Annotated in this window: 100 protein-coding genes (1 of these 100 cut by a window edge); 39 read left to right on the forward strand and 61 right to left on the reverse strand. The window is 73.2% G+C overall.

All coding sequences use genetic code 11. The features are described from left to right. Positions 1 to 549 precede the first annotated feature (549 nt). Both mqnP and ACZ7LY_RS07975 read right to left on the reverse strand, forming a co-directional pair. On the reverse strand, positions 550 to 1452 hold the full coding sequence (gene mqnP / locus ACZ7LY_RS07970; RefSeq protein ID WP_471623654.1) for a menaquinone biosynthesis prenyltransferase MqnP: 903 nt from the start codon (positions 1450 to 1452) through the stop codon (positions 550 to 552). Further along, the gene (locus ACZ7LY_RS07975; protein WP_471623655.1) at positions 1449 to 2900 is read right to left on the reverse strand and encodes a menaquinone biosynthesis decarboxylase; all 1452 of its coding nucleotides are present in this window, start codon (positions 2898 to 2900) and stop codon (positions 1449 to 1451) included. The genes mqnP and ACZ7LY_RS07975 overlap by 4 nt, the downstream gene beginning before the upstream one ends. Positions 2901 to 2988: 88 nt before the next feature. On the opposite strand from ACZ7LY_RS07975, the gene ACZ7LY_RS07980 reads away from it, so the two are divergent. The 4 genes from ACZ7LY_RS07980 (at position 2989) to ACZ7LY_RS07995 (ending at position 6214) form a co-directional block, all read left to right on the forward strand. After that, the gene (locus tag ACZ7LY_RS07980; protein WP_471623656.1) at positions 2989 to 3378 is read left to right on the forward strand and encodes a PLD nuclease N-terminal domain-containing protein; all 390 of its coding nucleotides are present in this window, start codon (positions 2989 to 2991) and stop codon (positions 3376 to 3378) included. Positions 3379 to 3537: 159 nt separating this feature from the next. Continuing rightward, positions 3538 to 4953: a purine-cytosine permease family protein gene (locus ACZ7LY_RS07985; protein WP_471623657.1), complete on the forward strand. Its 1416-nt coding sequence runs from the start codon at positions 3538 to 3540 to the stop codon at positions 4951 to 4953. A 28-nt stretch (positions 4954 to 4981) separates the two neighbouring features. Next, positions 4982 to 5431 (forward strand): nucleoside deaminase, encoded by a 450-nt coding sequence (locus ACZ7LY_RS07990; RefSeq protein WP_471623658.1) that lies wholly within the window; start codon positions 4982 to 4984, stop codon positions 5429 to 5431. A 189-nt stretch (positions 5432 to 5620) separates the two neighbouring features. After that, on the forward strand, positions 5621 to 6214 hold the full coding sequence (locus tag ACZ7LY_RS07995; RefSeq protein ID WP_471623659.1) for a TetR/AcrR family transcriptional regulator: 594 nt from the start codon (positions 5621 to 5623) through the stop codon (positions 6212 to 6214). A gap of 33 nt (positions 6215 to 6247) precedes the next feature. On the opposite strand, the gene ccsB is transcribed toward ACZ7LY_RS07995, so the two are convergent. The 7 genes from ccsB to hemL all read right to left on the reverse strand — a co-directional run bounded on the left by ccsB (position 6248) and on the right by hemL (position 14004). After that, positions 6248 to 7339: a c-type cytochrome biogenesis protein CcsB gene (gene ccsB / locus ACZ7LY_RS08000; protein WP_471623660.1), complete on the reverse strand. Its 1092-nt coding sequence runs from the start codon at positions 7337 to 7339 to the stop codon at positions 6248 to 6250. Beyond that, positions 7336 to 9048: a cytochrome c biogenesis protein ResB gene (gene resB, locus ACZ7LY_RS08005; protein WP_471623661.1), complete on the reverse strand. Its 1713-nt coding sequence runs from the start codon at positions 9046 to 9048 to the stop codon at positions 7336 to 7338. Before resB ends, ccsB begins: the two co-directional genes overlap by 4 nt. A 3-nt stretch (positions 9049 to 9051) precedes the next feature. After that, positions 9052 to 9816 carry a cytochrome c biogenesis CcdA family protein gene (locus ACZ7LY_RS08010; RefSeq protein ID WP_471623662.1) on the reverse strand — a complete coding sequence of 255 codons (765 nt, stop codon included), beginning with the start codon at positions 9814 to 9816 and terminating at the stop codon, positions 9052 to 9054. Positions 9817 to 9822: 6 nt separating this feature from the next. After that, complete coding sequence (locus ACZ7LY_RS08015) at positions 9823 to 10446, reverse strand: TlpA family protein disulfide reductase (RefSeq protein ID WP_471623663.1); 624 nt, start codon at positions 10444 to 10446, stop codon at positions 9823 to 9825. A 66-nt stretch (positions 10447 to 10512) separates the two neighbouring features. After that, a complete protein-coding gene (locus tag ACZ7LY_RS08020; protein ID WP_471623664.1) occupies positions 10513 to 11790 on the reverse strand; it encodes a polysaccharide deacetylase family protein in 1278 nt (425 codons plus the stop codon). Between the two features lie 178 nt (positions 11791 to 11968). Further along, positions 11969 to 12682, reverse strand: a complete 714-nt coding sequence (locus ACZ7LY_RS08025; RefSeq protein ID WP_471623665.1) for a histidine phosphatase family protein — start codon at positions 12680 to 12682, stop codon at positions 11969 to 11971. Next, positions 12679 to 14004 carry a glutamate-1-semialdehyde 2,1-aminomutase gene (gene hemL / locus ACZ7LY_RS08030; protein WP_471623666.1) on the reverse strand — a complete coding sequence of 442 codons (1326 nt, stop codon included), beginning with the start codon at positions 14002 to 14004 and terminating at the stop codon, positions 12679 to 12681. The genes ACZ7LY_RS08025 and hemL overlap by 4 nt, the downstream gene beginning before the upstream one ends. A 246-nt stretch (positions 14005 to 14250) precedes the next feature. Here hemL and ACZ7LY_RS08035 point away from each other — a divergent pair, with 246 nt between their 5' ends. Then, the gene (locus ACZ7LY_RS08035) at positions 14251 to 14829 is read left to right on the forward strand and encodes a hypothetical protein (protein ID WP_471623667.1); all 579 of its coding nucleotides are present in this window, start codon (positions 14251 to 14253) and stop codon (positions 14827 to 14829) included. A 124-nt stretch (positions 14830 to 14953) separates the two neighbouring features. Here the strand turns inward: ACZ7LY_RS08035 and ACZ7LY_RS08040 are convergent, their stop codons facing one another. Further along, the gene (locus ACZ7LY_RS08040; protein WP_471623668.1) at positions 14954 to 16471 is read right to left on the reverse strand and encodes a sensor histidine kinase; all 1518 of its coding nucleotides are present in this window, start codon (positions 16469 to 16471) and stop codon (positions 14954 to 14956) included. Continuing rightward, positions 16468 to 17151 carry a response regulator transcription factor gene (locus ACZ7LY_RS08045; RefSeq protein WP_471623850.1) on the reverse strand — a complete coding sequence of 228 codons (684 nt, stop codon included), beginning with the start codon at positions 17149 to 17151 and terminating at the stop codon, positions 16468 to 16470. The genes ACZ7LY_RS08040 and ACZ7LY_RS08045 overlap by 4 nt, the downstream gene beginning before the upstream one ends. A 247-nt stretch (positions 17152 to 17398) precedes the next feature. Between ACZ7LY_RS08045 and ACZ7LY_RS08050 the strand changes: the two genes are divergently transcribed. Both ACZ7LY_RS08050 and ACZ7LY_RS08055 read left to right on the forward strand, forming a co-directional pair. Continuing rightward, positions 17399 to 18706, forward strand: coding sequence for a glycosyltransferase family 4 protein (locus ACZ7LY_RS08050; protein WP_471623669.1), 1308 nt, complete (start codon positions 17399 to 17401; stop codon positions 18704 to 18706). Positions 18707 to 18782: 76 nt separating this feature from the next. After that, a complete protein-coding gene (locus tag ACZ7LY_RS08055; RefSeq protein ID WP_471623670.1) occupies positions 18783 to 20483 on the forward strand; it encodes a hypothetical protein in 1701 nt (566 codons plus the stop codon). A gap of 137 nt (positions 20484 to 20620) precedes the next feature. On the opposite strand, the gene ACZ7LY_RS08060 is transcribed toward ACZ7LY_RS08055, so the two are convergent. The 3 genes from ACZ7LY_RS08060 to ACZ7LY_RS08070 form a co-directional block, all read right to left on the reverse strand. Then, positions 20621 to 21313 carry a CE1759 family FMN reductase gene (locus tag ACZ7LY_RS08060; RefSeq protein WP_471623671.1) on the reverse strand — a complete coding sequence of 231 codons (693 nt, stop codon included), beginning with the start codon at positions 21311 to 21313 and terminating at the stop codon, positions 20621 to 20623. Beyond that, positions 21310 to 22401 (reverse strand): LLM class flavin-dependent oxidoreductase, encoded by a 1092-nt coding sequence (locus ACZ7LY_RS08065; RefSeq protein ID WP_471623851.1) that lies wholly within the window; start codon positions 22399 to 22401, stop codon positions 21310 to 21312. Before ACZ7LY_RS08065 ends, ACZ7LY_RS08060 begins: the two co-directional genes overlap by 4 nt. A gap of 165 nt (positions 22402 to 22566) precedes the next feature. Next, complete coding sequence (locus ACZ7LY_RS08070) at positions 22567 to 23157, reverse strand: TIGR03086 family metal-binding protein (protein ID WP_471623672.1); 591 nt, start codon at positions 23155 to 23157, stop codon at positions 22567 to 22569. A gap of 79 nt (positions 23158 to 23236) precedes the next feature. On the opposite strand from ACZ7LY_RS08070, the gene ACZ7LY_RS08075 reads away from it, so the two are divergent. After that, positions 23237 to 24070, forward strand: a complete 834-nt coding sequence (locus ACZ7LY_RS08075; protein ID WP_471623673.1) for a DUF6597 domain-containing transcriptional factor — start codon at positions 23237 to 23239, stop codon at positions 24068 to 24070. Positions 24071 to 24085: 15 nt separating this feature from the next. On the opposite strand, the gene ACZ7LY_RS08080 is transcribed toward ACZ7LY_RS08075, so the two are convergent. The 3 genes from ACZ7LY_RS08080 to ACZ7LY_RS08090 all read right to left on the reverse strand — a co-directional run bounded on the left by ACZ7LY_RS08080 (position 24086) and on the right by ACZ7LY_RS08090 (position 26485). Beyond that, positions 24086 to 24283, reverse strand: a complete 198-nt coding sequence (locus ACZ7LY_RS08080) for a hypothetical protein (RefSeq protein ID WP_471623674.1) — start codon at positions 24281 to 24283, stop codon at positions 24086 to 24088. Continuing rightward, entirely contained in the window at positions 24280 to 25035 is a 756-nt protein-coding gene (locus ACZ7LY_RS08085; protein WP_471623675.1) for an SDR family NAD(P)-dependent oxidoreductase, read from the reverse strand. The genes ACZ7LY_RS08080 and ACZ7LY_RS08085 overlap by 4 nt, the downstream gene beginning before the upstream one ends. A 256-nt stretch (positions 25036 to 25291) precedes the next feature. Then, positions 25292 to 26485 (reverse strand): RtcB family protein, encoded by a 1194-nt coding sequence (locus ACZ7LY_RS08090; RefSeq protein WP_471623676.1) that lies wholly within the window; start codon positions 26483 to 26485, stop codon positions 25292 to 25294. Between the two features lie 184 nt (positions 26486 to 26669). Between ACZ7LY_RS08090 and ACZ7LY_RS08095 the strand changes: the two genes are divergently transcribed. From ACZ7LY_RS08095 to ACZ7LY_RS08105, 3 genes are all read left to right on the forward strand, one after another. Then, positions 26670 to 27623, forward strand: a complete 954-nt coding sequence (locus ACZ7LY_RS08095; protein ID WP_471623677.1) for a DUF3558 domain-containing protein — start codon at positions 26670 to 26672, stop codon at positions 27621 to 27623. 171 nt (positions 27624 to 27794) lie between these two features. Further along, positions 27795 to 28667, forward strand: coding sequence for a DUF3558 family protein (locus tag ACZ7LY_RS08100; RefSeq protein WP_471623678.1), 873 nt, complete (start codon positions 27795 to 27797; stop codon positions 28665 to 28667). A gap of 148 nt (positions 28668 to 28815) precedes the next feature. Next, positions 28816 to 30222, forward strand: a complete 1407-nt coding sequence (locus tag ACZ7LY_RS08105; protein ID WP_471623679.1) for a DUF2637 domain-containing protein — start codon at positions 28816 to 28818, stop codon at positions 30220 to 30222. A 79-nt stretch (positions 30223 to 30301) separates the two neighbouring features. Here ACZ7LY_RS08105 and lysS read toward each other — a convergent pair whose 3' ends face one another. Continuing rightward, positions 30302 to 32071 carry a lysine--tRNA ligase gene (gene lysS, locus ACZ7LY_RS08110; RefSeq protein WP_471623680.1) on the reverse strand — a complete coding sequence of 590 codons (1770 nt, stop codon included), beginning with the start codon at positions 32069 to 32071 and terminating at the stop codon, positions 30302 to 30304. Between the two features lie 173 nt (positions 32072 to 32244). Here lysS and ACZ7LY_RS08115 point away from each other — a divergent pair, with 173 nt between their 5' ends. Then, positions 32245 to 34584: a PA14 domain-containing protein gene (locus ACZ7LY_RS08115; RefSeq protein WP_471623681.1), complete on the forward strand. Its 2340-nt coding sequence runs from the start codon at positions 32245 to 32247 to the stop codon at positions 34582 to 34584. Positions 34585 to 34751: 167 nt separating this feature from the next. Next, complete coding sequence (gene argS / locus ACZ7LY_RS08120; RefSeq protein WP_471623682.1) at positions 34752 to 36512, forward strand: arginine--tRNA ligase; 1761 nt, start codon at positions 34752 to 34754, stop codon at positions 36510 to 36512. Positions 36513 to 36552: 40 nt separating this feature from the next. Here argS and ACZ7LY_RS08125 read toward each other — a convergent pair whose 3' ends face one another. Continuing rightward, a complete protein-coding gene (locus ACZ7LY_RS08125; RefSeq protein WP_471623683.1) occupies positions 36553 to 37956 on the reverse strand; it encodes a helix-turn-helix domain-containing protein in 1404 nt (467 codons plus the stop codon). Between the two features lie 190 nt (positions 37957 to 38146). Here ACZ7LY_RS08125 and ACZ7LY_RS08130 point away from each other — a divergent pair, with 190 nt between their 5' ends. After that, a complete protein-coding gene (locus tag ACZ7LY_RS08130; RefSeq protein WP_471623684.1) occupies positions 38147 to 38929 on the forward strand; it encodes a DUF4232 domain-containing protein in 783 nt (260 codons plus the stop codon). A gap of 56 nt (positions 38930 to 38985) precedes the next feature. After that, positions 38986 to 39669, forward strand: coding sequence for a nucleoside/nucleotide kinase family protein (locus ACZ7LY_RS08135; RefSeq protein ID WP_471623685.1), 684 nt, complete (start codon positions 38986 to 38988; stop codon positions 39667 to 39669). Between the two features lie 244 nt (positions 39670 to 39913). Here the strand turns inward: ACZ7LY_RS08135 and ACZ7LY_RS08140 are convergent, their stop codons facing one another. The 5 genes from ACZ7LY_RS08140 to ACZ7LY_RS08160 form a co-directional block, all read right to left on the reverse strand. Next, positions 39914 to 40411: a glycine-rich domain-containing protein gene (locus ACZ7LY_RS08140; RefSeq protein ID WP_471623686.1), complete on the reverse strand. Its 498-nt coding sequence runs from the start codon at positions 40409 to 40411 to the stop codon at positions 39914 to 39916. 180 nt (positions 40412 to 40591) lie between these two features. Continuing rightward, entirely contained in the window at positions 40592 to 40756 is a 165-nt protein-coding gene (locus tag ACZ7LY_RS08145) for a hypothetical protein (protein WP_471623687.1), read from the reverse strand. Then, positions 40750 to 41136 (reverse strand): hypothetical protein, encoded by a 387-nt coding sequence (locus ACZ7LY_RS08150; RefSeq protein ID WP_471623688.1) that lies wholly within the window; start codon positions 41134 to 41136, stop codon positions 40750 to 40752. Before ACZ7LY_RS08150 ends, ACZ7LY_RS08145 begins: the two co-directional genes overlap by 7 nt. Beyond that, positions 41133 to 41468: a hypothetical protein gene (locus ACZ7LY_RS08155; protein WP_471623689.1), complete on the reverse strand. Its 336-nt coding sequence runs from the start codon at positions 41466 to 41468 to the stop codon at positions 41133 to 41135. Before ACZ7LY_RS08155 ends, ACZ7LY_RS08150 begins: the two co-directional genes overlap by 4 nt. Next, positions 41465 to 41668 (reverse strand): hypothetical protein, encoded by a 204-nt coding sequence (locus ACZ7LY_RS08160; RefSeq protein WP_471623690.1) that lies wholly within the window; start codon positions 41666 to 41668, stop codon positions 41465 to 41467. Before ACZ7LY_RS08160 ends, ACZ7LY_RS08155 begins: the two co-directional genes overlap by 4 nt. Before the next feature lie 154 nt (positions 41669 to 41822). Between ACZ7LY_RS08160 and ACZ7LY_RS08165 the strand changes: the two genes are divergently transcribed. Both ACZ7LY_RS08165 and ACZ7LY_RS08170 read left to right on the forward strand, forming a co-directional pair. Then, the gene (locus tag ACZ7LY_RS08165) at positions 41823 to 43157 is read left to right on the forward strand and encodes a transcriptional regulator (protein WP_471623691.1); all 1335 of its coding nucleotides are present in this window, start codon (positions 41823 to 41825) and stop codon (positions 43155 to 43157) included. 45 nt (positions 43158 to 43202) lie between these two features. Next, on the forward strand, positions 43203 to 43751 hold the full coding sequence (locus ACZ7LY_RS08170) for an NUDIX domain-containing protein (RefSeq protein ID WP_471623692.1): 549 nt from the start codon (positions 43203 to 43205) through the stop codon (positions 43749 to 43751). An 81-nt stretch (positions 43752 to 43832) separates the two neighbouring features. Here the strand turns inward: ACZ7LY_RS08170 and ACZ7LY_RS08175 are convergent, their stop codons facing one another. Further along, the gene (locus ACZ7LY_RS08175; protein ID WP_471623693.1) at positions 43833 to 44495 is read right to left on the reverse strand and encodes an HAD family hydrolase; all 663 of its coding nucleotides are present in this window, start codon (positions 44493 to 44495) and stop codon (positions 43833 to 43835) included. Between the two features lie 85 nt (positions 44496 to 44580). Beyond that, entirely contained in the window at positions 44581 to 46218 is a 1638-nt protein-coding gene (locus ACZ7LY_RS08180) for a FadD3 family acyl-CoA ligase (RefSeq protein WP_471623694.1), read from the reverse strand. A 96-nt stretch (positions 46219 to 46314) separates the two neighbouring features. Between ACZ7LY_RS08180 and ACZ7LY_RS08185 the strand changes: the two genes are divergently transcribed. The 3 genes from ACZ7LY_RS08185 (at position 46315) to ACZ7LY_RS08195 (ending at position 48868) form a co-directional block, all read left to right on the forward strand. Further along, positions 46315 to 47466, forward strand: coding sequence for a lipid-transfer protein (locus ACZ7LY_RS08185; protein ID WP_471623695.1), 1152 nt, complete (start codon positions 46315 to 46317; stop codon positions 47464 to 47466). An 86-nt stretch (positions 47467 to 47552) separates the two neighbouring features. Continuing rightward, the gene (locus tag ACZ7LY_RS08190; RefSeq protein WP_471623696.1) at positions 47553 to 48083 is read left to right on the forward strand and encodes a Zn-ribbon domain-containing OB-fold protein; all 531 of its coding nucleotides are present in this window, start codon (positions 47553 to 47555) and stop codon (positions 48081 to 48083) included. After that, entirely contained in the window at positions 48080 to 48868 is a 789-nt protein-coding gene (locus ACZ7LY_RS08195) for an enoyl-CoA hydratase/isomerase family protein (RefSeq protein ID WP_471623697.1), read from the forward strand. Before ACZ7LY_RS08190 ends, ACZ7LY_RS08195 begins: the two co-directional genes overlap by 4 nt. A 36-nt stretch (positions 48869 to 48904) precedes the next feature. Here the strand turns inward: ACZ7LY_RS08195 and ACZ7LY_RS08200 are convergent, their stop codons facing one another. The 3 genes from ACZ7LY_RS08200 to ACZ7LY_RS08210 form a co-directional block, all read right to left on the reverse strand. Then, complete coding sequence (locus ACZ7LY_RS08200; protein WP_471623698.1) at positions 48905 to 49534, reverse strand: hypothetical protein; 630 nt, start codon at positions 49532 to 49534, stop codon at positions 48905 to 48907. Between the two features lie 31 nt (positions 49535 to 49565). Then, positions 49566 to 51923, reverse strand: coding sequence for a protein serine/threonine kinase AfsK (afsK, locus tag ACZ7LY_RS08205; RefSeq protein ID WP_471623699.1), 2358 nt, complete (start codon positions 51921 to 51923; stop codon positions 49566 to 49568). A gap of 163 nt (positions 51924 to 52086) precedes the next feature. After that, the gene (locus ACZ7LY_RS08210) at positions 52087 to 52896 is read right to left on the reverse strand and encodes a VOC family protein (protein WP_471623700.1); all 810 of its coding nucleotides are present in this window, start codon (positions 52894 to 52896) and stop codon (positions 52087 to 52089) included. 174 nt (positions 52897 to 53070) lie between these two features. Between ACZ7LY_RS08210 and ACZ7LY_RS08215 the strand changes: the two genes are divergently transcribed. After that, on the forward strand, positions 53071 to 53718 hold the full coding sequence (locus ACZ7LY_RS08215; RefSeq protein ID WP_471623701.1) for a TetR family transcriptional regulator: 648 nt from the start codon (positions 53071 to 53073) through the stop codon (positions 53716 to 53718). 145 nt (positions 53719 to 53863) lie between these two features. Here the strand turns inward: ACZ7LY_RS08215 and ACZ7LY_RS08220 are convergent, their stop codons facing one another. Together ACZ7LY_RS08220 and ACZ7LY_RS08225 are read right to left on the reverse strand one after the other, a co-directional pair. Further along, positions 53864 to 54337 carry a nitroreductase family deazaflavin-dependent oxidoreductase gene (locus tag ACZ7LY_RS08220; RefSeq protein ID WP_471623852.1) on the reverse strand — a complete coding sequence of 158 codons (474 nt, stop codon included), beginning with the start codon at positions 54335 to 54337 and terminating at the stop codon, positions 53864 to 53866. 74 nt (positions 54338 to 54411) lie between these two features. After that, positions 54412 to 55623 carry an acyl-CoA dehydrogenase family protein gene (locus ACZ7LY_RS08225; RefSeq protein WP_471623702.1) on the reverse strand — a complete coding sequence of 404 codons (1212 nt, stop codon included), beginning with the start codon at positions 55621 to 55623 and terminating at the stop codon, positions 54412 to 54414. 116 nt (positions 55624 to 55739) lie between these two features. On the opposite strand from ACZ7LY_RS08225, the gene ACZ7LY_RS08230 reads away from it, so the two are divergent. Then, entirely contained in the window at positions 55740 to 56921 is a 1182-nt protein-coding gene (locus tag ACZ7LY_RS08230) for a thiolase C-terminal domain-containing protein (protein ID WP_471623703.1), read from the forward strand. 454 nt (positions 56922 to 57375) lie between these two features. Here ACZ7LY_RS08230 and ACZ7LY_RS08235 read toward each other — a convergent pair whose 3' ends face one another. Next, entirely contained in the window at positions 57376 to 58254 is an 879-nt protein-coding gene (locus ACZ7LY_RS08235; protein WP_471623704.1) for an FAD-dependent oxidoreductase, read from the reverse strand. 174 nt (positions 58255 to 58428) lie between these two features. On the opposite strand from ACZ7LY_RS08235, the gene ACZ7LY_RS08240 reads away from it, so the two are divergent. Together ACZ7LY_RS08240 and ACZ7LY_RS08245 are read left to right on the forward strand one after the other, a co-directional pair. Continuing rightward, on the forward strand, positions 58429 to 58878 hold the full coding sequence (locus tag ACZ7LY_RS08240) for a DoxX family protein (RefSeq protein ID WP_471623705.1): 450 nt from the start codon (positions 58429 to 58431) through the stop codon (positions 58876 to 58878). Beyond that, entirely contained in the window at positions 58878 to 59309 is a 432-nt protein-coding gene (locus ACZ7LY_RS08245; RefSeq protein WP_471623706.1) for a Zn-ribbon domain-containing OB-fold protein, read from the forward strand. The genes ACZ7LY_RS08240 and ACZ7LY_RS08245 overlap by 1 nt, the downstream gene beginning before the upstream one ends. Positions 59310 to 59322: 13 nt before the next feature. Here ACZ7LY_RS08245 and ACZ7LY_RS08250 read toward each other — a convergent pair whose 3' ends face one another. Both ACZ7LY_RS08250 and ACZ7LY_RS08255 read right to left on the reverse strand, forming a co-directional pair. Then, positions 59323 to 60060 (reverse strand): pyridoxine/pyridoxamine 5'-phosphate oxidase, encoded by a 738-nt coding sequence (locus ACZ7LY_RS08250; protein WP_471623707.1) that lies wholly within the window; start codon positions 60058 to 60060, stop codon positions 59323 to 59325. 20 nt (positions 60061 to 60080) lie between these two features. Continuing rightward, positions 60081 to 60653, reverse strand: a complete 573-nt coding sequence (locus tag ACZ7LY_RS08255; RefSeq protein WP_471623708.1) for a dihydrofolate reductase family protein — start codon at positions 60651 to 60653, stop codon at positions 60081 to 60083. Between the two features lie 633 nt (positions 60654 to 61286). Between ACZ7LY_RS08255 and ACZ7LY_RS08260 the strand changes: the two genes are divergently transcribed. The 3 genes from ACZ7LY_RS08260 to ACZ7LY_RS08270 all read left to right on the forward strand — a co-directional run bounded on the left by ACZ7LY_RS08260 (position 61287) and on the right by ACZ7LY_RS08270 (position 65370). Beyond that, positions 61287 to 63509, forward strand: a complete 2223-nt coding sequence (locus ACZ7LY_RS08260; RefSeq protein ID WP_471623709.1) for an acetate--CoA ligase family protein — start codon at positions 61287 to 61289, stop codon at positions 63507 to 63509. A 25-nt stretch (positions 63510 to 63534) separates the two neighbouring features. Then, complete coding sequence (locus ACZ7LY_RS08265) at positions 63535 to 64371, forward strand: enoyl-CoA hydratase/isomerase family protein (RefSeq protein WP_471623710.1); 837 nt, start codon at positions 63535 to 63537, stop codon at positions 64369 to 64371. A 357-nt stretch (positions 64372 to 64728) separates the two neighbouring features. After that, positions 64729 to 65370: a flavin reductase family protein gene (locus tag ACZ7LY_RS08270; protein ID WP_471623711.1), complete on the forward strand. Its 642-nt coding sequence runs from the start codon at positions 64729 to 64731 to the stop codon at positions 65368 to 65370. On the opposite strand, the gene ACZ7LY_RS08275 is transcribed toward ACZ7LY_RS08270, so the two are convergent. After that, the gene (locus tag ACZ7LY_RS08275; protein ID WP_471623712.1) at positions 65346 to 66677 is read right to left on the reverse strand and encodes an MFS transporter; all 1332 of its coding nucleotides are present in this window, start codon (positions 66675 to 66677) and stop codon (positions 65346 to 65348) included. The genes ACZ7LY_RS08270 and ACZ7LY_RS08275 overlap by 25 nt on opposite strands. A gap of 70 nt (positions 66678 to 66747) precedes the next feature. Here ACZ7LY_RS08275 and ACZ7LY_RS08280 point away from each other — a divergent pair, with 70 nt between their 5' ends. Continuing rightward, positions 66748 to 67755 carry a GlxA family transcriptional regulator gene (locus ACZ7LY_RS08280; RefSeq protein WP_471623713.1) on the forward strand — a complete coding sequence of 336 codons (1008 nt, stop codon included), beginning with the start codon at positions 66748 to 66750 and terminating at the stop codon, positions 67753 to 67755. Positions 67756 to 67918: 163 nt separating this feature from the next. Here the strand turns inward: ACZ7LY_RS08280 and ACZ7LY_RS08285 are convergent, their stop codons facing one another. From ACZ7LY_RS08285 to ACZ7LY_RS08295, 3 genes are read right to left on the reverse strand one after another with little or no spacing between them, the layout of a single operon-like run. Continuing rightward, on the reverse strand, positions 67919 to 68968 hold the full coding sequence (locus ACZ7LY_RS08285) for an alcohol dehydrogenase catalytic domain-containing protein (RefSeq protein ID WP_471623714.1): 1050 nt from the start codon (positions 68966 to 68968) through the stop codon (positions 67919 to 67921). Next, complete coding sequence (locus ACZ7LY_RS08290; protein WP_471623715.1) at positions 68965 to 70173, reverse strand: acyl-CoA dehydrogenase family protein; 1209 nt, start codon at positions 70171 to 70173, stop codon at positions 68965 to 68967. The genes ACZ7LY_RS08285 and ACZ7LY_RS08290 overlap by 4 nt, the downstream gene beginning before the upstream one ends. A 15-nt stretch (positions 70174 to 70188) precedes the next feature. Continuing rightward, complete coding sequence (locus tag ACZ7LY_RS08295; RefSeq protein WP_471623716.1) at positions 70189 to 71100, reverse strand: SDR family oxidoreductase; 912 nt, start codon at positions 71098 to 71100, stop codon at positions 70189 to 70191. Between the two features lie 101 nt (positions 71101 to 71201). Between ACZ7LY_RS08295 and ACZ7LY_RS08300 the strand changes: the two genes are divergently transcribed. Next, complete coding sequence (locus ACZ7LY_RS08300; RefSeq protein ID WP_471623717.1) at positions 71202 to 72128, forward strand: cyclase family protein; 927 nt, start codon at positions 71202 to 71204, stop codon at positions 72126 to 72128. Between the two features lie 168 nt (positions 72129 to 72296). Here ACZ7LY_RS08300 and ACZ7LY_RS08305 read toward each other — a convergent pair whose 3' ends face one another. The 4 genes from ACZ7LY_RS08305 to ACZ7LY_RS08320 form a co-directional block, all read right to left on the reverse strand. Further along, positions 72297 to 72767 (reverse strand): ATP-binding protein, encoded by a 471-nt coding sequence (locus tag ACZ7LY_RS08305; RefSeq protein WP_471623718.1) that lies wholly within the window; start codon positions 72765 to 72767, stop codon positions 72297 to 72299. Positions 72768 to 73211: 444 nt separating this feature from the next. Beyond that, complete coding sequence (locus tag ACZ7LY_RS08310; protein WP_471623719.1) at positions 73212 to 74084, reverse strand: acyl-CoA dehydrogenase family protein; 873 nt, start codon at positions 74082 to 74084, stop codon at positions 73212 to 73214. Between the two features lie 2 nt (positions 74085 to 74086). Further along, positions 74087 to 75226 carry an acyl-CoA dehydrogenase family protein gene (locus ACZ7LY_RS08315; protein ID WP_471623720.1) on the reverse strand — a complete coding sequence of 380 codons (1140 nt, stop codon included), beginning with the start codon at positions 75224 to 75226 and terminating at the stop codon, positions 74087 to 74089. A 5-nt stretch (positions 75227 to 75231) separates the two neighbouring features. Continuing rightward, a complete protein-coding gene (locus ACZ7LY_RS08320; protein ID WP_471623721.1) occupies positions 75232 to 76425 on the reverse strand; it encodes an amidohydrolase family protein in 1194 nt (397 codons plus the stop codon). Positions 76426 to 76823: 398 nt separating this feature from the next. On the opposite strand from ACZ7LY_RS08320, the gene ACZ7LY_RS08325 reads away from it, so the two are divergent. Continuing rightward, a complete protein-coding gene (locus ACZ7LY_RS08325; RefSeq protein WP_471623853.1) occupies positions 76824 to 78335 on the forward strand; it encodes a class I adenylate-forming enzyme family protein in 1512 nt (503 codons plus the stop codon). Positions 78336 to 78798: 463 nt separating this feature from the next. Here ACZ7LY_RS08325 and ACZ7LY_RS08330 read toward each other — a convergent pair whose 3' ends face one another. Both ACZ7LY_RS08330 and ACZ7LY_RS08335 read right to left on the reverse strand, forming a co-directional pair. After that, the gene (locus ACZ7LY_RS08330; RefSeq protein ID WP_471623722.1) at positions 78799 to 80097 is read right to left on the reverse strand and encodes a zf-HC2 domain-containing protein; all 1299 of its coding nucleotides are present in this window, start codon (positions 80095 to 80097) and stop codon (positions 78799 to 78801) included. Beyond that, positions 80094 to 80666: a sigma-70 family RNA polymerase sigma factor gene (locus ACZ7LY_RS08335; protein WP_471623723.1), complete on the reverse strand. Its 573-nt coding sequence runs from the start codon at positions 80664 to 80666 to the stop codon at positions 80094 to 80096. The genes ACZ7LY_RS08330 and ACZ7LY_RS08335 overlap by 4 nt, the downstream gene beginning before the upstream one ends. Positions 80667 to 80985: 319 nt before the next feature. On the opposite strand from ACZ7LY_RS08335, the gene ACZ7LY_RS08340 reads away from it, so the two are divergent. Continuing rightward, on the forward strand, positions 80986 to 81360 hold the full coding sequence (locus tag ACZ7LY_RS08340; RefSeq protein ID WP_471623724.1) for an STAS domain-containing protein: 375 nt from the start codon (positions 80986 to 80988) through the stop codon (positions 81358 to 81360). Positions 81361 to 81802: 442 nt separating this feature from the next. Here ACZ7LY_RS08340 and purU read toward each other — a convergent pair whose 3' ends face one another. After that, positions 81803 to 82678, reverse strand: coding sequence for a formyltetrahydrofolate deformylase (purU, locus tag ACZ7LY_RS08345; RefSeq protein WP_471623725.1), 876 nt, complete (start codon positions 82676 to 82678; stop codon positions 81803 to 81805). 124 nt (positions 82679 to 82802) lie between these two features. After that, the gene (locus tag ACZ7LY_RS08350; RefSeq protein ID WP_471623726.1) at positions 82803 to 83303 is read right to left on the reverse strand and encodes an SCO4402 family protein; all 501 of its coding nucleotides are present in this window, start codon (positions 83301 to 83303) and stop codon (positions 82803 to 82805) included. 117 nt (positions 83304 to 83420) lie between these two features. Between ACZ7LY_RS08350 and ACZ7LY_RS08355 the strand changes: the two genes are divergently transcribed. Next, the gene (locus ACZ7LY_RS08355; protein WP_471623727.1) at positions 83421 to 84713 is read left to right on the forward strand and encodes an ABC transporter substrate-binding protein; all 1293 of its coding nucleotides are present in this window, start codon (positions 83421 to 83423) and stop codon (positions 84711 to 84713) included. Positions 84714 to 84753: 40 nt separating this feature from the next. Here the strand turns inward: ACZ7LY_RS08355 and ACZ7LY_RS08360 are convergent, their stop codons facing one another. The 3 genes from ACZ7LY_RS08360 to ACZ7LY_RS08370 form a co-directional block, all read right to left on the reverse strand. Further along, the gene (locus ACZ7LY_RS08360) at positions 84754 to 85131 is read right to left on the reverse strand and encodes a nuclear transport factor 2 family protein (RefSeq protein WP_471623728.1); all 378 of its coding nucleotides are present in this window, start codon (positions 85129 to 85131) and stop codon (positions 84754 to 84756) included. A gap of 86 nt (positions 85132 to 85217) precedes the next feature. Beyond that, entirely contained in the window at positions 85218 to 86834 is a 1617-nt protein-coding gene (locus tag ACZ7LY_RS08365) for a hypothetical protein (RefSeq protein WP_471623729.1), read from the reverse strand. A 166-nt stretch (positions 86835 to 87000) separates the two neighbouring features. After that, positions 87001 to 88386 (reverse strand): transcriptional regulator, encoded by a 1386-nt coding sequence (locus ACZ7LY_RS08370; protein WP_471623730.1) that lies wholly within the window; start codon positions 88384 to 88386, stop codon positions 87001 to 87003. A gap of 317 nt (positions 88387 to 88703) precedes the next feature. Between ACZ7LY_RS08370 and ACZ7LY_RS08375 the strand changes: the two genes are divergently transcribed. The 3 genes from ACZ7LY_RS08375 to ACZ7LY_RS08385 all read left to right on the forward strand — a co-directional run bounded on the left by ACZ7LY_RS08375 (position 88704) and on the right by ACZ7LY_RS08385 (position 92048). Further along, positions 88704 to 89390 carry a bifunctional DNA primase/polymerase gene (locus ACZ7LY_RS08375; RefSeq protein WP_471623731.1) on the forward strand — a complete coding sequence of 229 codons (687 nt, stop codon included), beginning with the start codon at positions 88704 to 88706 and terminating at the stop codon, positions 89388 to 89390. Positions 89391 to 89481: 91 nt separating this feature from the next. Then, the gene (locus ACZ7LY_RS08380; RefSeq protein ID WP_471623732.1) at positions 89482 to 90387 is read left to right on the forward strand and encodes an ABC transporter ATP-binding protein; all 906 of its coding nucleotides are present in this window, start codon (positions 89482 to 89484) and stop codon (positions 90385 to 90387) included. Beyond that, entirely contained in the window at positions 90384 to 92048 is a 1665-nt protein-coding gene (locus tag ACZ7LY_RS08385) for a transporter (RefSeq protein ID WP_471623733.1), read from the forward strand. Before ACZ7LY_RS08380 ends, ACZ7LY_RS08385 begins: the two co-directional genes overlap by 4 nt. Positions 92049 to 92384: 336 nt before the next feature. Here ACZ7LY_RS08385 and ACZ7LY_RS08390 read toward each other — a convergent pair whose 3' ends face one another. Further along, on the reverse strand, positions 92385 to 92909 hold the full coding sequence (locus tag ACZ7LY_RS08390; protein WP_471623734.1) for a DinB family protein: 525 nt from the start codon (positions 92907 to 92909) through the stop codon (positions 92385 to 92387). Between the two features lie 127 nt (positions 92910 to 93036). Here ACZ7LY_RS08390 and ACZ7LY_RS08395 point away from each other — a divergent pair, with 127 nt between their 5' ends. After that, entirely contained in the window at positions 93037 to 94413 is a 1377-nt protein-coding gene (locus tag ACZ7LY_RS08395; protein ID WP_471623735.1) for a PAS domain-containing protein, read from the forward strand. A 542-nt stretch (positions 94414 to 94955) separates the two neighbouring features. Here the strand turns inward: ACZ7LY_RS08395 and ACZ7LY_RS08400 are convergent. Continuing rightward, positions 94956 to 95720, reverse strand: coding sequence for an SIS domain-containing protein (locus ACZ7LY_RS08400; RefSeq protein ID WP_471623736.1), 765 nt, complete (start codon positions 95718 to 95720; stop codon positions 94956 to 94958). 227 nt (positions 95721 to 95947) lie between these two features. Here ACZ7LY_RS08400 and ACZ7LY_RS08405 point away from each other — a divergent pair, with 227 nt between their 5' ends. Then, positions 95948 to 96640 carry a metal-dependent transcriptional regulator gene (locus ACZ7LY_RS08405; RefSeq protein ID WP_471623737.1) on the forward strand — a complete coding sequence of 231 codons (693 nt, stop codon included), beginning with the start codon at positions 95948 to 95950 and terminating at the stop codon, positions 96638 to 96640. A gap of 679 nt (positions 96641 to 97319) precedes the next feature. Continuing rightward, positions 97320 to 98183 carry an alpha/beta fold hydrolase gene (locus ACZ7LY_RS08410; RefSeq protein WP_471623738.1) on the forward strand — a complete coding sequence of 288 codons (864 nt, stop codon included), beginning with the start codon at positions 97320 to 97322 and terminating at the stop codon, positions 98181 to 98183. A gap of 15 nt (positions 98184 to 98198) precedes the next feature. Here the strand turns inward: ACZ7LY_RS08410 and pdxH are convergent, their stop codons facing one another. Beyond that, positions 98199 to 98834 carry a pyridoxamine 5'-phosphate oxidase gene (gene pdxH / locus ACZ7LY_RS08415; RefSeq protein WP_471623854.1) on the reverse strand — a complete coding sequence of 212 codons (636 nt, stop codon included), beginning with the start codon at positions 98832 to 98834 and terminating at the stop codon, positions 98199 to 98201. A 310-nt stretch (positions 98835 to 99144) separates the two neighbouring features. On the opposite strand from pdxH, the gene ACZ7LY_RS08420 reads away from it, so the two are divergent. Then, positions 99145 to 100221: a citrate synthase 2 gene (locus tag ACZ7LY_RS08420; protein WP_471623739.1), complete on the forward strand. Its 1077-nt coding sequence runs from the start codon at positions 99145 to 99147 to the stop codon at positions 100219 to 100221. Between the two features lie 330 nt (positions 100222 to 100551). On the opposite strand, the gene ACZ7LY_RS08425 is transcribed toward ACZ7LY_RS08420, so the two are convergent. From ACZ7LY_RS08425 to ACZ7LY_RS08465, 9 genes are all read right to left on the reverse strand, one after another. Next, positions 100552 to 101148 carry a TetR/AcrR family transcriptional regulator gene (locus ACZ7LY_RS08425; RefSeq protein WP_471623740.1) on the reverse strand — a complete coding sequence of 199 codons (597 nt, stop codon included), beginning with the start codon at positions 101146 to 101148 and terminating at the stop codon, positions 100552 to 100554. Further along, complete coding sequence (locus ACZ7LY_RS08430; RefSeq protein WP_471623741.1) at positions 101136 to 101888, reverse strand: enoyl-CoA hydratase family protein; 753 nt, start codon at positions 101886 to 101888, stop codon at positions 101136 to 101138. The genes ACZ7LY_RS08425 and ACZ7LY_RS08430 overlap by 13 nt, the downstream gene beginning before the upstream one ends. A 2-nt stretch (positions 101889 to 101890) precedes the next feature. After that, on the reverse strand, positions 101891 to 103462 hold the full coding sequence (locus ACZ7LY_RS08435) for a 4-coumarate--CoA ligase family protein (RefSeq protein ID WP_471623742.1): 1572 nt from the start codon (positions 103460 to 103462) through the stop codon (positions 101891 to 101893). 29 nt (positions 103463 to 103491) lie between these two features. Next, positions 103492 to 104664 carry an acyl-CoA dehydrogenase family protein gene (locus tag ACZ7LY_RS08440; RefSeq protein WP_471623743.1) on the reverse strand — a complete coding sequence of 391 codons (1173 nt, stop codon included), beginning with the start codon at positions 104662 to 104664 and terminating at the stop codon, positions 103492 to 103494. Beyond that, positions 104661 to 106622, reverse strand: a complete 1962-nt coding sequence (locus ACZ7LY_RS08445; protein ID WP_471623744.1) for an acetyl/propionyl/methylcrotonyl-CoA carboxylase subunit alpha — start codon at positions 106620 to 106622, stop codon at positions 104661 to 104663. The genes ACZ7LY_RS08440 and ACZ7LY_RS08445 overlap by 4 nt, the downstream gene beginning before the upstream one ends. An 8-nt stretch (positions 106623 to 106630) precedes the next feature. Further along, the gene (locus ACZ7LY_RS08450) at positions 106631 to 108229 is read right to left on the reverse strand and encodes an acyl-CoA carboxylase subunit beta (RefSeq protein ID WP_471623745.1); all 1599 of its coding nucleotides are present in this window, start codon (positions 108227 to 108229) and stop codon (positions 106631 to 106633) included. Beyond that, entirely contained in the window at positions 108226 to 109923 is a 1698-nt protein-coding gene (locus tag ACZ7LY_RS08455; RefSeq protein ID WP_471623746.1) for an acyclic terpene utilization AtuA family protein, read from the reverse strand. The genes ACZ7LY_RS08450 and ACZ7LY_RS08455 overlap by 4 nt, the downstream gene beginning before the upstream one ends. Then, entirely contained in the window at positions 109920 to 110723 is an 804-nt protein-coding gene (locus tag ACZ7LY_RS08460; RefSeq protein WP_471623747.1) for a TIGR03084 family metal-binding protein, read from the reverse strand. The genes ACZ7LY_RS08455 and ACZ7LY_RS08460 overlap by 4 nt, the downstream gene beginning before the upstream one ends. Positions 110724 to 111400: 677 nt before the next feature. Continuing rightward, on the reverse strand, positions 111401 to 112071 hold the end of the coding sequence (locus ACZ7LY_RS08465) for a glycine-rich protein (RefSeq protein WP_471623748.1). It continues 1099 nt past the right edge of the window; only the last 671 of its 1770 coding nucleotides appear in the window; its start codon lies off the right edge, out of view; its stop codon occupies positions 111401 to 111403.

The following is a 112071-nucleotide window of genomic DNA, read 5'->3' on the forward strand; positions in this document are numbered from 1 at the left end:
CGCGCAGTTCCCCGCGCCCCTAGGTGAGTGGGCCTACCCGCGAGTTCTTCGTCTGACGGTCCGTCGTGGCTGATCGCGCAGTTCCCCGCGCCCCTAGGTGAGTGGGCCTACCCGCGAGTTCTTCGCCTGACGGTCCGTCGTGGCTGATCGCGCAGTTCCCCGCGCCCCTGGAGGGGCGACTACGTCGCCACCTCCCCCCGGGGAGTGCGGGAGGGGCGACTGCGTCGCCACCTCCATCGGGGGAAGCAGGGGCGAAGCCCCGCTTCCTCCCAGGGGAAGCTGCACGAAGTGCATGCTTCAGGGGCGCGGGGAACTGCGCGAGAAGCCCCACGCACCCGCAGACAACAACGCACGGTCGTGCCCCGAAGGGGCGCGGGGAACTGCGCGACCAGGCCCCACCGGGCGAAAGGTGAACGAGAACGCCAGGTGGCAGCCCCGTGAGGGGCGCGGGGAACTGCGCGAGAAGCCCCGCTCACCCGCAGGTGGCCACGCACGCTTACCGCTCCCCGAGCCGGTCGGCTCCCCCGCCCAAAAACCCGCCGCCCGCTGCTAAAGCGTCAGGCCGCGGACCAGGAGGTCAAGCAGGGCGCAGACGAAGAGCGCGATGCCGATGAAACCGTTGACCTGGAAGAACGCCCGGTTCAGCCGGGACAGATCATGCGGCCGCACCAACACGTGCTCGTACAAGAACGCCCCGGCGACAATGACGAGCCCGAGCCAGAAGAACACCCCGGCGCCCGTGGCGAGGGCGTACCAGACGAACAGCCCCGTGGTCACCGCGTGACAGCCCCGCGCCCCCCAGATCGCCGCCGGAATCCCGAACCGCGCCGGCACCGACTTCACGCCGACCTCCCGGTCCGTCTCCACGTCCTGGCAGGCGTAGATGAGGTCGAACCCGCCGATCCAGACGCCGACCGCGAGCCCGAGGATGACGGCCGTCCACGACCACTCACCGGTGATGGCGATCCACGCCCCGATGGGCCCCATCGCCTGGGCGAGCCCGAGGATGGCCTGCGGGAAGTTCGTGAACCGCTTGCCGTACGGGTAGACGACCATCGGGATCACCGCGATGGGCGCGAGCGCGAGGCACAGCGGGTTCAGCAGGGCCGCCGCGCCGAGGAAGATCACCAGGGCGATGAGCGCCCCGGTCCACGCCGACTTCACGGAGACCGCGCCGGTGACGAGTTCCCGGTGGGCGGTGCGCGGGTTACGGGCGTCGATCTCCCGGTCGATGATCCGGTTGGCGGCCATGGCGAACGTACGCAGGCCCACCATGCAGATCGTCACGAGGAGCAGCCGCCCCCAGTGGATGTTCTTGTCCCACTCGTACATCGCGGTCAGCGCGGCGATGTACGCGAAGGGCAGCGCGAACACCGAGTGCTCGATCATGACCAGGCGCAGGAACGCCTTGGTCCGCCCCGGCTGCGGGAGGACTCCCTCTGCTGCGCTCACAGCCCGTACTCCTTCCAGCGGCGGTCCACGAGGGCCGCCGTACGGGGGTCGGAGACGACCATCTCGGGCCAGCCGCCGTCCCGTGTGTAGCCCTCCTCGGGCCACTTCCGCGTCGCGTCGATGCCGGCCTTGCCGCCCCAGAACTGCTGGTAGGAGGCGTGGTCGAGGTGGTCGACGGGTCCCTCGACGACGGTCAGGTCACGGGCGTAGTCCGTGTTCCCGAGCGCGCGCCACGAGACTTCATGAAGATCGTGCACGTCGCAATCGGAGTCGACGACGACGATCAGCTTGGTCAGCGACATCATGTGGGCGCCCCAGATGGCGTGCATGACCTTCTGCGCGTGCTTCGGGTACTTCTTGTCGATGGAGACGATCGCGCAGTTGTGGAAGCCGCCCGACTCCGGCAGGTGGTAGTCGACGATGTCGGGGACGATCACCTTGAGCAGCGGCAGGAAGAACCGCTCGGTGGCGCGGCCCAGCGGCCCGTCCTCGGTCGGCGGGCGGCCGACGACGATGGACTGGAGCAGCGGCCGGCGCCGCATGGTCACGCAGTCGATCGTGAGCGCGGGGAACGGTTCCTGCGGGGTGTAGAAGCCGGTGTGGTCGCCGAACGGGCCCTCGGGCAGCATCTCGCCGGGCTCCAGCCAGCCCTCGATGACGACCTCGGCCTGCGCGGGGACCTGGAGCGGCACGGTCTTGCAGTCGACCATCTCGACCCGCTTGCCCTGGAGGAACCCGGCGAGCAGGTACTCGTCGATGTCGCCGGGCAGCGGCGCGGTCGAGGCGTACGTCACGGCGGGCGGGCAGCCGAAGGCGATGGCGACGGGCAGCTTCTCGCCGCGCCGCGCGGCCACCTGGTAGTGGTTGCGGCTGTCCTTGTGGATCTGCCAGTGCATGCCGATGGTGCGCTTGTCGTGGCGCTGGAGGCGGTACAGGCCCAGGTTGCGGACGCCGGTGTCGGGGTCCTTGGTGTGGGTGAGCCCGAGGTTGAAGAACGAGCCGCCGTCCTCGGGCCAGGTGAACAGCGCGGGAAGCTGCTCCAGGTCCACGTCGTCGCCGGTGAGGACCACTTCCTGGACCGGCGCGTCCTTCACCTTCTTCGGCGGTACGTGGACTATCGAGCCGAGCTTGCCGAACGCCTCGCGCATGCCGACGAAGCCGTGCGGAAGCTCGGGCTTGAGCAGCCCGCCGATCTTCTCGCTGATCTCCCCGTACGACTTCAGGCCGAGGGCCTTCAGGAGCCGGCGGTCGGTGCCGTACACGTTCATCGCCAGGGGCATCGCGGCGCCCTTGACGTTCTCGAACAGGAGGGCGGGGCCGCCGGCCTTGTTGACACGGTCGACGATCTCACCGACCTCCAGATACGGGTCGACCTCGGCCTTGATGCGCTTGAGATCGCCCTCGCGCTCCAGCGCCCGGAGCAGGGAGCGAAGATCGTCGTAAGCCATGCGTCCCAGTATCCGGCACCCAGTAACCTGAGCCGGTCACCGGGGGCCCGCGCCGGGCCCTCACCGCTTCTTGGGGGATCGCCGAGCCATGCTGCGCTACCTGCCGTTCCTGTTGGTCCTGGCGCTGTGGATCTACGCGTTCATCGACTGTCTGAACACGCCGGAGGAAGAGGTCAGGGGCCTGCCGAAGGTCGTGTGGGTGATCATCATCCTGCTGTTCGGCGAGGTCCTGGTCGGCCCGGTCGCCTGGCTGGTCGCGGGCAAGCAGCGGCACGCCCCGGCGGGCGGCTCCACGCCGTCGGAGTGGCACCGCAACCACCGCACGCGGTTCGTCGCGCCCGACGACAACCCCGAGTTCCTCGCCTCCCTCAAGGAGGAGCACAAGAAGGACGAGGCGCTCCTGAAGGACTGGGAGGCGGACCTGCGCCGCCGCGAGGAGGAACTGCGCCGCCGCGAGGGCGAGCAGCAGGGCGAGTAGCCCCGCGGCGCCCACCCCGGCCCCCGGCGCCCTTCCCGGCCGCGGCGCCCATCCCGGCCCCCGGCGGGCTGACCTGCGGGCGTGGCGCACACTGGTAGGAGCGTTTCCACGCGCCCTCCCCCCGTGCGCTCCCCCGCGCCCCCGCCCCCGTGAAGGCCCATGTCCAGATCCCCGCACCCCTCCGTGCCCGCCCCCGATGTCGTCACCGGACCCGAGAAGCTGATCGCCGTCGAGGAGCACGGCGCGGAGCCCGTACCGCCCGGGCGGCGGCACGGCAGCCCCCGTCAGCTGCTGTGGACGTGGGCCTCGCCGCAGGTCGGTTTCGCCACCCTGTTCATCGGGGTGCTGTCCGTCTCCGCGTTCGGCCTGAGCTTCTGGCAGGCGGTGGCCGCGCTGGTGCTGGGCGCCGGTCTCGGCTCGCTGGCGCACGGGGTGCTGTCCACGGACGGGCCGCGCTTCGGCGTGCCGCAGATGGTCATCGGGCGGCTCTCCTTCGGCCACCGGGGCAGCGCGCTGCCGTCCGGGGTCAACGCGTTCGTGGCCGGTGTCGGCTGGTTCGCCGTCAACACGGTCGGCGGCGCCTTCGCCCTGAACTCGCTGACCGGGCTGCCGCCGCTGGCGAGCCTGCTGATCCTCGTCGTCCTGGAGATCGTCATCGGGTACGTGGGCCATGACCTGGTCCACCGGTTCGAGAAGTACGCGTTCCCCGTCCTCGCGGTGATCTTCCTGCTCGCCGGGGTGTGGATCTTCAAGGGTGCCGACATCTCCGGGTCGGGCGCGGCGGCGAGCGGCGGGTTCGGCGGGTTCCTGCTCGCGTTCAGCGCCTGCTTCGGCTTCACCGCGGGCTGGAACCCGTGCGCCGCCGACTACGCCCGCTATCTGCCCGCAGGCACCCCGCCGCGCGCCACCGCCTGGTACGCGGGCCTCGGCCTGTTCGTGTCCGTCGCGGTGGTCTCCGTGATCGGCGCCGCGTCCGGCACGCTCGCCGCGCCCGCCGACGCCAGCCCCACGGACGCGTTCGTCGGCCAGTTGCCGGGCTGGCTCGGGCATCTGACGCTCGTGGCGATCATCCTCGGCGCGATGGCCGCCGCCACCCTCAACGTGTACTCGGCGGCCGTCTCCATCGCCGCGCTGTCGCTGCCCCTGCCGAAGTGGCTCGGCCGTGCCACGCTCGTGGCGATCGTCGGCGCGGTCGGCACGGCCGCCGGGTGGGCCTCGCTCGCCGACGCGGGCCACGCCTTCGAGAACTTCTTGCTGGTCATCGCGTACTGGATCGCGCCCTGGCTCGGTGTCGTGCTCATGGAGCACCTGTCGCGGACCGGCGACCACGACGTGCTCGCCGCGCGGCTTCAGGACCGTACGTTCACCAACTGGGCGGGCCTGGTCGCGCTGCTCGTCGGGGTGGCCGTGTCGGTGCCGCTGTTCTCCAACCAGACCGTCTTCGTGGGCTGGGTGCCGCACACCTGGCCCGCCGTCGGCGACCTGACCTGCCCGGTCGGGTTCGTCCTCGGCGCCGCCGTGTACGCGCTGCTCCGCCGCCGCGCCGGTACGTCCCCGACCGCCGACCCCCGCTGACCCCACCGACCGGAAAGGCCCTTCCCCCATGGATCTCGATCTCGCCCGCACCTGGCTCGCCACCGCCGTCGAGGAGGCGAAGGCCGGCCTCTCCGAGGGCGGCATCCCGATCGGCGCCGCGCTCTACTCCGCCGACGGCACCGTCCTCGGGCGCGGCCACAACCGGCGTGTGCAGGACGCCGACCCGTCGGTGCACGGGGAGACCGACGCGTTCCGCGCGGCCGGGCGGCAGCGCTCGTACAAGGGCACCACGATGGTGACCACGCTCAGCCCCTGCTGGTACTGCTCGGGGCTCGTGCGGCAGTTCGGCATCTCGCGCGTGATCATCGGCGAGGCCCGCACCTTCCACGGCGGCCACGACTGGCTGGCCGAGCACGGCGTCGAGATCGCGCTGCTCGACGATCCGGAGTGCGTGTCGATGATGGAGGAGTTCATCGCGGCCCGCCCCGAGCTGTGGAACGAGGACATCGGCGAGTGATCCGGGGCGGCCCCCGGGCCGGGTCCGTCGAGCGGTCCCCCGTACCGCTCGGCGGCTCCCGGCCCGCCCCCCGCGGTTCAGTGTGACGCAAGGCCCCCGCGTAATGGAACTGTTTTCTAGAACGTGACTACGGAAACCGTCCCGCGAACCCGGCATGATCCGTATGCCAGGCCCTAAGCTGGCCCCCACATGAGCCCCAAGCAGCGGCGCGGCGCCGAGACCGCGGAGCGTCTTCTGGACGCCGCCCTCCACGTCTACGCCGACGCCGGCGAGCAGGGCGTCACCGTCCAGGCCCTGACCCGGGCGAGCGGGGTGAGCCTCGGCAGCCTCTACCACCACTACGGCAGCGTCGACGGCCTGATGGACGCCCTGCTGCTGCGCTGGCTCGGCCGGCTCCTCGACGAGGTCGGCGGGGCGCTGGCCCGCGCGCGAACGGCCCGCACCGGAGTGCGGGCCGTCGTCGTGTCGTATCTGGGGTTCGTGCGCGACCATCCCCACGCCGCGCGTCTCCTGCACTCCGCGTACGCGGACCGGTTGGCGATGACGCGGGCCCGGGAGCTGCGGGACGCCCAGGAGGCCCGGCTGACGCCGCTGGCGGCCTGGCTCGCCGGGCACATCGAGCGCGGCGCCGTCGCACCGCTGCCCGCGCCGCTGGTGGAGGCGCTGGTCCTCGGCCCGGTCACGGCCGCCGCCCGCGCGTGGCTGGCGGGCGGCACCGGGCTCGACCTCGACGAGGCCGAGCGGCTGCTGCCGGACCGGATCTGGCGGGCGCTCGCGCCCTGAGCCCCGGCCCGGCGAAGGCGGTCGTACGGGGTCTCAGACGCCGGCGTAGGAGTGCTTGCCGGTGACGAAGATGTTGACGCCGTAGTAGTTGAAGATCCAGCAGGCGAACGCGATGAGCGCCAGGTAGGCGGCCTTGCGGCCCTTCCAGCCGGCGGTGGCGCGGGCGTGCAGATAGCAGGCGTAGGCGACCCACGTGATGAACGACCAGGTCTCCTTGGGGTCCCAGCCCCAGTAGCGGCCCCACGCGTCGCCCGCCCAGATCGCGCCCGCGATGATCGTGAACGTCCACAGCGGGAAGACCGCCGCGTTGACGCGGTAGGAGAACTTGTCCAGGGACTGCGAGGCGGGCAGCCGCTCCATGACGGAGGTGGCGAACTTGCCGGGCTTGCCGCCGTTCGCCAGCTTGCTCTCGTAGCTGTCCTTGAACAGGTAGAGGATCGTGCCGACCGCGCCCACGTAGAAGACCGCGCCGCAGAAGATGGCGGTGGAGACGTGGATGTACAGCCAGTACGAGTGCAGCGCGGGGACGAGCTGGTCGGAGGCGGTGTACAGGACGGTGACGGCGAGGCCGAGGTCGAGCAGGACCGTGGTGACCAGCGGCAGGCCGAGCCAGCGGACGTTCTTCTTCAGGGCGAGCAGGACGAGGTAGACGCCGACCGCGACCGTGGAGAACGTGATGCTGAACTCGTACATGTTGCCCCACGGCGCGCGCTCCACCGAAAGGGCGCGGGCGACCACGCCGGCCAGCTCGACCAGGAAGGCGAGCGCGGTCAGCGACACCGCGACCCGGCCGTACAGGTCGCCCTGCTCGTCGCCGGCGGCGGCGCCGGGCCCGTCCGGCACGTCACGGGCGCCGGCGGCGGCGCGGGTGACGACCTCGGGGCGGTCCAGGACGGCCGTGCCGCCGTTCTTCTGCTTGACCTGGACCTTCACGCCCGCGGCGGCGGGGGCCCCGGCCGCCGTGCCGGTCAGCGCGGCGGCGGTACGGCCGACCTTGCTGCGGCTGCCGAAGATCCACTCGGCCATGTTGGCGAAGAACGCCAGCAGGTACACGGCCATGGACGAGTAGATGAGGACGTTGCTGGTGTGCGCCAGGTTCTCATTGGTTGCGGCGGCGAGATTCACTTCTCAGCCCCTTCGGCGGCAGGTACTGCGGTGGTCTGTTCGGAGGTCGGGGAGTCTTCGGTGGCGCTGGGCGCCCGGGCGTGGAGCAGTCCGACGAGGTCGCCCAGCTCCTCGGGGAGCTTCGCGGACTCGCTGCGGCCGAGGCCGGCCATCTCGACGACGGTCACGCCGTCCGGGCCCTCGACGGCCCGCACCCACACGCGGCGGCGCTGGATGAACAGCGAGCCGGCCAGGCCGAGGATCGCGGCGAGCGCGCCGGCGAGGGCCCAGCCGTCACCGGGCTGGTGGGAGATCTGGAACGTGACCCATTCCTTGATGTCCTTGTCGAACGTGATGGAGCCCGCCCCGTTCGGCAGCTTCATCGTCTCGCCCGGCAGCAGCCGCGCCTTGAGCGGCTTGCCCTTGGCGTCCTTGAACGCCTTCATGTGGGTGGTGTCGAGCTGGTACACGTTCTGCGGCAGGCCCGCGTCGACGCCGAGGTCGCCGTGGAGCGCGTTCAGCGCGAGGACGGGGAAGTCGAGCGCCGGGAACTGGGAGAACATCGTGCCCTTGCCCGCGCCCGCGAACGTCGGCACGAACCAGGCGTTGAACCCGAGCTGCTCCTTGGCGCCCTTCGCGTCGCGGTAGCCGTCCATCACCTTGATGGCGCCCTGCGAGGAGATGTTCGCGTCCAGCGGCAGCATCGGCACGGCCTGCTGGGAGACGACCTTGCCCTTGCCGTCCCGGACGGTGACGTTGACCGCGTAGCCGTGGCCGTTGAGGAAGATCTTGGTGCCGTCGATGTCCAGCGGGTGGTTGGACTGGATGGACGTCTTCTTGCTCGTGCCGTCGGCGCCCTGGCTGTAGGTGACGTCGGCGCGGAAGGTGCGCGGGGTGCCCTTCTCCGGGCCGGTCCGCGCGTACGTCGCCGTGAACTTGTCCAGCGTGAACGCGAACGGGGTCAGGTCGCGGTCGCTGTCGAAGAGGCTGCCGGACTTGAAGTCGTCGTACTGCGTGAGCGTGTTGGCGAAGCCGTCGCCCTCGACGACGAGCTTGCCGCCCTCGAACTTGAACAGCTGGCCCCACGCGAACGCGATCAGCATGACGATCAGCGCCAGGTGGAAGGCGAGGTTGCCGACCTCGCGCAGATAGCCCTTCTCGGCGGCGACCGCGGTGCCGGCGGTGTGCGCGCGGTAGCGGCGCTTCTTCAGCAGCGCGAGCGCCGCCTCGCGGACCTGCTCCGGCTGGGCGTCGGTGCGCCAGGTGGCGTACGCGGGCAGCCGGTCCAGGCGGCGGGGGGCGCCGGGCGGGCGGCCGCGGAGCTGGCCGACGAACTGCCAGGTGCGCGGCACGATGCAGCCGATGAGGGAGACGAACAGCAGGATGTAGATCGCGGAGAACCACACCGAGCTGTAGACGTGGAAGAGGCCGAGCTTGTCGTAGACCGGCGCGAGCGTGTCGTGCGCCTTGCGGAAGTCGTCGACCTTGAGCGGGTCGGTGCCCTGCTGCGGGATGAGGGAGCCGGGGATCGCGCCGAGGCTGAGCAGGAACAGCAGCAGCAGCGCGACCCGCATCGAGGTGAGCTGCCGCCAGAACCAGCGGACCCAGCCGATCACCCCGAGTCTCGGCATGGTCGGCGAGGTGTCCTCGGCCGGGGCCGTGCTCAGTTGCGCGCCGGCCTCCGCCTCGGTGGTCTCCGGGCTGTCAGGGCCGGGGTTGTTCGTGCTCATGGATCAGATTCCCACCTGGAAGCCGGTGGACCAGGTCCGCATCTGGCCCACGAGCGCGTCCCACGCACCCGAGAGCAGCAGAACCCCGGTCAGGATCATCATGATGCCGCCGATGCGCATCACCCACGTGTAGTGCTTCTTGACCCAGCCGAACGCGCCAAGCGCCTTGCGGAAGGCGATGGCGGCGAGCACGAAGGGCACGCCGAGTCCGAAGCAGTACGCGACCATCAGTATGGCCCCGCGCAGTGCGCTGCCCTCGTTCAGGGCCAGGACGTTGACCGAGGCGAGGGTCGGGCCGATGCAGGGCGTCCAGCCGATGCCGAAGAGGGCGCCGAGGACGGGCGCCCCGGCGAGCCCGGCGACCGGCTTCTTGTGGAAGCGGAACTCGCGCTGCGTCAGCCACGGCATCAGGCCGAGGAAGAAGAGGCCCATCAGGATCATGAGGACGCCGAGGACCTTGATCAGGGCGTCCTGGTGGTCCAGGAGCGTGGACCCGAAGTAGCCGAACAGCGCGCCGCCGGAGACGAAGACGGCGGTGAAGCCGAGGACGAACAGGCTCGCGCCCGCCGCCATCCGCCCCCGGCGCTGCTCCATGAGGTCGGCGCCGGTGATCCCGGTCACGTACGAGAGGTAGCCGGGGACGAGCGGCAGGACGCAGGGCGAGAAGAAGGAGACCAGGCCGCCGAGGAGGGCGATCGGGACGGCGAGGATCAGGGCGCCGCTGGTGACGGTGTCACCGGCGGCCAGGGTGACGAGCGTGGCGGACACGGTCGCTCACTTCTCCGCGACGACCGGGTCGAGCATGTCCCGCAGACTCTTCTCGCTGAGCGGCTTCAGGGAGCGCGCGGCGATCTTCCCCTCGCGGTCCACGACGATCGTGGAGGGGATGGCCTGCGGGTTGAGCGTGCCCTTCTCGAACTTCAGGAGCAGCCTGCCCGTCGGATCGTAGAAGCTCGGGTACGTGACGCCGAAGCTGCGCTCGAACTCCTTGGCCGGGCTGGTGCTGGTGTCGCGCGTGTTGATGCCGACGAACTGGACGCCCTTGTTCTCGGTGGCCTTGGCGACCTTCACGAAGTTGGGCGCCTCGGCGCGGCAGGGCGGGCACCAGGAGCCCCACACGTTGAGGACGACGACCTTGCCCTTGTAGGAGGCGAGGTCGATGTGCTTGCCCTCCAGGTCCTTGCCGGTCAGGTCGGGCGCGTCGTGCCGCTCGCCCTTCTGCACGGTGGCGACGCCGCCGGAGCCGGTCACGAAGTTGGTGTTCTTGCCGCCCCCGTCGGTGCCGCCGGAGCCGCACGCCGTCAGCGCGAGGGCCAGGGCGGCGGCTCCTACGGTCAGCTGGGCGGCGCGGCGGCGCGTGGTCGCGGCGGTGCGGGGGGCGCGGCAGGCGGCACTCATGTGAAAAGTTTCGCATGTCTGTTTAGGGGATCTTCCGCACCCCCCTGGAGCGGGGAAAAGCCCATTTCAGGAGGGGTTTGTACGGGACTTCTCGCGGCGCGCGGGGCGCTCGCCGAGGAAGCCGCGCCAGCCCTCCGCGGGCTTCTGCCCGACGTCCAGAGTGCGCAGTTTGTCCAGCACCCGCGGGTCCTGGGCGTCCATCCAGTCGACGAACTGGCGGAACGAGACCAGCCGTACGTCACTGTGCTTCTCGGCGGTGGCGGCGATGTGCTTGAGCGCCTCCTCGACGGAGTCCATGTAGATCCCGCCGTTCCACTGCTCGAAGTGGTTGCCGATGAAGAAGGGCGCGCGATTGGTCTCGTAGGCGCGCTTGAAGCCCGCGATGTACGCCTGCGCGGACTGCTTGCGCCAGGCCGGGTAGTTGTGGGCGGGGGCGCGGGTGGTGTTGTGCGACTGGTTGGCCAGCATGTTGTAGTCCATCGACAGGACCTCGAAGCTGCGGCCGGGGAAGGGGATCGCCTGGAGCGGCAGGTCCCACACCCCCATCCTCTTGTCGGGCCAGCGCTGCCGGCCGCCGGGCGAGGACGCGTCGTAGCGCCAGCCGAGGTCGCGGGCGGTGGGCAGCAGGTTGTTCTGCCCGAGCAGGCAGGGGGTGCGCCCGCCGATGAGTTCCTTGTCGTAGTCGAACGGCAGCGAGGGCAGGTCCGTCCAGCCCGTGTGCGTACGCCACTTCTTCACGAAGGACTTCGCCTGGTCGATCTCGCTGCGCCACTGCGCGGGGGTCCAGCGGGCGACGGTGCCGGAGCCGGAGCAGAAGTGCCCGTTGAAGTGGGTGCCGATCTCGTGGCCCTCCAGCCAGGCGCGGCGCACATACTTCAGGGTCTGCTTGATGTGGTCGTCGGTCAGATAGCCGATGTCGGAGGCGCCCACCGCGTTGTTCGGCGGGCGGTAGAGGCGCTTCTTGGACTCGGGGAGCAGATACAGGCCCGACAGGAAGAACGTCATATGGGCGCCGTGCTCGCGCGCGAGGTCGAGGAAGCGGGGAAACAGTCCGTTGCCCACTTCGCCGGCGCCGTCCCAGGAGAAGATCACGAACTGGGGTGGCTTCTCCCCTGGTTCGAGCTTGCGCGGCGGGGCCGGCTGGTGCGGCTGGCGGCCCGTGTAGGAGGTCGAGCCGTCGCCGATGGGCTTGCCCGCGGGCTGCCGGGGGGTGCTCGACCGGGAGCCGTCCTGCTTGCCCGGGGAGACCGTCGCCGTCCCGCCCGAGCCGCAGCCGGCGAGCGCGGCGGCTGCGGCCGCACCCGCTCCCAGACCGATAAGTCCCCTTCGGCTGACATCGCGCATAGCGTCCCCATTCGTCGCGTCTGTACCCATTGACGGTGGGCACCCCGTTAGAGGGCGCGACGAACACGCGGGTTCCGATAAGTCGGACGTATTTGTGTTGTTTTGGGGGATGGTTTGCGTCCGTACTGCGAAAAGCGCGCGTAAAGGCCGCCCGCTATGGGCGGCCCTTACTCTCCGCTCAGGCGCCGAACGCCTTCGCCTTCCCCTTCACCGGCTTGGCGCCCGCGAGGAGATGCGCGGGGACCAGATCGCGGGCCGGCTCCGAGTACCCCACCGACACGATCTTGTCGCCGCGGTACGTGAACGACGTCAGCGAGGCCAGCGTGCACTGCCGCTTGCGCGGGTCGTGCCACAGCCGGCGGCGCTCCACGTAACTGCGCACGATCCAGATGGGGAGCTGGTGGCTGACGCACACCGCCTCGTGGCCGCGCGCCGCGTCCTTGGCGGCGTCCAGGGCGCCCATCATGCGCACGACCTGGTCCACGTACGGCTCGCCCCAGGACGGCTTGAACGGGTTGACGAGGTGCTTCCAGTTGTCCGGCTTGCGCAGCGCGCCGTCGCCGACGCCGAAGGTCTTGCCCTGGAAGACGTTGCCCGCCTCGATCAGGCGCTCGTCCGAGCCGAGGTCGAGTCCGTGCGCCTTGGCGATCGGCGTCGCCGTCTCCTGCGCCCGCTCCAGCGGCGAGGCCACCACGTACGTGATGTCGCGCGGCGCCAGATGCTCGGCGACCCGGTCGGCCATCCGGCGGCCGAGATCCGACAGGTGGTAGTCGGGCAGCCGCCCGTACAGGATGCCGTCGGGGTTGTGGACCTCGCCGTGGCGCATCAGGTGCACGACGGTGATGTCGTCCTCGCCCTTCACGGGCTTTTCGGGGGTCTGCGGCTCGCTCATGCCGTGGCCTCCGCGGCGGCGCGGGCGGCGGCGGGCAGCGCGGCGGCGATCCGCTCGACGGCGCGGTCGTCGTGCGCGGTCGACACGAACCAGGACTCGAACGCCGACGGCGGCAGGTAGACGCCCTGCGCGAGCATCGCGTGGAAGAACGCCGTGAAGCGGAAGGACTCCTGCGCCTTCGCGTCGTCGTAGTCGCGCACCTCGTCCGGCGTGAAGAACACCGAGAACATGTTGGAGGCGTTCTGCAGCCGGTGCTCGACGCCCTCCTTGGTGAGCGCCTCCGTGACCAGCGTGCGCAGCTGCTCGCTGACCGCGTCGACCTTCGCGTACGCCGCGTCGTCGAGCAGGCGGAGCTGGGCGAGGCCGGCGGCGGTGGCGACCGGGTTACCGGAGAGCGTGCCGGCCTGGTAGACCGGGCCGGCCGGGGCGAGGTGGGCCATGACGTCGGCTCGGCCGCCGAACGCCGCCGCCGGGAAGCCGCCGCCCATGACCTTGCCGAACGTCATCAGGTCCGGCACCACGCCGTCGACGCCGAACCAGCCGGCCTTCGACGTACGGAAACCGGTCATGACCTCGTCGGAGATGTACAGCGCGCCGTTCTCCTGGCAGGCCGCCTTGAGCCCGGCGTTGAAGCCGTCGCGGGGCGGGACCACGCCCATGTTCCCCGGGGACGCCTCGGTGATCACGCAGGCGATCTCGCCCGGGTGGGCGGCGAACGCGGCGCGGACCGCCTCGATGTCGTTGTACGGCAGCACGATCGTGTCGCCGGCCTGCGCGCCCGTGACGCCCGGGGTGTCGGGCAGGCCGAACGTGGCGAGGCCCGAGCCCGCGGCGGCGAGCAGCGCGTCGACGTGGCCGTGGTAGCAGCCGGCGAACTTGATCACCTTGGCCCGGCCGGTGAAGCCGCGCGCGAGGCGGATCGCGGACATGGTGGCCTCGGTGCCGGACGAGACCAGGCGGACCTGCTCGACGGGGGCGACCCGGGCGACGATCTCCTCGGCGAGCGCGACCTCGCCCTCGCCGGGCGTGCCGAAGGACGTGCCGCGCGCGACGGCGTCCTGCACGGCCGCGAGGACCTCGGGGTGGGAATGGCCGAGGATCATCGGCCCCCACGAGCACACGAGGTCCACGTACTCGCGCCCGTCCGCGTCCGTGAGGTACGGACCGGTGCCGGACACCATGAAACGGGGCGTACCGCCCACGGCGCGGAACGCGCGCACCGGGGAATTCACGCCACCCGGCGTGACGGCCGCCGCGCGGTCGAAGAGTCCCTGCGAAACGGGTGCCTCATACGGATAGGGGGTGTTGTTCGCCTCTGCCATGCCTCTCAGCGTACGGCCCGTCCCCTTCGCCCCCTCCGCACGGACCCGTGTCCGCCTAGACTCTGGCTGTCAGCACCCCTCGGGGCCCGGGGCCTCGGGGGAGGCTCGCGCGCGCCGGTGCCCCGCCGTACGTTTCGGCGGGTGGCCGTGGGGGAGGTCATTGACACGATGATCGGGTTGCGCGTGGGCGGTCGTGCGGCCTATGAAAAGGGCGTTGCGCCCTGAGAACAGCAGTCGGGTGGAGATATGCATCGCGGTGGCGGCGGACTGGGCGAGGGGACCGGCGACCTGGGCCCCCGGCGTGCCCGGCGGGGGAGGCACCGGCGCGACGGCCATGACGAGGCGGCACGGACCCAGAGGGCGACGGGGAGCGGGAATGGTGGCCGGGTGGGGGTGACCTACAAGTACTTCGGCGCGCCCAACGGGGCGACGGCGGCCCGGGTCCCGATCTCGATGCGGCCCGAGGAGCTGGGCGGGGACGAGCTGGGCATGGGCGGCATGTTCACCAAGATCAAGCCGGAGACGATGGCCGCGATGGTCCTCACCGGCATCGAGGGCGTACCCCTGCACAAGGTGCCCCCGCTGGAACTGGTCGTCCTCCACCCCGACTACGCCGTCGTCAAACTCCCCATGACCGTCGTCGACCCGCTGCGCGGCATCGGCGAGGAGGCGGTGGGCGCCGCCGCCTTCATCTGGTCCACGGTCCCCGACCGGGGCGGCCCGCGCGACGCGTTCAACGTCTACCAGCTCCTGCACGAGTGGCAGGACTTCAGCCACCGGCTGCATGAGGCGGGACATCAGGCGTATTGCCTGGTGTGGCCGTGAGGGTGGCTCGCGTGGCCGTGAGGGTGCCTGGCGGGGCCGTGATCCGCTGACGCCCCTCTGACGGGCCCTTGACGGGACCCTCTGGCGGCATCCCCGCCCGGGCCCCCGGCTTCCTGAGCCCGCGTCAGTCCTCCTCCCCCGTCGTCCCCTTGACGGTGAAGCCGATGACGGCTCCGCCGCCGGGGCGGGGGGTGGCGAAGGGGGCGCCGCCGTGGGTCGTGGCTACCTCGCGGACGATGGAGAGGCCGAGGCCCGAGCCGGGGAGGCTGCGGGCGGCCGGAGCGCGGTAGAAGCGGTCGAAGACGCGGTCGGTGTCGTCGGCGTCGATGCCGGGCCCCCGGTCGAGGACCGCGACGCGGACGCCCGCCGGGGTGCGGGCCACGGTGATCTCGATGGGGGCGCTCGCCTCCGTGTCGAACTTCGCCGCGTTCTCCACGAGGTTGGACAGCGCCCGCTGGAGCTGCGCCGGACGGCCGAGGATCGTCGTGTCGCCCTCGGTGCGCACGGTGACGGTGCGGCCGGTGCGGCGGCGGGCCAGCGTCGCCACGTCCTCGGCGGTCTCCGCGAGCGCCACCTCGACGGCCGGCTCGTCGTCCTCCTTGCCCGCGGCCAGTTCGACCAGTTCGTTGACGAGGTCGGTCAGCTCGCGGGACTCCTCGGCGAGATCGGCGACCAGTTCCTCGCGGGCGGCCGGCGGCAGTTCCTCGATCCGGCGCAGCAGCGAGATGTTGGTCCGCAGCGAGGTCAGGGGCGTACGCAGTTCGTGGCCCGCGTCCTGCACGAGCCGGCGCTGGTCCTCCACGGAGCGGGCGAGGCGGCCCAGCATCCGGTCGAAGGACCGGCCGAGGCTGCCGACCTCGTCGCCGCCCGCGACCGGCACCGCCACGTCGAGGCGCCCGGTGGAGGCGACGCGCTCGGCGGAGCCCGCGAGCCGGACGAGGCGGGAGGTGATGCGCCGGGCGAGCCACCAGCCGAACAGGCCCGCGCCGAGGACGACGGCCGCCGCGTACAGGAGCGTACGGCGCTGGAGTTCGCGCAGCAGGTCCTCGGTGTCGCTGAACTCCTGCGCGACCTGCACCGCCCCGCGCCCGTCGCCGAGCGCGACCGTCGCCATGCGGTACACGTCGCCGCCGATCTCCACGTCGTCGCTCTCGTCGAGGGTGCCCGCGCCGCGCGCGTCGGCGACGCTGCGGGCCTCGTCGTCGACGGGCAACCGCGGCTCGCCCCGGTCGACGACCGCGCCGTGCGGGCCGAGGATCTGCACGACGGTGCCGGCGGGCCGCGTCAGGTCGTCGCGCGGCCCGTCGTGGTCGGGGTCGCCGGAGGTGAAGTCGGCGGGGCTCAGTTTCTCGTCGTGGACCTGCTGGCGCAGATCGTGGACGACCTCGCCGAACACGGCCTGCTGGTCGACGCGGACCAGGCGGGCCGCCGAGTCGTACGAGAGGAAGCCGACGAGCGCGGTGACACCGGCCGCGACCGCGGCGAAGGACAGCGCGAACTTGGTGCGCAGGCTGCGCGGACCGCGCGGCAGCCCGTGCAGGCCGTGGAGCCCCTGGAGACCGTGGAGGCTCGGGAGTCCGTGGCGGCCCGGGGTGCGACGGCCGCCCTCGGGCGTGCTGCGGGGGCCGTCCGCGCTCCTCATCCCTCGCGCAGGACGTAGCCGACGCCCCGCACGGTGTGGATGAGGGGCGTGCCGGACGGCTCGTCGACCTTGCGGCGCAGATAGCCGACGTACACCGCGAGGTTCTTGGAGCCGGGCCCGAAGTCGTAGCCCCAGATGCGGTCGTAGATCGTGGCGTGGTCGAGGACGATGCCGCTGTTACGGGCGAGCAGTTCCAGCAGGTCGAACTCGGTGCGGGTCAGTTCCAGCTCGCGGCTGCCGCGCCAGGCGCGCCGGGCCTGCGGGTCGATGCGCAGGTCGGCGGCGGTGACCTGGTGGTCGTCGGGCTCCTCGGCGCCCTCGGCGGGCGCGGTGCGGCGCAGCAGGGCGCGCAGCCGGGCGAAGACCTCCTCGACGTCGAACGGCTTGACCACGTAGTCGTCGGCGCCCGCGTCCAGGCCGGCGATCCGGTCCGGCGTCTCCACCAGCGCCGTCAGCATCAGGATCGGCGTACGGTCGCCCTCGGCGCGCAGCACCCGGCACACCTGGAGGCCGTCGATGCCCGGCATCATCACGTCGAGGACGAGGATGTCGGGCCGGGCGCGGTGCGCGGCGGCCAGCGCCTCGACGCCGTCGGCGACGGCGGTGACGACATAGCCCTCCAGCGTGAGCGCCCTCTCCAGGGCGTGGCGGATCGCGCGGTCGTCCTCGGCGAGCAGCACGGTGGGGGCGGGACGGGCGGGGGTAGCGGCGGCGGCTGCGACGGGTACGGATTGGGACACGCTGCCAGTGTGCCCCGACCGCCCGGCCGCATCGCTCGATCAGGCGTCCGCCAAATGGCTTCTTACCGGCCTCTCACCCGCTGCGGACCAGCGGCTTACCTGCCCCGCGCAGGCTGTCCCCGGATATCGAGCGAGATGGAGCGATGCCGAGGGCCCGGCCGGGCGCCGGCCGGGGAAGGCACTACGCATGAAGATCGTGTTCCTGTTGCACAACGTGTACGCCATCGGCGGCACGGTGCGCACCACGCTCAACCTCGCGTCCGCGCTCGTCGAGCACGGCGGGCACGAGGTGGAGATCGTGTCGATGTCGCGGCACCGCGAGCGGCCCCGCTTCGCGGTCGACCCGCGCATCACCCTGGTGCCGCTCGTCGACACCAGGGAGGGCGGCGCGGACAGCCGCTACCCGGCGTACGCGCAGCCCTCGCGCGACTTTCCCGACGCGGAGAAGCGCTACAAGCAGTACACGCTGCTGCACGATATGCGCGTGCGGGAGTACCTGACCCAGCGGTGCGACGCGGACGTGGTGATCGGCACCCGTCCCGGCATCAACGTCTATCTGTCCCTGTGGGGGCCGCGCCGCGCGCTGCGCATCGCCCAGGAGCACCTGCGGCACGACGCCCACAGCAAGAAGCTGCGCGCGCAGCTCGCCCGGCACTACCGGGCGCTGGACGCGGTCGTGACGATGACGCAGGCGGACGCCGCCGTGTACCGGGCCCGGATGCCGCTGCCCGGCGTACGGGTCCTGTCGGTGCCGAACATCGTGCCGCAGCCCGGCGTCACGCCCTCCGACGGCTCCTCGAAGATCATCGCGGCGGCCGGCCGGCTGGCCCCGGGCAAGCGCTACGACCTGCTCCTTGAGGCGTTCGCGGCGGTCTCGGCGAAGGAGCCGGACTGGGAGCTGCGGATCTACGGCGGCGGTACGCAGGAGGAGCGGCTGCGCGACCTCATCGCGGGCCTGGGCCTCGTGGGCCGGGCGCGGCTGATGGGCGCGGTGTCGCCGATCGAGCCGGAGTTCGCGCGGGCGTCGCTGGTGGTGTCGGCGTCGGACGCGGAGTCGTTCGGGATGACGCTCGCCGAGGCGATGCGCTGCGGGGTGCCGGTGGTCAGCACCGACGCCCCGCTGGGCCCGGCGGAGATCATCACGGACGGCGTCGACGGCCGTCTGGTGCCCCTCGGTGACTCCCGCGCGCTGGCCGAGGCGATGGTCGCGCTGATCGAGGACCCGGCCGCGCGTACGGAGATGGGCCGCGCGGCCCTCGCCTCCGCGCACCGCTACGACCCGGAGCCGATCGTGGCCCGCTACGAGACGCTCATCACCGAGCTGCGGGCCACCCGCCGCCGCCGTGACTGGCTGCGGCTGCGCGCCCGCTGCGCCAACTGGGCCCGCCGCAAGGCCCGCGCCGTGCGCGCGGCGCTGCCCGGCGGGCCGGGGAAGAGCCCGCATGACAGCCGAGCCCGGCCCAGCCATGGCACCGCGCGGCCCCGTCTTCCTTAGGCGGCGCCCGGCGCCCATCGGACCGCCCGCCGCGCCACCGGGGTTCACGGCCCCCGGATCCCGGTGGTGGCGGCGGGTGCCTGAGGGGCGGGAGGCGGGTCTGTTCAGTCGGTGGCGGCCCGCCTCCCGTCCCGCCCCCACCCGCGCCCGCGTCCCCGCCCGCGCCCCCGGCGCGGCCCTCGCGCTCGCCGCGGCGCCCCCGCGTACGGCCGCGTTCCGCACGGCTGCCTCGTACACGTTCGCCTCGCGCACGTCCGCTGCTCGCACGGCCGCCTCGGGCACAGCCGCGTCGCACGCAGCCGCCTCGGGCACGTCCGCCGCGCGCCGCCCCGCCCGTCCGGCCGGCGCGCCGGGCGCGTCCGGGCAGGCGGTCCGCCGGCTGCGCGCGGTGGACTGGACGGCCGTCGTCGCCGTCCTCTATCTGCTGGTGCAGCTCGCCGTCGTGGTCCCCGGGCTGCGGTACGGCCTCGGCTGGGACGAGTCGGTGTACGCCTCCCAGTACGATCCGCACCGGCCCACCCTGTTCTTCAGCGCGCCGCGCTCGCGCGGGACGAGCCTGCTGGTGGCGCCCTTCCTCGCGGTGACCGGTTCGCCGCTCGCGCTGCGGGTGGCGCTGGCGCTGCTGTCGGCGGCGGCCCTGTACGCCGCGTTCCGCGTCTGGTGGCCCGTCGTCGGGGCCCGTACGTCGGCGTGCGCGGCCCTGCTGTTCGGCGGGCTGTGGATCACCGAACTGTCCGGCGCCATGGCCATGCCCAATCTGTGGGTGGCGTTCGGCGCGGTCGGCGCGGTCGGCTGGTTCCTGCGCGGGCGCGGGCTGCCGCTCGCCCTGTGCCTGGCGGCCGTCGCGCTGTTCCGGGCGCCGGACGCGGCCTGGCTCGGGCTGCCGCTGGGCGCCGTCGCCCTCGTCGCGCGCCGCCGGCTGCTGCCGTGGCTCGCGGCGGGCCTGGTCGCCGGGCTCGCGCAGTGGGTCGTGGAGGCGTACGCGCGCTGGGGCGGCGTCCCCGAACGGCTGCGGGTCTCCAGCGCCACCGAGGGCGACATGGGCCTGCACCTCAACGTCGGCACCGCCTGGCGGGCCCTGAACGGCCCCCTGCTGTGCCGCCCCTGCACCTCCGGCGCCCCCGGCCAGCCCTGGCTGTCGCTGTGGTGGCTGCTGCTGCCGGTGCTCGCCGCCGCCGCCGTGTGGATCGCGGTGCGCGAGCGCAGGACGCTGTCGATCGCGCTGCCCGTGGGGTGCGCGCTGTCGCTGAGCGTGCCGTATCTGCTGCTCATCGGGTACTCGGCGCCGCGCTTCCTGCTTCCCTCGTACGCGCTGCTCGCCCTCGCGGTGGCGTATCTGCTGCGCCGGATGCGCGCCCCGCGTCCGCTGGCGTGCGCGGGGCTCGCGCTGGTGGCGCTCCAGCTCGGCAGCCAGCTCGCGGTGCTGGGCGGGGCGACCGACTCGACGGCCGCGTCCAACGCCCGTTACACGGCCGCCGCGCGGGGCCTGCGCGCGATGGGCGTGGCCCCGCCGTGCGTCCTGAGCGGTCCGCTGGCGCTGCCCGTGGGGTACGCGGCGGGCTGCGCGGCCGAGGAGACGTCGGGCAACAACCGCTCGGCGTCACGGGCCGGGCTGCTGCACCGCGCCCGGCACGAGCAGACGGCGCTGCTCACCTCGCCCGGGTCGCGTCCGCCCGCGTACGCCCGGCACTGGACGCCCTACGAGCTGCCGGGCACCGGCGGCATGACCGCGTGGAAGGCGCCACAGCCCGCCGGCCAGCGACTGCCGGGCCCCTGAGGGCGGGCGCGGACGCTGAAAGCGGGCGGCAGCCGAAGGCGGGCGGACTCGGCTTCCTGCCGCTTCCGCCCGCCTTGTACGCGACCGCTGCCCGCCCGCCTCGTACGCGACCTCTACGCGCCCCCTACCCGCCGCCCCTACTCCACGCGCAGCGCCGCGAGCTGCTGCGCGAACGGGACGACCTGGAAGCCGTCGCCGGGGTCCACCGAGGTCACCGCGCCGTGCAGGGAGCGGGGCGCGATGGCGGCGGCGGTGTCCACGTCCGGAGCGTCCGGGGCGCCCGGTGCACCGGTGCCCGCCTCGCCGTCCGGCGCCTGCCCGGCCGGGGCCAGGAAGCGGGCCAGTTCGGCGCCGGCGCGGGCGATCCGGCCCTCCAGGCCCTCGTCGCCCCAGTCCTCGGAGGCCGCGTACACGGCCGTCGGCAGGACGAAGGCGCGCAGGTACGTGAACAGCGGGCGCAGCGCGTGCTCCGTGACCAGCGAGTGCCGGGCCGTGCCGCCGGTGGCGCCGACGAGGACGGGCTTGCCGGTCAGGGCGTCCTTGTCGATGACGTCGAAGAACGACTTGAACAGGCCGCTGTAGGAGGCCGCGAACACCGGGGTCACCGCGATCAGGCCGTCGGCGGCGGCCACCGCGTCGAGCGCGGCGGCCAGCCGGGCCCCGGGGAAGCCGGTGACGAAGTGCTGGGCGATCTCCGTGGCCAGGTCCCGCAGCTCGATCACCTGGACGTCGGCCGCGGCCCGCTCGGTGGTCGCGGCGGCGAGCCGGTCGGCGAGCAGCCGGGTGGACGACGGGGAGCTGAGCCCGGCCGACACGACGACGAGCTTCATGCCTGCTTCGCCTCCTGCTGCTTGGCCGCGACACGGGCGGCGTGGGTGGGGGCGTCCGGCACGTTCGCCGGACGGAGGTTCGCGAACTCCTTGCGCAGCACCGGCACGACTTCCTCGCCGAGCAGGTCGAGCTGTTCCAGGACGGTCTTGAGCGGCAGGCCCGCGTGGTCCATCAGGAACAACTGGCGCTGGTAGTCACCGACGTACTCGCGGAACGACAGGGTCCGCTCGATGACCTCCTGCGGGGAGCCGACGGTCAGCGGGGTCTGGCTGGTGAACTCCTCCAGGGAGGGGCCGTGGCCGTAGACCGGCGCGTTGTCGAAGTACGGGCGGAACTCGCGCACCGCGTCCTGCGAGTTCTTGCGCATGAACACCTGGCCGCCGAGGCCGACGATGGCCTGCTCCGGAGTGCCGTGCCCATAGTGGGCGTAGCGCTGGCGGTACAGGTTCACCATCTGCTTGGTGTGGCTCGCGGGCCAGAAGATGTTGTTGTGGAAGAAGCCGTCGCCGTAGTACGCGGCCTGCTCGGCGATCTCCGGGGAGCGGATCGAGCCGTGCCAGACGAACGGCGCGACACCGTCGAGCGGGCGCGGGGTCGCCGTGAACGACTGGAGGGGCGTACGGAACTTGCCCTTCCAGGTGACGACGTCCTCGTCCCACAGGCGGCGCAGCAGCGCGTAGTTCTCGATGGCGAGGTCGATGCCGTCGCGGATGTCCTTGCCGAACCAGGGGTAGACCGGGCCGGTGTTGCCGCGGCCCATCATGACGTCCACGCGGCCGTCGGCGACGTGCTGGAGCATCGCGAAGTCCTCGGCGATCTTCACCGGGTCGTTCGTCGTGATCAGCGTGGTCGACGTGGACAGGATCAGGTTCTCGGTCCGGGCCGCGACGTAGCCGAGCATGGTCGTCGGCGAGGACGGGACGAACGGCGGGTTGTGGTGCTCGCCGGTGGCGAAGACGTCGAGCCCGACCTCCTCGGCCTTCTGCGCGATGGCGAGCATGGCCTTGATGCGCTCGTGCTCGCTCGGCGCCCGCCCGGTGGTCGGGTCGACGGTGACGTCGCCGACGGAGAAGATCCCGAACTGCATGCTGCTCACCTTCCGCAGGTTGTTGACGCTTCAACTATACCCACAGAACGGTGACCCGCCACCCGCTATTCCCCGCCCCCGCCGCCCCGGCCGGGCCAGCGCCCCTCGCCCCCGCCCCGGCCGGGGCCCCTCAGCGCGCCCGGGCCGGGACCTCCGCGGCGCGCCTCAGCGCCCCGCGTGCGGGTCGCGGCCGGTCGCCGCGAGCAGCCGGGTGAACTCCGACGCGTCCGCGTCCACCGCCACCGGCTCCCCGAACACGCCCGTCGCCCGCGCGGTCGGCGCCAGCGTGGCGACCGTCCCGGTCAGCTCCGCGACCGCCTCCGGCGCCGGCGTGTACTCCTGGCCCGTGGCCCGCGCCAGATCCCACGCGTGCACGGTCAGGTCCAGCAGGGCCATCCCGCCGACCAGCCGCGCCGGCATGTTCATCGTGCCCGTGGTGCCCTCCTCGGCGCCCGGCGCGGACCAGGCGGCGACCAGCGCGTCCGTCTCCTTGGCGAACCGCTCCCGCCAGCCCGGCCCCTCCCCCACGAAATCGGGCGCAGAGGAGAAGTCGGAGTCCTGCTTCACCGCCAGCTTCTGGAACTCCACCACCACCTTCAGCAGATGGTTGACCAGTGCCTTCACGTCGTACCGCGCACACGGCGTGGGAGCGTCCAGGGCGTCGTCGCCGATCCCGCCGACGACCGGCACGGCCCGCTCGGCCGCCGCCCGCATCAGCTCCCCGATCCCGTACGTGCGCTGCTCTCGCGTATCCATGAGGCGACCGTACGCAGATCCGCCCCCGGCCCTCTTGAACAAACGCGACGATGTCAGTGGCCCGACTTACGATCGCCGCATGGACCAGCCGAGGACACCGGACGGTGACACGCGGGGCATCGTCGACCCCGCCACGCTCCTCACCCGTGTGCGCCTGCGCCGCCTGGCCCCGGCCGCGCCGCTGCGCCCGTACGTCGAGCACTACTGGCTGATCGACTGGGACCTCCCCCAGCCGTACGCGTCCACGGTTCTGCCCCACCCCTCCGTCCACCTCACCTTCCAGTGGGACGAGGACGACGGGCCGCCCTACGGCGAACTGACGGGGGTGTACGCGCCCGGTCTCTACGTCCGCAAGATCGGCGGGCGCGGGCGGGTGTGCGGGGTGAAGTTCCGGCCCGGCGCGTTCCGCCCGTTCGCGCCGGGGGAGCCGGTCGCCGCGTGGACCGGCCGGATCCTGCCGTACGCGGAGGTCTTCCCGCCCACCGACCCGGGCGCCGTCGTCACCCCGGCCGCCGACGCCGAGCGGGTCGCCGCCCTCGACGCGTATCTGCTGCCGCTGCTGCCCCCGGCGCCGGACCCGCAGGTCGCGCTCGCGTGCGCGCTCGCCGCGCGGTTCCGCGAGGAGCGCGGCATCCGCCGGGTCGCCGACCTCGCGGACGCGGCGGGCCTCACCCCGCGCTCGCTCCAGCGCCTCTTCGCGGGGTATGTGGGCGTCAGCCCCAAGTGGTGCATCCTGCGCCACCGCATCCATGAGGCGCTGGAGACCGCCGCGCACCGCTCCCGCGTCGACTGGGCCGCCCTCGCCGCCGACCTCGGCTACGCGGACCAGGCCCATCTCGTACGGGACTTCACGGCGACGGTAGGCGTCTCCCCCACGGCGTACGCGGCGGCCGCGGCGGGCGGCGCGAGCTGAGCCGCCGAGCGGGGCTCAGGAGCCGTGGGACATGGCGAAGATCATGACGAACGCGACGAGGTGGATGCCGAAGAGGAAGTACGCCAGGTACCACCACATGTACCGCTCGCCGCGCTTCTCCTCGGCGAGGCGGCGCGCGTCGTACTCCCGCTGGAGCACCTCCAGCGGGTCGGGCACGTCCTGGCCCGCGCCGGTGCCTGCGTCCGCGCTCACCGTTCCCGGTGCACCTTCGTGTTCGACGCCTGGGCGCGGGGGCGGACGACCAGCAGGTCGATGTTGACGTGCGGCGGGCGGGACACCGCCCAGCCGATCGTGTCCGCGACGTCCTGCGCGGTGAGCGGCTCGGCGACGCCCTCGTAGACCTTGGCGGCCCTGGCCTCGTCGCCGCCGAAGCGGGTCAGCGCGAACTCGTCCGTCTTCACCATCCCCGGCGCGACCTCGATCACCCGCACGGGCGCGCCCACGATCTCCAGGCGCAGCGTCTCCGCGAGGACGTGCTCGGCGTGCTTGGCGGCCACGTAACCGCCGCCGCCCTCGTACGTGCCGTGGCCCGCCGTCGAGGACAGCACGACGACCGTGCCGTCGCCGCTCGCGGTCAGCGCGGGGAGCAGGGCCTGCGTCATGTTCAGCGTGCCGATGACGTTCGTCTCGTACATCCGGCGCCAGTGCTCGGGGTCGCCGGTGGCCACGGGGTCGGCGCCGAGGGCTCCGCCGGCGTTGTTCACGAGGACGCCGATGGTCTTGAACGCCGTGGCGAACTCGTCCACGGCCGCGCGGTCCGTGATGTCGAGGGGGTACGCGACGGCGTCGTGCCCGGCCTTGGTGATCTCCTCGGCGACGGACTCGATGCGGTCCTTGCGGCGGGCGGTCAGGACGACGCGGTAGCCCTGGGCCGCGAGGGTGTGGGCGGTGGCGGCGCCGATGCCGCTGCTGGCGCCGGTGACTACGGCGATCCGACTGGTCATGCCCTCACTCCACTCAACCCCGTCCACATCGACCCCTTCAGCGTACGGGTTCTCTCTCCGCAGGTACGTCGTGGCTGGTCGCGCAGTTCCCCGCGCCCCTGTCGGGGCTCAGGGAGGAGGTGGCGACGAAGTCGCCCCTCCAGGGGCGCGGGGAACTGCGCGAGAAGCCCCACCGGCCGGTGGATGACCGACTGCCCAGGGGCGCGGGGAACTGCGCAAAACGGTCACTACAAGCAGCCCGCACCGGAGAACTCCCTCACCCCTTCACACACACGACTTGCTTCAGCTTCGCCACGACCTCGACAAGATCCCGCTGCTGATCGATGACCCGCTCGATCGGCTTGTACGCGCCGGGGATCTCATCCACGACCCCGGAGTCCTTACGGCACTCCACCCCCCGCGTCTGCTCCTCCAGATCCCGCGTGGAGAACCGCCGCTTCGCCGCGTTGCGGCTCATCTTGCGCCCGGCGCCGTGCGACGCGGAGTTGAAGGACGCCGCGTTGCCGAGGCCCTTCACGATGTACGAGCCCGTGCCCATGGACCCCGGGATGATCCCGTACTCGCCGGCCCCCGCCCGGATCGCTCCCTTGCGGGTGACCAGCAGGTCCATGCCGTCGTACCGCTCCTCGCTCACGTAGTTGTGGTGCGCGCTGATCTCGGGAGCGAACGTGACCTTCGCCTTCTTGAACTCCTTGCGGATCACGTCCTTGAAGAGGTTCATCATGATCGTGCGGTTGTAACGGGCGTACTCCTGCGCCCAGTACAGGTCGTTGCGGTACGCGGCCATCTGCGGGGTGTCCGAGATGAAGACCGCCAGATCGCGGTCGACCAGGCCCTGGTTGTGCGGCAGGTCCCGCGCGACGCCGATGTGATGGTCCGCCAGTTCCTTGCCGATGTTGCGCGAACCGGAGTGCAGCATCAGCCAGACCGTGTCGGTGGTGTCCACGCACAGCTCGATGAAGTGGTTGCCGCTGCCGAGCGTGCCCATCTGCTTGACGGCCCGCTCCTCACGGAAGTGCACCGCGTCCGCGACCCCCTCGAACCGCCCCCAGAACTCCGCCCATGACGTGTTCGGGAAGCCGTGAGCGCGGCTCGGGTCGACCGGGGTGTCGTGCATACCGCGGCCCACCGGGATCGCCTGCTCGATCCGGGAGCGCAGGTGCGAGAGGTCGCCGGGCAGGTCGTCGGCCGTCAGGGACGTCTTGACCGCGCTCATGCCGCAGCCGATGTCCACCCCGACCGCCGCTGGGCACACCGCGCCCCGCATGGCGATGACGGAGCCGACCGTGGCGCCCTTGCCGTAGTGCACGTCCGGCATGACCGCGAGGCCCTCGATCCAGGGCAGGGTGGCCACGTTGTGCAGTTGACGCATGGCGACGTCCTCGACGCTCGCCGGGTCCGTCCACATGCGGATGGGGACGTTCGCCCCCGGCACCTCGACGTACGACATGAATCCCCCCGAAACTGGGTCAACTTGAACAGAAGTCCGAAAAGGCAAATACCGGAGCCAAGGTCGACGAAAGGGATGCCGGACCGGCGTCCACGGCAGTGCGTGCGATACACATTGTGCTCACCGGCCGCATCGCCGCGGCAAGCGAATAACCAGGCGCAACCCGCCGAGAGGAGCCCTAACGGTGCAGCGGAAGTCGTGGGCGTACGTGCTGCCGGCCGTCGCGGCGGGGCTGTTGCTCTCCGGATGCAGCGGAGGCTCCGACACGGGCGGCGCCGCCGACGACCCGAAGCCGGGCGGCGTCAGCGCCACGGTGTCCTCGGCGAAGCCGGGCAAGTACCACTCGCTGCCCGAGCCGTGCGCGCAGGTCGATCCCGACACGCTCGACGCGCTGCTCCCCGGCATCAGGAAGCTGCCGGACGAGCGGCAGCGCGAGAAGGCGTACGAGGGGACCGCCGCCGCCACCTACGACACCGGGCGGCGCGCCGGGTGCCGCTGGAAGGACGACTCCGCGCAGGACGGTTCGCACCGGCTGACCCTCGACTTCGAGCGGGTCGTCTCGTACGACCCCTCGGCGAGTGACGACGAGTCGGCGCAGGAGGTGTTCACGAAGGAGCGGAAGGCGGCGGGCCTGCCCGAGCCCGAGGCGTCCTCGTCAACCTCGGACTCCCCCTCCGACACGTCCGGTTCCGATACGTCCGACTCCCCCGATGATTCCTCCACTTCGCCGGATTCGTCTGCTTCGTCCTCCGGTGACAACAAGGACCACGCCAAGAGCCAGGCCAAGGACCACGGCAAGGAATCCGCCAAGGACACCGGCAAGGACGCCGGCAGCGACGGCCCTTCGGCCGACGGAGAGCCTTCCGGGTCCGGTTCCACCGGCGCCGCGGACTCCGGCGACCTGCGCCCGCGCTACCTCGACGACCTCGGCGACGAGGCGTTCCTCGACGACGTCCTGTCGGGCCCGGGGACGGGACGGCACCGCACGGTGACTGTGGTGTTCCGCACGTCGAACGTGGTCGTGACGCTCACCTACGAGGCCCAGCCGGCGCTCGCCGGTGAGGTGCCGGACAGCAAGGAAATGCAGGACAGCGCCCGTGAACTGGCCTCTTCGCTCGTCGGAAAGTTCAGCGAGTAGGCCCGCGCGGGCGGCGCCGGCCGCTCCGCGGAAGCCGAGGCGGGCGGTGCGGCTTCGGCGTACGGTGGCCCCTCGGACCCGGAATTGTGTGGTGGTCCCCGCCGGATCGCCACACCGCCGACACCTCGGCGCCCGGGGCCGTGGCCCTGTCAGCGTCCCTGTGAAGGAACCATGCACCGTCCGACCAAGCGACTCACCCGTGTCCTCGCCTGCGCCGCCGCCCTGCCCGCGGTCCTCGTCGTCGCGGGCTGTTCGTCCGACTCCGGCTCGGGCTCCGACAGCGGCAAGGAGAAGACGGCGTCGAGCGCGAAGGCGTCCGCGTCGACGGCCAAGGACGCGGTGAAGAAGCCGGCCCCGGCGACGTACAAGACGCTGCCGCAGCCCTGCTCCGCGCTGTCCAAGAAGACGCTGTCCGATCTGGTCCCCGAGGGCAAGAGCAAGGCGGGCCCCTCCGACGACGAGAACGCGCGCGCCAACTGCTCCTGGTCGAGCCTCGACAACAACGGCGTCAAGGGCTCCCAGTTCCGCTGGCTGAACGTGTCGCTGGTCCGCTTCGACTCCGACGTCAACCGGGGCAGCGGCGGCGAGCTGGCCTCGGCGTACTACGCGAAGCAGGTCAAGGACGCGCAGGCGACGGCCGACGCGAAGGGCGTCAAGACGTCCCCCGTGCAGGGCACGGGCGACGAGGCGACGCTCGTGCGCTACGACCTGAAGAAGAAGGAAGGCCCCTCCAAGCAGCAGACGGTCGTCTCGCGCGTGGACAACGTGGTCGTGACCGTCGACTACAACGGTTCGGGCCTCGCGGGTGAGAAGACCCCGGACGCGGACGCGCTGTCGAAGGACGCCGAGAAGGCGGCCAAGGAGGTCGTCGCGGCGGTCAAGGACACGGCGAAGAACGCGGGCAAGGACTCCGCCTCCCCGTCCGCCTCCGCCTCGGGCAAGTCGGACGGCAAGTCCGGCGACAAGAGCGACGCGAAGTCGGGCGACAAGAAGGCCGATCCGTCCGCGTCGGAGTCGAAGAAGGCCGACGCCAAGGACAAGTAGCACGCCCCGGACGGCCCCCGCGCCGCCCCCCTCCCCGGAGCCCGGCCCCCGCACGGGGGCCGGGCTCCGGGCGGTACCGGCCCCCTGTCCCCCGCACACATGTGCCAGTCTGTGGGGCGCAACATGCCGAACTGGGAGGGGAACTGGAGTGGCCGCGCCACTGAAGCTGACACGGACGCACCGGATACTCGTGGGTCTGGTGGTCGCCGGAGCGCTGATCATCGCGGGCATCGGCTTCGCCGGTTCGTACGCCGCCGTCCGCGAGCTGGCCCTGGAGAAGGGCTTCGGGAACTTCGCGTACGTCTTTCCGGTCGGCATCGACGCGGGCATCTGCGTGCTGCTCGCGCTGGATCTGCTGCTGACCTGGATCCGGATCCCGTTCCCGCTGCTGCGGCAGACGGCGTGGCTGCTGACGGCCGCGACGATCGCGTTCAACGGCGCCGCCGCCTGGCCGGACCCGCTGGGCACCGGTATGCACGCGGTGATCCCGGTGCTGTTCGTGGTGTCCGTCGAGGCGGCCCGGCACGCCGTCGGGCGGATCGCGGACATCACAGCCGACAAGCACATGGAGGGCGTGCGGCTGACGCGCTGGCTCCTTTCGCCGCTGCCGACGTTCCTGCTGTGGCGGCGGATGAAGCTGTGGGAGCTGCGGTCCTACGACGCGGTGATCAAGCTGGAGCAGGAGCGGCTCGTGTACCAGGCGCGGCTGCGGTCGCGGTTCGGGCGGGCGTGGCGGCGCAAGGCGCCGGTGGAGTCGCTGATGCCGCTGCGGCTCGCCCGGTACGGGGTGCCGCTCGCGCAGACCGCGCCCGCCGGGCTCGCCGCCGCCGGGATCGAGCCGCAGTTGCTGCCGCCGGTGCCGCAGGAGGCGGCGCGCCCCGAACTGGCATCCCCGGCGCAGCCGCAGACGCAGCCCCAGCCCCAGGCGCAGACCCAGGCGGCCCAGCCCCAGAACCAGCCGCAGCCCCAGAACCAGCCCCAGCCGGCTGCCGAGCCCGCGCCGGAGCATCAGGCGGCGGGACCCGAGGCCCCGGCCGCAGGACCGGCGGGGAGTCCGTGGCTGCATGCCCGTGATCCGCAGCAGATCGAATATCACGGGGGCTACGACCCTTCGTACGACCCGGCGTACGAGCCGCCGACGTTCGTGCCGGAGGAGGAGCACCAGGACTGGTACGAGGAGCAGCCGCAGCAGATCCCCGCCCAGCAGCCCCACCCGCAGTTCCAGCCCCAGCCCCAGGCTCATTCGCAGCCGCAGGCGCCGGAGGGGCAGGAGCCCGAGGTGACCGTGCCGACCGGGGCGGGCGGGACGCGGCCCCTCGGGGACGGGGTGCGGGAGCAGCCGGGGCCCTCGGACCAGGACCTGCCCTCGGACGAGGACCTGTACCGGGTGTACCGGGGCGCGATACAGGGCGAGGGCGTGCCGTCGCCGGGCCGGTTCGCGGCGGACGTCGAGGACGCGTTCGGGATCACGCTCGCCCCGCGCGACGTGAACCGGTACGCGGAGCTGTTCGGCGACCGCTACAACGCGGAGCTGATGGAGGACCACATCGCCTGAGCCCGCATGGCTCGCCCGGCGCGCACGTACGGCGAAGGGGCGGCGCCGGTGTCCGACCGGTGCCGCCCCTTCGTGTGTGTCAGGCGCCGAGCAGCTTGCGCACCCGGTCCGCGCCGACCGCGAGCAGCAGCGTGGGCAGGCGCGGGCCGGTGTCGCGGCCGACCAGCAGGTGGTAGAGCAGCGCGAAGAAGGACCGCTGGGCGGTCTTGATCTCCGGCGGCAGCTCCTTGGCGGTGGCGTCGGCCGGGAAGCCGGCCTGCACCTTCGGGACGCCGTAGACGAGGTGGGTCAGGCCGTCCAGCGACCAGTGCTCGTCGAGACCGTCCAGGAGCAGCGCGATCGAGGCGCGGGAGGCGTCGTCGAGGGCGGCGAGCGCCTCGGCGTCCGGCTCGGTACGCACGATCGTGCGGGACTCGGCGGGGACGTACTTCGTGATCCACGCCTCGGCCTTGTCCAGACGCGGGCGGACCTCGTCCAGGTCGGTGACCGGGTTCTCGGGGTCGAGGTCGGCCAGGATGCGCAGCGTCTGCTCCGCGTCCCCGGCGGTGACGTCGGCGACGGACGCCAGCGTGCGGTAGGGCAACGGGCGGGGCGTGCGCGGCAGTTCACGCCCGGCGACGCCGACGGCGCGCAGGTGGGCGGCCGCGTCGGCGGGCAGGACCGTGCCGTCGGCGACCTTGGCGGTGAGCTTGTCCCACTCGTCGTAGAGCCGCTGGATCTCCTGGTCGAAGGCGATCTTGAACGACTGGTTGGGGCGGCGGCGGGCGTACAGCCAGCGCAGCAGTTGCGGCTCCATGATCTGGAGCGCGTCGCCCGGGGTCGGCACGCCGCCCTTGGAGGAGGACATCTTGGCCATGCCGGAGATGCCGACGAAGGCGTACATCGGGCCGATGGGCTGCTTGCCGCCGAACAGCTCGACGATCTGGCCGCCGACCTGGAAGGACGAGCCCGGCGACGAGTGGTCGACGCCGGACGGCTCGAAGATGACGCCCTCGTAGGCCCAGCGCATGGGCCAGTCGACCTTCCACACGAGCTTGCCGCGGTTGAACTCGCTCAGCCGGACGGTCTCGGTGAAGCCGTCGAGGGTGCAGGTGTAGGACAGCTCGGTCGTCTCGTCGTCGTACGAGGTGACGGTCGTGAGGTCCTTGCCGCACCGGCCGCAGAACGGCTTGTACGGGTAGTACCCGCCCGCGCCGCCGCTGCCGTCGTCCTCGGAGGCGGCGCCTGAGCCCTCGGCGGCCTCCAGTTCGGCCTCGTCGACCGGCTTCTGGTTCTGCTGCTTCTTCGCGGCCTTCGCCGGGTCCTTCTTCGTGCGGTACTGGTCGAGGATCGCGTCGATGTCGGCGCGGTGGCGCATGGCGTGCAGGATCTGCTCGCGGTAGACGCCCGACGTGTACTGCGCGGTCTGGCTGATGCCGTCGAACTCGACGCCGAGGTCGCCGAGGGCGTCGACCATGGCGGCCTTGAAGTGCTCCGCCCAGTTCGGGTACGCCGAGCCGGCCGGGGCCGGGACGGAGGTCAGCGGCTTGCCGATGTGCTCGGCCCAGGACTCGTCGACGCCGGGGACGCCGGCCGGGACCTTGCGGTAGCGGTCGAAGTCGTCCCAGGAGATGAGGTGGCGGACGGTGTGGCCGCGGCGGCGGATCTCGTCGGCGACGAGGTGCGGGGTCATGACCTCGCGCAGGTTGCCGAGGTGGATGGGGCCCGACGGAGAGAGGCCGGAGGCGACGACGACCGGTTTGCCCGGGGCACGACGCTCGGACTCGGCGATGACATCGTCCGCGTAACGGGAGACCCAGTCCGCGTTCTCTGGGGTCTCCGCTCCGGTGCTCTGGGCCACGGTCGGCACGTCCTTCTTCCTCAGTTCTGCTCATCGGGCGGGGGTCATGGCGGGGCCTGCCCCCCGGGGCCGGTGCCGTGCGGCGGGCCGGTCCCGGCGCCCATTGTCACCCGCGCCGCCGCCAGTCGGAAAACGGCCGTGCCCGCGTACAACCCCCGGGGCCCCGGACCGGTCATGTGTGCGTGATCACTGACAGATTCCGTGCCGGGCTGCGCGTCGGCGCCGCCGGGCTCGCCACCGCCCTGCCCACGGCCTGCCTGGTCCTCGCGGCGCCCGCCGCCGAGGCCGCCGTGACCTGCGGCGACACCACGTTCACGCGGACGTTCTACAGCAACACGACCTTCTCGGGCAGCCCCCGCAAGACGGACTGCGACACGACGATCGACCAGACGTGGACGGGCTCGCCCGCCGCCGGGACCGGCGCGAACGCCTTCGGGGTGCGCTGGTCGCTGACCCGCGACTTCGGCTCCGGCGGCTGCTTCACGTACCGCCTGTCGGGCACGGACGGGCTGCGCCTGTACGTGGACGGGGCGCGCAAGGTCGACAAGTGGAAGAACACCGGGGACGCGGGCAACAGCGTGCCCGGCACGTTCTGCCTCGGCCCGGGCACGCACACGGTCCGCGTCGACCACGTGAACTGGACGGGTCTGTCGAAGGTGAAGTTCACCTGGCCCGCGTCCTCGGACGACAAGAAGCCGCTGGCGCCGGCCGGCCTCACCACCGCGTACGACAAGACCACCGGCAAGGCGACCGCCTCCTGGAAGAAGAACCGGGAGCTGGACATCGACCACTACGAGGTGAAGGTCGTCACCGCCGACAGCGGGGTCTCCTCGTGGCGCACGACCGGCACGACCGCCTCGTACACGCCGCCGAAGGACGGGCGGGCGTACCGGTTCTGCGTGCAGGCCGTCGACAGGTGGACGAACTACGGGCCGACCGCCTGCGGCCCCTGGATCACCACGCCCGACGTGACCGCGCCGCCCGTGCCCGCCGTGCGCCCCTCGGACGTGACGGTGACGGTGACCGGCGGCCACGAGGGCTCCGACGGCACGCCCGTGCCCCGCGTCAACGTATGGCTGGGGCAGGTGCGGCCCGCCGAAGGACCGGTGTTCACGCTCTGGCGGGCGACGGCGGCCTCGGGCCCGTTCACGAAGGTGGCGGCGCTCGACCTGCGGCAGACGCCCGACGAGCAGTACGTGTACGACGTGACGGCCGCCGAGAAGCGGACCTACTTCTACGCCGTGTCCGCCACCGACACCGCCGGGAACACCTCGGCACGCACCACCCCCGTCAAGATCACCACCCCGGACGTCGCCGCGCCCACCGCCCCGTCCGGCCTCGCCGCCAAGGCGGACCCCCGCAAGGTCGCGCTGACCTGGGCGGACCCGGCCGACGACGCCGAGCGCTGGCAGGTGTGGGGCGCCGACGGCGACGAACCGCCGGTGCTGCTCGCCGTCACCGCCGCGCCCGCCTACGACGACAAGAGCGGCGCGGCCGGGGCGCGGCGCGCGTACACGGTGTACGCCCTCGACGCGGCCGGGCACCGCTCCGGCGCGGCGAAGGTCACCGCCGCCCGGCAGGTGGCGCCCGTCATGATCCCGGGGCTGTGGCCCGGCGCGGACGGCAGGCCCGAGCTGCACCTGCGGGTCGCGGTGGGCACGGAGAAGGACCTCGCGGGCGGCTTCCGCGTCTACTCGGGGCCCAGCGCCTCCGCTGTCCGCACGACCCTGCGCGCCTGTGCGCCGGAGGAGGTGTTCCGTACCTCGGCGACGGTCGACTACCGGTGCGTGCTGACCGACTTCGGCGGCTCGTCCGACCGGTACGTCACCGCACTCGGCGTCGCCGAGAACGGCGCGGTGTCGTCGAACTTCAAGGCCGTGCGCTACGACGACACCACCGCGCCCGGCGCCCCCGCCGCGCTCACCGCGACGCCCGAGGCATGGGGCACGGAGCTGCGCTGGGAGGCGCCCGGCGCCGCCGATCTCGCCGGATACCGGGTCCGCGCCGGGCACCCTGCCACGTACGACGGCGTGCGCACCTGTGAGGCGGGCGGCGGCGAGGACCTGCCGGCCCGCGCCACGTCGTACCGGGACGCCTCCGGGCTGCCGGACGGCGAGGAGCGCTGCTGGGAGGTGCGCGCGGTCGACGGCGCGGGCAACACGAGCGCGGCGGCCACCGTGTACGCCACCGAGCAGGACACCCGGCCCACCGAGGCGACCGCGCCGGGCTCGCCGGTCGCGGGCCTGGACGCGGTGGAGAACGCCGGGGACGCCGTCCTGAACTGGGACGCCGTCGAGGGCGCGACCGCGTACCGCGTCCACCGCTGGGACCGGGCCGCGGGCGCCTACCGGCGGCTCGCCGAGGGCCCGATGGAGAACCCGAACAACTCCGCGCTGCGCGTGTACCGGGACACGGACGCCCCGGCGGGCACGGCCGCCCACTACCGGGTGAGCGCGGTGTACGCGGACGGCACGGAGTCGGCTCCGGCGCCCGCCGCGGTGGCGCTGCCGCCCGCGCCCTGAGGCGCGGGGGTTCCCGGGCCGGGGCCGTGCCCGGGCGCGGGGCGGCCGGCGGGCGGTAATGGGTGCGACCGCCGCCCGCACCCCGTGGGAGACTGAGAGGGGTCTCGCGGGCCCCTCGCGCCCGGCGGTCCCCCTCAGTCCCCTACGAGCGGAACGGCATCCTCTTCATGGCCTCGGTCACGTCCCTCACGTCCAGTGTCCACCAGCGTCTGTCCGACGCCCTCGTCGCCGCCCTCCCCGAGGCCGGCGCGGGCGCGGACCCGCTGCTGCGACGTAGCGACCGGGCCGACTACCAGGCCAACGGCATCCTCGCGCTCGCCAAGAAGGCCAAGGCCAACCCCCGGGAGCTGGCCGCTCAGGTCGTCGAGCGGATCGACAAGGGTGACCTGCTCGCGGACGTCGAGGTCTCCGGCCCCGGCTTCCTCAACGTGACGGTCACCGACCGCGCCCTCACCGAGACGCTCGCCGCGCGCGCCGCCGACGGCGACCGGCTCGGCGTGCCCGTGAAGGACGCGCCCGGTGTCACGGTCATCGACTACGCCCAGCCGAACGTGGCGAAGGAGATGCACGTCGGCCACCTGCGCTCGGCGGTCATCGGTGACGCGCTGCGCGGGATGCTCGACTTCACCGGCGAGCGCACCATCGGCCGGCACCACATCGGCGACTGGGGCACCCAGTTCGGCATGCTCATCCAGTACCTGATCGAGCACCCGGACGAGCTGGCCCCGGCCGATCAGGTCGACGGCGAGCAGGCCATGAGCAACCTGAACCGGATCTACAAGGCGTCCCGCGCGGTCTTCGACAGCGACGAGGCGTTCAAGGAGCGGGCCCGCAAGCGGGTCGTCGCGCTCCAGTCCGGCGACAAGGAGACGCTGGAGCTGTGGCAGCGGTTCGTCGACGAGTCGAAGGTGTACTTCTACTCGGTCTTCGAGAAGCTCGACATGGAGATCCGCGACGACGAGATCGTCGGCGAGTCCGCGTACAACGACGGCATGCCGGAGACCGCCCGCATGCTGGAGGAGATGGGCGTCGCCGTCCGCTCCGAGGGCGCGCTCGTCGTCTTCTTCGACGACATCAAGGGCAAGGACGACCAGCCGGTCCCGCTGATCGTGCAGAAGGCCGACGGCGGCTTCGGCTACGCGGCCTCCGACCTGACGGCGATCCGCGACCGCGTCCAGAACCTGCACGCCACCTCGCTCCTGTACGTCGTGGACGTGCGGCAGTCGCTGCACTTCAAGATGGTCTTCGAGACGGCCCGCCGCGCCGGCTGGCTGAGCGACGAGGTCACCGCCCACAACATGGGCTACGGCACGGTCCTCGGCGCGGACGGCAAGCCGTTCAAGACGCGTGAGGGCGAGACCGTACGCCTGGAGGACCTGCTGGACGAGGCCGTGCAGCGGGCCGCCGAGGTCGTGCGGGAGAAGGCCAGGGAGCTGACCGAGGACGAGATCCAGGAGCGGGCCGCGCAGGTCGGCATCGGCGCGGTGAAGTACGCGGACCTGTCCACGTCGCCGAGCCGCGACTACAAGTTCGACCTGGACCAGATGGTCTCGCTCAACGGCGACACGAGCGTGTACCTGCAGTACGCGTACGCCCGTATCCAGTCGATCCTGCGCAAGGCGGAGGGTGTCGCCCCTGCGGCGCGCCCCGAGCTGGAGCTGGCCCCGGCGGAGCGGGCGCTCGGCCTGCACCTGGACGCGTTCGGCGACACGGTCTTCGAGGCCGCCGCCGAGTACGCGCCGCACAAGCTGGCCGCGTACCTGTACCAGCTCGCGTCGCTGTACACGGCGTTCTACGACAAGTGCCCGGTTCTGAAGGCCGACACGAAGGAGCAGACGGAGAACCGGCTGTTCCTGTGCGACCTGACGGCCCGCACGCTGCACCAGGGCATGGCGCTGCTCGGCATCCGCACCCCCGAGAAGCTCTGACCCTCCCGGCTGTCCACGCCTCTTCCGCCGCCCCGGCCGGCTACTGCTGCTCCACGCGCGCGATCCACTCGCCGCCGCCGAGCGGGTAGTCGTAGCCGGGGCGGTTCGTGTCGGCGCTGGTGCGGAACGGGGTGCCGGAGGCGTTGACGCGTACGGTGCCGTGCCGGGTGCCGCTGGTCCAGTCGAGCGCCAGCTCCCAGCGCACGTCGTGGGCCTTGGTGCGGGCGGTGACGTAGAAGACCTCGGGGTCGGACTCGCTGACCTTGTACGGGAAGTCGCGCTGCCCGTTCTTCGGGGTGGTGACGGGCGTGCCCTGGTCCAGGTCGACGCCGAACGTCTTCGTGCCGACGCCGCCGCCGCAGCCGACGCCCATCGAGTAGTCGTTCCAGGCGAGCGGGGCGCCCTTGCTGACGACGCGGACGTGCAGGCCGGTCAGGACGACGGTCCGCGCGCCGGTGCCCTGCACGGTGAGCGCGACGAGTTGCTCGCCGGAGGAGACCGCGCCGTACGCGCCCGCCCAGCGCACCGCGTCCGGCTCGCCCGCGGGCGGACCGACCTGTTCCGGTTCGCTGTCGACCAGGAAGTGCTGGCTGCACGGGCTCTCGTAGACGTACGGGCGGGTGGCGACCGTCAGCGGGGGCGCGGAGCCGTCGCCCGCCCCCGGCCCGGCGCCCGTGCCGCGCTCGTGACCGGGGCCCGCGCCGGGGGACGTACCGGGCTTCGCCGTGCCGGGCGGCGCGCTGCGGGAGCCGGTCGGGGCGGGGCTCGGGGTGCCGGTCGTCGAGGCGGACGCGGAAGGCTTGCGGGGCGGGGCGGTGGTGCCGCCGGCGCCGGGGGCGCTCGCGTCGGCCCGTACGCGGTCGGAGGCCGGGTCGCCGTCCCGGGGCAGACCGACGGCGAGCGCGACGGCCCCGAGCACGGCGGCTCCGGCGACGGCGGCGACGAGGGCGGTGCGGCGGGGGTTGGCCGGGGGCGGGGTTTTGGCGGCCGGCGGCTCGGCGGGGGGTGGGGTTTGTCCGGGGGACGGTTGCTTCGGCGCCGCCGGGGTCTCTTCGGCGGGGGCCGGGGCGTGTCCGGGGGACGGTGGCTTCGGCGCCGCCGGGGTCTCTTCGGCGGCCGGGGTTCGCTCGGTGGGCGAGCCCGGGGCCGGGGCGGGAGACGTGGAGGGCTTACGGCCCCGGGCGGCGTCCGCGAGGATCCAGTGGCGGTGAAGGGCGACCAGTTCCGCCTGGGTCGCGCGGCAGACGCGGGCCAGGCGCTCGACGGGCGCGTAGTCGTTCGGCACGGCGGTGCCGTTGCAGTAGCGGTGCAGCGTGGACGTGCTCATGTGCAGCCGCTTGGCGAGCGTGCCGTAGCTCAGCCCCGAGCGGTCCTTCAGCGCGCGCAGCAGCCGCGCGAACTCCTCGCCGTCCCCGGCCCCTGCACTGTCCCGTACCCCCGGCACGTGTTTCTCCCGTCCCCCGCGCGTCCCGTTCCGGCATTCCAGGCGGTCCGCGTTCTTGCTGGTCAGAGCCTGTTTCAGCGTTCCAGTGTCCCCAACTGCCGGGCAGATATGGCGGCTGGGACGGATCGTGCCGAAGGCTCAGGTCATCCAAGCACCTCCCGGACAACGACCTCGAAGGGGCTCGACCGACATGACCGGAATCCGTACCTCCCGCGCCGCCCGCACCACCTCCCCCACTTCCCGCACGGCCCGTACGAGGCTGCTGCTGTCCGCCGCTTCCGTGGCCGTCGCCGCGCTCTCCCTGACCGCCTGCTCGGACGGCTCGGGCGTCAAGGACGAGGGCGCCTCCCAGCCGGCGGCGGCCTCGACGTCCCCCCGGGCCTCCGCCTCACCCGGCGCGGACGGCGACAAGGGCGGCGCGGGCGGCGGGCAGGGCGCCACCCAGGCGGGCGCGCGGAAGCCGGCGACGGACCGGCCCGCGGCGAAGGGACCGGACGCGCGGCAGCCCGGGACGGCGAAGACGCCCGCGACGAAGCGGCCCGCCGCGGCGCCCGTGACGTGCCGCGCGGACAACACCCGTACGGCGGCGGCCCCGTTGACGCGCCCCATCAACCACATGCTGCTCACGGTCACCAACACCGGCGGCCGGGCCTGCTTCCTGTACGGGTATCCGGCGGTGCGGTTCGGCGCGGCGCAGTCGGTGCCGCCGGTCATCGCGGGCTCCAAGCCGCAGGCTGTCGTCACGCTCCAGCCGGGCGAGTCGGGGTACGCGTCCGTGAACCTGTCGGCGGCCGACGGCAGCGGGTCGAACGGCTACACCGCCCGCAGCCTTACCGTGTACTTCATGGACCGCGACGGCTCGGGCCTGACCGGCGGCGCCCGTCCGGCGCTGCCCGCGCAGGGCACGTACGTCGACGACTCGCTGAAGGTGACGTACTGGCAGCAGTCGATGGACGACGCCGTCTCCTGGTGACGGCCCGCCCCGCGCGGGCCCGGTCCCGCCCGCACCGAACGCCCGGGGAGAGCGCGATGAGCAGCAGCCCGTACGTCACCGACGTCCCGTACGTCACCGAACTCGCCGCCCGCGCGGCCCGCGCCCTGCCCGCCGCCCCGGGGACCCGGCGGCTGATCGGGGTCGCGGGGCCGCCGGGCGCGGGCAAGTCGACGCTGGCCGAGGCGGTCGTCGCGGAGCTGGGCGGGCGGGCGGCGCTGGTCCCGATGGACGGTTTCCATCTGGCGGACGCGGAGTTGGCGCGGCTGGGGCGGGCGGCGCGCAAGGGGGCGCCGGACACGTTCGACGCGTACGGCTACGCGGCGCTGCTCGCGCGGCTGCGGGCGCCGAGGGCGGGCGAGACGGTGTACGCGCCCGCGTTCGAGCGGGAGTCGGAGCAGCCGGTGGCGGGGGCGCTGCCGGTGGCGCCGGACGTACCGCTGGTCGTCACGGAGGGGAACTACCTGCTGCTCGACGAGGACCCCTGGGCGAGCGAGGTGCGGCCGCTGCTCGACGAGGTGTGGTGGGTCTCGGTACCGGACGAGGTGCGGGTGCCCCGCCTGATCGAACGGCACATCACGTTCGGCAAGTCCCCGCAGGAGGCCCGCGCATGGGTGACCCGCTCGGACGAGGCGAACGCCCGCCGCGTCGCCTCCGGCGCGGCCCGCGCGGATGTCGTCGTGGACGTGGTGTCGGGGGCGGTGCGGGTGCGGGGGGCGTGAACGCGGTCTCCACTGGCGCGGCGGCCCGGCTCGGGCTTCGCCCTGACCGGGCGGGGCGGGTGCCTCACCCGAACGAATCCGGACGAGGCACCGGCGGTGGTCAGCCCTTCTTGGGCGGCACTACGAACGCTCGTACCGGCCGCGGAGTTTCAGACGTCCGCGCCGGCTCCTGCGAGCGTCGCCACTGCGAGACCAGCCAGGCGTACCTCGGGTCGATCCAGTCGGCCATGCGACACCTCCGCGCTCAGAGTACGGGCCAGTCCGGCTTCGGCATGGGACGGATCGTGCACTCGGGCGCGTGCTGGCACTTCGCGGCCACCGACACGAGCGTCTCGTCCGTGGGCGCGGACCACAGTTCGTCGTCGGCGGTCCAGCCGAGGTCCGCGATCGTCGCGCGCGTGCGGTCGAGGATCGCGGGGTCGTAGTTCGTCGGATCGTAGCCCGGGTAGTGATGCACGAACTCGCCGCCGAGCTGCTCGCACAGTTCGGCGTACTTCGCGGTGTGCAACAGCAGGGCGTGCCAGCCCTCGTCCACGATCCGGGACGGTGCGAGGCCGACGCCCGGGTTGCGGGAGCAGGCGGTGACGAACTTGATGCCCTCGTCGACGATGCGGCCGGCCATCTCCACGCTCATGTCCGGGTTGCCGTCCATGACGGTGCGGCGGCACGACTCGAACGTCGTGTCGTCGAGGAGCAAGCGCGCCATGGCGGGAACGGGCTGGGGCTGGGTGGATGTGCTCATGGGTAGCCTCCTGGTGCCTGGTTGCGATCAGGTGGTTGGCCTGCCTGGACCGGACGTTCTTGGTCGGATGCCGGTCCAGGCAGGTGGAGCGTGGTCGGCGGGCCGCCTGCCTGGATGGCGGACGGCCCGCCTGCCCGCCGCTCGACACGGGGCTGGTCGAAGGGCGGGGGTTGAAGGCGGTCAGCCGAAGCCGACCGGTCCGGCCTGCCGGGGCGCGGGCAGGCGCGGGCAGCCGTCGCGGTGGACCCACACGCTGCTGCCAGGGCCGGAGGCGCTGAACGCCGCTTGTACCTCGGCGGGTTCGTCCGGCCGGATCGGGAGCTTGCAGCGGGCGCAGATCACCACGGCTCACCGTCGAAGGCCATGCACTTGCGTACAGGCGGCAGGTCCCGCCGGCCGATGAACGTGCTGGGCGGCGGTGGGTCGAGTTGCTGCACGAGCTTCGACACGGCCACCCCGAGCATGCCGAGGTGCAGGTACGCGGTGAGATCGGGGTCGTCGGGGGTCGCCTTGATCTCGGGGCTGACCATCACGTTGGCGAGGTTGAGGGCGGCACGGTGGTCCTTCTCGGACTGGTACAGCTCCTCTCGGGTGAGCGCTCGCAGGAGCACCGTCATGCCGTCGACCATCTCGTCGAGCCGGGCGCGCGGCGTCTCGGAGTACACGACCTGCTCGGCGGCGCGGGCGGCGGCGCGGATCCCTTGGAGGTCGAGTGGGGCGGTCACGTCCACCGTCCTGTGCTGAGGGCGCGTCGCAGCAGGGCGGAGGCGGGGCAGGCCAGCCCGAGCAGGGCGCACTGCGCGCACGTGATCGTGTGCTCCAGGAACTGGAGGTAGACGAACATGACCGTGCAGTCGTGGCAGCCGCGAGGGGCGATCATCCGCCCGGTGTCCGGGGCACGGCGCCGGCCGAGGCTGACGCTCGGCCACCCGGCGAGGCTCTCGTCGCACCAGGCGCACGCGAGTCCGTGCCGTTGGGCGGTGGTCATCTCGGGCCACGGCACGTCCACGGCAATACGCGCGGGCGCCTCGGCCGCCTCGATCTGAGGGGCGGTCATGACACCCCCGCGCAGGATCCGCAGGCCCTCGGGAAGATGCGCCGCTGGGCGCCGGGGTCGATGTGCTCGCCGAGGTCGACGCTCGCCGCGCCGACGACGGGCTCCGCGCACCGGGCGCACGCTCGCCCGCACATCTGGTCCTCGGTCATCTCGGACGCCGGCACCTCCACGTGGTGCGAGCGCGGCATGGAGCCGATCATCCTTGCCCCCTCTCCCTGCGGTGGAATCCCATCGTTCTTGAACGGGTGCCCCGCCGGGAGTGAGTGCGGCGTGCGTGTCACCTCGGGCCGTTCACACACTGTGTGGAGCGGACCTCACTACCCTCGTCGCACTGAGTAGTTCGGGGGTCACGAGATGGAACCCAACACCCTGCTCGACGCACTCATCGATGAGGCCGGCATGTCCCGCAAGGGACTCGCCGCACGCGTCAACCAGGCCGGGGCAGCACAGGGGATGAAGATGCGCTACGACCACAGCTCCGTCATCCGCTGGCTGAAAGGGCAACGCCCGCGCGGCCAGGTCGCGGACCTGATCGCCGACGTTCTGGGGGCGCGGTTGGGCCGACGTCTCAGCCTCGACGACATCGGCATGGGCACGGCCGCCGCCCAGTCCGAGGGGACTCCCCTCGACGGGTTCATCGGGAAGGCCACCGCCCTGTGGCGCGGCGACCACCAGCAGCGCGACGATCTCCAACAGGCGCCCGTCATCACCGGACTGCCCGCCGTCGGCCCCGTGTGGGAGTGGGAGAACCCGCCGGACGACACCGACGTCTCCAGCCGTGGAACCATCCGTGTCGGCCTGCCCGACGTCGAGCAACTCCGCACCGCCCGCTCCCACTACGAGCAGATGTACCGCAAGGCGGGCGGGGTCGCCACGCGCGGTCGAGTGCTGCGGTTCCTCGTCCAGGACACGGCACCCCTCATGCGCGGCACCTACACCGACGGCACCGGCAGGGAGCTGCACCGGGCAGTCGGCGGGCTCGTCGCCATCGCGGGGATCTGCGCGTACGACTCGAACGCGCAGGGCCTCGCGCAGCGCTACTACCACCAGGCGCTCCGTCTGGCGAAGGCGTCCGGCGACCGGGCGTTCGGCGGGTACGTGATAGCGCTGCTCGTCAACCATGCGATCTACCTCGGCGAGCTGCGGCAGGCTGTGGCGTTCGCGGAGGCCGGGCTGCGTACGGCCGGGCATGCGATCTCGCCCGCGCTCGCCACCGACCTGCACGCCATGCAGGCCAAGGCGTTCGCGCGGATGGGTGACCACGAAGGCGCGCGGCGGGCCATCGCGCAGGCGGAGACGGCAGCCGGGCGGATCCGGCTCGACGAGGAACCGGCCGAGACCGGGTACGTCCAGCCTGGCCTCCTTGAGACCGCGCTCGCGGACACCCTCATGCGGCTCGGCGACACGGGGCCCGCGCAGCAGTTCGCGGCGGAGGCTGTCGAGATCCAGGCCCACGCCCGCGGACGGGTTCACCGGCTCGCCACCCTCGCGGACTGCCAGATGCGGGCCGGCTCTGTCGACCACGCCGCAGGCACCGCCGAGCGGATGCTCGACACCGTCGCCGGAATGGAGTCCCACCGCCTGTACGACCGGCTCGCCGGAGTCCGCCGCAGCCTCGCCGCCACCCGCAGCAGGAGCGTGCGCGACGTCGTGGGGAGGATCGACGACACCCTGCGCATCCCGCTGTAGCCGCTTGTGGTCGGATGGGTCGCGTACCCGACGAGAGGCAGCAGCGTGTCAGTGTGGCGGAACCTCGGCGAGCGCACCGTGTACGAGAACAAGTGGTGCCAGGTGAACATGGCTGATGTCGAACTACCTGATGGGCGGCACCTCGACCACACGGTGATCAGGCTCCGTCCGGTCGCCGTCGCCACTGTGGTGAACGAGGCGGACGAGGTGCTGCTCCTGTGGCGGCACCGGTTCATCACCGACGCCTGGGGATACGAACTCCCCTCTGGCGGGACGGGGGCGGGCGAGGACCCGGCTGCTGCGGCTGCGCGCGAGTTCGAGGAGGAGACCGGGTGGCGGCCCGGCCCGATGCGGCTGTTGCTGGCGGTCGATCCGATGCCGGGGATCTCGACGTCGCACCACCGCGTGTACTGGTCGGACACGGCGGAGCAGGTGCGGCAGATCCCTGAGGACGACTTCGAGTCGGCCCGACGGGAGTGGGTGCCGCTGGTGAAGGTTCCCGAACTGATTGCCCGCGGTGAGGTCCGGTCGGCGAACGCGGTCGCCGCGCTGCTGATGCTGCACACCCAGCGACTCGGAGGGCCCGTCGCGTAACAGGGCATGCCGAAACAGCCCACCCTCCCGGAGGAGAACGGCGTCCCGCCGGTCACCGGCTGTACGGGTGGCCGGCGGCCGTCAGCGCGCTTGCTCGTTGAACTCCTTGATCTTCGGAGACAGTTCGAGGAGCGACTCCACCCGGAATGTCGGGAGCGACCGCGCTTCCTCGGTGTTCCACTGGATCGTCGCCCACGGACCGCGGCGCACGAGCGCGGTCCGCATCCCGGCCTGCGCGCCGGGGCGCAGGTCGTTGTCGACGCGGTCCCCCACGTAGAGGATCTCGTCGGGCGCGTGCGGGACGGCCTCGGCGACGCGCTCGAAGAACAGCGGGTCGGGCTTGCTCACGCCCCAGTCGTCCGAGGTGCCGATCAGGTCGACGTCGCCGGTGAACAGCTCGCGGAGGATCCTGCCCGCGCGCACGGTCTGGTTGCCGGCGATGCCGAGCCAGAGGCCGTCGGCGCGGAGGGCGCGCAGGCAGTCGCGGACGTCGGGGTAGAGGTCGTCCTCGCCGAAGTGTTCCGGCTGTCCGGCCTCGGCGCGGCGCTCGCGTTCGGCGTACAGGTCGAAGCCGGGCCGGAACTCCTGGAACGTCTCGCGGTAGTCCCGGCCCTGGGCGATGACGGCGCCGAACATCGCGGCGAACGTGTGCCGCGGCACCCCGAGCCAGTCGGCCCAGGTCCCGTACTCCCGGGTCTCGTCCACGAGGCATTCACCGACGTCGAACATCACTGCGCGAATCATGGCGGCAGCGTACCCAGGCGAGGTGAGGGGCGTGCCCGGTCACAGCAGCGGGCGGTCGGGGGCGTGAAGTGCCGTTGAATGCGCGTCAGTTGGCAGACCGCAGGATCGTCTTGGCTATCTTGCCGCTCGCGTTGCGCGGGAGCGCGTCGGTGAAGGTGATCTCGCGGGGGACCTTGTAGTTGGCCATCTCGCGTCGGGACCAGGCGATGAGGTCGTCGGCGGTGACCGTGGCGCCGGGCCTGCGGACCACGTACGCCTTGCCGACCTCGCCGAGCCGGGCGTCGGGGACGCCGACGACGGCCACGTCGGCCACGTCGGGGTGCAGGCCGAGGAGCTGTTCTATCTCGGCGGGGTAGGCGTTGAAGCCGCCGACGATGAACATGTCCTTGATGCGGTCGGTGATGCGCAGATAGCCCGCGTCGTCGAGGACGCCGACGTCGCCGGTGCGCAGCCAGCCGTCGGGGGTGATGGCCTCGGCGGTGGCGGCGGGGTCCTCGAAGTACTCGCGCATGACGTTGAAGCCGCGGACGAGGACCTCGCCGGGCTCGCCCGCGGCGGCCTCGACACGGACCTCGGTGCCGGGGATGGCCCGCCCGGAGGTCGCGGCGATCAGTTCGGCGGGGTCGCCGCGCCGGCACATGGTGACGATGCCGCCCGCTTCGGACAGGCCGTACGCGGTGAGGACGGTACCCACGTGGAGTTCGCCGCGCAGCCGTTCCACGAGCCGCAGCGGGACGACGGCGGCGCCGGTGACGACGAGGCGCAGCGCGGACAGGTCGTGCGCGTCGCGGGCAGGGTGGTCCAGGAGCGACTGGTGCAGGGTGGGCGGTCCTGGCAGTACGGAGATGCGCTCGGCGGCGATGTTGGCGAGCGCGGTGTCGACGTTGAAGACGGGCTGCGGGACCATCGTCGCGCCGCGCGTCAGGCAGGCGAGGATGCCGGCCTTGTAGCCGAAGGTGTGGAAGAACGGGTTGACGATGAGGTAGCGGTCGCCCGCGCGCAGTCCGGCGAGGTCGGCCCAGATCGCGTAGCCGCGCAGCGTCTGGCCGTGGGTGATGACGGCGCCCTTGGGGCGGCCGGTGGTGCCGGAGGTGAAGATGATGTCGCTGGGGTCGGCGGGGTCGATGGCGTCGGCGCGGGTGCGGACCTCGGCGGCGGTGACGGTGTCGCCGGCGGCGAGGAACTCCTTCCAGGTGCGGTAGCCGGGGGCGTCCGGCGCGGAGTCGGCGAGGACCACCACCTGTTCGAGCGCGGGGAGTTCGGCTCCCGCCTCCTGGGCGCGGCGCAGCGAGGCGACGTAGGAGGTGCCGAGGAAGGTGCCGGTGACGAAGAGGAGGCGGGCGCGGGAGCGGGCGAGGATGTCGGCTGCCTCGGCGCCCTTGAAGCGGGTGTTGAGGGGGACGAGGACGGCCCCGGCGGTGACGGCGCCGAGCGCGCTGACGATCCAGTCCAGGGTGTTGGGCGCCCAGACGGCGACGCGGTCGCCCGCGCGGACCCCGGCGGCGAGGCAGCCGGCCGCCGCGCGTTCGACCCGCTCGCCGAGTTCGGCGTAGGTGAGGCGGGTGCGGCCCTCGACGACGGCCTCGCGGTGCCCGTGCCGGGCCGCCGCGTCACGCACCAGCTCCGGGATCGTGCCCCACTCGCCGCCCGCACCCTCGCCGCCCGCATCTCCGGCGACCGCGCCTCCGGCGCCCGCCTCACCCGCGCCCGCATCCTCACGCATCGAACGACCTCCCGCCGCACCGTAGCTGACTATCCGTCAGATTAGCTGTAGCCTGACGCGCTGTCAGCAGACGGGACGCACGCGCTGGGGGTGCCCATGACGGGACTGAAGGAAGCGACGGCGATCGTCGGCATAGGCCAGACGCCGTTCGCCAAGCAACTCCCCGAATCCGAGAAGACGTTGGCGTGCCGCGCGATCCTCGCCGCGCTCGACGACGCGGGCATCGCGCCCGGCGAGGTCGACGCGTTCGCCTCGTACACCATGGAGGAGACCGACGAGGTCGAGGTCGCCAAGGCCATCGGCGCCGGTGACGTCACCTTCTTCTCCAAGGTCGGCTACGGCGGCGGCGGTTCGTGCGCGACCGTCGGCCATCTCGCCGCCGCCGTCGCCACCGGCCAGGCCACCGTCGGCGTCGCCTGGCGCTCCCGCAAACGCGGCAGCGGTCCGCGCCCCTGGAAGAACACCGCCGTCCAGCTCCCCACCCCCGCCCAGTGGACCCGCCCCTTCGGCCTGCTGCGCCCCGCCGACGAGATCGGCATGCTGGCCCGCCGTTACATGCACGAGTACGGCGCCACCCGCGACCACCTCTTCAACGTGGCGCTCGCCTGCCGCAACCGCGCCAACCAGAACCCCGCCGCGATGATGTACGAGCGTCCCCTCACCCGGGACATGTACATGAACTCCCGCTGGATCAGCGAGCCGCTCTGCCTGTTCGACAACTGCCTGGAGACGGACGGGGCGCTGGCCTGCGTCGTCGTCTCCGCCGACCGCGCCCGCGACTGCCGCCGCCGCCCGGTGTACGTCCACGCCGCCGCCCAGGGCCTGCCCGCCCAGCACCATGGCATGGTCAACTACTGGAACGACGACCCGCTCAGCGGCCCCGCCTGGACCGCCGCCCGCCATCTGTGGAAGCACGCGGACCTCACCCCGGACGACATCGACGTGGCCCAGATCTACGACGCGTTCACCCCGCTGATCCCGCTGTCCCTGGAGGGCTACGGCTTCTGCGGCCGGGGCGAGGGCGCCGCGTTCACCGAGGGCGGCGCCCTGGAGATCGGCGGCCGGCTGCCCCTGAACACGGGCGGCGGCGGACTCTCGGAGGCGTACGTCCACGGCTTCAACCTCATCAACGAGGGCGTCAAACAGCTCCGGGGCACGAGCACCGCGCAGGTCCCGGACGCCCGCACCTGCCTGGTCACAGCAGGCGAGGGAGTCCCCACCTCAGCCCTCCTGCTCACCTCCCCCTGAAAACACCGCTGATCAGCGCCCCGCAAGGGGCGCGGGGAACTGCGCGACCAGCCACAACGAAGCCGCACCCACCCAAGGACAGACACATGGCAGACGCAGACACAGAAGCAGCAACAGCCCCAGCCGCACCCACAGCCCCGCTCACCGAAACACCCGCCCCAAAAACACCCGCCCCCAGAACCCCCTTCCTCACCCCCACCCCCGACGAGGACGGCGCCCCCTTCTGGACCTACGCCGCCCGAGGCGAACTCCGCGTACAGACCTGCGCCGACCCCGCCTGCGGCGAACCCCGCTTCCCACCCCGCCCCTGCTGCCCCCACTGCCAGTCCTTCGACTCCACGTGGAAACGCGTGAGCGGCAAGGGCCGCATCTGGTCCTACGTGGTCCCCCACCCCCCGCTGCTCCCCGCGTACGCGGCCCACGCCCCGTACAACGCGATCATCGTGGAGCTGGCCGAACACCCCCGCATCCGGCTCGTCGGCAACCTCGTCACCGCCGCCGACGCCCCGCTCGACTCCGTGGACCCGAGCCGCATCCGCATCGGCGCGAGGGTGCAGGCCGTGTTCGCGGACGTCGAGGGCACCGTCGTACCGCGCTGGGTCCTGGAGCGGCCATGACGGACGCGCCCCCGCTCCTGGTGGACGTCGACGCGGACACCGGGGTCGCCGTCGTCACCCTGAACCGCCCGCACCGCCTCAACGCCGTCGACACCGCCCTGGCGGATCGACTCACCGCGACCTGGCGGGCGTTCCGCTCCGACGACACCGTACGGGCGATCGTCGTGACCGGCGCGGGCGAACGCGCCTTCTGCACCGGCGTCGACCGCGACGACACGGGCGGCCCGCAGCCCACGTCCCCGTACTCCCTGGACGATCCGCTGCTGTCCATCGGACCGAAGGCGTGCGACCTGTGGAAACCGGTGATCGCGGCGGTGTCGGGGATGGCGTGCGGCGGCGCGTTCTACCTGCTGGGCGAGGCCGAGTTCGTGATCGCCGACGAGAACGCCGTCTTCTTCGACCCGCACACCACGTACGGCATGGTCAGCGCGTACGAGACGGGTTACCTCGCCCAGCGGATGCCGCCCGGCGAGGTGGCGCGGCTCGCGCTCATGGGGTCCGCCGAACGGCTCGGCGCCCGCCGCGCCCACCAGGTGGGCCTGGTCGCGGAGTTGACCGCACCGGGCGGGGCGCGGGAGGCGGCCGTGCGGTGCGCGACGGTGATCGCCGGGCACCCGACGGCCGCCGTGCAGGGCACGGTACGGGCGCTGTGGGCGGCGACCGAACCCGGCCGCGCCCACGCCTTCGGTCACGCCCCGCAGCTCATCGCCCTCGGCAACCTGCCACCCGGCGAACAGGGCGCGCTCTTCACGTCCCGATCGCAGGGCGGCCACCGGGTGCGCTGACCCGGACGCGGCGCGCGGCCCTCGACGGCGGTTCTGTCAGCGGCGGACCGAGGCGACCGGGTCCAGTTCGCAGCGCCGCACCTCGGCGGCCAGCCCCTCGCCACCGACCTTGACCTTCGTGGTGGCCGTGGCGCGCCCCTTGACCTTGACCTCGCCCCGGCCGGTGGTCACGGTCAGCCCCTGGGCGTCCAGGAAGGTCAGCGAGAGCGAGAACGTCTTCGTCGCCTTGTTGGGGTTGCGCACCTCGACGGTGGCGTACGGACGGGTCGCGCCCGCGCAGCGCACGAGGCGGGCGGTGCCGTCCTGGGCGTACGAGCCGCCGCCGGACGCGCTCGCGGTGGGCGTGTGCCGGTAGCGGGGCGTGCGGGCCGCACCCCCGGAGGCCGAGCCGGAGGTGCTGGACGAGCCGGACCCGTACAGGTCGTCGTCGCCGTACGTGGACCCCGACGAACCGGATGAGCCCGAGGCCCCGTCGCCGGACGTGCCGGACGAGGTGGACGACGAGCTGTCGTGCCGCTGCGAGCTGCTGCTGCACCCGCCCCCGCCGCCGTGCACCCCGTGTCCCCCGTGACCGCCGCGCCCGTGGCCGCGCCCGGTCGAGAAGCCTGTCAGCGCCAGCACCACCAGTGCGGCGACCCCCGCCAGTTTCCATCCCCGTCGTATCACGCCGGGCACCCTACCCGGCGGGGGCCGCCCGCTACCGGCTCGTGTCCGTCCCGGTGCCTTTCTCCGCGTCCAGCGCGTACACACAGCGGTCCTTGCTGCACGCGTAGACGACGCCCTCGCGCACCACGGGCGTGCCGGTGATGGCGCCGCCGGTGGCCAGCTTCCAGCGCAGCCGGCCGTCGTCGGCCTTCAGCGTGTACAGCAGGTGGTCGCTGGAGCCGAAGTGGATACGTTCCTCGGCGACGACGGGCGAGCCGACGATCTCGCCGCCCGCCTGGAACCGCCACTTCGGGGTGCCGGTCACCGCGTCAAGGGTGTACAGGCCCTGCCCGGAGCCGACGTGCACATGCCCCTGCACGACGAGGACCGGGTCCACCGCCGAGGGGCGCGGCTCGGTGGCGATGCGCCAGCGGTCCCGGCCGTCCGTCGCGTCGAGCGCGTACACCGTGCCGAGGTGGTCGACGAGGTAGACGCCCCCGCCGGTCACCGCGGGGCCCGGCACGAACGCGGGCGGACACAGGAACACGGCCGGCGCCTCGAAGTGCCAGCGCACATGCCCGGTGGCGATCTCGACGGCGAGGACGCGGGTGCCGGCGGCGACGTACACGTACCCGTCGTCGGCGGGGGTGAGGCGGACCGGGACGCCGCCGCAGGAGGCCGCGTCGCCGATCGGGTACGACCAGCGCTCCTCGCCGGTACGGGCCTCGAGGGCGCGCAGCCGGGCGTCCTGCCAGACGTAGACCGTGCCGTCGTGGACGACGGGCCCGGCCTCGGGCGCCTCGAAGTCGCTCTGGCAGCCGGTGATCTCCCACAGCAGCTCGCCGTTGCCCGCCTCGCGGGCCTGGACGCCGCCGCCCCGGGTGGCGGTGACGAGGGTGCCCCGGTCGGCCTGGAGGGCGTACACCCACGCGTCGGTGGAGCGGCGCCACAGGTCGGTGCCCTCGCGGGCGTCGAGCGTCCACAGGGTCGGGCCGTCGGAGGCGTGGACGCGGCCGTCGGCGACCGCCATCGACCAGGCGACGTCCCGGGTCTTGAAGCGGCGCCTGCCGGTGGCCACGTCCAGGGCGTGGACCTCGAAGGACGTGACGTAGACGAGGTCGCCCGCGACGGTCGGGGTGCCCCACACGTCGTTGGACATACGGAACCGCCACGGCCGCCACGACGTGCGCTCCGGCGCGGCGGGCGCGGGCACGACGGGGTCGGCCGCGCCGCTCGCCGAGGGCTTCACCCGGGACCAGGACGCGGCGAGGCCGGACGCTGCGGGCGGCGCCTGCACGGCGGCGGCGCGGGCGTCGGCGACGCGGGGTCCGGGCCCGATCGGCACCTGGGCGCCCGCGAGCCGGACCGGGCCGTCGGCGGGCGCCGGGGGCGCGGCGGGCGCGGCCCGCCAGCCGTCGGTCGCGGGCAGCGGCGGACGCGCGGGCGGCTGCGGCGGCATCGCCGGGACCGGCGCGGCCGGCCCCGGCGTACGCGGCTGCGACCGTACGACGGTCCGGCCGCCGCGCCGGGACTCGATCAGGGCGACGGACCGCTCGGGCAGCCACGCCGACGCGGTGCCGCTGTCGTCGCTGCCCGAGCCGAACAGATGCGGGGCGAGCTGCGCCTGGAGGTCGGCGGGCGAGGGGCGCAGCGTCGCGTCCATCTGCATGCACGACTCGATCAGCGGGCGCAGCTCGTCCGGCAGGCCCTCCAGGTCGGGGCCCTCGCGCAGCAGCATGAACACCGTCTCGACGGGGTTCGCGCCGTGGAAGGGCGCGTGCCCCGTCGCGGCGAAGACCAGGGTGGAGCCGAGCGAGAACACGTCGGAGGCGCCGGTCACGCTCCGCGAGTCCTTCGCCTGCTCGGGCGACATGTAGGCGGGCGTGCCCACCGCCACGTTCGTCATGGTCAGGCGCGTATTGGAGACGCCGGACGCGATGCCGAAGTCGATGACGCGCGGGCCGTCCTCGACGACCAGCACGTTCGACGGCTTCAGGTCGCGGTGGACGAGGCCCGCGCCGTGGATGGACTGGAGGGCCTCGGCGACACCGGCGGCCAGCCAGCGCACGGCCTGGGCCGGCAGCGGCCCGCACTCGTTCACTATCTCTTCGAGCGAGGGGGCGGGCACGTACGCGGTGGCGAGCCACGGCACGGCGGCGCGCGGGTCGGCGTCGACGACGGCGGCCGTGTAGAACCCGGACACCGCGCGGGCCGCCTCGACCTCGCGCGTGAAGCGGACCCGGAAGAGCTGGTCCTCGGCGAGTTCGGTGCGCACCGTCTTGATGGCGACGCGCCGCCCTGAGGCCGAGCGCGCCAGATAGACCAGGCCCATGCCGCCCGCGCCGAGCCGGCCCAGTACCTCGAACGGACCGATCCGCCTCGGATCGTGCTGCGTCAGCGAATCCACCACTAGCCTGCCACCTCCCCGTGCGGGGCCGGGATCCCCGGGTTTCCTGGTCCACCGCACATACGAGCCCCCGTCAGCGTCTCACCACCGCAGCGCCACGGCGGCACGCCCCCGATTCTTCCTGGCGGGGGCGCCGGTTGCGAACCCGGGGGCATACCGGGGTGTCTCAGACATCCAGGGGCCCGCGCAGGGCGAACTCGGCCCCCTGGTCGTCGCACAGCACGACGGTCCGCCCGTACGCGGTGTCATAGGGCGCCACCTGCAACGATGCCCCGAGCCTCAGCGCCGTCGCGCAGGCCGCGGCGGGGTCGGCGACGCCGAAATGGACGACGAACCGGGCGGCGGCCCCGACCTCGTGCACACGGGCCAGGGCGGGCGCGGCGGGCGGCACGGGTGACCCGTTCGGCGGCAGCGGCGTGGCCGGGGCGGGGTGGTGGGCGGCGGCGGGGGCGCGGGGCAGCCAGTCGCGGGCGCCGGGGGCGCGGTCGCGGGCGGTGCAGCCGAAGACGTCCGCGTAGAAGGGGTCGCTGACGGCGGGCGCGGGCGTGCGCAGCTCTACGTGGGTGACGGCGCCCGGCGCCCGGGTGCGCCCGAAGCCCTGGTGGCTGCCGGCCTGCCAGAGCCCGAAGGGGGCGCCCTCGGGGCCCCGGGCGCGGGCGACGGTGGCGGCGGCGCCCTCGGAGACGGGCCCGAGGACGAGGCGCCCGCCGGCGGCGCGGACCCGGTCGGCGGCGGCGTAGGCGTCCCGCACGGCGAGGTGGACGGTCCAGGCTGCGCGGGTGCCCGGCGGGGCGGGGGCGAGGGCGGCGACGGCGGCGTCCTCGGCGTAGGCGGCGGTGTAGTAGCCGCGCTCGGCGGTCGCGCCCTCGTCGAAGGTCCACCCGAACAGGTCGCCGTAGAACCGCTTGCCGGCCTCCACGTCCGGGAGCCGGACGTCCGCCCAGCAGGGGGCGCCCTCGGGGTAGTCCGGGTGCATACCGCAGACGCTAGCCAGGCCGCATCGGGCGCCGCGGCCCCGATTCGAACGTCTGGCCAATTCCGGCCCCTGGGGGCGGGCTCGCGCACCGCCGTCCGGGGCGCTATTTCCGGCCTCAACCCCATTTGCAGTCGGCCAGATCGCGCTCCGATCACCCCTCGGTAAGCTGACGGCATGACAGGACAAGTACGTACCGTCGACGGCCGTGTGGCCGGGCGGCGTGGTCAGGCAACACGTCAGAAGCTGCTCGACTGCCTCGGCGAGATGCTCAGCTCCTCGCCCTACCGGGACGTCAAAGTCATTGATGTCGCCCGAAAGGCGGGCACTTCGCCCGCGACCTTCTACCAGTATTTCCCGGACGTCGAAGGCGCCGTCCTGGAGATCGCCGAGCAAATGGCCGCCGAGGGGGCGGGGTTGACCGAGCTGGTCGCCGACCGTTCCTGGGTCGGGAAGGCCGGCTGGGCGACCGCGCAGGAACTCGTGGACGGCTTCCTGGAGTTCTGGCGCAAGAACGACGCGATCCTGCGGGTCGTCGACCTCGGCGCGGCCGAGGGCGACAAGCGCTTCTACAAGATCCGCATGAAGATCCTGAACTCGGTGAACAACTCCCTCGCCGACGCCGTCAAGGAGTTGCAGGACAAGGGGAAGGTCGACAAGGACGTGAGCCCGGCCGCCGTGGCCGGCTCGCTGGTCGCCATGCTCGCGGCCGTCGCCTCCCACCAGAAGGGCTTCCAGAGCTGGGGTGTCAAGCAGGCCGAACTCAAGCCGAACGTGGCGCTGTTGGTGCATCTGGGCGTGACGGGCAAGAAGCCCACGAAGTAGCCCGCCCTCTGGTCCTGTCGTACGGCGGCGGTCCGCGCATCGATCGATCGTGGACCGCCGCCGTTGCAGTTCCCGGGGCCCACGCGTATCCTCCCGCGCCCCGACGCCCCGACGCCCCGACGCCCCGCTCCCCCGCGCCGGCGCGTCAGCGCCGTTCCAGGCGGAACAGCCTGATCTCCCGCTCCACGCGTGCCTGGTACGAGGCATAGGGCGGCCAGAACCGCAGCGCCGCCGCCCACGCCCGCGCCCGCTCCTCGCCCTGGAGCAGCCGGGCCGTGACGGGGATGTCCGTGCCGCGCCAGCTGATCTCTGCGTCCGGGTGGGCCAGCAGGTTCGCCGTCCACGCCGGATGCCCCGGCCGGCCGAAGTTCGAGCCGATCAGCAGCCAGCTCCCCCGCTCGGGCTCGGGCATGCAGGCCAGCGGGGTGCGCCGGGCGAGCCCGGTGCGCGCGCCGGTCGCGGTGAGGACGACGCCCGGCAGCATCCGCGTACTGAGCAGCGCTTTCCCGCGCGTCAGCCGGTGCACGGCACGGTCCAGCACGGGGATGACGTGCGGGGCGACGCGGGCGAAGGCCCGGGTCGAGGAGACCTTCCGCACGACCCGCACCCCGAGCGGCACCGCGCCCGTGCCGGAGCCACCGCCGACGCTGGGGCCACCGCCCGGTCCGGCTCCGCCGCCCTCCGCCGGGGCGCTCATACGGCGGCCTTCGCGCGCGCGGCGAAGAGTCCGGCGGCGCCCGCCGCCCGGTCCCGCAGCAGATAGACGGGCCCGAACAGCAGCTCGTCGCCCGCCGCCCGCTTCAGATACAGATGCGCGTCGTGCTCCCAGGTGAAGCCGATCCCGCCGTGCAGCTGGACGGCCTCGGCGGCGGCGGTCCGCAGCGCTTCGAGGGCCTGCGCGAGCGCGAGGGCGCCGACGGCGGGCTCGGACCCGCCGCCGCCGACCGCCCAGGCCGCGTAGTAGGCGGCCGACCGCGCCGCCTGCACCTGTACGTACACGTCGGCCAGCCGGTGCTTGACGGCCTGGAAGGAGCCGACGGGACGGCCGAACTGCTCGCGTTCCTTGACGTAGGCGACCGTCCGCTCCAGGGCGCGGTCGGCGGCGCCGACGGCCTCGGCGGCGATGAGGGTCGCGGCGAACTCCCCGGTGGCGGCGAGCGCGGCGGCGATGTCCGCGCTCTCCTCGCCGAGCAACTCCGCTGCCACGTCCCGCAGTTCGACGCGAGCCTGGGGACGGGTCTCGTCCAGGGAGGTCTGCCGGGTGCGGCTCAGGCCCGCCGCGTCCGCCCGTACGAGGAACAGCAGGGTGCGGGAGCGGGCGAAGCCTCCGGTGTGCGCGGCGACGAGGAGCAGGCCCGCGCTGTGCCCGTCCAGGACCTGTTCGGCCTGCCCGTACAGCCGCCAGCCCGCACCTTCGCCCTCCCCCGGGGCGCGGGCGGCCTGGACGCCGCCCGCGCGGCCGCCGCCCGCCCAGTCGCCGGTGTTGTCGTCGACGAGCCCGAGGGCGGTGGCGAGGCCCGCGCCGGGGACGGCGAGGGCGGCGGTGAGGGTGCCGCCGGCGAGCGGGGGCAGCAGGGCGGCGCGCTGGTCGGCGGTGCCGAGGGCGGCGACGAGCGGGGCGACGAGTCCGCTGCCCGCGAGCAGCGGGGTCGGCGCGAGACAGCGGCCCAACTCCTCGGCTGCCAAGGCGAGTTCGGCCGGCCCCGCGCCGACGCCTCCGTACGCCTCGGGCAGGGCGAGCCCGGGCAGACCCAGTTCCTTGCCGAGGGCCCGCCACAGGGTGCCGTCGTGGCCGCCCGGCGTGCGGGCGGCGGCCTTGACGTCGTCCGGGGTGCAGCGTGCGGTGGTGAGTTCGCGCAGGGTGCGGCGGATCTCCTGCTGTTCCTCGGTGAACCTGGCGTCCATGCGGGCCCCTTTCTGACGGGCCGTCATATTAAGCGCCCGACCCCCACCCCGCCAGAGGCGAGGCGCCTCCCACCACTCCCCTTCCCCCACCCACTTTCTGATGTACCGTCAAATTCATGACTGGCTCCCTGAGCACCTCGGGCCGCCGGGCCGCCGTCGCCGGCGTCGCCCTGTCCGACTGCGGCCGTGTCGACGACGCCACCCCCTACGCCCTGCACGCCCAGGCCGCCCGCCGCGCCCTCGCCGACGCCGGGCTCACCCCCGACGTGATCGACGGCGTGGCGAGCGCGGGCCTCGGCACGCTCGCCCCGGTCGAGGTCGCCGAGTACCTGGGCCTCGCCCCGCGCTGGGTCGACTCCACCTCCGTCGGCGGCTCCACCTGGGAGGTCATGGCCGCGCACGCCGCCGACGCCATCGCGGCGGGGCACGCGCGGGCCGTGCTGCTCGTGTACGGCTCGACGGCCCGCGCCGACATCAAAGCGGGCCGGCGCACCTCCAACCTGTCGTTCGGCGCGCGCGGCCCCCTCCAGTTCGAGGTCCCGTACGGGCACACGCTCATCGCCAAGTACGCGATGGCCGCCCGCCGCCACATGCACCGGTACGGCACGACCATCGAGCAGTTGGCGCAGGTCGCCGTGCAGGCCCGGGAGAACGCGGCCCGCAACCCCGGCGCCATGTTCCGCGACCCGGTCACCGTGGACGACGTGCTGGGCGGGCCGATGATCGCCGACCCGTTCACCAAGCTGCACTGCTGCATCCGCAGTGACGGCGGCGCGGCCGTGCTGCTCGTCTCCGAGGAACTGCTCGCGGACTGCGCGCGGCCGCCGGTGTGGGTGCTCGGCGCGGGCGAGCACGTCTCCCACACGACGATGTCCGAGTGGGACGACTTCACGGTCTCCCCGGCTGCCGTCAGCGGCCGGCTGGCGTTCGAACGGGCCGGGGTCACGCCCGCCGACATCGACATCGCGGAGCTGTACGACGCGTTCACGTACATGACGCTGGTGACACTGGAGGATCTCGGGTTCTGCGGGAAGGGGGAGGGCGGGGCGTTCGTGGAGGGCGGGCGGCTGCGGTTCGACGGGGGGCTGCCCACGAATACGGACGGTGGGGGGTTGTCCGCGCAGCATCCCGGGATGCGGGGGCTTTTTCTGCTGGTGGAGGCGGTACGGCAGTTACGGGGTGACGCGGGCGCCCACCAGGTCCGTCGCCCGGACGGCACGCTTCCCCAACTGGCGGTGGCCTCCGGCACGGGGGGTTGGTTCTGCTCCTCCGGCACGGTGATCTTGGGGCGGGACTAAAGGGGGGCCTCCTCCCTTGATCCCCGGCGCCCTTCGACGGGGCTGCCCTCAGCGCCAACTCCCGGCCTCCGGCCCTGGGGTCCCTGACGGTCTGGGCTCAGCGCCAACTCCCGGCCTCCGGCCCTGGGGTCCCTGACGGTCTGGGCTCAGCGCCAACTCCCGGCCTCCGGCCCTGGGGTCCCTGGAGGGCGGGGCTGGGCTCAGCGCCAACTTCCAGCCCCTCCGGCGCTTGAGGAGCGGGGTCTGGGGCAGCGCCCCAGAGTGCCGGGTGCGTCGTGGCTGGGCGCGCAGTTCCCCGCGCCCCTTACGGGGCTGATCTCAGCGCCGGTCATTTCAAGCCCCTCCGGCGATTGAGGAGCGGGGGCTGGGGCAGCGCCCCAGAGTGCCGGGTGCGTCGTGGCCGAGCGCGCAGTTCCCCGCGCCCCTTACGGGGCTGGCCTGAGCGTCGACTTGGTCAGCGGCGAGCGTTCAGCGTGGGGGTGGTGAAGCCGGTGAAGGTGAGGCCCGGGGGGATCGCGCCCCGGCGGGGTGACGGGAGGCCCGTGTTCGGGTTCAGGACCCCGAGATGTCCTACCAGGGGGCCCAGCGCGGGGCGATATCCCGTGGCCGCGATCACCACCTCGGCCCCGATCCGGCCCCCGCCGGCGAGCAGCACCTCACCCCCGTCGAAGCCGACGACCTCCCCGACCTGATCACCCCGCGCCCGCCGCGCAGCGACCCGTACGCGCCCCGCCCCGCCCGCCACAAGCTCCGCCGCGATCTCCGTCCCGCTGCGCCCGGCGCCGACCACGAGCACGTCCCGCCCCGCGTAGGGCGCGGCGCCGCGAAAGGCGCGGGCGTGCAGGAGTTCGCCGGGGAAGCCGTCCGCGCCGGGCCAGTCGGGAACGTACGGCGTGTGATGGCGGCCGGTGGCGACGACGAGCGAGGAGCACAGGAGTTCGCGGCCGCCGCTCGCCCGCAGCAGCCAGCCGGAGCCGCCCGGTGCGGGATCGACGCGGGTGACCTCGATGCCGGTCGCCACTTCGAGGGCGTGGTGCTCGGCGTACGTCTCCAGGTAGCGGGCGAGGTCCGCGCCGAGGACGCGGCGGCCGTAGCGGCGCGGGATCGGCAGCCCCGGCAGGGCGGACCGGCGGCGCGTGGTCCGCAGCCGCAGCCGTTCGCGGTCGCCGCGCCAGGAGGCTCCGACGCGGTCGGAGCGTTCCAGGACGACGACCCGGGCGCCCCGCGCCTTCAGCCGTACGGCGGCGGCGAGTCCGGCGGGGCCGCCGCCGATCACGTACACGGGCGGATGCGCGTGGCTGCGGGGGGCCGGGGCGAGGTGGGGGGCGGTCATGATCGGGAGCGTAATTTCGCCGGGGATGTTGATGGGGCACGGTCAAGAGTGGGTTCGGTTGCGAATGGATCACGGTCCACCCGTCCGCTCCCGCCCGCGCCGGGACCCTTGCGGGCGCGGCCCCGATGCGCTGAACTGACGTACCGTCAGATAGCGGAAGAGGGGCCGGACTCCATGGAAGCGATAGGGCTCAGCGGCGCCGAATGGCTGGCCGTGCTGCGTATCGGCCTCGGGCTGTGGTGGCTGGAGAGCTGGCGGCACAAGGACAAGAAGGGCTGGTTCGAACGCGGCACGGGCATCGCGTGGGCGGCGGACGTGGCGGCGAAACACCGGTGGGGCGCGGTGCGTTCGGGCTTCGACAAGGTCGTCAGGCCGCGCCCGAAGGCCATGGCGTACCTCGTCGTCTACGCCGAACTCGCCCTCGGCCTCGGGCTGGTGGCCGGCCTGCTCACCCCCGTCGCGCTCGTCGGCGGCCTGCTGCTCAACCTCCTCTACCTCACCCTCATGATCCACGACTGGGCCGAGCAGGGGCAGAACGCGATGATGGCGCTGATCTCGCTCGTCGCGCTGTTCGCCATGTCCTGGCAGGTCTGGTCCCTCGACCACGCGATCGGACTGTTCTGATGACGGAGACCGGCGACGGCGTACGGTTCGATCTGCCCGAGCCCGACGCCTTCACCCGCCCCTACTGGGAGGCGGCGGCCGAGGGGCGGCTGCTGCTGCGGCACTGCGCGGGCTGCGGGCGCGACCACCACTACCCGCGCGAGTTCTGCCCGCACTGCTGGAGCGAGGACGTCACCTGGCGGGCGGCGAGCGGCCGGGCCACGCTCTACACGTGGTCGGTCGTCCACCGCAACGACCTGCCCCCCTTCGGCACCCGCACCCCCTACACCGCCGCCGTCGTCGATCTCGCCGAGGGACCCCGCATGATGACCGAGGTCGTGGACGTGCCCGCGGGGGAGCTGCGGGTGGGGATGGAACTGGCGGTCACGTTCCGGCCGGCGGGCGTGTACGCCGTGCCGGTGTTCCGGCCGCCCGCCGCCGACAGGGCCTGACGGGCGGGGGCGGTCACGGCCAGAGCAGTTCCTTCGCCCAGGCGCCGGCCGGGTCCGCGCGGCGGTAGCGCAGACGGGTGTGGCGGCGCCGGGCGTCGCCCTGGAAGAACTCGACCTCGCGCGGCTGGACCACGTACACCGTCCACGTCGGCGCGACCGCGTCCGGCTCTTGCGCGGCCCGCTCCCACGCGGCGTCCGAGGCGCGCTCCAACTCGGCGCGGGAGCCGAGGAGTTCGCTCTGCCGGCCGACGAGCGCCGAGGCGAGCGCGCCCGTCGAACGGGCGCGCAGGTCCGCCCGCGCGTCCTCGGGCGGCGCCGTACGGACCGGGCCGCGCACCCGCACCTGGCGGCCCAGCGCCGGCCAGTAGAAGCCGAGCGCCGCGTACGGGGTGGCCGCGAGCTGGCGGCCTTTCGCGCTGCCGGCGTGCGAGGCGACGTGGAAGCCGTCCTCGTCGGCGCCGTGCAGCATCACCGTACGGACGTCCGCGTGGCCCTCGGCGTCGGTCGTGGCCAGCGAGGGCGTGTGCGGCTCGGTCTGGCCCGCCGCCACCGCCTCCGCGAACCAGTCGACGAACAGCTCCAGCGGGCCGTCCGGCGCGGCGTCCGTGTCGAACCCGGGCAGCTCCGTGTCCCAGACCCGCAGGGAACGCAGCAGCGCGTCGAGCCGGGCGGCCGGCGGGTGGTCCTGCGGTGCGGCTTGCGGTGTGTCTTGCTGCGCGGCTTGCGGTGTGTCTTGCGGTACGTGGTTCATGGCGCCGATTGTCGTCGTGGTCAGCGCACGACGTCGAAGACGTTCTTCTGCACGCCGTTCGCGTACGCCTGCGACTCGACCAGCTTGAGCTGCTGGGCGTCCTTGTCCGTGGCGGAGAACAGGCGCTTGCCCGCGCCGAGCAGCAGCGGGAAGACCAGCAGGTGGTAGCGGTCGATCAGGCCGGCGTCGGACAGGGCGTGGTTCAGCGTGGCGCTGCCGTGCATGATGATCGGGCCACCCTCGGTCTCCTTCAGGGCGGCGACCTCGTCGACGGAGCGCAGGATCGTGGTCTCGCCCCAGTTGTCGACGAGGCTGTCCTCGCCGAGGGTCGTGGAGACGACGTACTTGGGCAGGGTCTTGTAGCGGGCGAAGTCCTCCATGGCGGGCCAGACCGCGCTGAACGCCTCGTAGCTGACGCGGCCGAGGAGCATCGCCGTGGCCTCCTCCTGTTCGCGGCCCTTGATCTCGAACGCGTCCGGGACGAACTCGATGTTCTTGAACGTCCAGCCGGCGTTGCGGTAGCCCTCTTCGCCGCCGGGGGCCTCTACGACTCCGTCGAGGGAGAGGAAGGCGGTGCTGATGAGCTGGCGCATGCGGGGCTCCTGGGGTGGGCGGTGTTCGTTATGTGCCCATGATGACCGCCGGCCCCGCCAAAACTAATCGCCCACTCCTCAATCGCCGGAGAGGCTTGATTGACCGGCGCTGAGAAAAGCCCCGTCAGGGGCGCGGGGAACTGCGCGGCCAACCACGACGCACCCGGCACTCTGGGGCTCCGCCCCAGCCCCCGCTCCTCAATCGCCGGAGGGGCTGGATGTTGGCGGTGAGGCCGACTCCCTCAGGGGCGCGGGGAACTGCGCGCTCAGCCACGACGCACCCGGCACTCTGGGGCTCCGCCCCAGCCCCCGCTCCTCAATCGCCGGAGGGGCTGGATGTTGGCGCTGAGGCCGACTCCCTCAGGGGCGCGGGGAACTGCGCGAGAAGCCCCACCGGGCTGAACTGAACGCACAACGTGCACCGACCCGGCACTGGGGCTGGCAGCCCCGTCAGGGGCGCGGGGAACTGCGTGGAAGGGCTACCGGAGCCGCACCGGACGCATGACGATCACGCACCCGGAAGGATAAAGCGCGTACGACAGGTTCCTGACGTACCGTCAGTTCAGTAACCTGATGGGGCGTCAGCTATGGCGCCAGCCAACTCGTCGCTGTCACTCAGGAGCGGGCGGACCGATGCTTGGATCGACATACGGCACCCTGACCACCGACTCCCGCCGGGCCCGCACCATCGCCTGCGGCGAACCCCCCGGCCCTGCCGTCCACGGCAGAACCGACCCCGAGGAACACGACGTCAGCGGACGCCCCCTGCACGCCGACGTCCCCGACCTGGACCGCTTCTTCCGCCCGGAATCCGTCGCGGTGATCGGCGCATCGGACACGGAGGGCCGCCCCAACACGGGCATCACCCGCCAGCTCGTCCGCTGGGCGGACCGCGTCGGCGCCCGCGTCCACCCCGTCCACCCCACCAGGGACTCCGTCTTCGGCCTGCCCTGCGCTCCCACCGTCGCCGACCTGCCCGAACAGGTCGATCTCGCGGTGCTGCTCGTCGCCGACCCCCTCCCCGTGATCGAGCAGCTGGCGGAGGCGAAGGTGCGGTTCGCCGTCGCGTTCGCCTCGGGGTTCGCGGAGACCGGCGAGGCGGGCGCGGCGGCGCAGGAGCGGCTGGCCGAGGTGGTCGGCCGCTCGGGCCTCAGGCTGCTCGGCCCGAACACCAACCTCAACGCCTTCGAGCACTTCCGCGACGACCTCGAAGGCCCCGCCATCGCGCTCATCACGCAGTCCGGGCACCAGGGGCGGCCCGTGTTCGCGCTCCAGGAACTCGGCATCCGCCTCTCCCACTGGGCGCCCACCGGCAACGAGGCCGATCTGGAGAGTGCCGACTTCCTCTCCTACTTCGCCGGGCGCCCCGAGGTCGGGGCCATCGCCTGCTATCTCGAAGGGCTCAAGGACGGCCGCTCCTTCCTGCTCGCCGCCGACCGCGCCGCCCGCGCCGGCGTCCCCGTCGTCGCGGTGAAGGTCGGCAGGACCGAGACGGGCGCCCGCACGGCCGCCTCCCACACCGGCAAGCTGACCGGCGCCGACGCGGTCGTGGACGCGGCCATGCGCCAGTTCGGAGTGATCCGCGTCGACGGGCTCGACGAGCTCCAGGACACCGCCGCCCTGCTGGCCCGCGCCCGGCCCCCGCGGGCGGACGGCGTCGTCGTGTACTCCATATCCGGCGGCACCGGCGCCCACTTCTCCGACCTCGCCAGCGCCGCCGGGCTGCGCCTGCCGACGCTGTCGGACGCCAAGCAGGACGAACTCCACCAGTGGATCCCGGAGTATCTGAACGTCGCCAACCCCGTCGACAACGGCGGCCACCCCGTCGGCGACTGGCGCGGCCGCAAGATCATCGACGCGATCCTCGCCGATCCCGACGTCGGCGTGCTCATCTGCCCGATCACCGGGCCCTTCCCGCCCATGAGCGACAAGCTCGCGCAGGACCTGGTGGACGCGGCGGAGCAGACGGACAAGCTGGTGTGCGTGGTGTGGGGCTCGCCGGTGGGCACCGAGGACGCCTACCGCACGACGCTGCTCGGCTCGTCCCGCGTGGCGACCTTCCGCACCTTCGGCAACTGCGTGACCGCCGTGCGCGCCTATCTCGGCCACCACCGGTTCGCCGCGGGCTACCGCTCCCCCTTCGACGAGGCGCCGCGCTCCCCCTCGCCCTCGTTCCGCAAGGCGCAGGCCCTGATGCGGCCCGGCAACCAGTTGAGCGAGCACGCGGCGAAGCAACTGCTGCGGGCGTACGGCATCCGCGTACCGCGTGAGCAACTGGTGACGAGCGCCGCGGCCGCCGTGCGCGCCGCCTCTCTCGTCGGCTATCCCGTCGTCATGAAGGCGTCGGCGCCGCAGCTCGCCCACAAGTCGGAACTCGGCCTGGTCAAGGTCGGGCTGACGTCCGCGAGCCAGGTACGGGACGCGTACCGCGAACTCACCGACATCGCCCGCTTCGAGGGCATCGACCTCGACGGCGTCCTCGTCTGCCAGATGGTCGAGCGCGGCGTCGAGATGGTCGTGGGCGTCACCCGCGACGATCTGTTCGGCCCGACCGTGACCGTGGGGCTCGGCGGCGTCCTCGTGGAGGTGCTGCGGGACACGGCCGTGTGCGTGCCGCCGTTCGGCGAGGAGCAGGCGCGGGCGGCGCTGGACTCGCTGCGCGGGCGGGCTCTGCTCGACGGGGTCAGGGGGGCGCCGCCGGCCGATGTGGACGCGCTCGTCGAGGTCGTCCTGCGGGTGCAGCGGATGGCCCTCGAACTCGACGGTGACCTCGCCGAACTCGACATCAACCCGCTGATGGTCCTGCCGCGCGGGCAGGGCGCCGTCGCCCTCGACGCGCTCGCCGTCTGCCGCTGACCACCGAACCCCATGGAGCACGCCCATGCCTCAGCCCTCCCCCGAAGACTCCCCCGGCTCCGAAAAGCCCCTCGACTCATTGGTACTGCACGCCACTGACAACGGCGTCTCGTGGATCACCCTGAACCGCCCCGAGGCCATGAACGCCGTCACCTGGGACCAGCGCGAACGCGTCATCTCCCTGCTCGCCGACGCCTCCGCCGACCCGGACGTGCGCGCCGTCGTGATCACCGCCACCGGCCGGGGTTTCTGCGCGGGCGCGGACCTGCGCGGCTCCGGTACGGGGGCCGGGGAGCGGGTCGTCGGGGACGTCGCCCGTACGATCCGGCTGGGCGCGCAGCGGTTGATCGCGGCGGTACTGGACTGCGAGAAGCCGGTGCTGGCGGCGGTCAACGGGACGGCCGCGGGGATCGGGGCGCATCTGGCGCTGGCCTGTGATCTGGTGATCGCGGCGGAGTCGGCGCGGTTCATCGAGGTGTTCGTGCGGCGTGGGCTCGTGCCGGACGGGGGCGGGGCGTATCTGCTGCCGCGGCTTGTCGGGCCTCAGCGGGCCAAGGAGCTGATGTTCTTCGGGGACGCGGTGGGGGCGGTCGACGCGGAGCGGCTCGGGCTGGTCAACCGGGTCGTCGCGGACGGGGAGTTGGCGGGGGTGGCGCGGGAGTGGGCGGAGCGGTTGGCTTGTGGGCCTACGCGGGCGCTCGCGCTGACGAAGTGGTTGGTCAACTCGTCGTTGGATGCTGATCGGGGGGCGGCGTTCGCGGCGGAGGCGGTGGCGCAGGAGCTGAACGTGTCCACGCGGGACGCCCAAGAAGGCCTGACCGCCTTCCACACCCGCCGGCCCCCCGAATTCCACGGACGCTGAGACCAGCCCCCTCAGGGGCGCGGGGAACTGCGCGACCAGCCACGACGCACCCGGCACTCTGGGGCGCTGCCCCAGACCCCGCTCCTCAAGCGCCGGAGGGGCTTGAATTACCGGCGCTGAGGTGAGCCCCGCCAGGGCCCCGGGCCGGAGGCACGGAGTTGGCGCTCAGGCCAACTCCCTCAAGAGCGCGGCCACGTGGCCGCTAGAAGGGGACGCTGAGATCAGCCCCGTAAGGGGCGCGGGGAACTGCGCGACGAGCCTCGCCGGAGCCGCACCGGACGCACAACAGACACGCCCCCCGCGCGGGAAGCGCCCCGCCCCCTTCCAAACTGACGCCCCGTCAGCTTCACTGGACGCATGATGGGACACGCAGGCATGGCGGCCACAGCCCTCCGCTACCTCAGGCAGACCGGCGCCCCCACAAGGGCCCACCCCCCGGTGAACCCCCACCCCCGCCCGGACCTCCGCGCCGTACGCGAGGACGAACGCCCCCCGGTCGACCCGGCCGAATTCCGCCGCGTCCTGGGCCACTTCGCCACGGGAGTGACCGTCATCACCGCCCCCGGCACCACAACCACCGCCACCCCCCGACCGCCGGAGGCCCCCGCCGGATTCGCGTGCCAGTCCTTCGCCTCCCTCTCCCTCGATCCACCCCTGGTCGCCTTCATGGTGGCCCGCACCTCCACCACCTGGCCCCGCATAGCCCGCGCCGGCGTCTTCTGCGTCAACGTACTGGCGGCAGGCCAGGACGCCCTGTGCCGGGGCTTCGCGGTGAGCGGCGCGGACAAGTTCGCCGGGGTCGCCCACGAACCCGCCCCCGTCTCCGGCTCCCCGCGCCTGACCGGCGCCGCCGCCTGGATCGACTGCGTGATCCACGCCGTTCACACGGGCGGCGACCACCTCATCGTCGTAGGACGAGTGACGGCACTCGGCACGGGCGACGAGGACGCGGGCCCGCTCCTGTTCCACCGGGGTCAGTTCGCGGCGCTCGGCACCTGAGGCGCGGGCACGCCCCCGGCGGCGTCCGCCCGCCCGCGCCGGATGACGAGGGCCATCAGCGCGGCGACGGCGCACAGCGCACCGGACAGCACCCACACGAGGTCGTACGAGCCGAACGCGTCCCGCGCCACCCCGCCGAGGAACGCCACGAACGCCGCCCCCACCTGGTGCGAGGCGAGCACCCAGCCGAAGACGATCGCGCTGTCCTCGCCGTAGTGCTCGCGGCACAGGGCGATGGTCGGCGGCACGGTCGCCACCCAGTCGAGGCCGTAGAAGACGATGAAGAACAGCATCGGCGGGTGCACGGACGGCGCGAGCAGCAGTGGCAGGAACAGCAGGGAGATGCCGCGCAGCGCGTAGTACACGGCGAGCAGCCTGCGCGCCTCGAAGCGGTCGGTGAACCAGCCGGAGGCGATCGTCCCGATCACGTCGAAGACGCCGATGACCGCGAGCAGTGACGCGGCCGTCGTCACCGGCATGTGATGGTCGTGCGCGGCGGGTACGAAATGGGTCTTGATCAGGCCGTTCGTCGAGGCGCCGCAGATGGCGAAGGTGCCCGCGAGCAGCCAGAACGGACCCGTGCGCGCCGCCTTGCCGAGCACGGTGACGGCCCGCCGCGCGGCTCCCGGCAGCGGCGCGGGCCGGGGCACGAACACGGCACCCCCGTACGGGGTCAGGCCCACGTCGGCCGGGTGGTCGCGCAGCAGCAGCCAGACGAACGGCACGACGGCGAACGCGGCGAGCGCGACCGTGACCGCCGCCGGCTTCCAGTCGTGGCGTTCGATGATCCAGGACAGCAGCGGCAGGAAGACGAGCTGGCCCGAGGCGCCGGCGGCGGTGAGGATGCCGGTGACGAGTCCGCGCCGGGCGACGAACCAGCGGTTGGTGACGGTCGCCGCGAACGCCAGCGCCATCGAGCCGCTGCCGAGGCCGACCAACACACCCCAGTACAGGACGAGTTGCCAGGCGGCGGTCATCCAGACGGTGAGCAGGGAGCCGACGCCGATGGTGACGAGGGCGGCGGCGACGACCCTGCGGATGCCGAAGCGGTCCATGAGGGCGGCGGCGAACGGGGCGGTGATCCCGTACAGCGCGAGGTTCACGGAGACCGCGAAGCCGATGGTGCCGCGTGACCAGCCGAAGTCGGTGTGCAGCGGTTCGATGAGCAGGCCGGGCAGGGAGGCGAAGGCCGCCGCGCCGATGATCGTCACGAAGGTGACCGCGGCCACGGACCAGGCGCGGTGCGGGCGTCCGCGGCGGGCGGCGGGGCCGGGCGAGGTGGCGGAAGGTGTCTGCGTCGTCGTCACGGCTCCAGCGTCGGGGATGCGGTGCGCCGGAACGAGTGGCCCGGATGCCATGCTTCGCTAGGATCGGGCCATGGCTTCCACGCGCGCGCCGCACCGGGTCGTCGTCCTCGCGCTGGACGGGGTGATCCCGTTCGAACTGGGCATCCCGCAGCGGATCTTCGGCAAGGCGAGAAGCGCCACGGAGGAGCCGCTGTACGAGGTCGTGACGTGCGCGGTGCGAGAGGCGGGGCCGGTCCACAGCGACGCCGACTTCTCGATCCTCGTCGCGCACGGGCCGCAGGCGCTGGCCGGCGCGGACACGGTGATCGTCCCGGCCTCGTACGAGCTGGGCCCGCTGTACACCGAGGGGCGCCTCACCGAGGATCTCGCGGCGGCCCTCGCGTACGTACGGCCCGGCACGCGCATGGTGTCCATCTGTACGGGGAGCTGGGTGCTCGCCGCGGCCGGCTATCTCGACGGGCGGCCCGCGACGACGCACTGGTCGGCCTCGGAGCACTTCCAGAAGGTGTTCCCGACGGTACGGGTCGACGCGGACGTCCTCTTCGTCGACGACGGGGACGTGCTGACCTCGGCCGGGGTCGCCGCCGGGATCGATCTGTGCCTGCACATCGTGCGCCGCGACTTCGGTTCGGCGGTGGCGAACGACGTGGCACGGCGTACGGTGGTGCCGCCCTACCGGGACGGGGGGCAGGCGCAGTTCGTGGCGCGGCCGGTGCCGAGTGAGCGGGACGCCTCCACGTCGGGGGCGCGGGCGTGGGCGCTCGGGCATCTGCATGAGCCGATCCGGTTGCGGGATCTGGCCGCGCGGGAGGCGATGTCCGTACGGACGTTCACGCGGCGGTTCCGGGAGGAGGTCGGGGTCAGTCCCGGGCAGTGGATCACCGCGCAGCGGGTGGAGCGGGCGCGTCATCTGCTGGAGACGACGTCGCTCTCCATGGACGCGGTGGCCCGCGACTCCGGCTTCGGCACGGCCCAGTCCCTGCGCCAGCACTTCCAGACGACCCTGGGAGTCCCTCCCACCACCTACAGAAAAACCTTCCACCCAGCCCCCGAGGGGACGCCCAGATCAGCCCCGTAAGGGGCGCGGGGAACTGCGCGCCCAGCCACGACGCACCCGGCACTCCGGGGCGCTGCCCCAGCCCCCGCTCCTCAATCGCCGGAGGGGCTGGATGTTGGCGCTCAGGCCAACTCCCTCAGGGGCGCGGGGAACTGCGCGAGCGGCCACGACGGCGCTGCGGACGTCAAAAGAGCAGGACCCCGCGGGCGACTCGGCCCGCCTGGGCGTCGGAAACCGCCTCCCGGAACTCGGAGATCCCGTACGTCCGAGTGACCAGCTCGTCCAGCAACAACCGCCCCGCCCCATAGAACTCCGCGTACAACCGAACATCCCGCTGCGGCCGAGCAGACCCGTACCGGCACCCCAGTACCGACTTGTCGAGAAACAACGACGCCGGCACGAAAGAAGCCTCCGCGTCGGCCGCCGGCATCCCGAGCAGCACCGCCTGCCCACCCCGGTCCAGCAAATCAATCGCCGCCCGCACGAGTTCGACCCGCCCGACGCACTCGAAGACATGGTCGGCCCCGTCCGGCAGGACCCCCCGTACGGCCGCCACGTCCGTCAGGAACTCCGTCGCCCCGAACCGCCGCGCGATCTCCTCCTTCGCCGGGTTGGCGTCGACGGCGACGATCCGCAGGGCACCGGCGATCCGCGCGCCCTGGAGGACGTTGAGCCCGACGCCCCCTGTGCCGATGACTACGACGGTGTCGCCCCGGTCGACGCGGGCCCGGTTCAGCACGGCGCCCACCCCGGTGAGGACCCCGCACCCGATGAGCGCGGCGGAGGCCAGCGGGATCTCCTTGGGGATCGGCACCGCCTGCACGGCCTTGACGACGGTCCGCTCGGCGAACGCGGAGTTCGACGCGAACTGGTACACCGGCTCCCCGCCCCGCGTGAACGGCTGCCCCGGCCGCCCGATGGCCCGCCGGCACATGGTGGGCCGCCCCCGGTCGCACGCGGCGCACGTCCCGCAGTTGGCGAGCGTGGACAGCGCGACATGGTCACCGGCGGCGACATGCGTGACCCCTGCGCCGACCGACTCGACGACGCCCGCACCCTCGTGCCCGAGCACGACGGGCCGCGGGAAGGGGATCGTGCCGTCGATGACGGACAGGTCGGAGTGGCACAGCCCGGCCGCGGCGACGGAGACGAGGACTTCGCCGGGCCCGGGGTCGCGTACCTCCAGGTCGTCGACGACGACGGCCTCCCGCCCGTCGAACAGCACACCTCTCATGACGCCTCCCTGGGTCCGTGGTCCTTCGGCAGTCCGAGCACGCGCTCGGCGATGATGGTGCGCTGGATCTCGTCCGAGCCGCCGTAGACGGTGTCGGCCCGGCTGAACAGGAACAGCCGTTGCGCGGCATCGAGTTGATAGGGCTGTTCCAGCGTCCAGTCGGCGGGCCCGACCGCTCCCGCCGCGCCCCGCACGCGCAACGCCAGCTCCCCGAGCCGCTGATGCCACCGCCCCCACAGCAGCTTGGCGACGCTCGGCGCCCCCGCGTCCCCGGCCCCGCCGAGGGTGCGCAGCGCGTTGTACCGCATGGTCCGCAGCTCCGCCCACAGCCGTACGAGCCCTGCCGCGACGAGCGGGTCACGGTCGGCCCCGGACACGGCGGCGGCTCGTACGACCGCCTCCAACTCCTCCGCGAAACCGATCTGTTGGGCCAGCGTGGAGACACCCCGTTCGAAGGCGAGGAGCGCCATGGCGACGCGCCAGCCGTCGCCCTCGGCGCCGACGACCTCCTCGGCGCGGGCGCCCTCGAAGAAGACCTCGTTGAACTCGCTGGTGCCGGTGAGCTGCCGGATGGGCCGTACGTCGACGCGGCCCGGCTGGTCCATCGGGACGAGCAGGAAGGACAGGCCCTCGTGGCGGCGGGAGCCGGGCCGGGTGCGGGCGAGCACGAAGCACCAGTCGGCCTCGCGGGCCAGCGACGTCCACACCTTCTGCCCGCTGACCCGCCAGGTCCCGGTGCCCGGCTCACGGCAGGCGGCGGTGCGCACGGAGGCGAGGTCGGAGCCGGCGCCGGGCTCGCTGTAGCCCTGGCACCACAGGTGTTCGCCGCGTGCGATGGGCGGCAGGAAGCGGCGGCGCTGCGCGTCGGTGCCGTGGGCGAGGAGGGTGGGCGCGAGGAGGTTCTCGCCGATGTGCCCGCAGCGGCCGGGGGCGCGGGCCCGCGCGTACTCCTCGGCCCAGACGACCTGCCCGGCGAGGGAGGCGACGCGGTTGCCGTAGCCGCCCTCGCCCCACCCGAGCCCGATCCAGCCGCCCGCGCCCAACTCCCGCTCCCACGACCGCCGTTCCGCTATCGCTTCATGTTCGCTGCCGGGCCCGCCGAGCCCCCCGGCCGCCGCGAACCGGCCCGCGTTCAGCCGCTCCCGCAGCCAACTCCGCGCCTCCGTACGGAACTTCTCCTCGTCGTCCCCGAACGCGAACTCCACGGCCGGCCACCCCCGTCACTGGTTGGGTCGTTCCTTGGCGGCGGCGGCCCTCGCCATCTCCTGGAGTTGCGCCAGCATCGGCATCGGATCGGTGCCGACGGTCCCGGGCAGGAAGTCCGCGATCCGCTCGGGCGTCCAGGGCCCGTCCCCGTACGCGGCCCGCAGTTCGCGGGGCTGCGCCCATACGGCGATCTTGGGTCCGGCGACGGTGTAGACCTGCCCGGTGATCTTCTCCTCGCGGGCGCGGTCGCTGAGCAGATAGACGACGAGGGCGGCGACGTCCTCGGGTTCGCCGATCTCCTTCAGCTCCATGGGGACGTTGGCCGACATGCGCGTACGGGCGACGGGTGCGACGGCGTTGGCGCTGACCCCGTACTTGTGCAGGCCGAGCGCGGCGCTGCGGACCAGGGAGATGATCCCGCCCTTGGCGGCGCTGTAGTTCGCCTGGGCGACGGAGCCCTGGTGGTTGCCGCTGGTGAAGCCGATGAGCGCGCCCGAGCCCTGCTTGCGCATGACGGCGCTCGCGGCGCGGAACACGGTGAACGTGCCCTTCAGGTGGGTGGCGACGACGGGGTCCCACTCCTGCTCGGACATGTTGAACAGCATGCGTTCGCGCAGGATGCCCGCGACGCAGACGACCCCGTCGAGGCGCCCGTACTCCTCGACGGCCGTGTCCACGATCCGCTGCCCGCCCGCCATGGTGGACACGTCGTCGGCGACGGCCACGGCGGCGCCGCCCGCCGCCTCGATCTCCTTGACGACGCCGAGCGCGACCTCCGAGGTGGGCTCGCCCCCTTCGATGGAGACGCCGTAGTCGTTGACGACGACCTTCGCGCCCTCGGCGGCGCAGGCGAGCGCGACGGCCCGCCCGATGCCGCGCCCCGCCCCCGTCACGGCGATGACCTTGCCTGCCAAGAAGTTCCCCACGTCCGGCCCCTTCCCGCGGTTTCTGACGACCCGTTAGATTCGCCTCGGGTTCGGATTCTACGACCCGTCAGATACCGGAACACAAGACCCGGGAGGACCCGATGCCCCTGCCCGCCGAGTTCCACGAGATCGCCAAGCGCGTGAACAACTGGGGGCGTTGGGGGGAGGCCGACGAGATCGGCACGCTCAATCTCGTCACCGACGCCGTCGTCCGCGAGGCCGCCGCCGAGGTGCGCACGGGGCGGCGGGTGCCGCTGGCGCTGCCGCTGAAGGAGGACGGCGTGCAGACGGGCATGATCCCCGGGCGCATCAACCCCTTCCACACCATGGCCCAGATCAACTACGAGATATTCGGCCCCGGCACGGTCGCCACCAGCGACGACGCGGTGACGATGGGGTTGCAGGCGGCGACGCACTGGGACGCGCTCACGCATGTCTCGCACTCGGGGCGGATCTACAACGGGCGGCCGGCGAGCACGATCACCGCGCACAGCGGGGCCGCGTTCAGCGGCATCGACAAGATCCCGTACGTGGTCTCGCGCGGGGTGCTGCTCGATGTGGCCGCGGCGAAGGGGGTCGGGCGGCTGCCCGGGGATCACGCGGTGACGCCGGAAGACCTCGACGAGGCGGCCGAGTTCGGGCGGGTGACGGTCCGTGCCGGGGACATCGTCCTGGTCCGGACGGGGCAGGTGCAGGTCTATCTCGCGGGGGACAAGCATGCGTACGGGTACCCCTCGCCGGGGTTGTCGGTCCGTACGCCGGAGTGGTTCCACGCGCGCGATGTGGCGGCGGTCGCCAACGACACCCTGACGTTCGAGATCTTTCCGCCGGAGGTCGAGGATCTCTGGTTGCCGGTCCATGCGCTGGATCTTGTGGAGATGGGGATGATCCAGGGGCAGAACTGGAATCTGGAGTCGCTGTCCACAGCCTGTGGAGAAGCGGGGCGCTACTCCTTCCTTCTGGCGGCGATGCCAGAACCCTTCCAGGGAGCGACAGGCACCCCAGTCTCCCCAGCCGCCATCCTCTGACCCCCGTTCCAACCCCCTGGGGCTCCGCCCCAGACCCCGCTCCTCAATCGCCGGAGGGGCTTGAATTTCCGGCGCTGAAACAAGCCCCGTAAGGGGCGCGGGGAACTGCGCGAGACGCCCCGCCGGGGCCGCACCCGACCCACGACGATCACGCGCCCCGCGCAGGGGTCAGTGGACGGCGACCTTGGAGAACGCCGGGGCCAGAGCCGCACCGCCCACCCCGAACCCCGCCCCCCGATCAATCTCGCACCAGATGGACTTCCCGCCCCCTTCGACCCGCCACCCCCACCGATCCGCCAGCCCAGCGACCAGTTCGAGCCCGCGCCCGTTCGTCGCGTCCCCCTCCGCATGCCGGGGCACAGGCGGCCGGTCACTGCGATCGGCGACCTCCACCCGCACGGTCCCCCGCACCTCCGCCCCCTCCCGCACCCCGGGCAGCGCCATCCGCAGCACGGCGGGCCGCCCCGTGTGCACCACGGCGTTGGTCACCAGCTCGGAGACGAGCAGGATGAGCGTCTCGGCGAGGGACTCATCGGCCCCTATGCCCGACCCGGCCAGCCGCGACCGCGCCCACCTGCGAGCCCGCCCCACCTCCGCGGGGTCGGCCCCGACCTCCAGTTGAACCTGAAGCACCTGCACCGCTCACACCATCCGAACCGGCGGACACGTCGCCTCGCGCCACTGACCATCCTGGCCACTGCCCGGGATCACGGTCTGTGATCCCCGTACGGGACAGCATGGTTGACGTACAGTCACCCCAACAAGCGCTTCGGGCATATTCCAGCGCGAAGGAGTACGCGTACGGCATACTGTGCGACGCGTCTCGCGGGGGGTCGAACAGCCGGGCGTGTCACCCCGCCATGCCCTGCGAGCGGCGGGCGCCCAGGCTCGTGCAGCCGCCACAAGGGCGGCACCGCTGCCACAGCTCGGGTTCAGCACCACTCGCATCTGCCACAAGGTACCGGAGCGGCCCGCCGACTCCGTGCCGTGACGAGCCCGCCGAAGGACACAACCCGATATCGACCGTCCGTCACTGTCCGTACACCCTTCGGCATGACCGCGTACGGGACGGACGCGCGCGTCTCACAGCGCGGCGGCGACCGTCTCCCGCGCGTCCCGCGCGGACCCGCCCAACTCGGCGCGTACCCAGGCCCGCTTCAGATGCAGATGGACGTCCGCCTCCCAGGTGAAGCCCATGCCGCCGTGCACCTGGAGGCAGTCACGGGCACCCGCGACGGCGGCCTCGTCGGCGAGGAGTTTCGCCCCGGCGACCTCCACCGGGTCGCCGGTGACGGCGGCGGCGTACACGGCGGCCCGCGCCACCTCCACCCGTACGAGCAGCTCGGCGCACAGGTGTTTCACGGCCTGGAAGGCGCCGACGGGCCGCCCGAACTGCTCACGCGTCCGGGCGTGTTGAACCGCCATGTCGAGGGTGCGGCCCGCCGAGCCGAGCTGTTCGGCCGCGTACAGCAGCGACGCCTCCCACGGCACGGGCCCGGTGTCGTCCTTCGTGCGGTGCAGCGGGGTCAGCGGGTCCACGGACGCGAGCGGGACCGCGCCCGGCACCTCGCCGCGTACCGCGTCGGCCGCGTCGAGCCAGGGCACGAGCCCGGCGTACGGGGCCGTCACCACCGTCTTCCCGGTGGCGGCGCCCGCGACGTGCCCGGCGGCGAGGAAGGTGGGGACGAGCGGGCCCGGCACGAGGGCGCGCCCGCACTCCTCGAACGCGAGCACCGCCTCGGGCAGCCCGAGCCCCACCCCGCCCGCGCTCTCGGGCAGCCGCAGCGCGAACAGCCCGGCGTCCGCGAGGTCCCGCCACAGCCGCCGGTCCAGGGCGCGTTCCGTACCGGCGCCGTCCACGGCCGTCCGCAGCGCGTCCCGGTCGAACCGCCCGCGCAGCAGGTCCCGTATCCCGTCGCGCAAGGCCCGCTGGTCGTCGGTGAGTTGGAAGTGCACGCTCACTTCCCTTCCCGGGGCAGGCCGAGGATGCGCTCGGCGACGATGTTCCGCTGGATCTGGGAGGTGCCGGCGGCGATGGTGTAGGAGAGGGAGGAGAGCCGGTCGAGCGTCCACTCCTGCCCGGTGTCAAGGGCGCCGGCGGGCCCGAGGACCCGGGCGGCGGTGTCGTAGAGCCGCTGCCGGGCGTGGGAGTAGCGGAGCTTGAAGACCGAGCCGCCGACGCCGGGGACGCCGCCGGTGGCCTGGGCCTCGCTGACGTTCCACTGGGTGAGCCGCCACAGGGCGCCGAACTCGGCGGAGAGCAGGGCCAGTTCGTGCCGTATCCCGGTGTCGTCCCAGCGGCCCGATGTGCGGGCGTGGGCGGCGAGTTCGCCGAGGACGCGGCGGCAGGCGACGACCTCGCCGACGAAGGCGGTGCCGCGTTCGAAGGAGAGGGTGACCATGGTGACGCGCCAGCCGTCGTTCTCGGCGCCGACGCGGTTGCCGACCGGCACGCGGACCTCGTCGAGGAACATCTCGGCGAACTCGGTGGAGCCCGCGAGGGTCCGCAGCGGCCGCACCGTGATCCCCGGCGCGTCCATGGGCAGGGCGAGCCAGGTGATGCCCCGGTGCTTGGGGGCGTCGGGGTCGGTGCGCACGAGGAGTTCGCACCAGTCGGCAACCTCGGCGTGCGAGGTCCATATCTTGGCGCCGGTGACGACGTAGCTGTCGCCGTCGCGGTGGGCGCGGGTGCGCAGCGCGGCGAGGTCGGAGCCCGCGTCGGGCTCGCTGAAGCCCTGGCACCACACCTCCTCGCCCCGCAGGACCGGCTCCAGCCACCGCTGCCGCTGTGCGGGCGTGCCCTCGGCGGCGATGGTCGGCCCGGCGTGCAGCAGTCCGACGAAGTTGGCGCCGACGTAGGGGGCGCCCGCCCGCTCGGTCTCCTCCAGGAAGATCAGCCGGGTCGTCGGGGAGGCGCCCCAGTGGACGTCCCCGTACCCGGCGTCGTACAGGCGGCGCTGCCAGCCGGTGTCGTAGGCGCGGCGGGCGGGCCAGTCGGCGGGGGCGGGCCGGGGCGGCAGCGTGGGCAGCGTGCGGGCGAGCCACGCGCGCAGCCGCGCCCGGAACTCCTCCTCCTCGTCCGTGTACGTGAGGTCCACGGGCGCTACCGGTCGAGGTCGAGGCCGAGCATGCGGATGGCGTTGCCCCGCATGAGCTTGTGGATCGTCTCGTCGTCGAGGCCCTTGACGTGGTCGAGGGCCACGTCCCTGGTGTGCGGGAACGTCGAGTCGACGTGCGGGTAGTCGGTCTCGAAGGTGGCGTTGTCGCGGCCGACGACGTCGAGCGAGGCGATGCCATGCTTGTCGCGGAAGAAGCAGCAGAAGATCTGCCGGTAGTAGTACGTGGACGGCGGTTCGGGCACGAGGTCGCGCACACCGCCCCAGGCCCGGTGCTCCTCCCACACGTCGTCGGCGCGTTCGAGCGCGTACGGGATCCAGCCCATCTGCCCCTCGCTGTAGGCGAGTTTGAGCGTCGGGAACTTGACGAGGACGCCGGAGAAGAGGAAGTCCATCATCGAGGCCATCGCGTTGTTGAAGCTGAGGCTGGCCTGGACGGCGGGGGGCGCGTCGGGGGACGCGGCGGGCATCTGGGACGAGGACCCGATGTGCATGTTGACGACCGTGCCGGTCTCCTGGCACACCGCGAAGAACGGGTCCCAGTACCCGGAGTGGATCGACGGCAGGCCGAGGTACGTCGGGATCTCGGAGAACGTCACGGCCCGCACCCCGCGTGCCGCGTTGCGCCGGATCTCGGCGACGGCGAGGTCGATGTCCCACAGCGGGATGATGCACAGCGGGATGAGCCGGCCGCCGCTGTCGCCGCACCACTCCTCGACCATCCAGTCGTTGTAGGCGCGGACGCAGGCGAGGGCGACCTCCTTGTCGTGCGCCTCGGCGAACGTCTGGCCGCAAAAGCGCGGGAAGGTGGGGAAGCACAGGGACGCCTCGACGTGGTTGAGGTCCATGTCGGCGAGGCGCGCCTTCGGGTCCCAGCAGCCGCGCCGCATCTCGTCGCGGGTGATGCCCTCAAGCGTCATGTCGTCGCGGTCGAAGCCGACGGCGGCGATGTTGCGCTTGTACGGGAACTTCAGGTCCTCGTAGATCCACCAGTCGGTGGGCGGCCCGTCGGGGTCCATCGTGATCTGGTACTTCCCGCCGACGTACGCCAGTTCACCGATGCCGGCCGTGAGGGGCTTCGGGCCCCGCTCGCGGTACTTGGCCGGCAGCCAGGTCTCGAAGAGATGGGCCGGTTCGATCACGTGGTCGTCGACGCTGACGATGCGCGGCAGTTCCGTCATGAGTGCTGTGCCCCTCCGCCGTTGCCCTGCGGTGTGCGGTGCGACGGCTTTACCTGATGGGCCGTCAGATCGAAGGCTAGCCCCGCATGCCTGGACCTACAAGAAGCGTGGACTTACGCTCACGGTCACATCTGACGGCCCGTCAGTACGGGTGCGTCGTCCGCGGACGTCCGGAAGGGGTACGCAGGATGGGAACGCAGACGAGCGGGGGGCCCGGGGCGGGGGCCGTGCCGGGGGCGGGGCGGGGGTCTGGGGTGCCGGGGTCCGGGATGCCGGGGTCTGCGGTGCCGGGGCCACGGGCGGGGGACGACGGGACGGGGGTCGATGGGACGGGCGCCGATGGGGCGGGGGACGACGGCGCCACGGATGCCTCGCGGGCGCGGCGTGTCGCGCACGAGCTGGGCGGGGCCCGCACGCTGTGGGAGCTGGTCGAACGCCGTGCCGCCCTCACCCCCGACCGCCCGGTGCTGCTCCAGGGCGAGCGCGTGCTGACCTTCGGCGCCCTGCGCGAACGCGCCGAACGCGTCGCCGCCGGCCTCCACGAGCGGGGTATACGCCCCGGGACCGTCGTCGCCTGGCAGCTCCCCACCCGCATCGAGACGGCCCTGCTGACGTTCGCGCTGGCCCGGATCGGCGCGGTGCAGAGCCCGGTCATCCCCTTCTACCGGGACCGCGAAGTCGGCTTCGCCCTGCGGGAGTCGAAGGCGGAGTTCTTCGCGTCGCCGGGCGTGTGGCGCGGCTTCGACCACACGGAGATGGCGCGGCGCCTGGGCGCGCGGGGCGTGTTCGAGGCGTACGAGGATCTGCCGGAGGGCGATCCGGCCGTCCTGCCGCCCCCGCCCGGCGACGGCACGTCGGTGCGCTGGATCTACTGGACCTCCGGCACGACCTCCGACCCCAAGGGCGTCCTGCACACCGACCGCTCCCTGATCGCGGGCGGCTCCTGCCTCGCGCACGCGCTGCGCCTGTCGCCGTCCGACGTGGGCTCGATGGCCTTCCCGTACGCGCACATCGCGGGGCCCGACTACACGGTGATGCTGCTGCTGTACGGGTTCCCCGCGGTGATGTTCGAGCAGTTCGCGCTGCCGGACGCACTCGCGGAGTACCGGCGGCACGGGGTGACGGTGGCGGGCGGCTCGACGGCGTTCTACTCGATGTTCCTCGCCGAGCAGCGCAAGGACCCCGGCAACCCGGTCATCCCGACGCTGCGGCTGCTCGCGGGCGGCGGCGCCCCGAAGCCGCCCGAGCTGTACCACGCGGTGGTGCGCGAGATGGGCGTCCAGCTCACGCACGGGTACGGGATGACCGAGGTCCCCATGATCACGATGGGGGCGCCCGACGACACGGCCGGGCACCTGGCGACGACGGAGGGCCGGCCGCCCGAGGGCATGACGATCAAGGTCGTCGACGCGGACGGCGAGGAGGTACCGCCCGGGGTGGACGGGGAGGTCAGGCTGCGGGGCGAGGCGGTGTGCCGGGGGTACCTCGACCCGGAGCAGTCGGCGGCGGCGTTCGACGCGGAGGGGTTCCTGATCACCGGGGACCTCGGGCACGTCCTGCCCTCCGGGCATCTGGTGCTCACCGGGCGCGCCAAGGACATCATCATCCGCAAGGGCGAGAACATCTCCGCGAAGGAGATCGAGGACCTGCTGCACGAACACCCTGCGGTGCAGGACGCGGCGGTCATCGGGCTGCCGGACGCGGAGCGGGGCGAACGGGTCTGCGCGGTACTCGAACTCCGGCCGGGGGCCGCGCCCTTGACCCTTGCGTCCCTGACGTCCTACCTACGGGGTCGCGCCCTGCCGACATTCAAACTGCCGGAACAAGTGGAGACGGTCGAGTCCCTGCCCCGCAACGAGACGCTCCGCAAGGTGCTGAAGTACAAACTCCGCGAACGGTACGGAAATTGAGCCCCTGGGTTGCCTGGCGGACTGGGCTCAGCGCCAACTCCTGGCCTCCGGCCCGGGCGTGCCTGGAGGCCGGGGCTGGGCTCAGCGCCAACTCCTGACCTCCGGCCCGGGCGTGCCTGGAGGGCGGGGCTGGGCTCAGCGCCAACTCCCAGCCCCTCCGGCGATTGAGGAGCGGGGGCTGGGGCGGAGCCCCAGAGTGCCGGGTGCGTCGTGGCCGCTCGCGCAGTTCCCCGCGCCCCTTACGGGGCTGACCTGAGCGTCAACTCCTGGCCTCCGGCCCGGGCGTGCCTGGAGGGCGGGGCTGGGCTCAGCGCCTACTCCCAGCCCCTCCGGCGATTGAGGAGCGGGGGCTGGGGCAGGGCCCCAGATTGCGGGGTGCGTCGTGGCCGAGCGCGCAGTTCCCCGCGCCCCTGGGGGGGGCTGACCTCAGCGCCCGCTCCCGGGCTCCGGGGTAGAGGCCCGGTTACAAGCGGCTGAGCGCTGCCGTTGCGGTGAGGACCTCCTGGATCGCCGTCCGATCACCCACCTGCCCAGCCGCCGCCTCGCCCGGAGAGACCCGCCCCGCCGCAAGCTGACAGAACTCGACCCCGTCGAGCGCGATATGGGCGACTTCCCGCTCCGCCGACCCCACCGCCCCCGGCGAGTCCAGCGCGATGAGCCACTCCCCGCCCCCGGCCCCCTCGACCTCGAGCCGAAGCGACCGCCCGGGCGCCCCCGCACTGACCAACTCCCGCACCGGCGCCGCAAGCCCCCGCCGCCGCCGCTCGGCCAGCGACCCCGGCAGCATCCGCGCCGCCAGATCGATCATCCGGTACAGATGCCGGGGCGCGGGCGCCGCGTACGGATAGTCGACCGCGTGCGCGATGTCCCCCGCGTGCACCCAGCACTCGAACGCCCGGTCGACCATCGCATCGCGCAGGCTCAGCTCGAAGTCCCCGTACGAGACGGGCAGCCCGCCCCCGCTCTCGGCCCGGCCGCCCTCGCCGGCCGTCCCCGTGAACGACACCGTACGGATCAGGGAGTGCGACTGGTCCCGCCAGGGCGCCCGCACGGCCCGCGTCGGCGGGAAGTAGGACGCCTTCCAGTACCGCTCGGTGCGCTCCGCCGGCCCGAGCTCCCGAGGCACCGGCGACCCGAGCGGGTCGTCGAGCCCGAGCGCCCGCGCCACGATCCCGTCGACGCTGGTCAGATGGGCGATGACCCCGGCGACCGTGGTCTTGCGGCTGACCTGCTCGGACCCGTCGAACCAGCGCAGCCGCACCGGCGCGTGCCACTCGCCGTCGCCGATGTCCTTCAGGAGCGCGTCGAGCCGCGCGGTCTCCGCGTCGTACGGCCCGGCCCACCCGGGCACCGGCACGCGGGCGGGGCGCCGGCTGAGGCAGACCTCCAGGACGCGGGAGCGCAGCAGCGGGTCGAGGTCGAGGGACTCGTCGGGCCGCAGCAACCCCACGGCGTCCCGCAGCCGGAACGCCTCCTCGGCGCACGTCCCGCAGGCGTCTATGTGCGCGTCGACGGCGGCGCTCTCCTCGGGCGAACACGCGGACAGCGCCCACGCGCCCAGCAGCGACTTCAGCACATGGTGGTCGAGCGGGGGCGGAGCGGCGGGGGCCTCGGGCAGCGGCTGCCCGGTGTCCTCGACGGAGGTGCGCGGCGTCGGTATGCGCGGCGGCCCGCCGCCGTGGCCGTGGTCGCCGTGCGGGGAGTCGCCGTAGGGACCGTCCTCGTACGGGTCGAAGCGGTCCGGCCCGCGCGCCCCGCTCACGCCGGCCTCCCGTAACCACCGGGCGGTATGGCGCTGTCGTGCGCCGTGGACAGGAGCTGGAGGCCGAGGCGGAGCCGGCGGCGGGCCTCGTCCTCGGTGACGCCGAGGTCGGCGGCGGTCTGGCGGTAGTCACGGCGCTGGAAGTGCGCGAGGACGAGGGCGTCACGCAGCGGGGCGGGCATGGACGTCACGATGTAGTCGGCGCGGGCGGCGGCGGAGGCGCGGCGCACCTTGCGCTCCAGGTCCTCGGAGGTGCCGAGCCCGGAGCGGACGAGCGCGGCGGACTCGGTCTGGCGCAGCCGCTGGACGGCCTGCCCGTGCGCGAGCGCGGCGACGAAGGAACGCAGCGGGCCCCGCTTGGGGTCGTACGCCTCGGGGTTCTCCCAGATCCGCGTGAACACCTCGCGGGTGATCTGGTCGGCGGCCTCCTCGTCGTCGAGGACGCGGTGGGCGAGGCCGTGGACCAGGGACGCGAAGCGGTCGTACAGCTCCCCGAGCGCGGCGGCCTCGCCGTGCGCCAGGCGCTGCTGCATCCTCCGGTCCCAGCGGGACGGAGTGTCCTTGGGCATGAGGCCCCCTCACCGACTGCCCTTACCGTGTGCCTGCCTTGCTGCTGTCCTCGTTCTTCGAATGTAGTCGGCGCCACTGACAACGCACGTACCTTTTCCGCATTGTGCGCTCCCGTGCGTCATGCGGTGATAAGCCCGCGGGGCCGCGCGCCGGACGTTTTACCTCCCGTTTGCTTTGGGTCCGCCCGGCTAGTTCTTATTGCAGTCATATGTGATAAGTGTGCGAGGTGGGCGCGGCGTTTCAGCGCACTGCGGTCGGGCAGCCGCGCAGTGGAAACGTAGTGACCGGTTCCGGATCGGCGAGCGAGAGGCGTGGCGCGTGGCGCTCAAAGTGACTGAGGGAGAGCGGGGCGACTGGGCCGTCGTGAGTGTGGCGGGCGAGATGGATCTCGTGACGTCGCCGATGGTGCGGCAGCATGTGCACGAAGCCGTCGCCGACGGTCGCCACAGCCTCGTCCTCGACCTCTCCGAGGTCCTCTTCTGCGACTCCAGCGGCGTCGGCGTCCTCATCGCCTCGCGGCGGTTGATCCGCTCCTGTCAGGGGCGGTTGCGGGTGATCTTGCCGGCGCGGGGGGCGGAGGACGGTTCGCATGTCAATCGGGTGCTCGCGGCGCTGGGTGTCCGCCGCCTCTTCGACGTCTACCCGAACCTGACAACGGCGGTAGACAACAACTCCGAACCTCTATCGGCCTGACCCCGCTCCTCAAGCGCCGGAGGGGCTTGATTCACCGGCGCTGAGGCCAACCCCGTCAGGGGCGCGGGGAACTGCGCAAGCCGAGGTGCGAGCGGCCTTCGCTGGGGAACTCCCCAGGGGCGCGGGGAACTGCGCGACCAGCCACAACGCACCCGGCACTCTGGGGCTCCGCCCCAGGCCCCGCTCCTCAAGCGCCGGAGGGGCTGCGAATTGGCGCTGGGGCCAGCACGCCAGGGCCCCGGGCCGGAGGCCAGGAGTTGACGCTCAGGTCAGCCCCGTAAGGGGCGCGGGGAACTGCGCGAGAAGCCCCACCGGAGCCGCACCCGAGGTACAACGATCACGCACCCGGCACCGGAGCCGCACCCGAGGCACAACGATCACGCACCCGGCACCGGAGCCGCACCCGAGGCGAGACCTCCACCCACCCGGCAAGGGACCCCCGTTACGCGAAGATCACCGTGCGATGCCCGTTCAGGAGGATGCGACGTTCCGCATGCCACTTGACCGCCCGGGCCAGCGCCGCACACTCCACATCCCGCCCGATGGCGACGAGCTGATCCGGCGTGACGTCGTGCCCGACCCGCTCGACCTCCTGCTCGATGATCGGCCCCTCGTCGAGGTCCGCGGTGACATAGTGCGCCGTCGCCCCGATCAGCTTGACGCCCCGCGCATGCGCCTGGTGATACGGCTTCGCGCCCTTGAAGCTCGGCAGGAACGAGTGGTGGATGTTGATGATCCGCCCGCTGAGCTGCTGGCACAGGTCGTCGGAGAGCACCTGCATGTACCGGGCGAGGACGACCAGCTCGACGCCCTCCGCGCGGACCAGCTCCAGCAGCCGCGCCTCGGCGTCCGCCTTCGTGTCCTTCGTCACCGGGATGTGGTGGAAGGGGATGTCGTAGGAGGCGACCAGCTCGGCGAAGTCCGTGTGGTTGGAGACGACGGCCGCGATGTCGACGGGCAGCGCCCCGATCCGCGTCCGGAACAGCAGGTCGTTCAGGCAGTGCCCGAACTTGCTGACCATGAGCACGACCCGTACCCGCTCGGAGGCCCGGTGGATCTGCCAGTCCATCTTGAACGAGTCGCCGATCGCCGCGAAGCTCGCCCGCAGTTTCTCCACGCTGACCGGCGCGTCCGCGCTGAAGTGCACCCGCATGAAGAACAGACCGGTGTCGTGGTCGCCGAACTGCTGGCTGTCCTCGATGTTGCACCCGGTCATGAACAGGTAGCTGGACACCGCGTGCACGATGCCCTGCTTGTCGGGGCAGGAGAGGGTGAGGACGTACTGCTCGGGGCCGGTGGCGGCGGACTGCTCGTTCATGCGGAAAAGGTTCGCACACCGAGGGCGCCGCGGGCCGCCGCGTCCCGGGTACCGGACAGCGCCGGGAGACCGCGAACCCCGCGAGAATCCCGCCGCGCGGCCCTACGCAGCCGCCTGCGCGCCCCTACGCGGCCCGCGTCATGATGCGCAGCACTTCGAGGGTGCGCGGCGCCGTGTCGGGGTCCTCGCCGTCGCTCGTGGCGAGCCGCACGTGCGCGTCGCGCGCCGCCTGCACCGCGTCGGGCCAGCCGGGGTGGTCGAGGTAGGCGGAGACCGGCGCGTCCGGGCCGACCTGGTGCATGATCCGCAGCACGCGCAGCACGGCGGAGTCGACGAGCGCGGCCTCCTGCGAGTCGCGGAAGATCGTGCCGACGTACTTCTCGGCGGACCAGTTGTCGAGCCAGGTGTCCTCGACAAGGCGGTACACGGCGTCGGTGACGTCCCCGTAGCCGTCCACACCCGCGAGCCATACGTCCCGCTGGAACGCGGGGTCGGAGAGCATGTGCAGCGCGGAGCGCACGTTGCTGCGCCAGCGCCACCACGGCATGTCGTTGAGTGGCATGCCGCCCATCCTCGTGGAGCGACGGCCACGGCGGGAAGAGTTCTCCGAGCTTTGCACGGTCATCGATCGTACGTCCCGCGCCGGGCCGCCGGGCCGGGCCCCCGTAATTCACCTCCACGTCACCACGCGTTGAGCGCGGGTCACTCCACGGTTAGGCATGCGGCGGAATCGTGCAGGTCCATGACCGGCCGGCGCCTGCTCCCCCCGATTCCGCTCCCCCGCATCCGCCTGACCCGCGCGCTGCGGGCGGCCGCCGTCATCACCGGCGCCGCCCTCGTCGCGGGCTGCGGGCTGGTCCCTGGCGCCACGGGGGGCGCCAGGGACCGGCCGATCACCGTGATGACGTGGGCGCCGGAGCAGACCGACGCGACGAACATGCCCGGCATGCCCGCCACGGCCCGTGCGTACGCCCGCTGGGTCAACGCCCACGGCGGCCTCGCCGGACACCGGCTGAACGTCGTGACCTGCAACGACCACAACGACAGCGTGGACGCGGCCCGCTGCGCCCGCGCCGCCGTCGACCAGGGCGTCGTCGCCGTCGTCGGCTCCTACAGCCAGCACGGGCGCGCGTTCCTGTCGCCGCTGGAGTCGGCGGGCATCCCCTACATAGGCGGGTACGGGATCAGCGACGCGGAGTTCACGAGCCCGCTGTCCTACCCGGTCAACGGCGGGCAGGCCGCGCTCCTCGCCGGCAACGGCGAACAGCTCTCGGCGACCTGCTCCCGCACGGTCCTCGTCCGCCCCGACACCATCGCGGGCGACGGTCTCGCGCCGCTGCTCACAGCGGGCCTCGGGCTGCGCGGGCGGCCCTCCGCGACCGATCTGCGGGCCGCCGAGGACGCCACCGACTACGCGGCGCAGGCCCGGCAGGCGCTGGCGGCGGCGAGCGCGGCCCCGGCCGGCGGCGGCTGTGTCGCGGCGGCGCTCGGGGCCCGTACGGACACGTTCTTCGACTCGTTCCGGCGGCTGCGCGCCGAGTATCCGGCGGTGCGCACCTCGACCGTCCTCGGCAGCGTCGACCAGACGGTCATCAACCGTACGGGCGGTGCGGGCGGCCCGTACGAGGGCGCGTACGTCACCGGCTGGTACCCGGCGGCCGACGACGCGCGGTGGAAGCCGATGCGGCGGGCGCTGACGGAGCAGGCGTTCGACGACAACCGGATCGACCCGGCGGACGCGGGCGTGCAGACGACGTGGATCGCGTACACGGTGCTGCGGCAGGTCGTCGCGTCGCTCGACGGCGGCGAGGTGAGCGCGCGCACGGTCCGCCGGGCGCTCGACAAGGGCACCCGGGTCACGACCGGCGGCCTGACCCCGCCGCTGCGCTGGGGCTACGACCACATGTCGGCGGCCGGTGACTTCCCCCGCCTGGTCAACGCCCGGGTCACCTTCCAGAAGGTCCGGCACGGCCGTCTCGTGGCGACCCGCAGGGAAGCGGTCGACGTGACGGCCACGCTGGCCCGGGTCCGCTAGTACCTCTGGTAGTACCTCTGGCGGGGGCGCCCGCGCGGGGTCAGCGGGCGGTGGGGCCGATCTCCCCCGCGAACACGATGATCTGGTCGATGAGGCTGCGCCGCAGATGGACGACGTCCGTGCCGGCCAGCCGCGGCCCGCCGTCCGGGGTGGTGAACACCCACTGGTAGCGGGCCCATTCGTCCGGCATGTCCACCGCAGAGCAGCGCACCATCGTGCCGGTGCCCGCCGGGTGGCGGCGGATGTCCCGTACGAACCGCTCGACCGCCGCGATGCCCTCGCTGCGGCCCAGCGGCCCCCAGAACACCACGTCTGTGGTGAGGGCCTGGGAGAGCAGATCGGTCACGTAGTTGTCGTCCGAGGCGTTGAACGCCGAGATGAACGTGTCGATCGCGGACCGTGCAATCTCTTCCGTCATGCCCCAGTAATACCAGTCACGCCGGGGCGCGCCGGTCGGAGCCGGACGCCGGTCGGAGCCGGACGGTGGTCGGAGCCGGACGGTGATCAGAGCTGGACGGCTGAGCGCTGGGTCAGGCCGTACTTGCCGGCGATGGCGTTCCACAGCTTGGCGGCGCGGGCCTTCTGGGCGGAGGCGGTGCCGCTGGCGCGGTCGCCGAGGCGGCGCTCCTGGGTGGGGCGGGCGTGGCCCTTGTGGCAGCCGCGGTGGCCGCCGACCTGGTCGCCCCAGGCCGCGTAGTGGCTGTCGGCGGACGCGGACGCCTTCCAGGCGCGGGTCAGGGCGTCCTTGAGGGCGGCGTTGTCGGGGAGCTTGTCGACGGCGAGGCCGTTGAGCCGGGTGACGAGGTTGTCGCGCTGGGTCGCCGCGTCGCGCAGGTCCTTGGAGGACTGCGAGAGCTGCTTGCAGCCGCCGATGTTGGCGACGGCGGCGACGACCGAGGAGCGGCTGTTGTTGGAGTCGCCGAGCAGCTTGTCGAGGGCGACGGCCTGCGCGCGCACCGGGTCGGGCGCAGGGGACGGGCTCTGCGAGCCGGCCGGCGAGGAGTCGGAGACGGTCTTGGTCTGGTCGGCCTTCTTGTCGTCGTCCCCGCCGCCGCCGATCAAAGCGCCCGCGCCGATGCCGAGGACGAGGATGCCGACACCGACGGCCGCGATCAGCGGCGCCTTGGAGCCGGTACGGGACTTGCCGCGCCGGGCCGGTGCGGGCTCGTAGCCCTGCGGGGTCACGGGCGGTACGTGACCGCCGCCGCCGGGGCCGCCGGGGGCGGGCGCCTGCGGGTCGAAACGGGGCATCTGCTGCGTGGAGGCGGCCGGAGTCTCGGGTTCCGTGCGGAAGAGGGCGTCGAACTCCGCGGGAGGCTGCCGCTCGCCCGGGGTGCCCGGCCGGATGTCGTACGGCTGGGCCGGGGCCTGCGCCTGGGCCTGCGGCTGGGCGGGCACCGGGGGTATGTACTGCGTGGCCTCGCTGTCGGGACCGCCGGGGATGGCCTCGGGCAGCGCCCCTGGCAGCGGCCCGCCCGGCGTCCGGCCGAGGAACTGCGTGGCGTCCGCGACCGGCGCCTCCGGCGGCAGCGCGCCCGGCGTCGGCGGCTGGTGCGGGAACTGGTCCTGGTGCTGATGCTGGGCCGGGGCCGGGGCCTGGGCCTGGTGGCGCGGCTGGTGCTGAGGCTGCGGCTGTTGCTGGGGCTGGGCGGGCACGGGCGCGATGTACTGCGTGGCGTCGCCGTCGTACCCGCCTGGGGCCGCGCCGGGCGCCGGCAGCGGCTGCGCCTGCGCCTGCGCGGGACCGGGCCCGGTGCCGTACGCGCCGCCGTCGTAGCCGCCCCCCTCGTACGCGCCGCCGTAGGGACCGGCGTAGGGCTCGGGCTCCTGGGCGGGGGGCATCGGCGCGGGCTGCCCGTAGGCGGGGCCCTGCTGCCCCGCGTTCTGGTCCCACTCGTAGGACGGCATCGGGCCCGCGTCCTGCGTCTGCTGCGACTGCGGGCCCCACGGCCGGCCCCAGGGCGTGGCGCCCGCGGGGCCCTGCTGGTCGCCGAACGTGCCCGGCAGCAGCGGTTCGCCGCCGTCGGCGGGCAGCACGACGCCTTCGTGCGCCGGGCGTGCCTGCGGAGGGTGCGCGTCACCCTGACCGCCGTGGCCGCTCTGTCCGCTCTGCTGCGTCACCGGGACTCCTACGTATGGGGGACCTTCGGAATCGTCGGCTCACGCTACCGGGTCCTCGCACGCCCGTGCTACGCAGCTCAAAACCGGGGAGCCTCCCCCGTGACAGGAGTAACAAAACTGCCTGCGGCGACGCTGTTTCCCACCCCCCTGTGCGGCCCATGTCGGCTCAGGCCGCCTGGAGTTCGACGCGCGCGCCGAACTCGCGGACGACCGGCTCGTCGCGGAAGGGCGCGAGCCGCTCACGGAAGTCGTCGAGGTACTCGGCGCCCCGGCCGGAGCGGACCGTGCCGAGCAGTTCGACGGCCCGCGTACCGGTGTGGCACGCCTGCTCCACCTCGCGCTGCTGGACCTGCGCGGTGGCGAGGAGGACGAGATCGATGGCGCGGCGCCGGGTCCGGGACGGCGGGTGGCCCTCCAGGGCCTCCTGCGCCCAGCGGGCCGCCTCCCGGCCCTGGCCGAGGTCGCGGTGGCAGTGAGCGAGTTCGTCGGCGAGGTAGGCGTGGTCGAAGTGGGCGATCCAGGCCGGGTCGTCGCCGCTGTCGGGGCCGCCCGCCCGGTCCATCGCGGTGACGGCACTGCCGATCGCGTTCTGGGCGGCGCGCGCGTCCCCGAGGAGCGCGTGGCCGCGCGCTTCGGCGGCGTGGAACATGGCCTCCGCGCGCGGTGTGACGCGCCCGCGCGCCCCCTCCTGAGCCGCGCGGGCGAGCTGGGCGATCTCGCGCGGGTTGCCGAGCTGCGCCGCGAGGTGGCTCATGGACGCGGCGAGCACGTAACCGCCGTAGCCGCGGTCCCCCGCGGCCTGGGCGAGCCGCAGCGCCTGGATGTAGTAGCGCTGGGCGAGCCCTGGCTGGCCGGTGTCGACGGCCATGTACCCGGCGAGTTCGGTGAGGCGGGCGACCGCGGCGAACAGGTCCCGGCCCACGGCCTCCCGGTAGGAACCGGCGAGCAGCCCGCTGACCACGCTGTTGAGGTAGTGCACGAGCACGGGCCGCACATGCCCGCTGCCGTACTGGTGGTCGAGGTCGGTGAGGGCCTGGGTCATGGCCCGTACGGCGGCGACGTCCGGGAGGCCGACGCGGGGCCCGGCGCTGCGCGCGACCTGCGAGTCGGGGACCGAGATCAGCCAGTCCCTGCTGGGTTCGACGAGCGCGGAGGAGGCGACGGAGGAGCCGGACAGGAAGTCGCGGCGGCCCACGTCGCTGCGCCACAGCTCGCAGACCTGCTCGATGGCGCCGAGCACGGTCGGCGAGAAGTGGAGGCCGACGCCTGCGGCGAGGTTCTTGCCGTCGGCCATGCCGATCTCGTCGATGGTGACCGTGCGCCCGAGCTTGCGGCCGAGCGCCTCCGCGATGATGCCGGGGGCCCGGCCGCGCGGCTGCTGCCCGCGCAGCCAGCGGGCCACGGAGGTCTTGTCGTAGCGCAGGTCGAGGCCGTGCTCGGCCCCGCACATGTTGACCCTGCGGGCCAGGCCCGCGTTGGAGCAGCCGGCCTCCTGGATGAGCGCCTGCAGCCGTTCGTTGGGCTGTCGCGCGACGAGTGGCCGTGCGGCCATGGCGTACCCCCTGCTGTGCCCGTCCGGGTGTCGACTGCCGTGCGGCAGCCGGTGGTTGGATCACTGCCCTGGGAACAAAGGGAAAATGCGCGGAAGATGCACACAAACGGGTACTCGTCCGGTTCCCCGGGCGGGTCCCGGACGCGCCGCCGGCCCTCCGCCGTCCTCGTCCCTCCGGGGCCCTACCCACCGCCGGCGGCCGTCTCGCACGCGCGCCCCCACCCATGCACCCATGCGCCCCACAAGCGGGAACGATGCCCCCGTACCGCCCGTACGTGCGCCCGTAACCCCAGCTTGCGGCGGGAGTTGAGAACGTCGTGGAAGAGACCATCGCAGGCACCCAGGACGTCACCTCACCCCTCACCGCGACCGGACAGATCCCGCAGCAGCGCGGCGAGTCCCTCCTCGACACAGCCGTGCGCTACGCGGAGGAACGGCACTGGGACGTGTTCCCTGGCACCTGGCTGGAGTTCGAGGACGGGGCGCAGCGCTGCTCGTGCGAGGACCCCGCGTGCGCCCTCCCCGGCGCACACCCGGCGCGTCCCGACTGGGCGACGCAGGCCACCGGCAGCGCGACCGTCGCCCGCCGCCTGTGGACCAAGCAGCCCCGCGCGTCGATCCTGCTGCCGACCGGGCGCACCTTCGACGCCATCGACGTCCCCGAGACCGCCGGGTTCCTGGCGCTCGCCCGCATGGAGCGCATGGAGCTGACGCTCGGCCCGGTCACCTGCACCCCGGACCGGCGCATGCAGTTCTTCGTGCTGCCCGGCGCCACCGCCAAGGTGCCCGACCTCGTACGCAAGCTCGGCTGGCCGCCCGCCGCCCTCGACCTGATGGCGCTCGGTGAGGGCGCGTACGTGGCCGCGCCGCCGACCCGGTTCGGCAGCCGGGGCGCCGTGCAGTGGGCGTGCCGCCCCACCCCCGCCAACCGCTGGCTGCCCGACGCCGAGGAGCTGATCTCGCCGCTCGCCTACGCGTGCGGGCGCGAGGGCCGCCGCCCGTAGGACAGGCCGTAGCCCGGGGCCCTTCGCGCGCGGGCGGCGCGGAAGCCCGCCGACGTATCGTGCCAAGACGCACGACGACGAAAGGGCGGGCATGGTCGACGGGGTGAACGGGGACGGCGGGGAGACCGGGGACGGCGGGGAGACCGGCGGCGGGCACACGGGGCCCGGGCGGAGCGTGCCGCCCGGCGAGAGCGTGCCGCCCGGTGAGAGCGCGGCCGTGGGCGGCGAGAGCGCGGCCGTGCGCGTCGAGGATCTGTGGAAGGCGTTCGGGCCGCAGACCGCGGTCGCCGGCGTGGACCTGACGCTGCCGGCGGGCCGTTTCATCGGCCTCGTCGGCCCCAACGGCGCGGGCAAGACCACCACCTTGTCCATGGTGACCGGGCTGCTGCGCCCCGACCGGGGCACCGTGCGCGTCGCCGGCCACGACGTGTGGGCCGATCCCGCCGAGGTCAAGGCCCGCATCGGTGTGCTGCCCGAGGGGCTGCGCCTGTTCGAGCGGCTGTCGGGGCGCGAACTGCTCGCGTACACCGGCCGGTTGCGCGGGCTGCCCGGCGCCGAGGTCGACAAGCGGGCCGCGCAGCTCCTCGACGTACTCGACCTCGGGCCCTCCGCCGACAAGCTCGTCGTCGACTACTCGACCGGCATGCGCAAGAAGATCGGCCTGGCCGCCGCCCTGCTGCACAACCCCGAAGTGCTGTTCCTCGACGAGCCGTTCGAGGGCGTCGACCCGGTCTCCGCGCAGACCATCCGGGGCGTGCTCGAACGCTTCACGCGCTCCGGCGCCACCGTCGTCTTCTCCTCGCACGTCATGGAACTCGTCGAATCGCTGTGCGACTGGGTCGCCGTCATGGCCGCCGGACGCATCCGCGCGCAGGGCCCCACCGCCGAGGTGCGAGGCGGCGCCGCCTCGCTCCAGGAGGCGTTCCTCGGGCTCGTGGGCGCGCAGGAACGCGGCGACGACGGCGTCCTCGACTGGCTGGGCGGCGGCCGGCGATGAGCGAGAGCGCCCCGCAGACCGTGCGCCCCGGCGCGCTCGGCACCCCGCAGACCGCCTCCGCCGCGCGCCCCGCCGAGCCCCTCACCAAGACCTTCGTCCGCCTCAAGCTGGCGCTGCTGCGAGGCGGGCTGCGCCAGTCCGCCGGGCGGCGCGCCGCCTATGTGGCATCCGCCGTGGTCGCGCTGCTCGTCGCCGCAGGCCAGCTCATCGGGCTCGTCCTGCTGCACGGCCGCCCCGAGGCGCCGGTCGTCGGCGTACTGCTGCCGGCGGTGCTCGCCGTCGGCTGGGCCGTGCTCCCCCTGTTCTTCCCGAGCGGCGACGAGACCCTCGACCCGACCCGTCTCGTCATGCTCCCGCTGCGCCCCGACCCGCTCGTACGGGCCCTGCTCGTCGCCTCCTTGGTGGGCATCGGGCCGCTGTTCACGCTGACGCTGATCGGCGGCAGCGCCTACGCCGTCGCGCGCGGTGCGGGCGGCGCGGTCGTCGCCGTGGTCGCCGTGCCGCTCGCCGTGCTGACGTGCGTGGCGCTGGCGCGGGCCGTCGCCGCCGCCAACACCCGGCTGCTGACCAGCCGCAAGGGCCGCGATCTGGCCGTCCTCAGCGGGCTCGTCGTCGCCATCGGCGCGCAGCTCGTCAACTTCGGGGCGCAGCGCCTCGGCGCGGCGGGCGGGATCAGCGCCCTGGAGCCGGTCACCGACGTGCTGCGCTGGGTGCCGCCCGCGTCCGCCGTCGCCGCCGTCGACGCGGCCGGGCACGGCGACTGGGGGCGGGCCCTTACGCAACTCGCCCTGTGCGCGGGCGCGGCGGTGGCCGTCGTCGCCCTGTGGCGGCGCTCCCTGGTCCGCCTGATGACCAGCCCCGACAGCTCGACCGTGCGGGCCGCCGAACCGTCCCGGCGGCGCGCCCGGCGCGGGGCGCGGGGGACGCGGCTGCTGCCCGGCGGGCGCACCGGCACGGTCATGGAGCGCGGGCTGCGCTACATCTGGCGCGACCCGAAGACCAAGGCGGCGTGGATCACGTCGCTGGCGATCGGCCTGATCGTGCCCGTCTTCAACGCCCTCCAGGGCACCGGCTCGGTGTACTTCGCGTGCTTCGCCGCCGGGATGCTCGGCGTGCAGATGTACAACCAGTTCGGGCAGGACACGTCCGCGTTCTGGATGGTCGCGCTGACCATCGCCTCTCCCCGGGACGCGTACGTGGAACTGCGTGCCCGCGCGCTCGCGCTGCTGGTGATCACTCTCCCGTACACGGTCCTCGTCACGGTCGTCACGACGGCGATGCTGGGCGCGTGGGCGGATCTGCCGGAGGTGCTGGGGCTCGGGTTCGCGCTGCTGGGGGCGATGCTGGCGACGGGCGCGTGGACCTCGGCGCGCTTCCCGTACTCGATCCCGCAGGAGGGCTACAAGAACGTGGCGCCTGGGCAGGCGGGTCTCGCCTGGATCTCGATCTTCGGCGGGATGGTCGCGGCGGCGCTGCTGTGCGCCCCGGTCCTCGCGCTCACGGTGACGCTGCACGCGACGGGCTCGGCCGCGTACACGTGGACGCTGCTGCCGGTCGGCGCGGCCTACGGCGCCGGCGTCACGCTGCTCGGGCTGCGGCTCGCGGCGCCGCGCGCGGCGGCCCGGCTGCCGGAGATCCTCACGGCGGTCAGCAAGGGGTGACGTGTCCCGGGCGCGCGGACGGGGAGGGCGCGCGCGGACGCGGACGACCCGCGAGCCGTGGTTCCTTCCGCGCCAGGGCGGTCGGAAGCCGGCCGGACGTACCGGCGGCTCGCGGGTCGGGTGACTGCTCGGGACTGGGCCGGCTGCGCGCATGTCGCACGCGCGGGTCCGGCGCCGAATGGGAGATGCGACGACGGGCCGCTAGCCCGCAGTCACCTCACGCGTCCGGTTTCCATACATCTGCCGAACCACCTCCCTTCTCGTGTGCGCACCACCCTAGGAAGGCGCCCGGAGGCGTTCAACCGGTTTTTCCGTACGGGATGGAAGCGGGCCCGGCTACGCGCCGACCGTTCCGTCGATCGCCTCGCGCAGCAGGTCGGCGTGGCCGTTGTGACGGGCGTACTCCTCGATGAGGTGGGTGAGGATCCAGCGGTGCGAGACCGTCGGGGAGCCCGCGTGGGCGGCTTCCTGCGGGGAGAGCGTGCCGGGCGCGTCCAGGGGCGTCGCGGCGCTCACCTCGCGCGCGTGGACGACTTCCGCGCGCCACTGGGCGAGCGCGGCGGGCAGGTCGCGGTCGGCGGTGAGCGTGAAGGAACCGGGCTGTCCCGGCTCGGCGGCGGGCACGTCCGCGCCGCCCAGGATGCGGCGGAACCAGTTGCGTTCCACCTCGGCGAGGTGCTGGACGAGGCCCAGCAGGGTCAGCTCCGAGGTGGGGACGGCGGCGCGGCGGGCCTGCTCGTCGGTGAGGTTCGCGCACTTGAGCGCCAGGGTCTCGCGGTGGAAGTCCAGCCAGCCGCTCAGGGTGGCGCGTTCGTCGGTGTGCGGTGCGGGGACGGGGCGGCCGTCCGGTGTGGTGGTCATGACTGCATGCTGGGGGTGTTGGGGTCGACCGTTTGCTTCGAGTTGCGGGAACTGCCTGTGGGATGCGTCACGTTCGAGTTGAATGATCGGGACAGGACGCGCCCACACAGCCTGCGGGGGGTGCCAGGTGAGTGCTTCACGGCGTAGTGGGACGACCGACGCGCTGGGGCCCGACGAGCCGGACCGCGCCGGTCCGGACGGGGCCGATCTGCTGGCCGCGCTGCTCGACGGGATGGACGCGGCCCTGTGCGCCTTCGACGCCGACGGCGTCGTGACGCACTGGAACCGCGAGGCCGAGCGTGTCCTCGGCTGGACGGCGGCGGAGGCCGTGGGGCGGCGCGGGTTCGCCGGCTGGGCCGTGCGGACCGCCGACGCGGGCGAGGTCGAGGACCGGCTGCTCGCGGCGATGCGGGCGCCGGGCCGGCAGGTCCACGAGTTCGCGCTCGTCACCAAGGACGGCGGGCGCGTCCTCGTACGCATGCAGTCGGCGGCCGTGCGCGGGCCCGGCGGGGCGGCGGCCGGGGTGTACTGCGCGTTCAGCGAGGTGCACGCGCAGATCGACCTGGAGCGGTCCATCGCGCTCAGCGAGGCGCTGCTCGAGGACGCCGCGTGGGGGGTCGTCCTGGTCGACGCCGACCTGCGGCCCGCCGTGGTCAACGAGCACGCCGCCCGCGCCCTCGGCTCCGGCCGCGCCACCGTCCTCGGCCGCCCGCTCGGCGACCTCGTCGGGCAGGGCGTGGAGGAGCTGGAGGGCGCCCTCGCGCATGTGCTCGGGGAAGGCGCGCCGCCCGCCCCGGCCGAGATCTGGGTGACGCTGCGCGCGGGCGCCTCCGAGGAGGGCGGGGGTGAACGGCGGTGCTGGCGCAGCGGTTTCGTGCGGCTCGCCTCGCCGCTGACGGAGGAGCCGGTGCCGCTCGGGGTGGCGTGGCTGTTCCAGGACGTGACGGAGGCGAAGCGGGCCGAGCAGGACGCGGCGCGGCTGCGGTTCCGCGCGCACCAGTTGCACCGGGCGGCCCGGGCGGCCGCCGAGTGCGAGGATCCGGCCGAGGCGGCGACCGTCCAGCTCGACTTCGCGCTGGCCGGGTTCGCGGATCACGCGGTGCTCGACCTGCTCGTCTCGGAGGAGCCGCCGCGGCTCGTACGGGCCGCCGCCACGCCCTTCGGGGGGCCGGGGCCCAGCGCCCTCATCCCGGCGGCTCGCGGGGCGCTGCCGCTGCGGTACGAGGAGGCGCATCCGGCGGTGCGGTGTGTGTTGCGGGCGGGGTCGGTGCGGGCGGAGGCGCCGGGCGGCGGGGCCGGGGCCCGGTGGGCGGTGGAGCGGCAGTGGCCCGAGGGGTCGTTGTACGCGTTGTGCGCGGTGCTGCGGAGCCGGGGGCGGACCCTCGGGGTCGTCACGTTCTTGCGCGGGGCGAGTCGGGCGGCCTTCGAGCGGGGGGATGTGATGTACGCGGAGAGCGTGGCGGCGAGGGTCGCTTCCGCAGTGGATCTGGCGGGGGGCTCATAGAGGGACGGATGTTCCAACGGGGGCAGTTTTCCGGGACCCCCGGGTGCGTGACGGTCGTGGGTTCAGTCCAGCCCGGCGGGGCTTCCCGCGCAGTTCCCCGCGCCCCTGACGGGGCTGGTCTGAGCGCCCGCGCGCGGCCTCCGGCCCTGGGGCCATGGGGGCTGGCCTCGCCGCCAACTCCCAGCCCCTCCGGCGATTGAGGAGCGGGGGCTGGGGCGGAGCCCCAGAGTGCCGGGTGCGTCGTGGCCGAGCGCGCAGTTCCCCGCGCCCCTGACGGGGCTGCCAACTCAGGCACTTCTTCGGCGCCCGCCGCCTTGGGCAGTCTGCCGCCTGGGGCGGCACGGGTGGGCAAGGCGGCACCCAGCGCCGGGTCGGTGCACGTTGTGCGTCCAGTTCAGCCCCGGTGGGGCTTCTCGCGCAGTTCCCCGCGCCCCTGACTGGGCTTGTCTGAGCGCCCGCTCCTCAGCGGCCGGCGTTCCCGCGCCCCTGAGGGGGCTGGTCTGAGCGCCGGTCGATCAAGTGGGGCTGGTCCCCGGAGGGGGTTAGTGGTGGTAGAAGATTCTGTCGGCGTACTGGGTGAAGACCTGGGCGTTCCAGTCGTGGCCGCCGTCCACGTTCCCGGAGCGGAGAAGGGGCGGCTGAATCCCCCGGTCCGCAAGAGCCGCCGCACACGTGGCGAGCATCGCCTGCATGAGCGCACTGGTCGTCACCGTGGAGGCCGGCGCGAACGGCGCGTCCACCCCGTCATGGGTCAGCTCCGCGTCCCCCACGGCGATCTTGGAGTCGAGGACGACATCACAGTGGTCCCGCAAGAACGTCCCCGACACATGACGGGAACGCGGCGCGTCGGGCCCGCTCGCGTACGCCAGAGACGTGACGCCGATCACCTTGAGCCCGAGGGCGCGCGCGTTGAGCGCCATCTCGACGGGCAGCGCGTTGCGCCCGGACAGGGAGATGATCACGAGGGCGTCGCCCGCGCGGGCCGGCGAGGAGTCGAGGACGGCGGCGGCGAGCCCGTCGACCCGTTCGAGCGCGGAGCCGAGCGTCGCGGGCATGACGTCGACCCCGACGGCCCCGGGCACGGCCAGCAGGTTCATCAGGGCGAGACCGCCGGCGCGGTACACGACGTCCTGCGCGGCGAGCGAGGAGTGCCCCGCGCCGAAGGCGAACAGGCGCCCGCCGGAGGCCACCGTGTCGGCGAGCAGCGTGCCGGCCGCCGCGATGTTCGCCGTCTCCTCGTCACGGACCCGCTCCAGCAGGCCGATGGCGGCGTCGAGGTACTGCGTGGCCGGCTTGCTGTCGCTCATCGGCGTAGCCCCTTGCTGTGAGTGGTCGCGCGCTGTGTCGCGGATCACCGTGCGGTCTGGACCAGCGCCCTGTCAATACGGTGTCCGGGGGGCCGCGGGCCGCCGTTTCCCTGGTGCGGCACGGTTGTCAGCGGTATGCGTCAGAATTGGGTGCAGGGCCAGCGCACGAGCGCCGCGGCGAGCCAGCGGGGCCACTGCGGAGCTACAGAGCTACACGAGGGGCACGTATGTCCGGACTGATCGACACGACGGAGATGTACCTCCGCACCATCCTCGAGCTGGAGGAGGAAGGTGTGGTCCCCATGCGCGCCCGGATCGCCGAGCGGCTCGACCAGAGCGGCCCGACGGTCAGCCAGACCGTGGCCCGTATGGAGCGGGACGGCCTGGTCGCCGTCGCCGCCGACCGGCACCTGGAGCTGACCGAGGAGGGCCGGCGGCTGGCCACGCGCGTGATGCGCAAGCACCGGCTCGCCGAGTGCCTGCTCGTGGACGTGATCGGCCTGGAGTGGGAGCAGGTGCACGCGGAGGCGTGCCGCTGGGAGCACGTGATGAGTGAGGCCGTGGAGCGCCGCGTCCTCGAACTGCTGCGGCACCCGACGGAGTCCCCGTACGGGAATCCGATCCCGGGCCTCGAGGAGCTGGGCGAGAAGGACGGCGCGGACCCGTTCCTCGACGAGGGCATGGTCTCGCTCGCCGATCTGGAGGCGGGCCCCGATGGCAAGACCGTCGTCGTCCGGCGCATCGGTGAGCCGATCCAGACGGACGCGCAGCTCATGTACACGCTGCGGCGCGCGGGCGTGCAGCCCGGTTCGGTGGTCAGCGTGACGCGGTCGCCGGGCGGGGTCCTGGTGGGCAGCAGTGGTGAGGCGGCGGAGCTGGAGGCGGACATCGCCTCGCATGTCTTCGTGGCCAAGCGGTAGCGCGCGAGGGCGTCGGCGGCGGCCGGGCCGGGGGTCTTCCCCGGCCCGGCCGCCGTGTTTCCGGGAGGTTCCCGGTGGCGGGCCCCGCCGGGGGGGGGCACTCCGGCGCACTCGGGCGCACGCCCCGCCGAACCCCCGTTACGTGCGGGACAGTTGGGTTTTCTCCGCTCCGTCGACGCATCCGCACAAAATCGAAGATTCAGTGTGCGGAACCGCAGCGCCCGCGCGCTTCGCGTGCAAGGCTGTCGCGTGAGGCATATGACCGGAGGGGGCCAGGCATGGACCTGCCGTTCACGAGGCGGGGAGCGCGGGGGGCGCTCACCGCGCCGACGTGCGACGCCACGTGCGCCGTCACCGTCATCACCGTCATCACCGTCGGAACCGTCCGCACCGTCTGCGCGGCCTGGGCAGCAGAGGGCCCCGGCGCCTCGCGGCGCCGGGGCCTGTCCTCCCCTGTCGCGACCCGGAGCCCCGAGCTCCCAGGGTCGCCCCGTCGGACCGGTTTCCCCGAGCGGTCCGCCTCCCGATGAAGAGATCCCCTCGGCCGCGCCGGTCATTCCTGGAGGGGGGTCACTCGAATGAGGGGTGTTGCGGCCGAACGCCGAGTTTTCGAAAAAGAGTTCGATAATGTGCGCCGTACGGCGTTCACAGGAGTGACCACGAGGGGGTGGCAGGGGCTATGGCGCGGCGCATCGACGTGACCGGGGCGGGTGGGGCCCGGCTGGCCGCCTGGGAGTTCGCGGACCCGCCCAAGACGGGCGAGACCGGCCGGACGCCCGGCGTGCTGTTACTGCACGGTCTGATGGGCCGGGCGTCCCACTGGGCCGGCACGGCACGCTGGCTCGCCGAGCGGCACCGCGCGGTGGCGCTCGACCAGCGCGGGCACGGGCAGAGCGAGAAGCCGCCGCAGGGCCCGTTCGACCGGGAGGCGTACGTCCTCGACGCCGAGGCGGCCCTGGTGGAACTCGGGCTGGGCCCGGCGGTCCTCATCGGCCACGCCATGGGCGCGCTCACCGCGTGGCAGCTCGCCGCGCGCCGCCCCGACCTCGTCCGGGGGCTGGTCATCTGCGACATGCGGGCCTCGGCGCTCGGGGCGGCCTCGCAGCGGGAGTGGGAGGACTGGTTCGCGGCGTGGCCGCTGCCGTTCGCCACGCTGGCGGACGTGCGCAAGTGGTTCGGGGAGGACGACCCCTGGGCGGAGCGGCCGAACGCGGCACGCGGCGAGTTCTTCGCCGAGGTCATGACGGAGACCGCGGACGGCTGGCGGCCGGTCTTCTCGCGCGCCCAGATGCTCACGGCCCGCTCCACGTGGGTCCATGACGCGCACTGGGAGGAGCTGGCCGGGGTCCGCTGCCCGGCGCTCGTGGTCCGCGGCCTCGACGGGCAGCTCGGCCGGGCCGAGGCGCAGGAGATGGTACGGGTACTGCCGCGCGGGCAGTACGCGGAGGTCGCCGACGCGGGTCACCTGGTCCACTACGACCAGCCGGCGGCCTGGCGCGCGGCGGTCGAGCCGTTCCTGGACGAGGTGCTGACGCAGTCGTAGGGCGTGTCCGGGCGGTCAGGGGCTGAGGCGTTCCAGGTGCCAGTCCTGGGCGGCCCGGGTGTAGCGCAGGCGGTCGTGGAGGCGGTTCTCGCGGCCCTGCCAGAACTCGACGGTCTCGGGCGTGACCCGGTAGCCGCCCCAGTGCGGCGGCACCGGGACGTCCGTGCCCTCGGGGTGGCGGCGGCGCAATTCCTCGTACTCCGCGTCCAGTTCCCCGCGGTCCTCGATCACCGACGACTGGGCGCTGGCCCACGCGCCGAGCCGCGAGCCGTGCGGTCGGGTGCGGAAGTACGCCTCGGTCTCGGCGCGGGAGGTGCGCGCGGCGGTGCCCGTCACATGGACCTGGCGGCCGATCGGGTGCCAGGGGAAGAGGAGGGCGACGCGCGGATCGTGGTCGAGGTCGCGGGCCTTGCGGGAGCGGTAGTTGGTGTAGAAGACGAAGCCGGCTTCGTCGTACGACTTGAGCAGGACCGTGCGGGAGCTGGGGCGGCCGTCGGGGTCGACGGTGGAGACGACCATGGCGTTGGGCTCCGCGAGGCGCGGGCCCGCGGCGGCGGCCTCGGTGAACCAGCGGGTGAACTGCTCGACGGGATCGGCGGCCACGCCGGACTCGAGCAGGCCCCCGTCGAGGCGGCGGTAGGGCTCCCGCATGACGGCGGGGTCGGGGGTGCCGCGGTCGGGCGTGCGGTCGGGTTCTGCGCTCACGGCGTCATCCTGCCGTACGGCACCGCTCGACGGGCGGAGGCCCAGCTCATGGCACTGAGTGCCGCGAACTCTCGCCATTTGTGGCACTGAGGGTTATCGTCCAGGGGCCGAAGCGATGCTGAAACGGTTGGCCGATCGGTGGGGTGATCGCCTGCCGTACGGGGCATCACGGGTGTGACCGAACCGGAGCGCGAGCGGGAAGCCGCCGCGCATCCGCACCGACCAGCACTGTCCACGCAGCAGAGGGAGCCGCCTGATGTCCGACTTCGTACCCGGTCTTGAGGGAGTCGTCGCGTTCGAGACGGAGATCGCCGAGCCGGACAAGGAAGGCGGCGCGCTGCGCTACCGGGGCATCGACATCGAGGACCTCGTCGGCCACGTCTCCTTCGGGAACGTGTGGGGGCTCCTCGTCGACGGCGCCTTCGACCCGGGGCTGCCGCCCGCCGAGCCGTTCCCGATCCCCGTGCACTCCGGGGACATCCGCGTCGACGTACAGTCCGCGCTCGCCATGCTGGCGCCCGTGTGGGGGCTGAAGCCGCTGCTCGACATCGACGAGAAGCAGGCCAGGGACGACCTCGCGCGGGCCGCCGTCATGGCCCTGTCGTACGTAGCGCAGTCGGCGCGCGGGCAGGGGCTCGCGATGGTGCCGCAGCGGGAGATCGACAAGGCGGAGTCCGTCGTCGAGCGGTTCATGATCCGCTGGCGCGGGGAGCCCGACCCGAAGCATGTCGCCGCCGTCGACGCGTACTGGACGAGCGCGGCGGAGCACGGGATGAACGCCTCCACGTTCACCGCCCGCGTCATCGCCTCCACCGGGGCGGATGTCGCCGCGGCGCTGTCGGGAGCGGTCGGGGCGATGTCCGGGCCGCTGCACGGCGGGGCGCCGTCGCGGGTCCTCGGCATGATCGAGGAGATCGAGCGGACCGGGGACGCGGAGGGGTACGTCCGTAAGGCGCTGGACCAGGGTGAACGGCTGATGGGGTTCGGGCACCGGGTGTACCGGGCGGAAGATCCCCGGGCGCGGGTGCTGCGGCGTACGGCGCGGGAGTTGGGGGCGCCGCGGTTCGAGGTGGCGGAGGCGTTGGAGAAGGCGGCGCTGGCGGAGTTGCATGCGCGGCGGCCGGATCGGGTGCTTGCCACGAATGTGGAGTTCTGGGCGGCGATCGTGCTTGATTTCGCGGAGGTGCCGGCGCATATGTTCACGTCTATGTTCACGTGTGCGCGGACTGCGGGGTGGAGTGCGCATGTTCTTGAGCAGAAGCGGACGGGGCGGCTTGTGCGGCCCTCGGCACGATACGTGGGCCCCGGCCCCCGTTCCCCCCGCGACCTTTAGCTCCGCCGGCTGAGGGATTACGGGGATTCCCCGCGCCCCTCAGGTGAGTGGGTGGCTCCGGCCGGTGGGATTCCTCGACATTCGTCGTGGCTGATCGCGCAGTTCCCCGCGCCCCTGAGGAGTTCTCCGGGTGAGGCCCGCTGACCTGAACGTTGCGCAGTTCCCCGCGCCCCTGAGGAGCGGGGCTTCGCCCCGGCTCCCCAGGGGAGGAGGTGGCGACGCAGTCGCCCCTCCAGGGGCGCGGGGAACTGCGCGACCAGCCACCCACCCGGCGAAAGGTGAACGACAACCTCAGGGGGCAGCGCCCCGTCAGGGGCGCGGGGCCCGGAGTTACGGGTTAGGGCCGGATGAGGCCAAGGTCGCGTTCAGGAGGCGGGTCCATTCTTGGACCACCCTTGTGCGGCGCACCCCGTCATCCGTGAGGAGATTCGCAAGGCCGAGCCCCCTCGCCATGTCCAACAGCCCCTGCACGACCTCCCGTACGCCGGGAACCGACTCGTCCGCCCCAAGGAGCCGCACGGCGATCCGATGGGTCTCGCGCCCGACCCGCGCTTCGAGCTCCGCGACCCGCGCCCCGAGCGCCGGCTCGTTGGACGCGGCGACCCAGAGGTGGAGAGCCGCGCGGAACAGCGGTCCCGTATAGAGGTCGACGAGGGCGGCGACCGCCTCCGCCCTTCCCTCGGGCCGCAGTTCGCGCAGGGCGACGGAGCGTTCCTCGGCGACGTACTCGACGGCGGCCGTGAACAGGTCCTCCCGGGTCGGGAAGTGGTGCTGGGCCGCGCCCCGGGAGACCCCGGCGTGTTCGGCGACGACGGTGACGGTCGAGCCGGACCAGCCGCGCTCGGCGAGGCAGGCGACGGCGGACTCCAGGAGCCGCTGCCGTGTCGCGCGTGAGCGGTCCTGCTTGGGCGGTGTCAGAGCACCCATCCGGGGTCCCGTCGTTCGAGAAAGGCGGTCATCCCTTCGCGGGCCTGCTCGGAGGCGAACAGTCGCGCGGACAGCGCCGTCAGGGCCGCCGCGTCCCGGTCGAAGGCATCAAGGACCTTAGCCGTGAGCAGCCGTTTCGTCTCGGCCAGCCCCTGCGGGGACGCCCGCCGCAGCCCGTCGAGCACCGGCGCGAGGGTGTCGGCGTCGAGGTCGTCGCCGGGGTCCGCGGCCGCCGTGAGGAGCCCGCAGCGGGCCGCCCGCGCCGCGTCGAAGCGCTCACCGGTGAGCCAGTACCGGCGGGCGGCGGACGGGTCGAGCCGGTGCAGCAGCGGCAGGGAGATGACGGCGGGCGCGACCCCGATGCGTACCTCCGTGAACGCGAACGTGGACGCCGCCGACGCCACCGCGATGTCGCACGCCCCCAGCAGCCCGAGCCCCCCGGCCCGCACATGCCCGTCGACGCGCCCCACGACCGGCTTGGGCAGCGCCACGACGGCCCGCAGCAGCGCGACGAGCGCGTCGGGGTGCGGCGGGTCGGAGAGGTCGGCGCCCGCGCTGAACGTGTTCCCCGTGTGCGTGAGGACCACGGCCCGCACCTCCGGGTCCTCCCCCGCCCGGCGCAGCCGCTCCGCCAGCTCGGCGACGAGCGCGGCGGACAGGGCGTTGCGGCGCGGCGCGTCCAGGGTGAGGGTGGCGACGCCGCGGGTGAGGGCGTGGCGGACCAGGGGCTCGTCGGGCACGGTCAGTTCTCCCTGAGGTGGCGGCGCAGGATCTTGCCGGACGCGGCGCGCGGCACCTCGGTGACGAAGGCGACGCGCCGGATCTTCTTGTAGGGGGCGACGCGTTCGGCCACGTACGCCATGACGTCCTCGGCGGTGAGTTGGTCGTCGGCGCGGACGACGAACGCCTTGGGGATCTCGTTGCCGTCGTCGTCGGGTACGCCGATGACGGCCGCGTCGGCGATCGCGTCATGGGTGAGCAGGAGCGCTTCGAGGTCGGCGGGGGCCACCTGGAAGCCCTTGTACTTGATGAGTTCCTTGACGCGGTCGACGACGAACAGCCAGCCGTCGGCGTCGACGCGGCCGACGTCGCCGGTGTGCACCCAGCCGTCGGCGTCGATCATCGCGGCGGTGGCGTCGGGGCGCCCGAGGTAGCCCTTCATGACCTGCGGGCCCCGGATCAGGATCTCGCCCTCGGCGCCGGGTTCGGCGTCGGTGGCGGGGTCGTCGAGGCGGACCAGGCGCATCTCGGTCGAGGCGATGAGGCGGCCGACCGTGCCGGGCGGCGGGTTCGGGGCGTCGGGCGCGACGACGTGGGTGCCGGGCGAGAGTTCCGTCATGCCGTACGCCTGGCCGACGGTCCCGCGCAGGCCGAGGCGGCGGGCGCAGGCGGCGGCCAGCGACGCGTCGAGCGGGGCGGCGGCGCTGATCACGTAGTCGAGCGAGGACAGGTCGCGGCCTTCGACGGCGGGGTGTTTGGCGAGGGCGAGCACGATGGGCGGGGCGACGTACAGGGCGTTGATGCGGTGCTTCTCGATGGCGGTGAGGAACGTGTCGAGGTCGAAGCGGGGCAGGACGACGACGGTGGCGCCCTGGCGCAGCGGGGCGTTCATGAGGGCGGTGAGCCCGTAGATGTGGAAGAAGGGCAGGACGGCCAGGACGCGGTCGCCGGGGCCCATGGGGATGACGGGTTCGAGCTGGGCGAGGTTGGTGGCGATGTTGCGGTGGGTGAGCATGACGCCCTTGGGGACGCCGGTGGTGCCGGAGGAGTAGGGCAGCGCGGCGACGTCGTGCGCGGGGTCGACGGGCACCTCGGGGACGGGCGCGGTGGTGGCGAGCATGTCGAACAGGGAGCGGTGGCCGTGGTCGCCGGGCGGGTCGGCGACCAGGATCTCCTCGATGCCGCCCGCGCGTTCGGCGGCGGCGCGGGCGGAGTCGAGGAGCGGGCCGACGGTGATGATCCAGCGGGCGCGGCTGTCGCGGAGTTGCTTGGCGAACTCGTCGGGTGTGGCGAGCGGGTGGACGGTGGTGACGGCGGCGCCCGCGCGGGTGGCGCCGTAGAAGGCGACCGGGTAGACGATGGTGTTCGGGCTGTGCAGCGCGACGACGTCCCCCGGCCGCACGCCCGCCTCGGCCAGTCCGGCGGCCACCTTGCGGTGGTACTGGTCGAGTTGGGCGTACGTGAGAGTCGTGCCGCCGATCCCGTCGACGAGGGCGGGACGGTCGCCGCGCGCGGCAGCGCCGCCGAGCACCGCGTCATGGATGGCCGCGTCCACGACGGCCGCGTCCGGGTAGGCGCTCCTGTACGTCACCATGCCAACTCCTCGTCGGTGATGGGCGGTTGTCAGTAGGACTTCGGCAGCCCGAGGCTCTGGTGCGAGACGTAGTTGAGGATCATCTCGCGGCTGACGGGGGCGATCCGGGCGACGCGGGAGCCGGTGATGAGGGACGCGAGGCCGAACTCGCGGGTGAGGCCGTTGCCGCCGAGGGTGTGCACGGCCTGGTCGACGGCGCGCACGCAGGCTTCCGCGGCGGCGTACTTGGCCATGTTGGCGGCCTCGCCCGCTCCGACGTCGTCGCCGTCGTCGTAGAGGCGGGCGGCCTTCTGCATCATCAGGCGGGCCAGCTCCAGTTCGATGTGGATCTGCGCGAGGGGGTGGGCGATGGCCTGGTGGGCGCCGATGGGGGCCTTCCACACGGTGCGTTCGCGGGCGTACTCGACGGCGCGGGCGAGCGCGAAGCGGCCCATGCCGATGGCGAACGCGGCGGTCATGACGCGCTCGGGGTTGAGCCCGGCGAACAGTTGCAGCAGGCCGGCGTCCTCGTCGCCGACGAGCGCGTCGGCGGGCAGGCGCACGTCGTCGAGGGTCAGCTCGAACTGCTTCTCCGGCGCCTGCACCTCCATGTCGATCTTGCGGCGGCCGAAGCCGGGAGTCTCGCGCTCCACGATGAACAGGCAGGGCTTGAGGGTGCCGGTGCGGGCGTCGGAGGTGCGGCCGACGATGAGGGTGGCGTCCGCGATGTCGACGCCGGAGACGAAGACCTTGCGCCCGTTCAGGACCCAGCTCCCGTCGTCCTCCTTGCGGGCGGTGGTGGTGATGCGGTGGGAGTTGGAGCCGGCGTCGGGCTCGGTGATGCCGAAGGCCATGGTGCGGGTGCCGTCGGCGAGTCCGGGCAGCCAGGCCCGCTTCTGCTCCTCGGTGCCGAACCGGGCGATGACGGTGCCGCAGATCGCGGGCGAGACGACCATCATCAGCAGCGGCGATCCGGCGGCGCCCAACTCCTCCAGGACAATGGACAGTTCGGCTATGCCGCCGCCTCCGCCGCCGTACTCCTCGGGCAGGTTGACGCCGAGGTAGCCGAGTTTGGCGGCCTCCGCCCACAGCTCGTCGGGGTGGCCGTCGGCGCCGGTGACGCGGGTCATGTAGGCGCGGCCGTAGCGCTTGCCGAGGGCGGCGACGGCGGCCCGCAGCGCGCGGTGTTCGTCGGTCTCCAGGACGGCACGGTCGGTGCTCATACGGGGGTCTCCTCGGGGGTGGCGGCGGCTTCGGCGCCGACGACGGCGAGCAGGGCGCCCACCTCGACCTGGCGGCCGACGGTGGCGTGCAGTGCGGTGAGGGTGCCGGAGGCGGGGGCGGTGACGCGGTGCTCCATCTTCATCGCCTCCAGCCAGATCAGGGGCTGCCCGGCGGTGACGGCGGCGCCCTCGGCGAGCCCTTCGGCGACGCGGACGACGGTGCCGGGCATCGGGGCGAGCAGCGAGCCGGGGGCCTGCCGGTCGGTGGGGTCGGTGAAGCGGGGCAGCGCGGTGAAGGCGTGCCCGTTCACGTACACCCGGTCGCCGTACACGGCCACGTCGAACTTCCGCCGCACGCCGCCGATTTCGAGGACGACGCGGTCGCGGCCCGCGTGGACGACGCGGATCTCGTCCGGCAGGTCGTGGAGGGTGATCGTCGCGGTCCCCTCGCCGCTCGCCTCGTCGGTCCGGGGGCGCGAGACGCTGGTGACACCGCCGGCCTCGACGCCGGTGCGGGTGTGGCGGTAGCGGGCCTTGTACTCGGTGCCGTACGGCTCGCTGCGGTACCGCCGGATCTGCTCCTGCGAGGGCAGGTTGCGGAAGCCGCCGAAGCGGGAGCGGCCCTGGGCCTGGGCGAGCGCGGCGGCGAGCGGTGCGCAGGGGTCCTCGTCCGGCGCGGTCAGCTCGGCGAGGTGGCGCTCGTAGAACCCGGTGTCCATGCGGGCGCCCGTGAACTCGGGGTGGCGCAGGGACCGTACGAGCAGGTCGCGGTTGGTGACGGGGCCGTGCACGGCGGCCCGTTCCAGCGCCCCGGCGAGGGCGCGGACGGCCTCGGCGCGGGTCGGGGCGTGGGCGACGGCCTTGGCGAGCATGGCGTCGTAGTGGACGCCGATGGTGTCGCCGTCGGTGTACCCGGTGTCGAGGCGGACGGCGCCGGGGACGGCGAGCCGGTGCAGGGTGCCGGTCTGCGGGGCGAAGCCGGCGGCCGGGTCCTCGGCGTACAGGCGGGCCTCGACGGCGTGGCCGCGCGGCGCGGGCGGTTCGGGGGCGAGCGCCTCCCCTTCCGCGATGCGCAGTTGCAGGGCGACGAGGTCGATGCCGAACACGGCCTCGGTGACGGGGTGTTCGACCTGGAGCCGGGTGTTCATCTCCAGGAAGTGCGCGCGCCCGTCGGCCACGAGGAACTCCACGGTCCCGGCGCCGACGTACGACACGGACCGCACCGCCCGCTCGGCCACCTTGTGCAGTTCGCGGACGAGGGAGGGCGGCAGGCCGGGGGCGGGGGCCTCCTCGACGACCTTCTGGTGGCGGCGCTGGAGGGAGCAGTCGCGGGTGCCGAGGAGCCAGACCGTGCCGTGGGTGTCGGCGAGGACCTGCACCTCGACGTGGCGTCCGCCCTCGACGTACGGCTCGACGAACACCTCGCCGTCCCCGAACGCGGCCAGCGCCTCCGACCGCGCCGCCGCCAACTCCTCTTCCAGCGCGCCCAGTTCGCGTACGACGCGCATGCCGCGTCCGCCGCCGCCCGCCGCCGCTTTCACGAGCACGGGCAGGTCGGCGGCGCTCACGTCGGTGAGCGGGGCGATGCCGAGGAGCTGTTTGGCGCGGGTCTTGGACGCCATGGCCTCGATCGCCTCGGGCGGCGGCCCGATCCAGACGAGTCCCGCGTCGCTGACGGCGCGCGCGAAGCCGGCGTTCTCGGACAGGAAGCCGTAGCCGGGGTGGACGGCGTCGGCGCCCGCGTCCAGGGCGGCCTTCACGACGAGGTCGGCGCGCAGATAGGTGTCGGCGGGCGTGGCCCCCGGCAGCCGTACGGCGAGGTCGGCCTCGCGCACGTGCAGGGCGTCCGCGTCCGCGTCGGAGTGCACGGCGACGGTACGGATGCCCTGGTCACGGCAGGTGCGGAAGACGCGGCAGGCGATCTCGCCGCGGTTGGCGACGAGCACAGAGGTGATCATGTTCGGCCTCACATCCGGAAGACGCCGAAGCCGCCGCGGGCGCCCTCGTACGGTGCGGTGTGGATCGCGGACAGGCAGATGCCGAGGACGGTGCGGGTGTCGCGCGGGTCGATGACGCCGTCGTCGTAGAGGCGTCCGGACAGGAACGCCGGCAGCGACTCGGACTCGATCTGCTGCTCGACCATGGCGCGCAGCGCGGCGTCCGCCTCGTCGTCGTAGGGGCGGCCCTTGGCGGCGGCGGACTGGCGGGCGACGATGGACAGGACCCCGGCGAGCTGCTGCGGGCCCATGACTGCGGACTTGGCGCTGGGCCAGGCGAACAGGAAGCGCGGGTCGTAGGCGCGTCCGCACATGCCGTAGTGGCCGGCGCCGTAGGAGGCGCCGAGGAGCACGGACAGGTGCGGGACGCGGGAGTTGGAGACCGCGTTGATCATCATCGCGCCGTGTTTGATGATGCCGCCCTGCTCGTACTCCTTGCCGACCATGTAGCCGGTGGTGTTGTGCAGGAACAGCAGCGGGATGTCGCGCTGGTTGGCCAACTGGATGAACTGCGCGGCCTTTTGGGACTCCTCGCTGAACAGGACGCCCTGCGCGTTGGCGAGGATGCCGACCGGGTAGCCGTGCAGCGCGGCCCAGCCGGTGACGAGCGAGGCCCCGTACAGCGGCTTGAACTCGTCGAAGTCGGAGGCGTCCACGATCCGGGCGATGACCTCGCGCGGGTCGAACGGCACCTTCAGGTCCTCCGGCACGATCCCCAGCAACTCCTCGGGGTCGTACTTGGGAGCTTCCACAGCCTGTGGATCGGCGTACGCCTTGCGGTGGTTGAGCCGGGCGACGACCCGGCGGGCCTGGCGGATCGCGTCCTGCTCGTCGCGCGCGAAGTAGTCGGCGAGCCCGGAGGTGCGGGCGTGCATGGCGGCGCCGCCCAGGGACTCGTCGTCGCTCTCCTCGCCGGTCGCCATCTTCACCAGCGGCGGCCCGCCGAGGAACACCTTCGCGCGGTCCTCGACCATGATGACGTGGTCGGACATGCCGGGGACGTACGCGCCTCCGGCGGTGGAGTTGCCGAAGACGACGGCGACGGTGGGGATTCCGGCGGCGGAGAGCCGGGTGATGTCGCGGAAGATCCCGCCGCCGGGGATGAAGATCTCCTTCTGGGACGGCAGATCGGCGCCGCCGGACTCGACGAGGGAGATGCAGGGCAGCCGGTTGGCGTACGCGATCTCGTTGGCGCGCAGGGCCTTCTTCAGCGACCACGGGTTGGAGGCGCCGCCGCGCACGGTCGGGTCGTTCGCCGTGATCAGGCACTCGACGCCCTCGACGACACCGATGCCGGTGACGAGGGACGCGCCCACGGTGTAGTCGCTGCCCCAGGCGGCGAGCGGCGACAGTTCGAGGAACGGCGTGTCGGGGTCGAGCAGCAGCTCGATCCGCTCCCGGGCGAGCAGCTTGCCCCGGTCGCGGTGGCGCTGGACGTACTTCTCGCCGCCGCCCGCCAGCGCCTTGGCGTGCTCGGCGTCGAGTGCGGCGAGCTTGTCGAGCAGGGCCGCGCGGTGGGCGGCGTACTCGTCGGACCGGGTGTCCAGGGCGCTGGCCAGGACGGTCACAGCAGTGCCTCCGGTATGTCGAGGTGGCGGGAGCGCAGCCATTCGCCGAGGCCCTTGGCCTGCGGGTCGAAGCGGGCCTGCGCGGCGACGCCCTCGCCGAGGATGCCCCCGACGGTGAAGTTGAGGGCGCGGAGGTTCGGCAGGACGTGCCGGTTGACGCGCAAGTCGGCTGTCTCGGGCAGGAGTTGGCGCAGGCGGTCGGTGGTGAGGGTGTGGGCGAGCCAGCGCCAGGCGTCGCCACCGCCCACCCAGACGCCGATGTTGGCGTCGCCGCCCTTGTCGCCGCTGCGGGCGCCCGCGACGAGCCCGAGGGGGGCGCGCCGGGTGGGCCCGGGGGGCGGCGGCACGGGCGGCGCGGGCTCCTCCACGGGGGCGAGCGGCCGGCCGGGCCCCGGCGGAGGCGGTACGGCGACGCGCTTCCCGTCGGGCAGCACGGCGACGTGCGGCACGTCCGCGCGGTCGATGTACGCGGCTTCGAAGACGCCGTACGGGGAGCCCTTGCCGGGCGGCGCGGTGACGTGGAAGCCCGGGTAGGAGCCGAGGGCGAGTTCGACGGCGGCGCCGCTCAGGGCGCGTCCCACGACGTCCTGGTCGGGGTCGCGTACGACGAGGCGCAGCAGGGCGCTGGCCCCCTCCTCGGTGTCCGCGTCGGCCCGGTCGGTACGCGCCAGCTCCCAACGCACGTCGCGTGGCGGCGACTTGGCGAGAGCGTCGCCCAACTGACGCTGGACCAGCTCGGCCTTGGCTTCGATGTCGAGTCCGGTGAGGACGAAGATGACCTCGTTGCGGAAGCCGCCGAGTTTGTTGAGGCCGACCTTGAGGGTGGGCGGGGGCGCCTCGCCGCGCACGCCCTCGACGCGGACCCGGTCGGGGCCGTCGTCGCTGAGGCGGACGGTGTCGAGGCGGGCGGTCACGTCGGGCCCGGCGTAGCGGGCGCCGCCGGTCTCGTAGAGGAGTTGGGCGGTGGCGGTGCCGACGGTGACGAGGCCGCCGGTGCCGGGGTGCTTGGTCAGGACGCTGCTGCCGTCGGCGTGGATCTCGGCGAGCGGGAAGCCGGGGCGGGTCAGGCGGGCGGTGTGTGCGGCGAAGTGGGCGTAGTTCCCGCCGGTGGCCTGCGTGCCGCACTCCAGGAGGTGCCCGGCGACGACGGCCCCGGCGAGCTGGTCGTACGCGTCGGGCGCCCACCCGAAGTGCCAGGCCGCGGGCCCGCTGACCAGGGCGGCGTCGGTGACGCGTCCGGTGACGACGATGTCGGCGCCCGCCGCGAGGCACGCGGTGATGCCGGCGCCGCCGAGGTAGGCGTTGGCGGTGAGCGCGCCGGGGTGGCGTCCGCTCGCGCTGAGGTCGTCGCCCTCGACGTGAGCGACGCGTACGGGGAGGCCGAGCCGGTCCGCCAACTCCCTGACGTCTGCCGCGAGTCCGGCGGGGTTGAGGCCGCCCGCGTTGGTGACGATCTTCGTGCCGGAGTCGGCGGCGAGGCCGAGGCACTGTTCCAACTGGCGCAGGAACGTGCGGGCGTAGCCGCGCGCCGGGTCCTTCAGGCGGTCGCGGCCGAGGATGAGCATGGTCAGCTCGGCGAGGTAGTCGCCGGTGACGACGTCGAGGGGGCCGCCGGTCAGCATCTCGCGCAGGGCGTCGAAGCGGTCGCCGTAGAACCCGGAGGCGTTCCCGATCCGCAGCGGGCGGGCGCTCACCCGGCGGCTCCCTTCGGGGCGCGGCCGGCGCCGGGCGGGCCCGCGAACGCCTGCGCGATGTCCAGCCAGGCGTCGGCGTCGGCGCCCTCGGCGCGTACGGCGAGGTCGGCGCGGTGGGCGCGCTGGGTGACGAGCAGGCAGAAGTCGAGCGCGGGCCCGGTGACACGCTGGGCGGCACCTTCGGGCCCGTACGTCCACAACTCCCCTCCCGGAGCCTGGAGTTCGACCCGGAACTCCTCCTCCGGTACGGGCTTGCCGTGGGCGGTGAAGGCGAAGTCGCGGGCGCGGACGCCGATGCGGGCGACGTGCCGGAGGCGGGCGGTGGGGGTGCGGGTGACGCCGAGCGCGTCGGCGATGTCCTGGCCGTGGGCCCAGGTCTCCATCAGGCGGCCCGTCGCCATCGACGCGGCGGACATCGGGGGCCCGAACCAGGGGAACTTGGCCTTGCTGTCGGCGGCTTTCCGCAGCGCCCTGTCGAGTGCTTCGCGGCCGGTGCGCCAGCGGGCGAGCAGGTCATCGGGCGCCAGTGCCGCGCCTTCCTCGGCGCCGTCGTCGACGAAGGTGTCCGGGGCGGCCAGCGCCTTCTCGACCTCTTCGGTGAACGCGGCCGGGTCCGTCACGGCGATCAGGGCCGCGCGGTCCGTCCAGGCCAGGTGGGCGATCTGATGCGCCACCGTCCAGCGTGGCGCGGGGGTGGGGGCGGTCCACTCCGTGGGGGTCAACTCGGCTACCAGAGCGTCTAGTTCGGCGCCTTCTGTGCGGAGGTCTTCGATGACGGGGGGCGGGGCGGCGTCCGACACGGGGCCCTCCGGGGGTGGGCGGGTTCTGGGCTTGCCCGGAGCATGGCAGTCGTACCGGAAACAATCAAGCATGCTTGCATGAAAACTCCGTTCGGGGGTGCGGGGCGCTGCCCTCGACCTCGCCAGACTGACCTCACCGCCGACTCCGGCCTCTGCGGCGCTTGGCTAGCTGACCTCGCCCCCAACTCCCGGCCTACGGCCCTGGGGTCCCTGGCGGTCTGGGCTCAGCGCCAACATCCAGCCCCTCCGGCGATTGAGGAACGGGGGCTGGGGCAGCGCCCCAGAGTGCCGGGTGCGTCGTGGCCGAGCGCGCAGTTCCCCGCGCCCCTGGCGGGGCTGCCAACCCCGGTGCCTTTTAGGCGCCCCCCGCCGCCTTGGGCAGTCTGCCGCCTGGGGCGGCACGGGTGGGCAAGGCGGCCCCCAGCGCCGGGTGCGTTGATGTTGTGCGTTCAGTGCGGCCCCGGTGGGGCTTCTCGCGCAGTTCCCCGCGCCCCTGAGGGAGTCGGCCTCAGCGCATACTCCCAGCCTCTCCGGCGCTTGAGGAGCGGGGGCTGGGGCAGCGCCCCAGAGTGCCGGGTGCGTTGTGGTTGAGCGCGCAGTTCCCCGCGCCCCTTAGGGAGTCGACCTCAGCGCCCGTTTCCAGCGGCAGCGCGGCCGCGCCCCTGAGGGAGTCGGCCTCAGCGCAAACTCCCAGCCTCTCCGGCGCTTGAGGAGCGGGGGGTGGGGCAGTGCCTCAGGGTGCCGGGTTCGCCGTGGCTGGGCGCGCAGTTCCCCGCGCCCCTTGGGGAGTCGGCCTCAGCGTCCGTTTCCAGCGGCGGCGCGGCCGCGCCCCTTGGGGAGTCGGCCTCAGCGTCTGCTTCCAGTCCCTCCGGTGCTTGAGGAGCGGGGCTTGGGGTGGAGCCCCGGGGTGCCGGGTTCGTCGTGGCTGAGCGCGCCGTTCCCCGCGCCCCTGACGGGGCTGACCTCGGCGCCCGCTCCCGGCCTCCGGACTCGGCGGGGCTGGGCGCAGCCCCGGCTCCCAGGGCCGTCGGCGATGGAGGCGCCGGCTTCCATTGGATGACGATGAGACCCGTACCGCCCTTGCCGGCCCCGTCCTGCCGGGCGCCGCCCCGTCCCGCCCGGCCGACGTACTGGTCGTCGGACGCCCCGGCGGGATCACCCCCGTGTTCGATCTGCGCGGCGCCGGCCCCCGGCACCGTACGCCCCTGCGTCACCGCCGCCGGGTCCACGTAGCCGGAGCCACCGCCCCCGCCACCGGCGGCGTCACCGTCGGTTCCGGCCGCGCAGTCGCCACCTCCGCCGCCGAACCAGCCGCCCCCGCCGCCACCGCCGCCGTTCGGCGAGGTGT

It is taken from the genome of Streptomyces sp. NPDC107550 (genome assembly GCF_055639095.1).

What these genes read in the sequence shown, in the direction of transcription:
- ACZ7LY_RS07975 (WP_471623655.1), bottom strand. Translation starts at nt 2,900, where the DNA reads ATGGCTTACGACGATCTTCGCTCCCTGCTCCGGGCGCTGGAGCGCGAG.
- ACZ7LY_RS07980 (WP_471623656.1), top strand. Translation starts at nt 2,989, where the DNA reads ATGCTGCGCTACCTGCCGTTCCTGTTGGTCCTGGCGCTGTGGATCTAC.
- ACZ7LY_RS07985 (WP_471623657.1), top strand. Translation starts at nt 3,538, where the DNA reads ATGTCCAGATCCCCGCACCCCTCCGTGCCCGCCCCCGATGTCGTCACC.
- ACZ7LY_RS07990 (WP_471623658.1), top strand. Translation starts at nt 4,982, where the DNA reads ATGGATCTCGATCTCGCCCGCACCTGGCTCGCCACCGCCGTCGAGGAG.
- ACZ7LY_RS07995 (WP_471623659.1), top strand. Translation starts at nt 5,621, where the DNA reads ATGAGCCCCAAGCAGCGGCGCGGCGCCGAGACCGCGGAGCGTCTTCTG.
- resB (WP_471623661.1), bottom strand. Translation starts at nt 9,048, where the DNA reads ATGAGCACGAACAACCCCGGCCCTGACAGCCCGGAGACCACCGAGGCG.
- ACZ7LY_RS08015 (WP_471623663.1), bottom strand. Translation starts at nt 10,446, where the DNA reads ATGAGTGCCGCCTGCCGCGCCCCCCGCACCGCCGCGACCACGCGCCGC.
- ACZ7LY_RS08020 (WP_471623664.1), bottom strand. Translation starts at nt 11,790, where the DNA reads ATGCGCGATGTCAGCCGAAGGGGACTTATCGGTCTGGGAGCGGGTGCG.
- ACZ7LY_RS08025 (WP_471623665.1), bottom strand. Translation starts at nt 12,682, where the DNA reads ATGAGCGAGCCGCAGACCCCCGAAAAGCCCGTGAAGGGCGAGGACGAC.
- hemL (WP_471623666.1), bottom strand. Translation starts at nt 14,004, where the DNA reads ATGGCAGAGGCGAACAACACCCCCTATCCGTATGAGGCACCCGTTTCG.
- ACZ7LY_RS08035 (WP_471623667.1), top strand. Translation starts at nt 14,251, where the DNA reads ATGCATCGCGGTGGCGGCGGACTGGGCGAGGGGACCGGCGACCTGGGC.
- ACZ7LY_RS08040 (WP_471623668.1), bottom strand. Translation starts at nt 16,471, where the DNA reads ATGAGGAGCGCGGACGGCCCCCGCAGCACGCCCGAGGGCGGCCGTCGC.
- ACZ7LY_RS08050 (WP_471623669.1), top strand. Translation starts at nt 17,399, where the DNA reads ATGAAGATCGTGTTCCTGTTGCACAACGTGTACGCCATCGGCGGCACG.
- ACZ7LY_RS08060 (WP_471623671.1), bottom strand. Translation starts at nt 21,313, where the DNA reads ATGAAGCTCGTCGTCGTGTCGGCCGGGCTCAGCTCCCCGTCGTCCACC.
- ACZ7LY_RS08065 (WP_471623851.1), bottom strand. Translation starts at nt 22,401, where the DNA reads ATGCAGTTCGGGATCTTCTCCGTCGGCGACGTCACCGTCGACCCGACC.
- ACZ7LY_RS08070 (WP_471623672.1), bottom strand. Translation starts at nt 23,157, where the DNA reads ATGGATACGCGAGAGCAGCGCACGTACGGGATCGGGGAGCTGATGCGG.
- ACZ7LY_RS08075 (WP_471623673.1), top strand. Translation starts at nt 23,237, where the DNA reads ATGGACCAGCCGAGGACACCGGACGGTGACACGCGGGGCATCGTCGAC.
- ACZ7LY_RS08085 (WP_471623675.1), bottom strand. Translation starts at nt 25,035, where the DNA reads ATGACCAGTCGGATCGCCGTAGTCACCGGCGCCAGCAGCGGCATCGGC.
- ACZ7LY_RS08090 (WP_471623676.1), bottom strand. Translation starts at nt 26,485, where the DNA reads ATGTCGTACGTCGAGGTGCCGGGGGCGAACGTCCCCATCCGCATGTGG.
- ACZ7LY_RS08100 (WP_471623678.1), top strand. Translation starts at nt 27,795, where the DNA reads ATGCACCGTCCGACCAAGCGACTCACCCGTGTCCTCGCCTGCGCCGCC.
- argS (WP_471623682.1), top strand. Translation starts at nt 34,752, where the DNA reads ATGGCCTCGGTCACGTCCCTCACGTCCAGTGTCCACCAGCGTCTGTCC.
- ACZ7LY_RS08130 (WP_471623684.1), top strand. Translation starts at nt 38,147, where the DNA reads ATGACCGGAATCCGTACCTCCCGCGCCGCCCGCACCACCTCCCCCACT.
- ACZ7LY_RS08135 (WP_471623685.1), top strand. Translation starts at nt 38,986, where the DNA reads ATGAGCAGCAGCCCGTACGTCACCGACGTCCCGTACGTCACCGAACTC.
- ACZ7LY_RS08140 (WP_471623686.1), bottom strand. Translation starts at nt 40,411, where the DNA reads ATGAGCACATCCACCCAGCCCCAGCCCGTTCCCGCCATGGCGCGCTTG.
- ACZ7LY_RS08155 (WP_471623689.1), bottom strand. Translation starts at nt 41,468, where the DNA reads ATGACCGCCCCTCAGATCGAGGCGGCCGAGGCGCCCGCGCGTATTGCC.
- ACZ7LY_RS08160 (WP_471623690.1), bottom strand. Translation starts at nt 41,668, where the DNA reads ATGATCGGCTCCATGCCGCGCTCGCACCACGTGGAGGTGCCGGCGTCC.
- ACZ7LY_RS08165 (WP_471623691.1), top strand. Translation starts at nt 41,823, where the DNA reads ATGGAACCCAACACCCTGCTCGACGCACTCATCGATGAGGCCGGCATG.
- ACZ7LY_RS08175 (WP_471623693.1), bottom strand. Translation starts at nt 44,495, where the DNA reads ATGATTCGCGCAGTGATGTTCGACGTCGGTGAATGCCTCGTGGACGAG.
- ACZ7LY_RS08180 (WP_471623694.1), bottom strand. Translation starts at nt 46,218, where the DNA reads ATGCGTGAGGATGCGGGCGCGGGTGAGGCGGGCGCCGGAGGCGCGGTC.
- ACZ7LY_RS08185 (WP_471623695.1), top strand. Translation starts at nt 46,315, where the DNA reads ATGACGGGACTGAAGGAAGCGACGGCGATCGTCGGCATAGGCCAGACG.
- ACZ7LY_RS08190 (WP_471623696.1), top strand. Translation starts at nt 47,553, where the DNA reads ATGGCAGACGCAGACACAGAAGCAGCAACAGCCCCAGCCGCACCCACA.
- ACZ7LY_RS08195 (WP_471623697.1), top strand. Translation starts at nt 48,080, where the DNA reads ATGACGGACGCGCCCCCGCTCCTGGTGGACGTCGACGCGGACACCGGG.
- ACZ7LY_RS08210 (WP_471623700.1), bottom strand. Translation starts at nt 52,896, where the DNA reads ATGCACCCGGACTACCCCGAGGGCGCCCCCTGCTGGGCGGACGTCCGG.
- ACZ7LY_RS08215 (WP_471623701.1), top strand. Translation starts at nt 53,071, where the DNA reads ATGACAGGACAAGTACGTACCGTCGACGGCCGTGTGGCCGGGCGGCGT.
- ACZ7LY_RS08225 (WP_471623702.1), bottom strand. Translation starts at nt 55,623, where the DNA reads ATGGACGCCAGGTTCACCGAGGAACAGCAGGAGATCCGCCGCACCCTG.
- ACZ7LY_RS08230 (WP_471623703.1), top strand. Translation starts at nt 55,740, where the DNA reads ATGACTGGCTCCCTGAGCACCTCGGGCCGCCGGGCCGCCGTCGCCGGC.
- ACZ7LY_RS08235 (WP_471623704.1), bottom strand. Translation starts at nt 58,254, where the DNA reads ATGACCGCCCCCCACCTCGCCCCGGCCCCCCGCAGCCACGCGCATCCG.
- ACZ7LY_RS08240 (WP_471623705.1), top strand. Translation starts at nt 58,429, where the DNA reads ATGGAAGCGATAGGGCTCAGCGGCGCCGAATGGCTGGCCGTGCTGCGT.
- ACZ7LY_RS08245 (WP_471623706.1), top strand. Translation starts at nt 58,878, where the DNA reads ATGACGGAGACCGGCGACGGCGTACGGTTCGATCTGCCCGAGCCCGAC.
- ACZ7LY_RS08250 (WP_471623707.1), bottom strand. Translation starts at nt 60,060, where the DNA reads ATGAACCACGTACCGCAAGACACACCGCAAGCCGCGCAGCAAGACACA.
- ACZ7LY_RS08255 (WP_471623708.1), bottom strand. Translation starts at nt 60,653, where the DNA reads ATGCGCCAGCTCATCAGCACCGCCTTCCTCTCCCTCGACGGAGTCGTA.
- ACZ7LY_RS08260 (WP_471623709.1), top strand. Translation starts at nt 61,287, where the DNA reads ATGCTTGGATCGACATACGGCACCCTGACCACCGACTCCCGCCGGGCC.
- ACZ7LY_RS08265 (WP_471623710.1), top strand. Translation starts at nt 63,535, where the DNA reads ATGCCTCAGCCCTCCCCCGAAGACTCCCCCGGCTCCGAAAAGCCCCTC.
- ACZ7LY_RS08270 (WP_471623711.1), top strand. Translation starts at nt 64,729, where the DNA reads ATGATGGGACACGCAGGCATGGCGGCCACAGCCCTCCGCTACCTCAGG.
- ACZ7LY_RS08280 (WP_471623713.1), top strand. Translation starts at nt 66,748, where the DNA reads ATGGCTTCCACGCGCGCGCCGCACCGGGTCGTCGTCCTCGCGCTGGAC.
- ACZ7LY_RS08285 (WP_471623714.1), bottom strand. Translation starts at nt 68,968, where the DNA reads ATGAGAGGTGTGCTGTTCGACGGGCGGGAGGCCGTCGTCGTCGACGAC.
- ACZ7LY_RS08300 (WP_471623717.1), top strand. Translation starts at nt 71,202, where the DNA reads ATGCCCCTGCCCGCCGAGTTCCACGAGATCGCCAAGCGCGTGAACAAC.
- ACZ7LY_RS08320 (WP_471623721.1), bottom strand. Translation starts at nt 76,425, where the DNA reads ATGACGGAACTGCCGCGCATCGTCAGCGTCGACGACCACGTGATCGAA.
- ACZ7LY_RS08335 (WP_471623723.1), bottom strand. Translation starts at nt 80,666, where the DNA reads ATGCCCAAGGACACTCCGTCCCGCTGGGACCGGAGGATGCAGCAGCGC.
- purU (WP_471623725.1), bottom strand. Translation starts at nt 82,678, where the DNA reads ATGAACGAGCAGTCCGCCGCCACCGGCCCCGAGCAGTACGTCCTCACC.
- ACZ7LY_RS08350 (WP_471623726.1), bottom strand. Translation starts at nt 83,303, where the DNA reads ATGACCGTGCAAAGCTCGGAGAACTCTTCCCGCCGTGGCCGTCGCTCC.
- ACZ7LY_RS08355 (WP_471623727.1), top strand. Translation starts at nt 83,421, where the DNA reads ATGACCGGCCGGCGCCTGCTCCCCCCGATTCCGCTCCCCCGCATCCGC.
- ACZ7LY_RS08360 (WP_471623728.1), bottom strand. Translation starts at nt 85,131, where the DNA reads ATGACGGAAGAGATTGCACGGTCCGCGATCGACACGTTCATCTCGGCG.
- ACZ7LY_RS08370 (WP_471623730.1), bottom strand. Translation starts at nt 88,386, where the DNA reads ATGGCCGCACGGCCACTCGTCGCGCGACAGCCCAACGAACGGCTGCAG.
- ACZ7LY_RS08380 (WP_471623732.1), top strand. Translation starts at nt 89,482, where the DNA reads ATGGTCGACGGGGTGAACGGGGACGGCGGGGAGACCGGGGACGGCGGG.
- ACZ7LY_RS08385 (WP_471623733.1), top strand. Translation starts at nt 90,384, where the DNA reads ATGAGCGAGAGCGCCCCGCAGACCGTGCGCCCCGGCGCGCTCGGCACC.
- ACZ7LY_RS08390 (WP_471623734.1), bottom strand. Translation starts at nt 92,909, where the DNA reads ATGACCACCACACCGGACGGCCGCCCCGTCCCCGCACCGCACACCGAC.
- ACZ7LY_RS08400 (WP_471623736.1), bottom strand. Translation starts at nt 95,720, where the DNA reads ATGAGCGACAGCAAGCCGGCCACGCAGTACCTCGACGCCGCCATCGGC.
- ACZ7LY_RS08405 (WP_471623737.1), top strand. Translation starts at nt 95,948, where the DNA reads ATGTCCGGACTGATCGACACGACGGAGATGTACCTCCGCACCATCCTC.
- ACZ7LY_RS08410 (WP_471623738.1), top strand. Translation starts at nt 97,320, where the DNA reads ATGGCGCGGCGCATCGACGTGACCGGGGCGGGTGGGGCCCGGCTGGCC.
- pdxH (WP_471623854.1), bottom strand. Translation starts at nt 98,834, where the DNA reads ATGCGGGAGCCCTACCGCCGCCTCGACGGGGGCCTGCTCGAGTCCGGC.
- ACZ7LY_RS08420 (WP_471623739.1), top strand. Translation starts at nt 99,145, where the DNA reads ATGTCCGACTTCGTACCCGGTCTTGAGGGAGTCGTCGCGTTCGAGACG.
- ACZ7LY_RS08425 (WP_471623740.1), bottom strand. Translation starts at nt 101,148, where the DNA reads ATGGGTGCTCTGACACCGCCCAAGCAGGACCGCTCACGCGCGACACGG.
- ACZ7LY_RS08435 (WP_471623742.1), bottom strand. Translation starts at nt 103,462, where the DNA reads ATGGTGACGTACAGGAGCGCCTACCCGGACGCGGCCGTCGTGGACGCG.
- ACZ7LY_RS08440 (WP_471623743.1), bottom strand. Translation starts at nt 104,664, where the DNA reads ATGAGCACCGACCGTGCCGTCCTGGAGACCGACGAACACCGCGCGCTG.
- ACZ7LY_RS08445 (WP_471623744.1), bottom strand. Translation starts at nt 106,622, where the DNA reads ATGATCACCTCTGTGCTCGTCGCCAACCGCGGCGAGATCGCCTGCCGC.